Here is a 115,343-nt window from a genome sequence, read left to right on the forward strand (position 1 = left end):
TTGATCCATCTTCGAAGGTTGCTGGAGTATCATCATCCATTGGTACTTCTGGGTTGCCTGGAGTGAACTCAGGTTTGCCAGTTTGTTCTTTACCTTGGATATCTGTTGTTTCAGCTGGTGTTCCTTCTGGAGTCACTGGAGTTACTGTTGGGGTGTATTTAGCCGTTACTGGTGTACCATTCTTATCTACACGTTTAACAGTTACGCCTGTTCCTACTCCTGTGAATCCTTTTTCTGGGGTGAACGTTACTGTACCGTCTGGATTTACTTTGTAAGTTCCTTCACCTGGGACTACTTTTTCTGTAGTTCCGTCTTCGAAGGTTGCTGGAGTATCATCATCCATTGGTACATCTGGGTTGCCTGGAGTGAATGTTGGTTTACCAGTTTGTTCTTTACCTTGGATGTCTGTTGTTTCAGCTGGTGTTGCAGTTGGAATTACTGGTGTCACAGTTGGGGTGTATTTAGCTGTTACTGGTGTTCCGTTCTTATCTACACGTTTAACCGTTACTCCTGTTCCTACTCCTGTGAATCCTTTTTCTGGGGTGAACGTTACTGTACCGTCTGGATTTACTTTGTAAGTTCCTTCACCTGGGACTACTTTTTCTGTAGTTCCGTCTTCGAAGGTTGCTGGTACTTTATCATCAATTGGGATTGCAGGGTTACCAGGTGTGAAGGTTGGTGTACCTGTTTGTGTTTTACCTTGGATATCTGTCGATGTTGCAGGTTCAGCAGTTGGTACGACCGGTGTAATCTTAGGTGTGTAGGTTGTTTCTACAGCAGTACCGTTAGCATCTTTAGCTTGAACCTTAACTGGAACGACTTCCCCTGAGTAAGATTTATCAGTTGGTGTGAAGGTTACAACACCTGTTTCTTTATCAACTGTGAAAGTACCGATTTCTTTACCTTCTGGTGATTTAGCAACTACAGATTCTGCTGGTTGCCCATTTTCATCAAGAAGAGTGATGGTATCCTTGTCAATTGGTGCAACTGGGTCACCTTCTGTGAAGGTTACAGTTCCAGTTTGAACCACACCTTGAGGCGCTTCTGATTCTGCTGGAGTTGCAGTTGGTGTTACTGGAACGATTTCTGGTGTGTAAGTTGTATCCACCTTGATACCGTTTGAACTTTCAGCTTGAACCTTAACAGGCGTTACTTTACCTGTGTAAGACTTATCAGTTGGTGTGAAGGTTACTTGACCTGTTGCTGGATCAATAGAGAAAGTACCAATTTCAGTTGTACCATCTTCAGCAAAGGCTGGTGTGCTTGAAACTTCGTTACCATCTTTATCTAGCAATGTGTAGCTATTGTCTTTAATGGTAATAGCTTTATCTTCATCGTTTACTTGGACAGTAGTTCCTGCAAAGGTTGGTGTCCCGGTTTGAGTTGCCCCTTGAACATCTTTAGAAGTTGCAGGGTTTGCAGTTGGAACTGCTGGCACAACAGTTGGTGTGTAGGTCGCATCTGAAGTAATGGTCGCAGTCTTACCATTAGCATTTGTAATGGTAGCAGTTGCCTGAACAGTTACTCCTTTTACAGTACCAACAAAGTCTTTTTCTGGCGTAAATGTTACTGCCCCAGTCGTTGGGTCGATAGTATAGCTACCTTCACCTGCTACTGTCACTGTTGTTTCATCAGTTGGTTGACCAGTTGCGGGATCCACCAATTTCTTGCTAGTGATTTCAGCAGTCTTATCATTACTCAAATCAAAGGTTGGTGTTTGGGTTTGAGGAACATTTTGAACATCCGCAGAAACCTTGTCTGTAGGAGTCACTGTGATTGGTGTGACAGTTGGAGTGTACTTAGCTGTTGCTGTCTTGATGTAGTCCTGTTGAATCTGACCGTCTTTATTTCGTCCAACTGGCGCTGACAATGAAACATCCACACCTTTGGCTGTACCAGTAAAGCTTGGGTCTGGAGTGAAGGTTACTTCACCCGTTGAAGGATTGATAGTGTATGTCCCTTCTCCAGCTACTGTTACAGATGTCTCATCAATAGTACGACCTGTTGCTGGGTCTACCAACTTAGCAGGATAGCCCACACTTGGAGCAATAGAAATCTTATCACCAGCTAAGTTAGGAGCTGTTGTATTAAAGGCAGGTGTTTCTTTTTGAGTTGCACCTTGAATATCTTTAGAAGTTTTGTCAACCCCTTCAATGTCAATCGGTGTTACAGTAGGAACATATTGACCATCCATAGTATTTAATTGGCCATTCACATTAGGTTCTCTGTCTGGGAATTTTGTTGGCCAACCAGTATCATAGCCATTATTATCTGAACGACGGATAGAGATACCATCAGCTGTTCCTAGGAAGTTGTCCTCAGGAATAAACTCAACATCTACATCTTTACCCTTAGCAGTAATCTTGTACTTACCTTGTCCTTGAACGACGTAGTAACCGTCTGCGTCAAGGGTTGCGCGGTTGCCATCTTTGTCAACAATGTATGGTTCTACGGTTTCATCAATAACAGCAGTAGAATCACGTTCAAACTTGTGTTCTCCACGTGCTGTAAAGGCAACAGTTGCAGTTTGCTTCGCCCCTTGAAGACCACTTGTTTCTTTGAATTCCCCTTTTGGTGGGTGGGTAATTTGAGTTCTGAAGTCTTCCACTTCCCCTGAGAAGGCCATACCAGTTGGGCTTTCGATCTCGTTCGCTTTCTTAGCGATACGAACACGAGCACCTAACTCTTTAACGCTTGGGTCAACGTAAGTCTTGCTGTTTGCAAAGGTCAACTCAACGGTGCCGTCATTTGTGATTCTTGCAAGATCAGAGCGTTCATCTTCATCAAAGGTACCGTTTTGGTTAAAGTCTATCCAACCGTAGATATAAGCTTCTGAAGCTCCATCTGTATGAGCTTGAACTGACAGCTTGTAGTTACCTGGGCGTGTACGGTCCATTTTGATCATCTCATTGGTTGTCCCTTTGAGTTGATCTGGAAGCAATTGGTCAATTCCTTCATCGGCCGTAGTTGCCTTATCATCACCAAACCAGTCAAGAGTCGTATTCTCATCCATATCCGGACTCACGTTACCAAGATACGGTTGATTTACTTTAGCTCCAGTAACACCGTCAACAGTTGCAATGGTATGAATTGCCTTACCATATGACTCAGGAGCATCCCCTTCATCAAGTGGGAAGAATCCTAGCATAGCAGACTGTTTACCACCAGAAGCGATATAAAGTCCCACTTCAGACGCCCCACGTGTCATCACGATTGGAACCGTTTTATTTCCTTCAGAAATGTTTGGTCCAAAGACACCAGTTCCAAGACCACCTGTAACTTGGTCAGGATTTCCGAAATATTTCCAAGCTACTGGTTTCTTATCAGGTCCAACTTGATTAGAATCACGAAGTTGTCTTAGGTTAATGTTATTATATTTAGGTTTAGAACCAAAAAGATTCTCAGTATCTTGTGGAACGTAAGTTTCAGAGGTGGATGGTCTGGTAAACTTTTTCCATTCCCCAAGGTGCTGCCAACCTTGTCCGTTAGTAGTGAACATAACAAATTCACCAGGGTTAGCAGACTCACCATCAGCCATAACAATAGCTGGCTTAACTTTCTTTCCGCGGAAGGTTGCAGAGATTTCAAACTGAACTCCAATATTTCCACCATTAATAGATGAACCCATGGTAGTCTTCTTGGCTTTCGTATCAACGTTTTCCTGTCTAATTTCAGTCCAACCGTTTTGAGGATCAGCGATGACTTTGGCCTCTTCACCATTGTTAAAAGCTTGTTTAACAGCATTTGAAGTATATCCACTACTTACATAACCGTTTTTCGCATCTGGATCATAGGTTGCTTTTTCTGCTTCTGTAGCCCATTGATTTTCCATCCGTTTCTTATAGATTTCAGTCGCTTGGAATGGTTTCAAGGATTTGACTTTTACAGTAACTACATAACCAGGCATGATTTCCTTGGTATAGGTAGCCCCAACTTGAAGAGCCAACTTTTCTTCTAAATCTTTATCAGGATTTCGCTCATCTTTAGGAACTAATGTTGTAGTAGCTCCAGTCCAGTTGGCGACATCTCCAAAGTCCAACCAAGTAATCTGGCTAGTCAAAGATTTTGCGTCAAGATCTGTTGTAAAGCCTGGTTTTTCAACTTTTGGAGTTGAAGTTGCGTCTACAACGTCTGCACCAATTCCAGTAGTCGTTGCTGTATCTGCGCGGAAGGCAGTATTCTTGTCAATCTCTTTACCATTACGAGGGTCATTTCCCCCTGTATTTGCGATTGCGTTAGTACCTTCAGCTGGCTTTGTGTTATCTGCAGGTTTACCTGTAGTCGCTTCTGTCTTTTCAGTAGCTGCTACTTTTTCTTCGGCTACAGCTTTTTCTTTGTTTTTAAGCTTAGAATTGACAATAGTTACAAGTGATTGGTAAGCTACGTCAAGTTCAGCTTGGCTTGTAGCAGAAGTAAGTGCATTTTTAGCATTAGCAAGACCTACCTTAAGAATTTCAACGCTCTCGTCTGTCTTGTTGCTGTATTTCCCATTTGCCACGTTTGCTTCAATTTCAGCAACGTAAGTTGCCAATTTTTCGCTATTTAGCTCAGGTTTTACTTCAGTAGAAACTGCAGGTGCTGCTTCTACTTTATAAGTTACTTCTTTAGTAGGTGCTGCTTCTGTAGTTTCAGGAGTTTCTGCCTTGTCTACTTCTGTTGTAGCTACAACTCCTTCAGTTTGTTTTTCTTCAGTTACTTCGTCAGCTCCGACACCTGTAGCAGTTCCGAGCATTACCAACGTTCCGAGTAAGACCGAGCAAACTCCTACATGAAGCTTACGGATCGAGAATCGACTAATTCGGTCGTTAAACAGATCATTTTTCATGATTTACCTCCAATATCCTGTCCAAGATTGAATATATTGTTATATTTTATGCGCTGTTTTTTATGAATACACAAACAACCACTTTAGATTTTAGCATTCATGTAAGTAAAACTCAACGATTATGCTTAATATTTTAAAAAAGAATATTTATACTCCTAAGTCTCAAAATATTGTTTTTTTGCACGTTTTATGTAGTTTTATTCAATATTTTTACACGAAAAAAGAGGGAATCCCCCCTCTTTTTCATTTCAAGTAAATATTCTATTCGTTTATTTCAACTGGAGCCTCTACAACAAGATTTGTTTCTTCATTTCCTTCTTCCTCTACTGGAGGATTAAGGTATTCTTCTTCGTTGATAGCTTGTGGTTCAAGGTTACGGTAACGTAACATACCTGTACCAGCTGGGATGATCTTACCGATGATAACATTTTCCTTAAGACCAAGGAGATGGTCTTTCTTACCACGGATAGCTGCGTCTGTAAGGACACGAGTTGTTTCCTGGAAGGAAGCCGCTGACAAGAAACTATTTGTTTCAAGTGAGGCCTTGGTAATTCCCATAAGGACTGGACGACCTGTCGCTGGTACTCCACCTGCAATAAGAACATCCTTGTTGGCATCTGTAAAGTCATTGATGTCCATAAGAGTTCCCATGAGAAGCTCTGTGTCTCCTGGATCCATGACACGAACTTTACGAATCATTTGACGAACCATTACCTCGATGTGTTTGTCACCGATTTCTACCCCTTGGCTACGGTAAACTTTTTGTACTTCACCGAGGAGGTAAGTTTCAACTGACAAGACATCACGTACAGCAAGGAGACGTTTTGGTTGGATAGAACCTTCTGTCAATGCTGCACCACGAGAGACTTGGTCCCCAACTTCAACACGCATACGTGCTGTAAATGGTACCACGTATTCGCCTTCTCCAGTTTCACCTTTAACGAAGACTTTCTTAGTACGAGTTGAAGCATCTTCTTCGATAGCAGTAACTTGTCCTTTGACTTCTGTGATAACTGCTTCCCCTTTAGGATTGCGGGCTTCAAAGATTTCTTGGACACGAGGAAGACCCTGAGTGATATCGGTATTTGAGGCAACCCCACCCGTGTGGAAGGTACGCATTGTAAGCTGTGTACCAGGTTCCCCGATAGATTGAGCAGCGATTGTACCGACTGCTTCACCAACTTCAACCGCATCACCAGTCGCCAAGTTGATACCATAACAGTGACGGCAGACACCATGACGAGTGTTACATGTAAATACAGAGCGGATAGTCACTTCTTCCACACCAGCATTGACAATTTCACGCGCCTTGTCTTCTGTAATCAACTCATTTGGACCGATGATAACTGCGCCAGTTTCTGGGTGTTTAACAGTTTTCTTAGTGTAACGACCATTGAGACGCTCTTCGAGAGACTCGATCATCTCTTTTCCTTCTGCGATAGAACGGATCAAGAGACCACGGTCTGTTCCACAGTCGTCCTCACGGATGATAACGTCTTGGGCAACGTCAACCAAACGACGAGTCAAATAACCTGAGTCGGCTGTCTTAAGGGCCGTATCGGTCATACCCTTACGAGCACCGTGAGTTGAGAAGAACATTTCGAGTACTGACAAACCTTCGCGGAAGTTTGAAAGGATTGGCAATTCCATGATACGTCCGTTCGGAGCAGCCATCAGACCACGCATACCGGCAAGCTGTGAGAAGTTTGAGATGTTACCACGGGCTCCAGAGTCCATCATCATAACGATTGGGTTCTTCGGATCTTGGTTAGCAATCAAACGTTTCTCCAATTTTTCACGGGCAGCACGCCATTCAGCTGTAACGGCATTGTAACGCTCGTCGTCTGTGATCATACCACGACGGAACTGTTTAGTAATTTGTTCTACACGTTTGTGTGATTCTTCAATGATTTCAGCCTTGTCTTCAACGACTGGAATATCGGCAATACCCACTGTCAATCCTGCAAGAGTTGAGTGGTGGTAACCGAGGTTCTTCATACGGTCAAGTAGGGCAGAAGTTTCTGTCGTACGGAAACGTTTAAAGATTTCAGCGATGATATTTCCAAGGTTTTTCTTCTTAAATGGAGGGTTAAGCTCAAGTTTGCTGATTGCTTCCTTGATATCTCCACCAAGTGGCAAGAAGTATTTAGCTGGAACACCTTCTGTCAAGTTGGTGTTGTTTGGTTCTTGCAAGTATGGTAGACCCTCTGGCATGATATCGTTGAAGAGGATCTTACCAACAGTTGTAAGCAAGATTTTGTGTTTTTGCTCTTCTGTCCATGGTTTGTTAAGACTATCTGTTGCGATACCAACACGTGAGTGGAGGTGAACATAGCCATTGCGGTAAGCCATAACAGCTTCGTCACGGTCTTTGAAGACCATTCCTTCACCTTCACGACCAGCTTCTTCCATAGTCAAGTAGTAGTTACCCAAAACCATGTCCTGAGATGGAGTAACAACTGGTTTACCATCTTTCGGGTTCAAGATGTGCTCAGCAGCCAACATCAAGATACGAGCTTCTGCTTGGGCTTCTTCTGAAAGCGGTACGTGGATGGCCATTTGGTCCCCGTCAAAGTCGGCATTGTAGGCTTCACAGACAAGTGGGTGCAAGCGAAGGGCTTTACCGTCAATCAAGACAGGTTCAAAGGCTTGGATACCCAAACGGTGAAGAGTCGGTGCGCGGTTCAAAAGCACTGGGTGTTCTTTGATCACTTCTTCGAGGATATCCCAGATACGCTCATCTCCACGTTCCACCAAGCGTTTAGCGGCTTTAACGTTTTGCACGATATCACGCGCTACGATTTCACGCATGACGAATGGTTTAAAGAGCTCGATCGCCATTTCACGTGGCACACCACATTGGTACATCTTAAGAGTTGGACCAACAGCGATAACGGAACGTCCTGAGAAGTCAACACGTTTACCGAGCAAGTTTTGACGGAAGCGTCCTTGTTTACCTTTGAGCATGTGGCTCAATGATTTAAGTGGACGGCTACCTGGTCCTGTAATCGGACGACCACGACGACCATTGTCAATCAAAGCGTCAACCGCTTCTTGAAGCATACGCTTCTCATTTTGAACGATGATACCTGGTGCGTTCAACTCAAGCAAACGAGCCAAACGGTTGTTACGGTTGATAACACGACGGTAAAGGTCGTTCAAGTCAGATGAGGCAAAACGGCCACCATCCAACTGCAACATTGGACGAAGATCTGGTGGAATAACCGGAAGGATGTTCAGAATCATCCATTCAGGTTTGTTTCCAGACTTGTAAAAGGCATCCAAAACATCCAAACGACGGATAGCTTTGATACGTTTTTGTCCAGTTGCTGTTTTCAATTCTTCTTTAAGTTCAGCAATTTCTTTTTCAAGATCTACTTGTTTCAAGAGGTCTTGGATAGCTTCGGCACCCATTTTAGCAACGAATGATCCATAACCATACTCACGCAAGCGCTCACGGTATTCGCGCTCTGTCATGATAGACTTGTGCTCAAGTGGTGTATCCTTCGGATCAATCACCACATAAGCTGCAAAGTAGATCACTTCCTCAAGTGCACGAGGACTCATATCAAGGGTCAAGCCCATACGGCTTGGAATCCCCTTGAAATACCAGATATGAGATACAGGAGCTTTTAACTCGATGTGTCCCATACGTTCACGACGAACTTTTGTACGCGTTACTTCAACACCACAACGGTCACAAACAATCCCTCTGTAACGAATGCGTTTGTACTTACCACAAGCACATTCCCAATCTTTTGTAGGACCAAAGATGACTTCGTCAAATAGCCCTTCACGTTCTGGTTTCAAGGTACGGTAATTGATTGTTTCAGGTTTTTTGACTTCTCCATAAGACCATGAACGGACTTTGCTTGGAGAAGCTAGGGTGATTTGCATACTTTTAAAACGATTTACGTCAACCACTATTTCTTCCCTTTCTATTCTAAGTGAGCTACTTATTCTTACTCAGTAGCTTCTTCTGTTGCTTCTGCTTTTGTTGCTTTTTCAGCTTCTTCAGCTTCAAAAGCAGCTTTTGCTTCTTCAGCAGCTTTTTTACGTGCTTTTTCAAGGTCATCTACGTGGATGACATCTTCGTCCATTCCTTCATCCATGTCGCGGAGTTCCACTTCTTGGTCATCTTCGTCAAGGACACGCATGTCAAGACCAAGTGATTGCAATTCTTTAACAAGAACTCGGAAGGATTCTGGAACACCTGGTTTTGGAATTGGTTTTCCTTTTGTAATAGCTTCATAGGCTTTCAAACGTCCGTTGATATCGTCAGACTTGTAAGTCAAGATTTCTTGAAGGACATTTGATGCACCGTAGGCTTCAAGAGCCCAAACCTCCATCTCACCGAAACGTTGTCCACCAAACTGAGCTTTACCTCCAAGTGGTTGTTGCGTAACGGTTGAGTAAGGTCCGACTGAACGCGCGTGCAATTTATCATCAACCATGTGGTGGAGTTTGATCATGTACATGACACCAACTGATACACGGTTGTCAAATGCTTCACCTGTACGTCCATCGTAAAGGATCGTTTTGGCATCGCTATCCATACCTGCTTCTTTGACAGTGTCCCAAAGGTCTTCAGAACTTGCTCCGTCAAAGACTGGTGTTGCGATGTGGATACCAAGAGTACGAGCTGCCATACCAAGGTGAAGCTCCATAACCTGACCGATATTCATACGTGATGGCACCCCAAGTGGGTTCAACATGATATCGACTGGAGTTCCGTCTGGAAGGTAAGGCATGTCTTCTACAGGAACAATACGAGAGACAACCCCTTTGTTTCCGTGACGTCCGGCCATCTTGTCTCCGACCTTGATCTTACGTTTTTGAGCGATGTAGACGCGAACCAGCATATTAACACCTGATTGCAATTCATCTCCATTTGCACGTGTAAAGATCTTAACATCACGAACGACACCATCGGCACCGTGGGGTACACGAAGAGAAGTATCACGTACTTCACGTGACTTGTCTCCGAAGATAGCATGCAAGAGACGTTCTTCAGCTGAAAGGTCTTTCTCACCCTTAGGTGTTACTTTACCTACAAGGATATCGCCTTCTTTAACCTCAGCACCGATACGGATAATACCCATTTCGTCAAGGTCTTTAAGGGCATCTTCCCCAACGTTTGGAATTTCACGAGTAATTTCTTCAGGCCCAAGCTTTGTATCGCGTGTTTCTGATTCGTATTCTTCAAGGTGGACAGATGTGTAGACATCATCCTTCACCAAGCGTTCGCTCATGATAACAGCATCCTCGAAGTTGTAACCTTCCCAAGTCATGTAGGCAACGATTGGGTTTTGTCCAAGCGCCATTTCTCCATTTTCCATAGAAGGTCCGTCAGCGATGAAATCACCTTTTTCAACGACATCACCAACTTTTACAAGCGTACGTTGGTTGTAAGCAGTACCTGAGTTTGAACGACGGAATTTTTGGATGTGGTAAACATCCAATGAACCATCTTCACGACGAACTTCTACCTTGTCAGCATCGGCATAAGTAACCTTACCACCATGTTGTGCAATCACTGCAGCTCCTGAATCATGGGCTGCCTGGTATTCCATACCAGTACCAACGTAAGGTGCTTTAGGATTAATCAATGGTACAGCCTGACGTTGCATGTTGGCTCCCATGAGGGCACGGTTGGAGTCATCGTTTTCCAAGAAAGGAATACATGCTGTCGCAACGGCAACTACCTGTTTTGGTGATACGTCCATATAGTCAACAACGTTAGCTGGATACTCTTGGTTGACCCCTTGGTGACGTCCCATGACAACTTTCTCAGCAAATGTTCCATCTTCATTCAGACGAGAATTAGCCTGTGCTACAGTAAATTCATCTTCTTCATCGGCTGTCAACCAAACGATTTCGTTCGTGACAACACCTGTTTCACGGTTAACCTTACGGTATGGTGTTTGAACAAAACCATATTTATTCAAGTGTCCGTAAGATGACAAGTTATTGATCAAACCGATGTTCGGTCCTTCAGGTGTCTCGATTGGACACATACGACCATAGTGAGTGTAGTGCACGTCACGCACTTCATATCCAGCTCGGTCACGTGTCAAACCACCAGGTCCTAAGGCAGACAAACGGCGTTTGTGAGACAACTCAGAAAGCGGGTTGTCTTGGTCCATGAACTGTGACAACTGTGATGAACCAAAGAATTCTTTAACCGCAGCTGTTACAGGACGAATGTTGATAATTTGTTGTGGTGTCAAGACTTCGTTGTCCTGAACAGACATACGTTCACGGACATTACGTTCCATACGAGAAAGTCCAAGACGTACTTGGTTGGCAAGCAATTCACCAACCGCACGGATACGACGGTTTCCAAGGTGGTCGATATCATCCACACGACCAAGTCCTTCAGCCAAGTTGAGGAAGTAGCTCATCTCTGCAAGGATATCTGCAGGAGTGACGATACGAACCTTGTCATCTGGATTGGCATTACCGATAATAGTTACAACACGGTCTGGATCAGTTGGTGCAACAACCTTGAATTTTTGAAGAACAACTGGTTCTGTTACTACGGCAGCATCATTTGGAATGTAGACAATCTTGTTCAAGTCACCATCCAAATGACTTTCGATACTTTCAATAACGCTGCGAGTCATAACTGTTCCAGCTTCTACCAAGATTTCACCTGTTTCAGGGTCTACCAATGGCTCCGCAATGGTTTGGTTGAGCAAACGTGTTTTAACATTGAGTTTTTTATTGATCTTGTAACGACCAACTGCTGCCAAGTCATAACGACGTGGGTCAAAGAAACGAGCCACAAGCAAGCTACGTGAGCTTTCAGCAGTCTTAGGCTCACCCGGACGAAGGCGCTCGTAGATTTCCTTCAAAGCTTCGTCTGTACGAGAGTCCATTGGGTTCTTGTGAATATCTTTTTCAACAGTGTTACGAACAAGATCGCTGTCACCAAAGATATCAAAGATTTCATCATCACCTGAGAAACCAAGCGCACGAACCAAGGTCGTAAATGGAATCTTACGAGTACGGTCGATACGAGTATAGGCGATATCTTTTGAGTCGCTTTCAAGTTCCAACCAAGCTCCACGGTTAGGGATGACAGTTGAACCGTAGCCCACTTTACCATTTTTGTCTACCTTGTCATTAAAGTAAACACCTGGTGAACGCACCAACTGTGATACGATGATACGTTCACCACCGTTGATGATGAAAGTACCCATCTCAGTCATGATTGGGAAATCACCAAAGAAAACTTCTTGAGTCTTGATTTCGCCAGTTTCTTTGTTAATCAAGCGGAAGGTTACAAAGATAGGTGCTGAATAGCTGGCATCGTGGATACGAGCTTCTTCAAGCGTATATTTTGGTTCTTTGATTTCGTAGCCTACAAACTCCAACTCCATTGTGTCTGTGAAGTTTGAAATTGGCAATACATCTTCAAACACTTCCTTGAGACCATAGTCTAGGAAATCTTTGAATGAATCAGTTTGAATTTCAATCAAATTTGGTAAGTCAAGAACTTCTTTGATTCTTGAAAAACTACGACGGGTACGATGTTTCCCGTATTGAACGTCATGTCCTGCCAAGATGATTCTCCTTTAAAATAAAGTTTCAAGCCTAGGCATCTAGGCCTTTGATTATCGTCAAAAGGTTGTAAACCTTCTATCACTTTATCCCCTTTAACTAATTTTCAGAATCTTTAAGTCTTTGTTACAAACACTAGAAAACCTTAAAAAAAGCACAAAAAGAGCAGCTAAATCCTACTTTTTCAGGAGATTTAACTGCTGTGAGCCTTGCCTGGACAATATTTCAGACAAAACTTACGACAAATGATTACTCATATTATACCCTATTTGGCTAGACTTTTCAAGAGAATTGACGAATTTTTTACAAAATCTTTTCCTATAAAAAAACTAACTAAATCGTAGCAAAATTTGTTGCGATTTTTCTTTTATTTCAATTTCAGGAAAACGCTTGCATATTGTTTTACTACATGCTATACTGATAAAGAAATTCATTTATAGGAGAATGATTGATTATGAAAAAAACACCATCTCACACTGAGCAAAAAATGGTTTACAGCATCCGTTCCCTCAAAAATGGAACTGGTTCTGTCCTTATTGGAGCAAGTCTTGTCCTGCTTGCCATGGCTACACCAACTGTCTCAGCCAACGAAAATACTACAAGCGATAAGGGAACTAGTAATGAAACCACTACTGCCCTTGCCCAACCTCTTACTGATCCAGCAGTTCACTCTACCAAGAACGAAAATGATATTTCTTCTCTTGAAAATGCAAACGTTTCCCTAGAGAAAAAAGAAGAAGAAAAACCCGCAACAGAGGCAACCACTCCTGTTTCACCTTCCGCCGATTCAGCACCACAAACCGGACAAGATCGTTCAAGTGAACCAACTACTGCTATTAGTCCAGCAGCGACTGAAACTAAGGCAGAAGAGCCAATCGAAGACAACTACTTCCGTATCCATGTCAAAAAACTTCCTGAAGAAAACAAGGAAACTCAAGGGCTATGGACTTGGGACGATGTTGAAAAACCTTCTGAAAATTGGCCAAACGGAGCCTTGTCCTTCAAGGATGCCAAAAAAGATGACTATGGCTACTACCTAGATGTCAAATTAAAGGGAGAACAAGCTAAGAAAATTAGCTTCCTCATCAATAATACAGCTGGGAAAAATCTAACCGGCGATAAATCGGTAGAAAAACTGGCACCAAAGATGAACGAGGCTTGGTTGGACCAAGATCACAAGGTTTTCTCTTACGAGCCACAACCTGCAGGAACTATTCGTGTCAACTACTACCGCACAGATGGCAACTATGACAAGAAATCTCTCTGGTACTGGGGAGATGTGAAAGAGCCAAGTAGTGGTGAATGGCCTAACGGAACAGACTTTACGGCTACAGGCAAATACGGTCGCTATATTGATATTCCACTCAAAGATGCAGCTAAAGATCTTGGATTTTTATTACTAGACAGAAGCAAGCAAGGAGATGACGTGAAAATCCGTAAAGAAGATTATAAGTTCACCGATTTGAAAAATCATAGCCAAATTTTCTTAAAAGACGACGACGAAACGATTTACACAAATCCATACTATGTCCATGATATCCGTATGACAGGAGCCCAACACGTAGGCACTTCTAGCATTGAAAGCAGTTTTTCAACACTTGTCGGTGCTAAAAAAGAGGATATCCTCAAACACTCCAACATCACGAATCATCTAGGAAATAAAGTAGCTATCACCGATGTTGCAATCGATGAAGCTGGCAAGAAAGTGACCTACAGCGGAGATTTCTCTGACACAAAACATCCTTATACTGTTAGCTACAATTCCGACCAATTTACTACCAAAACAAGCTGGCGTCTGAAAGATGAGACTTACAGTTATGATGGCAAACTTGGAGCTGACCTCAAAGAAGAAGGAAAACAGGTTGATTTGACCCTTTGGTCACCAAGTGCTGATAAGGTTTCTGTCGTTGTCTACGACAAAAATGACCCTGAAAAAGTGGTTGGAACTGTCGCCCTTGAAAAAGGAGAAAAAGGAACCTGGAAACAAACTCTAGATAGCACAAACAAACTCGGAATCACCGATTTCACTGGATACTATTATCAATACCAAATTGAGCGTCAGGGTAAAACTGTTCTTGCACTTGATCCTTACGCTAAATCCCTCGCTGCTTGGAATAGCGACGATGCTAAGATTGACGATGCCCATAAAGTGGCTAAAGCCGCCTTTGTAAATCCAGCTAAACTCGGACCTCAAGACTTGACTTATGGTAAGATTCACAACTTCAAGACTCGTGAAGATGCCGTTATCTACGAAGCTCATGTACGTGACTTCACTTCAGATCCTGCCATCGCAAAAGACTTGACCAAGCCATTTGGTACCTTTGAAGCCTTTATCGAAAAGCTAGACTATCTCAAAGACTTGGGTGTAACCCACATCCAGCTCCTTCCAGTCTTGTCTTACTACTTTGTCAATGAGTTGAAGAACCATGAACGCTTGTCTGACTATGCTTCAAGCAACAGCAACTACAACTGGGGATATGACCCTCAAAACTACTTCTCCTTGACTGGTATGTATTCAAGCGATCCCAAGAATCCAGAAAAACGAATCGCAGAATTTAAAAACCTCATCAACGAAATCCACAAACGTGGCATGGGAGCTATCCTAGATGTCGTTTATAACCATACAGCCAAGGTCGATATCTTTGAAGATTTAGAACCAAACTACTACCATTTTATGGATGCTGATGGTACACCTCGCACTAGCTTTGGTGGTGGACGCTTGGGGACAACCCACCATATGACCAAACGGCTCCTAGTTGACTCTATCAAATATCTGGTTGATACCTACAAAGTGGATGGATTCCGCTTCGATATGATGGGAGACCATGATGCCACTTCTATTGAAGAAGCCTACAAGGCCGCACGCGCCCTCAATCCAAACCTCATCATGCTGGGTGAAGGTTGGAGAACCTATGCCGGTGATGAAAATATGCCTACAAAAGCTGCTGACCAAGATTGGATGAAACATACCGATACTGTCGCTGTCTTTTCAGACGACATCCGTAACAACCTCAAGTCTGGTTATCCAAACGAAGGTCAACCTGCCTTTATCACAGGTGGCAAACGTGATATCAATACCATCTTTAAAAATCTCATTGCTCAACCAACCAACTTTGAAGCTGACAGCCCTGGAGATGCCATCCAATACATCGCAGCCCATGATAACTTGACCCTTTTTGATATTATCGCTCAGTCTATCAAAAAAGACCCAAGCAAGGCTGAAAACTATGCTGAAATCCACCGTCGTTTGCGACTTGGAAACCTCATGGTCTTGACAGCTCAAGGAACTCCATTTATCCACTCTGGTCAGGAATATGGACGCACCAAACAATTCCGTGACCCAGACTACAAGACTCCAGTAGCAGAGAACAAGGTTCCAAACAAATCTCACTTGTTGCGTGATAAGGACGGCAATCCATTTGACTATCCTTACTTCATCCATGACTCTTACGATTCGAGTGATGCTATTAACAAGTTTGACTGGAGAAAGGCTACAGATGGAAAAGCCTATCCTGAAAATGTCAAGAGTCGTGACTATATGAAAGGGTTGATTGCCCTTCGTCAATCTACAGATGCCTTCCGACTTAAGAGCCTCCAAGATATCAAAGACCGTGTCCACCTCATCACTGTCCCAGGTCAAAATGGTGTAGAAAAAGAGGATGTAGTGATTGGCTACCAAATCACAGCTCCAAACGGGGATATCTACGCAGTCTTTGTCAATGCGGACGAAAAAGCTCGCGAATTTAATTTGGGAACAGCCTTTGCCCACCTCAGAAATGCTGAAGTTTTAGCGGATGAAAACCAAGCAGGACCAGTCGGAATTGCCAACCCGAAAGGTCTTGAATGGACTGAAAAAGGCTTGAAATTAAACGCCCTTACAGCTACTGTTCTTCGAGTCGCTCAAGGCGGTGCCATCGTTGCCCCAGCTGTGGAAGAAAAACCAGAATTTGACCTTTCTAACTTAAAACAAGAACACGGTCAAAATAACAGCCAAGACAATATTCCAAACCGAGTCGTCAAACCGGAACAGCAAACTCCAGCTCCAGAAGCTAAACCTGACTCTACTAAACCAGATGAAAAAGTAGCTGATGCAGAAAATAAACCTAGCCAAGCTACAACTGATTCATCAACCACACAAACTTCACAACCAGCACAAGAAGCACAAGCATCATCTGTAAAAGAGGCGGTTCAAAACGAATCGGTAGAAAACTCTAGCAAGGAAAATACACCTGCACCCCTAGCTAAACAAGCTGAACTTCCAAATACAGGAACCAAAAACGATCACAAACTCCTGTTTGCAGGAATCAGCATCCTTGCCCTTCTCGGTCTCGGTTTCTTACTTAAAAACAAAAAAGAGAACTAAACCAGCCCTCCTATAGAAAAATCCTCCGAGCATTAAGGCTCGGGGGATTGATTTTTGTACAATATTTGTCGTCCTTATAAGCTTGATTAGGATTTTTTATTAATACTCTTCGAAAATCAAATTCAAACCACTTCAGCTTCACCTTGCCGTACTCAAGTACAGCCTGCAGCTAGCTTCCTAGTTTGCTCTTTGATTTTCATTGAGTATAAGCCTCTTTCATGGCAAAGTAATCCCGTACTTTGGGTGCTACTTGCATTCCGAAGAGTTCAATAGCTCTCAGAACCTGGTCATGAGGCATGGAGCCAAGCGGTAGATGGAGCATGAAGCGGTCCAATCCTAAATCTTCAATCATGCGAATCAATTTTTCTGCCACCTGATCTGGATTGCCCACAAACATAGCACCATTTGGCCCTACCTGTTCCAAATATTGCTCATAACGTAATTCCTGCCAGTGCGGACGGTCTTTGGAAATAGCATCCACTACTTGCTTGGTCGGATGGAAATAATCTTTCACAGCCTGCTCGCCATCCTCAGCAATCCAACCCCAAGAATGAGCTCCAACCTTTAGTTCCTGACTTGCATAGCCTGCTTCACTCCCAATCTCACGATAAGCCTGAATCAACTTTTTAAAATAACGCGGATTGCCACCAATAATGGCATAAACAATCGGCAGGCCTGCCTGAGCAATCTTCACTGTTGATTCGACATGACCACCTGTCGCTATCCACAAGGGTAATTTGTCCTGAACTGGACGAGGATAGACTTCTTTGCCAGAGATTGTTTGGGTCAATCGACCTTGCCAGTCTAGCTTGGTCTTTTCATTGACTAACTGGAGTAAGTCTAATTTTTCATCAAAAAGGGCTTCGTAGTCTTTCAAGTCATAGCCAAACAAGGGAAAAGATTCCGTGAAAGAACCCCTTCCAGCCATAATCTCCGCACGTCCATTTGACAAAGCATCAATAGTGGCATATTGTTGGAACAAACGAATCGGATCCATGCTTGAGAGAATGCTGACTGCGCTGGTCAAACGGATTTTCTTGGTATTGATTGCCCCAGCTGCCAGGACAATCTCTGGAGCTGATACTGCAAAATCTGCTCGATGGTGCTCGCCAATCCCATACACATCCAAACCAACCTTATCAGCCAGCTCAATTTCTGCCACCAACTGGCGAATACGTTCGGCATGGCTGTAAGTTTGCCCAGTCTCTTCAAGCACCGTTGTTTCAGCAAATGTTGAAATTCCCAATTCTACCATTGTGATTCTCCCCGTCTATTTCTTTCCTGCAATTTGAAGAATTATTCTAACACTAATCATAAGTACAAGCAACCAATTTGCTCACAAGAAAAAGCCTAGATAACTAGACTTTTTAGCTTATTCTACCGTTACTGACTTAGCAAGGTTACGTGGTTTGTCCACATCAAGCCCACGGTGGAGTGTTGCAAAGTAAGCGACCAATTGCGTTGGTACAACCATTGAAATCGGTGAGAGGTAAGGGTGTACAGTCGTAAGAACGATGTCGTCTGTATCTTTAGCAACATTTTCTTCTGCGATAGTGAGGACCTTGGCTCCACGAGCTGCCACCTCTTGGATATTTCCACGAGTGTGGTTGGCAAGAACTGGATCTGACAAGAGGGCCAAGACAGGCGTTCCTTCTTCAATCAAGGCAATAGTTCCGTGCTTGAGTTCTCCTGCCGCAAAACCTTCACACTGGATGTAAGAAATCTCTTTGAGTTTGAGACTGGCTTCCATGGCTACGTAGTAATCTTGACCACGTCCGATATAGAAGGCGTTGCGAGTTGTTTCAAGTAGCTCTCTTACTTTAGATTCAATGGTTTCTTTCTCTGAAAGAGTTGATTCGATAGACTGAGCTACGATTGACAACTCATGAACCAAATCAAAGTCCTGCGCTTTAGCATTGCCGTTCGCTTCTCCGACTGCTTTTGCCAGGAAAGCAAGGGCTGCGATTTGTGCTGTATAGGCTTTAGTTGATGCCACGGCAATTTCAGGACCTGCATGAAGAAGCATGGTATGGTTGGCTTCACGTGAAAGGGTTGAACCTGGTACGTTTGTCACGGTCAAGCTTGGGATTCCCATTTCATTAGCCTTGACCAAAACCTGACGGCTATCCGCTGTTTCACCAGACTGGCTGATAAAGATGAAAAGTGGTTTCTTGCTGAGAAGTGGCATACCATAGCCCCACTCAGATGAAATTCCAAGTTCAACTGGTGTATCCGTCAATTCTTCCAACATCTTCTTAGAAGCAAATCCTGCGTGGTAAGATGTCCCGGCTGCAAGGATGTAGATACGGTCTGCGTCTTGAACAGCCTTGATGATGGCTGGATCTACGACAACTTGACCAGCCTCATCTGTGTAGGCTTGGATGAGTTTACGCATAACAGTGGGTTGCTCATCGATTTCCTTGAGCATGTAGTAAGGATAAGTTCCCTTACCGATATCTGACAAGTCAAGTTCTGCAGTATAGCTAGCACGCTCACGACTGTTACCATCATAATCTTGAACTTCTACGCTATCAGCCTTGACGATGACCAACTCTTGGTCATGAATTTCCATATATTGGTTGGTTTCACGAATCATAGCCATAGCATCTGAGCAGACCATGTTGTAGCCTTGTCCAAGACCAATCAAAAGTGGTGATTTATTTTTAGCCACGTAGATGACTTCAGGATCTTGTGAGTCAACCAAGGCAAAAGCATAAGAACCACGGATAATATGAAGAGCTTTTTTGAAGGCTTCAAGAACTGAGAGACCTTCTTCTTCCGCAAATTTCCCGATCAAGTGAACAGCGATTTCTGTATCTGTTTGCCCCTTGAAGTGGTGACCTGCAAGGTATTCTTCCTTGATTTCAAGGTAGTTCTCAATCACCCCATTGTGAACCAAAACAAAACGTTCTGTCTCAGAGCGGTGTGGGTGAGCATTGTCTTCAGTTGGTTTCCCATGAGTAGCCCAACGAGTATGTCCGATACCAGTTGTTCCCTCAACACCAGCTGTCTTAGCAGACAATTCTGCAATACGACCTACAGCCTTGACTAGATGGTTTTCAGCACCACCTAGGACAAAGATTCCCGCAGAATCATAGCCACGGTATTCGAGCTTTTCAAGCCCTTGAATCAAAATATCAGTTGCATTTGTGTTTCCAACAACACCAACAATTCCACACATAGTATATACGACACAGACCAGCTGTGCTTTCTCCTTAAAATTGGTATAGTCTAATTCCTCTTTTATAGAATCAGCAAAAACAGTATATACTTGTTTCTTTCACTTGTCAAGAGTAAAAATTGGTATAGTTCAAATTAAGCTCCTGTAAGCAAAAAACTCTGACCAATTATAATAATCAGTCAGAGTTCTTTTTTAAAATCCATTATTGTCGCTTAATTCCTTGAACCAGTGCCCTGATTTTTTCAGACGACGTTCTTGCGTTTCCAAGTCTAATTCAACCAAACCGTAGCGATTTTTATAGCTATTGAGCCATGACCAACAATCAATAAAGGTCCAAATTAAGTAGCCCTTACAATTGGCGCCATCTTCAATAGCACGGTGAAGTTCGCGAAGATGACCTTTTACAAAGTCAATACGGTAATCATCTTGAATCATTCCATCTTGACGGAATTTTTCTTCCCCCTCAACACCCATACCATTCTCTGTCAGCATCCACTCAATATTTCCATAATTTTCCTTGATATTTTGGGCAATATCATAAATCCCCTGCTCATAAATCTCCCAGCCACGGTGAGGATTGATTTTACGTCCAGGCATCACATAAGGCTCGTAAAAATGTTCTGGTAAGAGTGGACTCTCTGGATGCTTAGCAAATCGAGGCGCCATAACACGCAAAGGTTGATAGTAGTTGACACCGAGGAAGTCCACCGTATTATCACGAATGAGTTCCAACTCCTCCTCTGTAACATCAGGTAAGAGACCGTGTTCATGCAAGATTTCTACCAATTCCTGTGGATAAGTCCCCAAAACAGATGGGTCTAAGAAAGATTGGGCCTGGAAAAGATCCGCAATACGAGCAGCCTTGATATCAGCAGGATTTTGGCTACGTGGATAAGCCGGTGTCAAGTTGAGGACAATTCCAATCTTGGAATCAGGCAAAATTTCATGACAGACCTTGACCGCGCGACTGCTAGCCAATTGTGTATGATAGGCTACTTTAACTGCTGCCTCTGCATCCACCTTATGCGGAAAATGAGCATCGTAAAAATAGCCAAATTCTACTGGAACGATGGGCTCGTTAAAAGTAATCCATTGATCCACTAAATCTCCATAAGTCTCAAAACAAAAACGAGCATAGTCTTCATAAGCTGAGACAGTCGCCTTATTTTCCCAACCATCTCCATCCTCTTGAAGAGCAAAAGGCAAATCAAAGTGGTAAAGATTGACTAAAAGACGAATCCCCTTAGCCTTAATAGCCTCAAAAACCTTACGATAGAAATCTACACCTTGAGCATTGACTTTTCCACAACCCTGTGGAAAAATCCGTGACCACTGGATAGAAGTCCGAAAGGCAGTGTGGCCAGTTTCTACCAGTAGCTCAATATCCTTTTCCCAGTTTTCATAAAAGGTTGATGTTTTGTCTGGACCAATCCCATTATAGTAACGATTTGGCTCCACTTGGTACCAATAATCCCAGAGATTATCCCCCTTACCGTCACCAGCTACACGTCCTTCTGTCTGTGGTCCAGAAGTAGAGGATCCCCAGACAAAATCCTTTGGAAATCTTAGCATACTTTTACCTCTTTATCTACTCATTTTTCCCATTATACAGAAAAAACAAGGTAAAAACTAGTTACATTTTTTCCTTGTTTTTCTTCTGATTATAGTTTTTATTTCTTGCTGAGAATTTCAAGCGTTTCAAGCACGTTATCTGCATGAACTTCGATGGTGTCACCAGTCGCTTTAATCTTAACTTCTACGATGCCATCGGCCGCTTTCTTCCCAACAGTGATACGGATTGGTAACCCAATCAAGTCACTATCGCTGAATTTGACTCCGACACGTTCATTACGGTCATCTGTCAAGACTTCGTAACCAGCTCCCATCAAGCTTGCTTCAAGTTTTTCTGTCAAAGCTTGCGCTTCTTCGTCCTTGACATTGACAGTAATCAAATGCACATCAAATGGTGCCAATTCTTTAGGGAAATTGATTCCCCAAGCGTAACGGTATTCACCTTTTGGCGTTTTGTTAACAAAGAGGCGAGCATGTTGTTCCATCACTGCTGAAAGGAGACGGCTGACACCGATACCATAACATCCCATAATAATTGGCACAGCACGGCCATTTTCATCCAAAACATCTGCTCCCATGCTTGCTGAATAGCGAGTGCCGAGTTTGAAGATGTGACCAATTTCGATACCACGCGCAAAGTTAAGGACACCTTGTCCGTCTGGGGAAATTTCACCCTCACGAACTTCACGGATATCCACATATTCTGCAGTAAAATCACGACCTGGGTTCACACCAGTCAAGTGGTAACCGTCTTCGTTAGCACCGACAACAGCATTGCGGCTATCTTGCACCTTGCGATCAGCGATGATTTTCACATTTTCAGGTAGACCAACTGGTCCAAGAGAGCCGAATTCAGCTCCCAATAATTCTTTCACTTCTGCCTCAGTTGCAGGTTCAAAGAAATCTGCTCCAAGGTAGTTTTTCAATTTGACTTCGTTGAGCTGGTCGTTGCCAACCAATAGGGCCACAACTGGCTCCCCGTCAGCGATATAAACCAAGGTCTTGATTGTTTGCTCTTCAGAGATATGCAAGAAAGCTGCAACTTCATCGATTGATTTAACATCTGGTGTTGCAACACGAGTCACTTCTTCTTCAGCGACAACACGGTTGCTTGGTTTGTACTCGTTTGTCGCCATTTCTAAGTTAGCAGCATAGCTAGACTCACTTGAATAAGCAATGGTATCTTCACCAGAGACCATCCATTTCAGCAATTCTGCCTTGATTTCTTCTTGCACTTCTGCAGGAATTTCGTCAAATGAGGCAACTGACTTGTCCAAGACAACCCAGCGGTCAAGGTCAGTACGGGCAGGTGTAATGGCCATAAATTCTTGGCTATCCTTACCGCCCATGGCTCCACCGTCACCAATGATTGCCTTGAAATCTAAACCACTACGAGTGAAAACACGCTCATAAGCAGCCTTGTACTCATCATAAACACTGTCCAAGCTATCATAGTTAGCGTGGAAGCTATAAGCATCCTTCATGATAAACTCACGTGTACGAAGAAGTCCATTACGTGGGCGCTTTTCATCACGATACTTAGGCTGGATTTGATAGAGGTTGAGTGGCAACTGCTTGTAAGATTTAACAGAATCACGGACAATAGCTGTAAAAGTTTCTTCGTGAGTTGGTCCCAAGATGAAGTCTGACTTCTCACGGTTTTTTAGTTTGTAAAGGTCTTCACCATAAGTTTCGTAACGACCTGATTCGCGCCACAATTCTGCACTGAGAAGGGCAGGAGCCAACATCTCAACGGCACCAATCTTGTCAAATTCTTGGCGCATGATGTTTTTGGCTTTTTCAATCACACGGTTGGCAAGTGGTAGGTAAGAATAAACACCTGCAGAAACTTGACGAACATAACCAGCTCGTAACATAAGAGCATGGCTGATAACTTGAGCATCGCTTGGCATTTCGCGAAGCGTTGGGATAGGCATTTTACTTTGTTTCATAATATTCCTCGATTATCTAAAAAAGAGTCGCATAATGTCATTCCAGGTCACAGCAATCATCAAGACAACCATGATGACCACTCCGGCCAAGGTGACATAGGTTTCAATTTCTTGTTTCAATGGTTTGCGGCGGATAGCTTCTAGGATATTGAGCACAATCTTACCACCATCCAGAGCTGGAATCGGAATAAGATTAAAAATCCCGATATTGATGGAAATAATTGCCAAAAAGTACAAGACATTCTCAATTCCATTTTTAGCAGCATCACTACTTGCCTTAAAAATGGCAACAGGTCCACCCAGCTTGTTCAAATCCGGTTGGAAAATCAAATTTTTCAGTTCTGAGAGAATTCGGAGGGCTGAGTCAGCAGCAGTTGTAAAACCACCTACAAACATGGATACAAAATCTGACTTAATCCCCGGTTGAACACCTAGAAGGTAACGGCCTTGACTTTCTTCCGGAGTAACAGTGACGTGTTTGTCACTACCATTTTCAGAAATAGTCACATCCAAGGTCGGGGCCGTCTGATCTTTGGTTTCTGCTTCCACAGCCTGAGTCAAACTTTCCCAGTTGCTAATCTCATGTGAGCCAATCTTGGTAATCTGAGCCGTTTCTGGCACTCCTATCTTGGCCAAAGCACCTTGAGGTATAACATGGAACTGGTTGGTGTCAACATCTCTAACACCACCCTGCATAAAGATTAAAATCCAGAAAACAACAACACCTAAGATAAAGTTATTCATAGGACCTGCAAAGTTAGTAATCAGTTTCCCCCAGATAGTTGCATTTTGATATTGTACATCCAAGGGAGCAATCCGAACCTCAGTTCCATCTGCTTCCACAACCGTTGCATCATGATCCACTGCAAATGTTTTTTCTTCTTCCAGAACCAAACCCCTGATGAAAAGCTTGTCTTCAAAATCAAACTGGGTCACCTGCATCGGGAGAGCCGTTTGATCCAATTTTTTGCCTGAGAGATTGATCCGTTTTACCTTACCATCATCAGTAAGGGTCAAACTGACAGGAGTTCCAGTCTTGATTTCAGTTGTATCATCACCCCAACCGGCCATGCGAACGTAGCCACCCAGAGGCAAGATCCGAATGGTATAGGCCGTCCCATCCTTGCCAATATGAGCAAAGATTTTTGGTCCCATACCAATGGCAAATTCACGCACTAGAATTCCTGATTTCTTAGCAAAGTAGAAGTGACCAAACTCGTGCACCACTACAACAATCCCAAAAACCAGAATAAAGGTTAAAATTCCGAGCATTCTATCTTCCTTTCTCTAAAAGAGTCCAAATAAGTGCATAATTGGAAATACAAGCAACATACTATCAAAACGATCCAAAACACCACCATGTCCAGGGATAAATTTCCCAGAATCCTTGACACCAAAGTGACGCTTAATCGAACTTTCTAGTAAGTCACCAAATTGTCCAGCAATGCTAAAGAAAATAGCAAAAACAGACATCTTGTAAATTCCATACGGAAGAGCAACTGTACTGTCAAACAACACAAAGATGATAGTTACTAAAATAGCACCTAAAATACCACCTAAGGCACCCTCAATGGTTTTATTTGGAGAAACTGTCGGAGCTAATTTTCGTTTCCCATAGTTCATTCCAACAAGATAGGCACCACTATCGGTTGCCCAAACGATACACAAGGCCAAGAGAGCCTTATCTAAACCTGCAACGCGAGCATCTAGTAAAGCATTAAATCCAAAACCTACATAGAAACTCATAGCAAGAGGGAAAACAGCGTCCTCAATCGTATAAGACTTGCTAAAAACAGTCGTTCCTAACATGATTGAAATCAAAACACTATAAGCAACCACATTCCCATCAACTGGTAAAAAAGTCAGATAATTCTCCAAGGGAATGGTCAAGGCAAAGGTTGCAAAGAGGGTCAAGAGGCCCTCCATCGTCATGGTCTCTAGACCTCTCATCTTCAAAAGTTCATGCATGGCGAGCATGGCTATGATTCCAATTACTATCTGAAGCAAGAGTCTCCCAATCATTAAAATTGGTAGGAAAATAGCCAGGGCAATCCCTGCAAATAAGGTTCTTTTCTGTAAATCCTGTGTCATATTTCCTCCTAAACTCCTCCAAATCGGCGATGACGACGATTGTAGGCAAGAATGGCTTCCTGCAAGGCCGCCTCGTCAAAATCAGGCCACAAGGTATCCGTAAAATAGAGCTCACTATAGGCGCCCTGCCATGGAAGGAAATTGCTCAAACGCAATTCTCCACTAGTACGGATAATCAAGTCCGGGTCTCGTAACTCCTTAGGCAAATGCTGGGTAAAGAGATAGTTATCAATCAATTCCTCTGTGATGTCACCTGGGTTGATTTTGGCATCTAACACATCCTGGGAAATCAACTTAAGAGCCTGTGTAATCTCAGCACGTCCACCATAATTGAGGGCAAAATTAAGAATCAAACCTGTGTTGTTCTTAGTCAATTCCTCAGCTTTGGTTAAAGCTTCAAAAGTCTGCTTAGGCAGGCGGTCTGTCTCCCCTATCATTTGAATTTTAATATTATTCGCATGCAGTTCCGGGACATAATTATCATAAAACTCTACTGGCAAGTTCATGATAAACTTGACTTCCTGATCTGGACGGGTCCAATTTTCTGTAGAAAAAGCATAGACCGTAATCACCTTGACGCCCAGTTTGTTGGCTGCCTTGGTTACAGTTTGCAATGCTTCCATCCCCGCCTTGTGCCCAAAGACTCGCGGTTGCATACGTTTTTTAGCCCAACGGCCATTTCCATCCATGATGATGCCGATATGAGCAGGAACCTGTGTCGGAACCTCTACTTCCACAGCCGTATCTTTCTTAAAAAATCCAAACATGATCTTATTCCTATTCAAAAATCTATCATTTCATTATACCATATTTCCCTATTTTCTTCTATCACTAAGCTATTTATACTCTTCGAAAATCTCTTCAAACCACGTCAGCTCTATCTGCAACCTCAAAACAGTGTTTTGAGCAATCTGCGGCTAGCTTCCTAGTTTGCACTTTGATTTTCATTGAGTATTATTCTCAGGCACAAAGCCCATTTTTCAAAAAAATAAGTCGCCTGATTGGGCGACTCTATTTTTTATAGGGAGATTATTATGAAAAAGTTTTAGGAGTTAAAGTTAAGATCTTCTTAACTTATGAGATAAGTATACAACTCCTAACTTAAAGTTTCCTTAAGTATTTTTAAAAATCAAATTTTTCCATTTCTCCTGCCAATTTTTCTTAGATAAACGCTTTTGATAGAGCTTCATTCGGTCTTCATTTTCTAAGAAATGAGGAGTTGGACGAACTTGAAAATTCGAAATATCCTCCAAACCATAAGGTGCATAGAGTTCAAAATCTAATTCTTCATTCAAGCGTAGTCCAACAGCCGTACATCGTTCAGGATATTTACTCATGGCATCACGAGAACTGGTATAGGGAGAAGTGTGAGGACTATGCTGGTGCATATAGACCTGATTTTTCAATTCCCACTGGTACTGAGGAAAGTCCTCTCTCAACTTTTTCTCTAGAGACAAGGTTTCCGCATAAGAAATATCTGGATCAAAGAAAATCACATCTACATCTGTTTCAAGATCAAATGCTGGTCTGTCTGACAAGAGATTCCAGATGAAATTTCTGACAGAGCCTGCTGCCAACCAGGAATCTGTCAACTCCAGGTTTCGGATGATGGTCAGAATAGCCATCATATCCGAATTTTCTCTGAAAGCCTCTAGAATTTCTTGCTCATTTTTCACTGTATTCATAACCTAAATGCTCATATGCCTTAGCAGTCGCCACCCGTCCAGAACGTGTCCGCATAATAAAACCTTTTTGAATCAAGTAAGGCTCATACATGTCCTCAACTGTCTCACGTTCTTCTGCGATATTCACAGAAAGAGTTCCTAAACCAACAGGACCACCACCGTACATCTCAATCATGGTCCGAAGGATTTTCTGGTCCACATAGTCCAGACCTTCATGGTCGACATCCAGCATAGTCAAGGCCTTGTCCGTAATCACATCATCAATCAGGCCATCGCCCATAATCTGGGCAAAATCGCGCACGCGTTTGAGAAGACGATTGGCAATACGAGGAGTCCCACGGCTACGTAGGGCCAACTCAGATGCTGCCTCATGGGTGATTTCCATCTCAAAAATATCTGCCGTCCGCTCGACAATTTCTGTCAAGTCAGCATGGGCGTAATATTCCATATGACCTGTAATCCCAAAACGTGCCCGTAGCGGATTTGAAAGCATACCAGCCCGAGTCGTCGCACCAATCAAAGTGAAAGGTGGCAACTCCAAATGAACACTGCGACTGCCTTCACCAACCCCAATCATGATATCAATGTAGAAGTCCTCCATAGCACTGTAAAGCACCTCTTCTACCGACATGGGCAAGCGATGAATCTCGTCAATAAAAAGCACATCTCCAGGCTCCAAGTCATTTAAAATCGCTACCAGATCGCCCGCTTTTTCGATGACAGGACCAGACGTTTGTTTGAGATTGACTCCCAGTTCATTGGCTATGACAAAAGCCATGGTTGTTTTACCGAGACCTGGAGGACCAAACAAAAGAACATGGTCCAGCGCTTCATCCCGCATTTTGGCAGCCTCGATAAAGATTTGGAGCTGGTCTTTGACCTTATCCTGCCCAATATATTCACGTAAGTACTGAGGACGAAGCGTGCGTTCTACTAGCTCCTCATCCCCCATTATCTCATTATCTAAAATTCTACTCATGGCTCTATTATATCAAAAAACCAAGCCACAAACAAAAAAGCCATCTGTTTGGGTGACTCTCGAGTTGAACATTTATGTGGTTATAATATTCTACGGTATAATCAATCGAAGAGACAATCTTACATGTCACTCCTCATTTAGTACGCCACTACTGGACAAATAAAATCATGATTACAGTAGTCCAGTCCTTCAATTAACAGTCACTTACATTCAAAGTGAGTTTGAGGTAGCTGAAGTATCAACAAACCTATTTCTTAGTCATATTCGCTAAAAAGTCCCCGCCAATTTCCCGACCAAAATCCAAAAACCACCAAAAAGTATCGGAAAACCATGTTTATGAAAATCCCCAAAAGTCTGAAATAGAGCCAAAAAACTCCACCTGATTGGGTGGAGTTAAGGGAGATTATTATGAAAAAGAAAAGTTTAGGATTTTATTAAATAAAGTTAGGAGGTCTTTATTTAATAACTATATAATACAAGACGAAGCTTAAAAATAGCTTAACTTTTCTCAAATTTTACTATTTTGCAAAAAATTTCTATCACCAGCACCTCACCACGCAAAAAAGCCACCTGATTGGGTGGCTTCATTAGGAGATTATGATGAAAAAAGTTTTAGGATTTCATTAAATAAAGTTAGGAGGTCTTTATTTAATGACTATATAATACTAGACCAGCCTTAAACTTTGCTTAAGAATAAACAAGTTTTGTTATTTTTCTCTGTTTACCCAAATCATTCCTGTACAATCATAGGTGGATAAAGTTTCAAACCCCATAGAACGATAAAATCCAACGTTTTTTTCTGTCTGTTCTGTCGCCAGCTGGACTTGATAAGCCTCTTTAAAATCCTCTAAAGCCTCTTTCATCAAGGAGCTACCAATTCCTTGGCGCTGATAGCTAGGTAAAACAATCAAATCCTGTACAAAAACTGACGAAAAACCATCTCCAACCAAACGAATCAAGCCCACCACGGTATCACCATCAAGTGCCAGATAAATTGCTAATGAGTGAGACAAGGCCTGCTCCAGCATCTGAGGTTGATTTGTATAATTTGTCCAACCGACAGCCTGATAGAGATAAAAAACATCCTCGAGCTTGATAATTTCTTGTTTTCTAATGATTATCATGTCACCACCTCTTAGAGTTCTCTCAAACTCTTGTGCTGTCGTCCATTTTGGTCAAAATTTTCAGGAGACAACCACGTTTCCAAACGCGTTTTGACTTGGAGCCAGTCCTTATCAATCATAGACAACCAATCCGTATCCCTCGTACGCCCCTTATAAATGACTGCCTGATGGAAGGTTCCTTCATAGACAAATCCCAAACGCTCCGCAGCTCGTCTTGATGGCAGGTTAAGAGCATCGCATTTCCACTCATAGCGACGATAGTTCAGCTCTTCAAAGACATAGCGAGCCAAGATATACTGGGCTTCGGTTCCAATCCGTGTCTCCTTGAGCTCTGGAGAAAAAGTGACAGCTCCCACTTCTATTACTCGGTTATTCTGGTCAATGCGCATGAGAGAAAAAGTTCCCAAAGCCTTACCAGTTGCCTTGTCTATGATTGCATAGTAAAAACGGTCCTTACGAGACAACATCTGATTTAAAAGAGTAACCAGTTCCTCTCTATCTGCCACTGGTTCCTGAAAGAGGTAGGTCCACATTTCCCGAGGCGTATCAGGGCCATAAACAGCTAATAAATCCTCCGCATGCTTTTCTACCGAGAGAGCCTCTATTCGAGCATAACTCCCTTCTAAGAAATCAATAGAAGGCAGTGCACCGGGTGTATAACCTTCCATTGACTCACCAATCATCTGACCATATTCGTTTACTGGCATCTTTCTTCTCCTTGTTTTGCTTTCCAAACTTTATAGTTGCACATAGTATATCATACTTTCATAACAAGATTCAAAAAATCCTCCAGATTCTACCTCTGAAGGATTCATTTCTTATTTCACAACGATATTAACGAGTTTATTCGGTACCGCAATCACTTTCACGATTTCCTTACCGTCGATCTCTGCTTTGACTTTTTCGTCAGCGAGAGCAATTTCTTGCAATTCTTCGCGTGATAGGTCTTTAGCGACCATGAGTTTGGCACGGACTTTTCCTTTGATTTGGACGACAATTTCGATTTCGTCTTCAACCAATTTGCTTTCGTCCCATGTTGGCCAAGCCACGTAAGAGATTGACTCACCTGTTGCTGCGACTGTTTGCCAGAGTTCTTCTGCCAAGTGAGGAGCAAATGGTGCGATCAATTGGATAAAGCCTTTTGCGTAGTCTACATAAAGCTTGTCTTCCTTGTTAGCCGCATTGACAAAGACCATAAGTTGGGCAATAGCTGTGTTGAATTTCAATGATTCGATTTGTTCTGTGACAGCTTTGACTGTTTCGTTGTAAACCTTGTCAAGAGCGCCATTGTTTTCCGCAGCGATTTCTTTACTTGTAATCAAACGGTAAACACGGTCAAGGAACTTACGACTTCCTTCCAGACCTTCTTCTGACCAAGCAATCGAAGCATCAAGTGGTCCCATAAACATTTCATAAACACGAAGGGTATCGGCACCGTATTGTTCTACCACATCGTCTGGGTTAACAACGTTCTTGAGGGACTTAGACATCTTGGCTGGCGCTTGTTCCAATTCTTCTCCTGTTTCCACATGGAAGAAAGAACCGTCACGTTTTTCAACCTTGTCAGTTGCTACAAGAGCCCCACGGTGGTCACGGTAGCTGGTTCCCAAGATCATTCCTTGGTTAAAGAGTTTTTGGAATGGTTCCTTAGTTGGAACGACACCAAGGTCATAGAGGAATTTGTGCCAGAAACGAGCGTAAAGCAAGTGGAGCACAGCATGCTCTGCACCACCCACGTAGATATCTACTGGCAACCATTGTTTGAGAAGGTCCTCATCGGCCAATTTCTCAGTATTGTGTGGATCAATATAGCGGAGGTAGTACCAGCTTGAACCTGCCCATTGTGGCATGGTGTTGGTTTCACGACGACCTTTGACGCCATCTTCACGAGTCACTTCAAGCCAGTCTGTCAAGTTAGCTAGTGGGCTTTCACCAGTACCTGAAGGGCGGATGTCCTTGGTGACTGGCAAGACAAGTGGCAATTCACTTTCTGGAACGGCTGTCGAAGTTCCATCTTCCCAATGAATGATTGGGATTGGTTCACCCCAGTAACGTTGACGACTAAAGAGCCAGTCGCGGAGACGGTAAGTTACCTTCTCTTGACCACAACCTTTTTCTTCCAACCAAGCCACGATTTTAGCAATCGCTTCTTCTTTGTTAAGACCGTTCAAGAAGTCTGAATTAACGTGAAGGCCATCCTCTGTGTAGGCAGCTTCTGCTACATTTCCACCTTCAAGCACTTCTACAATTGGAAGGTCAAATTGTTTAGCAAATTCCCAGTCACGTTGGTCATGGGCTGGTACAGCCATAACGGCACCTGTTCCGTAACTGGCAAGAACATAGTCCGCAATCCAGATTGGGATTTCTTTACCGTTGACAGGGTTGATAGCATAAGCGCCAGTCCAAACCCCTGTTTTTTCCTTGGCAAGGTCGGTACGAGCCAAGTCAGACTTGAGGCTAGCTTGGTGTTTGTAGGCAGCCACAGCCTCAGCTTGTTCAGGACTTGTGATGACATCTACTAGTTCATGCTCAGGAGCCAAAACAGTGAAAGTCGCACCGAAAAGGGTATCCGGACGAGTGGTAAAGACTGTGAATTCCTTGTCTGTTCCTTTTACTTTGAAGGTTACATTGGCACCAGTTGACTTCCCAATCCAGTTGCGTTGCATATCCTTGATAGACTCTGGCCAATCCAGATCATCCAAGTCATTAAGCAAGCGCTCTGCGTAGGCCGTGATTTTGAGCATCCATTGGCGCATTGGTTTGCGGACAACTGGATAGCCTCCACGCTCAGAAGTTCCGTCAGGAAGCACTTCTTCGTTGGCAATAGCCGTTCCCAATTCCTCAACCCAGTTTACTGGTACTTCTGCTTCATAGGCCAAGCCTTTTTCGTAAAGCTTAGTGAAGATCCACTGAGTCCACTTGTAGTAGTTTGGATCTGTTGTATTGACTTCACGATCCCAGTCATAAGAAAATCCAAGTGCATTGATTTGACGTTTGAAGTTTGCAATATTTTCCGCTGTAAATTCTGCTGGGTCATTACCAGTATCCATAGCGTATTGCTCTGCAGGCAAACCAAACGCATCCCAACCCATTGGGTGAAGGACATTGTAGCCTTGCGCACGTTTGTAACGGCTAAGGATATCCGTTGCTGTGTAACCTTCTGGGTGTCCTACGTGCAGACCTGCTCCAGATGGATAAGGGAACATATCGAGAGCATAAAACTTAGGTTTTGACGCATCTGTTCCTGTCTTAAATGTATGATGTTCTGCCCAATAGCCCTGCCACTTAGGCTCAATTTCTTTATGATTGTAAAAACTCATGGTCTCTCTCCAATTTTGTGATGTTACTATTATACCATTTTTGGGGGAATTTGGTCTCGTTCTATTCTATACTTTTCTATTTTACCTTGCTCTAGAATTTTTAAACTGCTATACTTATAACAGAAAACCCTTCTAAGGAGGTAGCATATGTCTCATTCCTTTAAAAAATCTCTCCAAAAAGAAATTCTCCATAGAAGCTCTATCGCAGCCTTTATGACCTCTCTTTTATTACTCATTTTACTTTTTGGTTTTTCCTATTTTTTACAAAAGCAACAACTCTCCAAAGACACGAGACAGATTGTCAAACAAGTTCAAGAGATGAAAGAAGCAAATAATGAGCTCCTGTCCACTATGAACTATAAAATGATTCCTGGATTTTTGGACGGCAAACACACAGAGAGAGAAGTCTTTAGCTTATTTTACGAGACAAAAGCTAAATTAAAACTTAGTTCTGACCTCATTATCCTAAGCGATACAGGTGAATTACTATTTAGTACCAATCGAAATCATCAAGAAAGTATTTTATCACCCTACTATCTAAAACTGCTCATTCAAAATCCTTCTCAAGATAAAGTTACAGAAAAAATTGCACTCTCTTTAGACAAGCAACACTATACACTCTTTATCAAACCACTACTTCAAAACCAACGAGTTAAGGCCTATACTATTGCTTTCGTAAATGAGAATGATTTCATCTCAAGTTTCCCAATGATCAATTCCAAATACATTATTACCGATAGCTTTGGAAATATATTTTCCAACAACACAAATCAATTTACTCGTTCCACTCTTGAAAAATTTGATGAGAAACTCCTACACTCTCGCACCCACTGGTATGCGAATGAACCGCTTATTGTTCAAAAAGAACAAGTCGATGCTATTTTTTCAATCTATACTTTTCAATCCTTCTTTCCCATTCCTAGCTTACTCGGCTTAGCCTCCGTCCTCACCTTATGTATATTCGTCCTCTACTTCTGGCAAGCAAGACGAATTGCTCATAAAATTGCCACACACAACGCTGTTCCTATTGAAAGTTTAGTTTACCAACTTCAAGAAATTCCCAAACAAGCAGAAAAAAGGCTTTATCTACAAACAGGTGATGAGTTTGAATTTATGGCCGAAAAAATTAATAATATGTTGTATGAATTAGATCAACTTCATCAGAAAATGTTGACCATCGAAAAAGAAAAGTGGATTTTTGAAAGAAAAATGCTGGAAGCTCAGTTCAATCCTCATTTTCTCTACAATACACTTGAAACGATTAAAATCACTTCTTTAATGGATGCAGCTCTCACACAAGACCTGATTCAAAATCTCACGCGCATTCTTCGCTACAGTATCACGGATTTAGAAAAAGAAACAACCATTTGTCAGGATTTGAAGATTTTAGAGGATTATCTTATGATTCATAAGATTCGTTTCGAGCACTTTTCCTATGATATTGTCTGTCCAGAAACTGTTGATAATCAGCCTATTCCTAAACTTTTCTTGCTTCCTCTAGTAGAAAATGCTATAAAATATGGGATGCAATACCGTATTGATCTTCATATTAATATCCAAATTACCTTGGAAGCAGATTCTCTAACTTTTTTAGTCAAGGATAATGCTGGAGGACTCACAAAACAAGAGCGACTCGCTATTTTAGACTCTTTAGAAAGTCCTCATACCCAGCATGGCATCGTTAACAGCTACAAACGATTGAGCAATTTCTTTTATGATGTCCAGCTAGATTTAGGAGTCAATCGCCAAGGAGAAACTTGGGTCAAATTTATAACGAAAGGACTAACTCATGTTTAAGCTCATTATCGTAGAAGACGAACACCTCATTCGAAAATGGCTAGAGATTGCCGTAGACTACTCTGCCTTAGGTATCCAAGTCGTAGGAACTGCCAGTCACGGTCAAGAGGGAATGAAACTCATCCAAGAAAAAGAACCTCATATTGTCTTAACAGACATCACAATGCCAATTATGGATGCTTTTATGATGTTCGAAGCCACTCGTACCCTTTCTTATGAAAAAGTTATCTTATCAGGTTATAACGATTTTCAAAATGCCAAAAAAGCTATGCAATATGGAGCAGTTGATTTCTTATCCAAACCAATTGATACCAAGGAATTGACGGAATGTCTTCAAAAAATTGTTTTGCGATTACGAGTTAGCACTTATCAAGAAACTCCTTTTTTAGAAGAGTATCAAACTTTACTCACCTCTATCCAACAAATTGATACACAAAACCAAATCATTCAACAAATTCTTGAATTTGTGCATCAACACTACTACATGCACTTTACCATTTCTACCATTGCAGAGAATCTAGGGTACAGTGAAAGCTATCTATATAAGGTTATCAGAGAAGACTTCCCAATGACGCTAAATGAATATATCTTACGCTACCGCCTCAAGCAAGCTATAAATAAAATGGCTGAATCCCCAAATTCTCCCCTAAGCGATATATCTGAACAAGTTGGATTTTCAGACTATAAATATTTTGCAAAAGTTTTTAAAAAGTATCTCCATATTTCTCCAAAAGAATTAAAACTTATGGATAAAAACCATTGATGTAAAAGGATTGCTCAACTCAGGCAATCTTTTTATTTTGTACTTTTACCCAATGAAAATCAAAGTGCTACTACTCAAATCATGTCTTTGAGATTGCAGATAAAGGGAGGTGTTTTGAAGAGTATTACCATCAAAATCTCAGCTACAATTCACCCATCCTTGCTCTAGGAACTCATTTCCTATTTTTCGTTTTAGGTTTCTTTAAGGTTTTTATTATATTCTGTAGAACTCTAAAATTTAAAAACATTAACAATCTGGGTAGAGAAAACGTTCGTAAAAAAGGAGATACTTATGAAAAAAATACTATTCTTTCTCTCTTTTAGCTGGATATTCCTTTCTTTATCAGGATGTTCCTCTACTATAGAAGCGGAAACTAGCTCTGAAAAAGATTCAGATAACACTTTAGTTATCTACTCACCTAACCCTGAAGACCTTATCGAAGAAACAATCCCAGCCTTCGAAGAAAAATATGGTATTAAGGTTGATTTAGTACAAGCCAGCACTGGTGAATTGTTCAAAAAAGCTGAGGCTGAAAAAGAATCCCCTGTAGCTGATGTCATTTTCGGAGGCTCCTACGCCCTCTTCTCTTCTAACGAAAAACTTTTTGAACCTTATATTTCCCAAGAAAACGACCAGATAATCCCTGAATATCAAAATAAAACAGGATTCTACACACCTTACACACTAGATGTCAGTGTTATCATTGCCAATTCAGCTCTTACAAAAGATATTAAAATTGAAGACTACAATGATCTACTCAATCCTAAATTAAAAGGAAAAATCGCTACTGCTGATCCAAGTAACGCATCTAGTGCCTTTGCACAATTAACAAACATGCTTGTCGATCAAGGCGGATACGAAAATGAACAAGCATGGACCTATGTGAAAAATCTATTTACTCTAGTAGATGGAAAGATTGCATCTAGTTCTTCAAATGTTTACAAAGCTGTCGCCGATGGAGAAATGGCTGTAGGACTCACCTATGAAGATCCTGCCTTAAAACTCTTAAATGATGGGATTGATGTAAAAGTCATTTATCCAAAAGAAGGAACCGTCTTTTTACCTGGTAACGCAGCTATCATCAAAAATGCCAAACTCATGGAAAATGCTAAGAAGTTTATCGATTTCCTCCTTTCTCAAGAAATCCAAGATAAGCTAGGAACTGAAACAACAATCAGACCTATTCGTAGAAATGCTAAAACCAATAAAAATATGAAAGCTATGACAGAAATCAATATTGCCACTGAAGATTCCGATTATGTCATTAAAAATAAATCTGCTATTCTTAAAAAGTACAATGACATTTTTACAGATATCCAATCTAAAAAATAAAATTTGACTTTCCAATGATTAACTGTCAAACCCTACTATAAAATCAAAAAGATTACTTCCGTTTTGTAGAGAATTTTACTCTAATAGAATAGAATTATCAGTTTTAAAAACGCTTACATTGTTTTAAAATAAACTTAAATAACACAACGGAGGTATCCATCATGAAAAAGAAATGGATGTATTATGCTGCTTGCGGACTAGCTCTTTTTGGTCTTGCTGCTTGTTCTTCTAATGATTCTGCCGATGGCGGTTCATCTGATAAAGGAGACGGCGGTTCGCTAGTCGTTTATTCACCAAACTCAGAAGGCTTAATCGGAGCAACTATTCCTGCCTTTGAAGAAAAATATGGTATCAAAGTAGAACTGATTCAAGCTGGTACTGGAGAACTTTTCAAAAAACTAGAGTCAGAAAAAGAAGCTCCTGTAGCCGATATCATCTTTGGTGGTTCTTATACACAATATGCTACCCACGGAGAACTCTTTGAAAACTATACTTCAAAAGAAAATGATAATGTTATCAAAGAATATCAAAACACAACTGGCTACTCTACACCTTATACACTAGATGGTAGTGTTTTAATCGTCAATCCTGATTTAACGAAAGGCATGAACATCGAAGGATATAGCGACCTTCTCAAACCTGAACTAAAAGGAAAAATCGCAACTGCTGACCCAGCAAACTCTTCTAGCGCCTTTGCTCAATTAACAAATATGCTACAAGCTCAAGGTGGTTACAAAGACGATAAAGCTTGGTCTTATGTAAAAGATCTCTTCACACTTATTGATGGTAAAATCGGTTCAAGCTCATCTGGTGTCTATAAAGCAGTCGCTGACGGAGAAATGGCTGTTGGTCTCTCTTACGAAGATCCAGCAGTTAAACTCTTAAATGACGGAGCTAATATCAAGGTAGTCTATCCAAAAGAAGGAACCGTCTTCCTACCTGCTAGTGCTGCTATCGTTAAAAAAGCGAAAAATATGGAAAATGCCAAGAAATTTATCGATTTTATTATCTCTCAAGAAGTACAAGATACACTTGGTACAACCACTACTAACCGTCCTGTTCGTAAAAATGCCAAAACAAGTGAAAACATGAAACCAATTGACAAAATCAAAACACTCACTGAAGATTATGATTATGTCATCAATAATAAATCAGATATCGTTAAGAAATACAACGAAGTCTTTACAGATATCCAATCTAAACAGTAAAAGAGGTTCACTATGAGTGAGATCAAAATTATTAACGCAAAAAAAATCTATCACGATGTCCCTGTTATTGAGAATTTGAACATTACAATTCCAAAAGGAAGTCTCTTTACCCTTCTTGGGCCTTCAGGGTGTGGGAAAACGACTCTTCTTCGTATGATTGCAGGTTTCAACAGTATCGAAGGCGGAGAATTTTACTTCGATGATACAAAAATCAATAATATGGAACCCAGCAAACGCAATATTGGCATGGTTTTTCAAAACTACGCTATTTTCCCACATTTGACTGTCCGAGATAATGTTGCTTTTGGTCTCAAGCAAAAGAAAGTTCCAAAAGAAGAATTGATTCAACAAACCAATAAATATCTTGAACTCATGCAAATTGCTCAATATGCGGATCGAAAGCCCGATAAACTCAGTGGTGGACAACAACAACGTGTCGCCTTGGCACGTGCCTTAGCTGTCAATCCAAGTGTTCTCCTCATGGACGAGCCACTTAGTAACCTAGATGCCAAACTTCGCTTGGATATGCGACAAGCTATTCGAGAAATCCAACACGAAGTGGGAATTACAACTGTTTATGTGACCCACGACCAAGAAGAAGCTATGGCTATTTCAGACCAAATTGCTGTTATGAAAGACGGGGTGATCCAACAAATCGGCCGGCCAAAAGAACTCTATCATAAACCAGCTAATGAGTTTGTCGCCACCTTTATTGGACGCACAAATATTATCCCTGCCACTCTTGAAAAACGGAGTGACGGCGCTTATATCGTCTTTTCAGATGGCTATGCTCTTCGAATGCCAGCTCTTGATCAAGCTGAGGAACAAGCTATTCATGTAAGCATTCGTCCTGAAGAGTTTATCAAAGATGAATCTGGAGATATCGAAGGAATTATTAGCGATAGCGTCTATCTTGGACTGAATACTGAATACTTCATCGAGACAGGCTTTGCCTCAAAAATTCAAGTTAGCGAAGAATCAACTTTTGAAGAAGACCTACAAAAAGGCGATCGTATTCGTCTACGAATTAATACTCAAAAATTAAACGTCTTTTCTGCAGATGGTTCTCAAAACCTGATAAAAGGAGTCAACCATGGAACGTAAAAAACTAAATATTTGGACAGCCTCCTCTTTCTTCATCTTTCTTACCTATCTTGTCTTTCTCGTTTATCCTATCGTTACCGTGCTCAAGCAAGCACTCATACATGAAGGACAATTCTCACTAGCTAATTTTGTCACTTTCTTTAGTAAAGCCTACTACTCTGAGACACTCATCAATAGTTTCAAGGTTTCCATTACCGCTACTGTCACTTCCTTAGTTGTAGGAACCCTATTAGCTTATCTCTTCTCCATGTATGACTTCAAGGGGAAAAAATTTCTACAAATATTGATTATCATTGCTTCCATGTCAGCTCCTTTCGTAGGAGCCTACTCCTGGATTCTCTTGCTGGGACGAAATGGGGTCATTACTAAATTTCTGACAAATGCCCTTCATCTTCCAGCTATCGATATTTATGGATTCAAAGGAATTGTACTTGTCTTTACACTGCAACTATTCCCACTGGTATTTCTATACGTTGCTGGGACAATGAAAAGTATTGACAATTCTCTACTTGAAGCAGCTGAAAGCATGGGGTCCTTCGGATTTAAGCGTATCGTAACGGTTGTTTTACCTCTCCTAGTTCCAACCTTACTAGCTGCTGCCCTACTTGTATTTATGAGAGCATTCTCAGACTTTGGAACACCTATGTTAATTGGTGAAGGATATCGGACTTTCCCCGTCTTGATTTATACTCAATTTATTAGCGAGGTTGGAGGAAATTCTGCTTTTGCATCTGCTTTAGCAATTATGGCGATTATCATTGCCTTAGCAATCTTCCTTATCCAAAAATACATTTCAAACCGCTACAGTTTCAGCATGAATTCGCTCCATCCAATCGAGCCTAAAAAAACTACAAAAGGAAAAATGGTTGCCATTTATGCAACAGTCTACGGAATTATCTTGTTCTCTGTTCTACCTCAAGTCTACTTGATTTATACTTCTTTTCTAAAAACATCAGGTATGGTATTTGTCAAAGGTTATTCTCTAAACAGTTACAAGGTAGCTTTCAATCGTATGGGATCTGCTATTTTCAATACTATTCGTATCCCTTTGATTGCTTTAGTCCTAGTTGTTCTTTTCGCAACATTTATCTCCTACCTAGCTGTTAGAAAACGGAATTTGTTTACAAACCTAATTGACAGCCTCAGTATGGTCCCTTATATTGTACCAGGAACCGTTCTAGGGATTGCCTTCATTTCTTCCTTCAATACTGGTCTATTTGGAAGTGGATTTCTTATGATTACAGGGACAGCTTTCATCTTGATTATGTCTCTATCCGTCAGAAGATTACCTTATACTATTCGCTCATCTGTTGCTAGCTTGCAACAAATAGCACCAAGTATTGAAGAAGCCGCCGAGAGCTTAGGAAGTAGTCGTCTCAATACCTTTGCCAAGATTACAACTCCAATGATGCTATCTGGTATTATTTCTGGAGCCATCCTATCTTGGGTCACAATGATTTCAGAACTTTCTACTTCTATCCTCCTCTACAATGTCAAAACAAGAACAATGACTGTAGCCATTTATACAGAGGTTCTCAGAGGGAATTACGGTGTAGCCGCAGCCTTGTCAACTATCCTGACTGTTCTAACAGTAGGTTCCTTGCTCTTGTTCATGAAAATTTCTAAAAGCAATAGCATTACACTTTAGTTTTTCCCATCAAAAACAGCCGAAAGGATTACCTTCGGCTGTTTTTTCTTATCTTGATATTCTTATCAAATCCTCAGTTCATGGCACGCAAGTCTAGACTGATTATACTCAATGAAAATCAAAGAGCAAACTAGGAAACTAGCCGCAGGTTGCTCAAAGCACTGCTTTGAGGTTGTAGATAAGACTGACGAAGTCAGTTACATATATCTACGGTAAGACGACGTTGACGCGGTTTGAATTTGATTTTCGAAGAGTATTAAATAGAGGCTTCCTCCATCTTCTCCCGTCCAAGTTCTCGGTAACTGCAGTCACCGACAACTTCTACGCTAAACTGGCCGTCCTCATATTCAAGGATCGTCACGCTACCATTATCCAGACCATGCGGATGCATGCCATTAATCAGATACACAATGGTTCCAATGGTCATTCCATGGCTGACAACGAGAGCGTTGCCACCGCCTTGTTCTTCCATTTCTTTGGCAATCGCTTCAAAACCTTCTTTGATGCGGCCACTGAGTTTTTTCCAACCTTCAGCCCAACCAGCTGTATCAACCTCTACCAAGCCCTCAGCCAGTTCGGCATAAGATAATTGATGAACATGGTCCACATTAAAGATACGAGGAATAATGCCCATGAAAAGATCGCCATCATAAGCTCCATCAAAGCTACCGAAACACCATTCTCTGATACGCTTGTCCATGCGATAAGGGATTTTCCCCTGCAAACCAAGTTCATCAAGGATGATTCCCATTGTCTGAATGGTGCGCCCAGAATCACTGGAATAAGCGCGCTCAAACTGTAGACCAGATTCTCGCAAACCGATTCCTAATTCTTGAATCCCTCGTTCACCTTCAGCTGTTAAGGGAGTATCGCTCCAACCTTGCGCACGACCAATCGTGTTAAACATGGTCTTGCCATGACGTACCAAATACAATCTTACTTTTACCATTTTCCGTCCTCCGTTTACTTCTATTATATCATGGATGATAAAACAAAAGCCACCCAGACAGGCGACTTTTGCAGGAGATTATTATGAAAAAGTTTAGGAGTTCTATTAAATAAAGATATTAGATGAAAATCAAATTCAAACTAAATCAGTATTATCTGTTTCAAATAATATTAGGAGGTCTTTATTTAATGATTATAGTATACACATCCAACCTTAAAAAGAACTTAAAATTTCTCCTATTTTCTTAATTTTTAAAACTATGAATTGGTGCTGGGATTTGTCCTCCACGAGAGATGAAATCAAGAGATGAAGCCCCATTGACCTTCATAACTGGAGCTGTACCAAGAAGACCACCAAACTCAATCATGTCACCTTCTTTTCCTTTTGGAATGATACGGACAGCCGTTGTTTTCATGTTAATGACACCAATTGCAGCTTCATCTGCAATCATGGCCGCAATGGTTTCAGCAGGTGTATCCTCCGGAATGGCAATCATATCCAAACCAACAGAACAGATAGCCGTCATAGCTTCTAGTTTTTCCAAATTAAGAGAGCCATTTTGAACAGCAGCAATCATTCCTTCATCCTCTGAAACAGGGATAAAGGCACCAGACAAACCACCAACTTGGTTGCAGGCCATCACTCCGCCCTTCTTAACTTGGTCGTTCAAGAGTGCCAAGGCAGCCGTCGTCCCGTGTGTTCCAACTGTTTCTAGCCCCATTTCCTCAAGGACACGTGCAACAGAATCTCCAACCGCAGGAGTTGGCGCCAAACTCAAGTCCACAATACCAAACTCCACACCCAGTCTCTCACTGGCCATTTGACCAACCAATTGACCGATACGAGTGATTTTAAAGGCAGTCTTCTTAACTGTTTCGGCTACTACATCAAAGCTCTGCCCACGAACTTTTTCCAAGGCACGTTTCACCACACCAGGACCAGAAACTCCGACATTGATGATAACATCTGCCTCCCCAACACCATGGAAGGCACCCGCCATAAATGGATTGTCCTCAACAGCATTAGCAAATACAACCAACTTAGCTGCCCCCATATCAGATAGAGTTGCCGTTTCCTTGATAACTCGTCCTATATCTGCCACAGCCGTCATATTAATACCCGACTTGGTTGAGCCAATATTAACTGACGAGCAGACCTTGTCCGTTTCAGCCAAAGCGCGAGGAATAGAATTGATGAGAATCTCATCTCCCTTTTGATAACCTTTTTGTACCAAGGCAGAGAAACCACCAATAAAATCCACACCGATTTCTTTCGCAGCCCTATCAAGCGCTTTTGCCAGAATCACGTAGTCCGTCGCATCTGTCGCTGCCCCAATTAGAGAAATGGGAGTCACCGATACACGCTTATTAACAATTGGAATTCCCAACTCAGCTGCAATCTCATCGCCAACAGCTACTAAATTAGCTGCCTTGGTGGTAATCTTTTGATAAATTTTCTCCGCAGCCCGATTGATATCTGGATCAATACAGTCTAATAGGGAAATCCCCATGGTAATAGTTCTGATATCAAAGTTCTGCTCCTCAATCATAGCGATGGTTTCAGTAACTTGTCTAATATCCATGTGCACCTCCTAGATATTATACATAGCTTCGAAAATCGCCGCACTCTGAAGATTGATTTTCACATTCAAAGTTTCCCCAAAAGCTTCAAATTCATTACGAAGATAGGTAAAGTCTTGCTTTTCATCGCTAGAGACGACAGCCATCATCGTGAAATATTCATCCAAAACAGTTTGAGAGATATCATCGATATTCAAACCCAATTCTGCAATTTTACCAGAAACACCTGCAACAATTCCAGACTTATCTTTACCAACAACAGTTATAATCGCTTTCATAAGCAAACTCCAATTCTTCTTTTAATAGGAAACCTGAACATTAAACAGAATTCTTTTAAAATAGTATAGCATAATTCTAATCAAAATACTCAAAAACGCCTGCTTACGAAGTTGTTCTTAAGAAAAAAACAATTTCGTAAACAAGCGTCTACTATCCCAACTTATGATGAGTGTTCCCGCTAGGACCGAAATCCTAGCGGTAGACCAGAGCTAGACTAAGAGCACAAGACTCCATCATCATAACACTCAACAAAATTGATGATTTTATACTAATTCGATGATCGCCATTGGCGCTGCATCACCACGACGTGGTTCAGTTTTAAGGATACGAGTGTATCCACCGTTACGTTCAGCATAACGAGGTGCGATTTCTGAGAACAATTTTTGAAGCGCTGTAGTAGAAGTGTACTTATCAGTTGCTTCATCATAGTTTTCAGATGCGATTTCATTACGTACGAAAGCAGCTGCTTGACGACGTGCATGCAAATCACCACGTTTACCTAGAGTAATCATTTTTTCAACAGTTTTACGGATTTCTTTAGCACGAGCTTCAGTTGTCACGATTGATTCGTTGATCAAAAGGTCAGTTGTCAAATCGCGAAGCATTGCTTTACGCTGAGAGCTAGTGCGTCCTAGTTTACGGTAAGCCATTTATTCCTCCTTTATTTATCTTTTAATCCAAGACCCAAATCAATGAGTTTGAGTTTCACTTCTTCCAAACTCTTGCGTCCAAGATTTCGTACTTTCATCATCTCTGCTTCAGATTTTTCTGTCAAATCATGCACAGTATTGATACCGGCACGTTTCAAACAGTTGTATGAACGCACAGACAAGTCCAGTTCCTCAATCGTACGATCCAAAATACGGTCGTCAGATTCAGTATCAGCTTCTTTCATCACTTCAGTTGACTTAGCAATCTCAGTCAGATTTGTAAACAAATCAAGATGTTCTGTCAAAATACGTGCTGAAAGCCCTAAAGCATCTTCTGGAATAATTGTTCCATTTGTCAAGATTTCAAGGGTTAATTTGTCAAATCCATCATTGCTACCTACACGAGCAGGTTCCACTTGATAGTTGACTTTTGTAACTGGTGTATAAATAGAATCTACAGCAAGTGTTCCAACTGGTGCATTATCCTTTTTATTTTCATCAGCAGGTACATATCCACGACCACTATTAACAGTCATAGTCGCTTTTAGAGAAGAACCTTCACCGATTGTAAAGAGATAATGATCTGGATTTACAATTTCAATATCGCTATCTGTCAAAATGTCACCGGCTGTTACTTCAGCAGGACCTTCAACATCTAGTTCGATGATTTTTTCGTCTTCAACGTACGATTTCACTGCAATTCCTTTAATGTTCAGAATGATTTGCATCACGTCTTCACGAACACCTGGAACTGTGTCAAACTCATGTAACACACCATCAATATTGATAGATGTCACAGCTGCTCCTGGTAGAGAAGCTAGAAGTACACGACGAAGAGAGTTACCAAGAGTTGTACCGTAGCCACGTTCAAGTGGTTCGATTACAAACTTGCCATAATCTTTATTTTCATCAATTTTTGTTATATTTGGTTTTTCAAACTCGATCATTTAGTTACTCCCTCTTAAACGAAAAGCAGTGTAATGCGATGATTATACACGGCGACGTTTTGGAGGACGAGCACCATTGTGTGGCACTGGAGTCACATCACGAATTGCTGTTACTTCAAGACCAGCGGCAGCAAGCGCACGAATAGCTGACTCACGACCAGAACCTGGACCTTTTACAGTAACTTCAACTGATTTAAGACCGTGTTCTTGTGCAGATTTAGCAGCAGCTTCAGAAGCCATTTGAGCAGCGAATGGTGTAGATTTACGAGAACCTTTGAAACCAAGAGCACCAGCTGATGACCAAGCAATTGCATTACCATGCACATCAGTAATCATAACAATAGTGTTATTAAATGTAGCGTGAATATGAGCAATACCAGATTCGATATTCTTTTTCACACGACGTTTACGTGTTGGTTTAGCCAAGACTTTTACCTCCTATATTATTTTTTCTTACCAGCAATCGCAACAGCTTTACCTTTACGAGTGCGAGCGTTGTTTTTAGTGTTTTGTCCACGGACAGGAAGTCCACGACGGTGACGGATACCACGGTATGAACCGATTTCCATCAAACGTTTGATGTTCAAGTTTACTTCACGACGAAGGTCACCTTCAACTTTGATTGCATCCACTTCACGACGGATAGCATCTTCTTGATCTGATGTAAGATCACGTACACGAACATCTTCTGAGATTCCAGCAGCAGCCAAAATTTTCTTAGATGTTGCAAGTCCGATACCATAAACATAAGTCAATGAGATTACTACACGTTTGTCATTTGGAATGTCAACTCCAGCAATACGAGCCATGTTTTCTCCTTTCTATCTTATCCTTGACGTTGTTTGTGTTTTGGATTTGCTGGGCAAATTACCATAACACGACCATTACGACGAATAACTTTACAGTATTCGCAAATTGGTTTGACCGATGGTCTTACTTTCATTTCTTATCCCTCCAAGTTTTTCGATTATTTAAAGCGGTAAGTGATACGTCCACGTGTCAAGTCATATGGACTCATTTCGACAGTAACACGATCTCCCGCTAAAATACGAATATAGTTTTTACGAATTTTACCAGAAACTGTTGCTAAAATCTGATGTCCATTTTCAAGTTCAACCGTAAACATTGCATTCGGCATTGTATCAACTACTTTGCCTTCAACTTCAATCACATCGTCTTTTGCCACGCAAAAGCACCTCCATAAATTTCGATTCGATGCCTCTAGACACAGAGACAACAATTATAAGTCAGACTATCTCAGTATAACATTTGTAGCGGATTTTTGCAAGTGTGAAAAACGCTTTATTTCAAATTTGTCAATACTTTTTCGATATCTGAGAAGACATCATTGATATCTTGATTACCTTCGATGTCATGAACCAAACCTTTAGCACGGTAGTGAGCAATGATTGGTTCTCCTTGAGCAATATTGACATCCAAACGACGTTTTACTGTTTCAGGCTTATCATCTTCACGTTGGTAGTAATCTTCTTCTTTATAGTCAACTGGTGGGTTAAAGACCTTGTGGAAAGTTTCTCCAGTTACGCGGTGGATGATACGGCCACTCAAACGTTCCAAGAGGCTGTCTGGATTCACTTCAATGTTGATAACACCTTCTAGCTCAATACCAAGTTCAGCCAATGTTTTGTCTAAGGCATGAGCTTGTTCAATTGTACGTGGGTACCCATCCAATAAGAATCCTGTTTCTTTAATATCATCTTGTGAAAGACGTTCTTTTACGATTCCATTTGTAACTTCGTCAGGAACCAATTCACCCTTGTCAATATATGACTTAGCAAGAACACCCATTTCAGTTTGATTTGCCATAGCAGCGCGGAACATATCACCTGTTGAGATATGTGCAACATGGAATTGTTCTACGATTTTTGCTGCTTGAGTTCCCTTACCTGCACCAGGTAAGCCCATAATCAAAAGATTCATGATTTGATCTCCTTATTTTATTTTTAAATAGAAGCAAAAAATCTTTTCACTCCTATTTAAAAACAAAATAGAAGAGGGGAGACTGAACTCTCACCAATGTTAGAGTTAAACCTCCACTCCCTCAGCATTTACTGATTCAGTAAATACTTTTATTCTGTTCTGTCCATAAAACCAACATACTTACGTTTCAATAGGTAACCTTCCAATTGTTTGATTCCCTCAATACCTGTAGAGATGATGATCAAAAGACTAGTTCCTCCAAAAGCAACTGCTTCTGAAAGTCCGAAAACATCTTTTGCTACGATTGGTAAAATAGAAATCACACCAAGGAAGAGAGAACCAACAGTTGCAAGACGACGAAGAAGTTTAGACATATATTCTTCTGTGCCTTTACCAGGACGAACTCCGTGGATATAGGCACCGCTCTTTTGTAGGTTTTCTGCCGCTTTTTCAGGATTAATCTGTACAAACGTATAGAAGAATGTAAAGAGAATAATCAACAAAGCATACATGGCAATACCAGTTGGTGAAGTTGTTGCCAGCATTTCTTGTGCTGTTCTTACCCAAGCCCAATCATGACCTGTAGCGCTCAAAAACTGAAGAATAGCCGCAGGCGCTGCCGTAATCGAACTGGCAAAGATAACAGGGATAACTCCAGCAGGGTTTACCTTCAAAGGAAGGTAAGAGCTAGATGGAGCACCTTGTGCAACCTTAGTATATTGGATTGGAATTTTGTATTCTGCTTGTTGAACATAAGTTGTAAAATAAATGATCAACAAGACAGTAATCATCAAAATAATTACGAAAATAATAGATGAGTTGATACGGCTACTTGGGACGTTCACAAAGTAGTCAACATAGATGCCTTGAATCATCTCTGGAATTGAGGCAACAATCCCGGCAAAGATAATCATAGAAACACCATTTCCGTATCCCTTATCTGTAATTTGCTCACCCAACCAAGTCACAATCATACTACCAGCTGTTAAGATGATACCAATCATGATAAAGACTTGTGGAGTAAGAGCTGTTTTCAACAATTGAGCTCCAGCCAAAGTATTAAAACCAGCTGTAATCCCGATAGATTGCACAAAAGCGAGAACTAGAGCAATATAACGAGTAGCTTGATTTAATTTTCTTCGGCCTACTTCCCCTTGTTTACCCCACTCTACAAACTTGGGTAAAATATCCATTTGCAAGAGTTGGACTACGATAGAGGCCGTAATGTAGGGACTAACACCAAGAGCAAAAACTGAGAAGTTTTTCATGGCATTCCCTGACACCAAGCTCAACATGTTTAAGAAGGATAATCCACTTAAAGCATTCAAGCTATTGGCATTCACACCAGGAACTGTAATGCTAGTTCCGATACGAAAGACCAAAATGATAAAAATTGTGAATAAAATTTTTGATCGAACCTGCTTAACTTTAAGAGCTTCTCTTAATAATTTAAAAAACATAGGTCACCTCTCTTAGATGACTTCTACTGAACCACCTTTAGCAGTGATAGCTTCTTCAGCTGATTTAGAGAATTTAGCTGCTTTCACAGTCAATTTCTTAGTCAACTCACCGTTACCAAGAATTTTAATACCTGATTTTTCAGCTTTAACAATTCCTGCTTCGATAAGAACAACTGGAGTAACTTCAGCACCATCTTCAAAGACGTTCAATTGGTCAAGGTTCACAATTGCGTATTCTTTAGCGTTGATGTTAGTGAATCCACGTTTTGGAAGACGACGGAACAATGGAGTTTGTCCACCTTCAAAACCAAGGCGAACTCCGCCACCGCTACGAGCTTTTTGACCTTTTTGTCCACGACCAGATGTTTTACCGTTACCTGATGAAGTACCACGACCAACGCGATTACGTACTTTACGAGAACCTTCTGCAGGTTTCAATTCATGAAGTTTCATTTTAATTTTCTCCTCTTTTGTAAAATGCTAGCGCCGATAAGGGAGAAAAGGTTGTCTCCCCCATCAACTCGCCTATACGACGTCATCATAGATGACTATATCTAGTTTTAGGGGATGGTATAGTGCACATCCCCTAAAAATTTATTAGTTTACTTCTTCAACTGTTACCAAGTGAGATACTGCAGTGATCATACCACGGATAGCAGCGTTATCTTCTTTAATAACAGAGCTGTTCAATTTGCCAAGTCCAAGTGCTACAACAGTTTTGCGTTGTGATGGAATGCGTCCGATTGGAGACTTAGTCAAAGTAATTTTAATTTGAGCCATTTTATCCCCTTTCTTATGCCAAATTAGAAACTGAAATACCACGAAGGGCAGCAACTTCTTCAGCGCGTTTCAATTGTTTCAAACCTTCAACAGTTGCACGAACAATGTTGATTGGAGTGTTAGAACCAAGTGATTTAGATGTAATATCTGCTACACCTGCCAATTCCACAACGGCACGAACTGCACCACCAGCGGCAACTCCAGAACCTTCTACAGCAGGTTTCAACAATACTTTAGCTCCACCGAATTCTGAAAGAACTTCGTGTGGGATAGTTGTTCCAACCATAGGAACTTCGATCAAGTTTTTCTTAGCATCATCTACTGCTTTACGGATTGCTTCTGGAACTTCTTGAGCTTTACCAGTACCAAATCCTACGCGACCGTTGTGGTCACCAACAACAACAAGAGCTGCGAAACGAAGACGACGTCCACCTTTAACAACTTTTGTAACACGGTTGACAGCAACTACGCGTTCTTCAAATTCAACTGCATTGTCTTTAAATGCCATTTTCTAGTGTCCTCCTATTAGAATTTCAATCCGTTCTCACGAGCTGCATCAGCCAAAGCTTTCACACGTCCGTGATATAGATATCCACCGCGGTCGAACACCACTTCTGAAATACCTTTAGCGTTTGCACGTTCTGCAACGAGTTTACCGACAGCAACGGCTTGTTCAGTTTTAGTTCCTTTTGAAACTTCTTTATCAAGAGTTGAAGCACTTGCGAGCGTTACACCCGCTACGTCATCAATCACTTGAGCGTAGATGCCTATATTAGAACGGAATATGTTCAAACGTGGGCGATCAGCAGTTCCAGAGAGTTTTCCGCGAACGCGACGGTGGCGTTTTTGGCGGAGTTTGTTTTTATCTGGTTTTGAAATCACAGTTTTCACCTCTTTAGTTTTAAATCGTGTGCTATGCACAAAGTTGGAAAATAGGTTGGTGGTTGAGAATCAACCACTCAACATTATTTACCTGTTTTACCTTCTTTACGGCGAACGAATTCACCAACGTAACGGATACCTTTACCTTTATATGGTTCTGGTGAACGAAGGCTACGTACGTAAGCAGCTGTTTGACCAACTACTTCTTTTGAAATTCCACTAACAACGATTGTTGTTGGGTTTGGAAGTTCAAAAGTAATTCCTTCTGGAGCTTCAACTTCGTCTGGATGTGATTTACCAACAGCCAAAACAAGTTTAGATCCTTGAAGTTGTGCACGGTAACCAACCCCGCGCATTTCAAGTTCTTTCTTGAATCCTTCTGATACACCAATAACCATGTTGTTCAAAAGGGCACGAGTAGTCCCATGGATAGTTTTCATTTCTTTTGAATCGTTTGGACGGTGAAGAGTTACTTCAGTACCTTCCACACGGATTTCAATATTTTTTGAGAACTCACGAGTAAGTTCTCCTTTAGGTCCTTTTACAGTTACAACGTTGTCATTGTTAGTGAGTTCAACACCAGCAGGCAACACGATAACTTTATTACCAATACGTGACATGTTTATTTTCTCCTGTTAAATTGTCAGGCCAGAACGGCCAGTTTTCACGGGGTTCAATCGATTTCTCGATTTAAAGGAACATTTAGGTTTCAATTTCAAAGTGAATCTAGGCATCGTCTCGCAGGCATAACTTTGGGTTAGGCAAGAGACGATAACGAAGAGTCACAAAGAAATTGGGAGCTAAATATTACCAAACGTAAGCGATAACCTCACCACCAACATTCTTTTGGCGAGCTTCTTTATCAGTAAGCAAACCTTCAGATGTTGAAAGGATAGCAATTCCAAGACCGTTAAGTACTTTTGGAAGATCTTCACGTTTTTTGTAAACACGAAGTCCTGGTTTAGAAACGCGTTTCAAGTTAGTGATAACTCGTTCACCGTTTGCTCCGTATTTAAGAAATACACGGATGATGCCTTGTTTATCATCTTCGATGATTTCTACGTTCTTAACAAAACCTTCGCGTTTAAGGATTTCAGCAATCCCTTTTTTGATGTTTGATGCAGGTACTTCAAGTACTTCGTGTTTAGCTTGGTTAGCATTACGAATACGAGTTAGGAAGTCTGCGATTGGGTCAGTCATAACCATTTTATTTTTCTCCTCTTACTAGTAGTTTGCAAGTTGCACTTGCTAGTTAATGATTGAGCTGGGCTCAGATAGTATTGACACATTCAAACAAGATAATCTCATTTGAACACGAGCTACAACCTGGGCAAAAAAGATAGATTTGTCTTGGAGCATCGCTCCTGCACCAAATCTCCTATTTTTGCTGGGGTTGTTACGCTCTTTGTATCATGATATTACCAAGATGCTTTTGTTACACCAGGGATTTTTCCTTTGTAAGCTAATTCACGGAAGCAAATACGGCAAAGTTTGAATTTGCGGTAAACTGAATGTGGACGACCACATCTTTCACAACGAGTATAAGCTTGAGTAGAGAACTTCGCTGGACGTTTGTTCTTAGCAATCATTGATTTTTTAGCCATTAAATTTACCTCCTATATTATTTTGCAAAAGGCATTCCAAGCCCTGTAAGCAATGCACGTGACTCTTCGTCAGTGTTAGCAGTTGTTACGATAACGATGTCAAGACCACGAGTTTTGTCAACGTCATCGAAGTTGATTTCTGGGAAAATCAATTGTTCTTTCACACCAAGTGTGTAGTTTCCGCGTCCATCAAATGATTTTGTTGGAACACCATGGAAGTCACGTACACGTGGAAGTGAAACTGAAACCAATTTATCCAAGAATTCGTACATACGTTCACCACGAAGGGTAACTTTTGCACCGATCGCAACACCTTCACGAAGACGGAAGCCGGCGATTGATTTTTTAGCTTTAGTGATAAGTGGTTTTTGACCTGAGATAAGTGCCAATTCTTCAGCAGCTTTTTCAAGGCTTTTAGCGTTTGATACAGCTTCACCAACACCCATGTTCAAAACGATCTTATCTACTTTAGGCACAGCCATCACTGATGAGTAGTTGAATTGTTCTGTCAAAGAAGGAACTACTTCATTAAGATATTTTTCTTTTAAACGATTTGCCATTATACTTCTCCTTTCCTTCGTGATTAATCAAGCACTTCGCCTGATTTTTTGTTGTAGCGAACTTTTTTACCGTCTACAAATTTGTAACCAACACGACCAGCTACTCCATTTTTGTCCAAAACTTGAACGTTTGATACGTGGATAGCTGCTTCTTTCTCGATGATACCACCTTGAGGAAGCTCGTTAGTTGGACGTTGGTGTTTCTTAACGATGTTAACACCTTCAACGATAACTTTGTTTACTTTTGGAAGGGCAGTAAGGACAACAGCTTCTGTTCCCTTATCTTTACCAGCGATTACGCGAACTTTGTCGCCTTTTTTTACAAACATTAGGTTTCTCCTTGATTTTTTCTTACGCCCATAAGGGCACCCTAGCTCAAAGCTAGGGGACTAGTTTGTTTGTTTTTTACTCTGCGAAAATCAAAGCAATTCTTCGTCAGTTTCAACTCACCTAACTTAAGTTATGCTTTTGTCTCACTTCCTAAACTTGTTTTAATTTTCATTGAGCAATCAATTAAAGTACTTCTGGAGCAAGTGACACAATCTTCATGAAGCCACCTTCACGCAATTCACGTGCAACTGGTCCAAAGATACGTGTTCCGCGAGGAGTTTTGTCGTCACGGATGATAACTGCTGCGTTTTCGTCAAATTTGATGTATGAACCATCAGCACGACGAGCACCTGATTTAGTACGAACGATAACTGCTTTAACAACGTCACCTTTTTTAACTGCACCACCAGGAGTAGCTTGTTTTACAGATGCCACGATAACATCACCGATGTTTGCAAATTTACGTCCTGAACCACCAAGAACTTTGATAGTCAAGATTTCGCGAGCACCGCTGTTGTCTGCGACTTTCAAACGAGTTTCTGTTTGAATCATTTCAGTTTTCTCCTTTCAGGTTTGATTAGATGATGACCGCTTCTTCAACAACTTCTACAAGACGGAAACGTTTTGTAGCTGAAAGCGGGCGAGTTTCCATGATACGTACGATATCGCCTTCTTTGGCAACATTATTTTCATCATGAGCTTTATATTTTTTAGAGTAGTTAATACGTTTACCATAGACTGGGTGGTTACGTTTTGTTTCAACTACAACTGTGATTGTCTTGTCCATTTTGTCAGATACAACACGTCCAACAAGAACTTTACGATTATTGCGTTCCATTGAAATTTCTCCTTCCCTAGTCTATTATTTCGCTTCAGATTGAACTGTTTTGATACGAGCGATTTGTTTTTTAACTTCTTTCAAGCGAGCTGTTTGTTCCAATTGACCAGTAGCAGCTTGGAAACGAAGTTCAAACAATTCTTTTTTCAATTCGTTTTCGCGCTTCGCGAGTTCTTCTTGAGAAAGACCACGAAGTTCTTTAACAAATTCTTTTACTTCATTAAGTTTCATGCCTTCTCCTTATTCTGCTTCACGTTTTACGAATTTACATTTAACTGGCAATTTGTGGCTAGCAAGACGAAGCGCTTCGCGTGCAACCTCTTCAGATACACCAGCGATTTCGAACATCACTTTACCACGTTTAACTGGTGCTACCCAACCTTCAGGTGCCCCTTTACCAGATCCCATACGCACACCGATAGCTTTAGCAGTGTATGATTTGTGTGGGAAGATCTTAATCCAAACTTTACCACCACGTTTCATGTAACGAGTCATGGCAATACGAGCAGCCTCGATTTGGCGGTTAGTGATCCAGTGGCTTGTTGTAGCTTGAAGACCGTATTCACCGAATGCTACTTCTTTACCACCTTTTGCTTCACCGCGCATTTTCCCACGGAATTCACGACGGTGTTTAACACGTTTAGGTACTAACATTGGTTATTTACCTCCTTTAGTGTTTTTACGAGCTGGAAGAACTTCACCACGGTAAATCCATACTTTAACACCAAGTTTACCGTATGTAGTGTCTGCTTCTTCCCAAGCATAATCGATATCTGCACGAAGTGTGTGAAGTGGAACAGTTCCTTCAGAGTATCCTTCAGCACGGGCGATATCTGCACCGTTCAAACGACCTGATACTTGAGTTTTGATTCCTTTAGCTCCAGCACGCATTGCACGTTGGATTGCTTGTTTTTGTGCACGACGGAAAGCAACACGTTGCTCCAATTGACGAGCAATTCCTTCACCAACTAGGTGAGCATCCAAATCAGGTTGTTTGATTTCGATGATGTTGATGTGTACTTGTTTTCCAGTCAATTTGTTAAGTTTAGCACGAAGTGCATCAACGTTAGCACCACCTTTACCGATAACCATACCTGGTTTAGCAGTGTGAAGTGAAACGTTAACTTTATTTACTGCGCGTTCGATTTCAATATTTGAAACTGCTGCGTCAGCAAGTTCTTTTTGAACGAATTTACGGATTGCAAGATCTTCATGAAGGTAATCCGCGTATTCTTTTTCAGCATACCATTTGGCATCCCAATCACGGATGATGCCGACACGCATACCAATTGGATGTACTTTTTGACCCACGATTTTACCTCCTTATTTTTCTGCAACAGCTACAGTGATGTGAGCTGTACGTTTGTTGATTGGCGAAGCTGAACCTTTCGCACGTGGACGAAAACGTTTCATAGTTGGTCCTTCGTTTGCGAATGCTTCAGATACTACCAAGTTAGCTTTATCCAAACCAAAGTTGTTTTCAGCGTTAGCTACAGCTGAGTTCAAAACTTTCAAGATGATTTCAGCAGCTTTGTTTGGAGTGAATGTCAAGATTGCGATTGCATCGGCTACGCTTTTACCACGGATGTTATCAAGAACAAGACGTGATTTACGAGGTGAAACACGTACTGTACGAGCCATTGCTTTAGCTGAAGTAATTTCTGCCATTTATGTTCTCCTTATTTTCTACGTGTTTTCTTGTCGTCTGCAGCGTGACCTTTGTAAGTACGAGTTGGTGCAAATTCACCAAGTTTGTGACCTACCATATCTTCTTGGATGTAAACAGGTACGTGTTTACGTCCGTCATAAACTGCGATAGTGTAACCAATGAAACTTGGGAAAATCGTTGAACGACGTGACCAAGTTTTAATAACTTTTTTCTTTTCGTCATTAGCTTGAGCTTCAACTTTTTTCATCAAATGCTCATCGACGAAAGGTCCTTTTTTAAGACTGCGTCCCATTTTTATGTTTTCTCCTTTAAATATTGTACCACAACGGCTTGCGCTCCTATGGAGCGCTACCGAGCTGGCGGATTTACTAGTTGCTTAAGCAACTAATTTAATATTATTTCTCGTTGCGACGACGAACGATAAGTTTGTCAGATTTCGCTTTCTTGTTACGAGTTTTAAGACCAAGAGCAGGTTTGCCCCATGGAGTAGATGGTGCTTTACGACCAACTGGTGCTTTACCTTCACCACCACCGTGTGGGTGATCGTTAGGGTTCATTACAGAACCACGAACTGTTGGGCGGATACCTTTCCAACGGTTACGTCCTGCTTTACCAAGGTTTACAAGCCCATGTTGTTCGTTTCCGACAACACCAACTGTAGCACGACAAGTTCCAAGAATCATACGAACTTCACCTGATTGAAGACGAACAAGAACGTATTTACCTTCAGAACCCAATACTTGAGCAGATGCTCCAGCAGCACGTACCAATTCACCACCACGACCTGGTTTCAACTCGATGTTGTGAATCAAAGTACCAACTGGAATGTTAGCAAGTGGAAGAGCGTTTCCGACTTTGATATCTGCCTCTGGCCCTGAAACGATACGTTGACCTACTTCAAGACCTTTTGGAGCGATGATGTATGCTTTCACACCGTCAGTGTAGTGTACAAGAGCGATGTTTGCAGAACGGTTTGGATCGTACTCGATTGTTTTAACAACTGCTTCAACGTTGTCTTTGTTACGTTTGAAGTCAACCAAACGGTAGAAACGTTTGTGTCCACCACCTTGGTGACGAACAGTGATACGACCGTTGTTGTTACGACCAGCCTTGCTCTTCAATGCAACAAGCAATGATTTTTCAGGAGTGCTTGTTGTGATTTCAGCGAAATCCAAAGAAGTCATATTACGGCGACCGTTTGTTGTTGGTTTATAAACACGAATTCCCACGATATTTCCTCCTTAGATTATTCAGCTTCAGCAGCGAACAACTCGATTGCTTTTGAATCAGCTGTAAGTGTGATGATAGCTTTTTTAGTTTTGTTTGTAAAACCAGTGTAACGTCCAACACGTTTAGCTTTAGGTTTTACGTTGATTGTGTTAACATTTGCAACTTTAACACCTTCGAAAGCAGCTTCAACAGCTTGCTTGATCAAAAGTTTGTGTGCACGAGTGTCAACTTCAAATACATATTTTCCTGCTTCAAGTTGAGCCATTGAGCTTTCAGTGATGACAGGTTTTTTGATAACATCATACAAATTCATTATGCAAGAACCTCCTCGATTTTAGAGATAGCTGCTTGAGTAACAAGAAGTTTGTCACTATTTGCGATGTCAAGAACACTTGCAGTTGTAGCAGTCGCAACTTTCACGTTCGGAAGGTTACGAGCTGAAAGAGCTGCGAATTCGTTTCCTTCTTCAAGAATAACAAGGACTTTAGAATCGATGCTCAAAGCTGCAAGAACTTTTGCAAATTCAGCAGTTTTTGGAGCTGTAAATTCAAGAGAATCAACGGCTACAAATTTGTTTTCAGCAACTTTTTCAGAGTAGACTGATTTAAGAGCTAGGCGACGAACTTTTTGTGGAAGTTTGTAGCCGTATGAACGTGGAGTTGGTCCGAAGACAACACCACCACCACGCCATTGTGGTGAGCGGATAGAACCTTGACGAGCACGTCCAGTTCCTTTTTGACGCCATGGTTTGCGTCCGCCACCTGAAACGGCTGAACGGTTTTTAACAGCGTGAGTTCCTTGACGAAGGCTAGCACGTTGGCTGATGATGACATCAAACACAACAGATTGGTTTGGTTCAATACCAAAGATTGCATCGTTAAGAACAACTTCGCCCGCTTGTTTACCAGTTTGGTCGAATAATGTTACATTTGCCATTTTGACTGTATTCCCCTTTCCTTATTATTTACCAGCTTTAACTGCTGATTTGATAGTGATAAGAGATTTCTTAGCACCTGGTACGTTACCTTTGATAAGGATAACGTTCTTTTCTGGAACAACTTGTACAACTTCAAGGTTTTGAATTGTTACGCGGTCGCCACCCATACGTCCTGCAAGGTTTTTACCTTTGAATACGCGGTTAGGTGCAACAGGTCCCATAGAACCTGGACGACGGTGGTAACGAGAACCGTGAGCCATAGGTCCACGTGATTGTCCGTGGCGTTTGATAACACCTTGGAAACCTTTACCTTTAGAAGTACCAGTTACGTCAACAACATCTCCAGCTGCGAAAGTTTCAACTGTGATTTCAGCACCAACTTCCAAGCCTTCAACGTTTTTGAATTCACGAGTGAAGCGCTTAGGAGCCGTGTTAGCTTTTGCTACATGTCCTTTAGCAGGTTTGTTGCTCAATACTTCGCGTTTGTCATCGAAACCAACTTGGATAGCGTTGTATCCGTCTGTTTCAACAGTTTTAACTTGAAGGACAACGTTTGGAGTTGCTTCAATAACTGTTACAGGGATCAATTCGCCAGCTTTAGTGAAGATTTGAGTCATTCCCACTTTTTTCCCTAAGATTCCTTTTGTCATGAGAAAATAGTTCCTTTTCTATAGTTTTTATTCAAAAAGTTTTTAACGAGCGTTTTTCATGCTCAAGTCTAAGATACAAAGGGCGTCAAACTCAAAGTGAAAAGAGGAAACAGACACAAGGAAGTTTATCTTTTTTCACACCGAGTTTGGCCGGTGTTCAATTAAATTGAAACACCAGCCTCTGCTCTTTTATATTTTAGATTAAAGTTTGATTTCTACGTTTACACCACTTGGAAGATCCAATTTCATCAAAGCATCAACTGTTTTTTGAGTTGGGTTAACGATATCAATCAAACGTTTGTGTGTACGCATTTCAAATTGTTCGCGAGAGTCTTTGTATTTGTGAGTCGCACGAATGATTGTGTAGAGGCTACGTTCAGTTGGAAGTGGGATTGGACCCGCAACTTGTGCACCTGTACGAGTAGCTGATTCTACGATTTTTGCAGCCGCTGTGTCAAGCGTACGGTGTTCGTAAGCTTTCAAACGGAAACGGATTTTTTTGTTTGCCATCTTTTTTCTCCTTTTCGTCTATTTAAGATAATAGGCTAGCTCCACAAGAAAACCGACGCGGTGTTGCGTGGCAATGCAACCGAGCGTGTCGCAACCTCTTGCCTCAAAGCTAAGGCTGTAATTTACAGCACCATAATAGAATAACACAAAGCCACTGCGATTGCAAGGGATTTGACAGGTTTTTTTTATTTTTTTAGATGAAACTGTTTTCTTTTTTGTCAGGGTATTTATTTAACTATTTTTATAGAAGAAAGTTGTTCTCTCTTCACCTGTTCATAACTTTCTTTCCCGTCATTGAGCTTGTCCCAAATCACTACTTGCGCACTTTGGAGTGATTTTTGCACATCGATGATGCGTTGATTTGACGAACCTCGAAACTGGAGCATGAGATTGCGCTTAGTTCGATCATACCGTCCATCGACAAGAATGTCAATAAGTGACAAGAGTTCCAGTTTATCTGGAGTTTCCAGCATCATTTCTTCCCAAGTATAGCCCGTCCAGGACCAGATGTCTTTGTCTGGCAATTCCTTCCGGATACGTTTCACGAGTGGCAAGAGAATGCCCGTATTGAGAAAGGGTTCCCCTCCCAGTAAGGTTAACCCCTGAACATAAGGCTGGGCAAGATCTGCCATGATCTGTTCTTCTAATTCTGCTGTATAGGGAATGCCAGCATTAAAAGACCAAGTCGCAACATTATAACATCCCTCGCAATGAAACATGCAACCTGATACATAGAGAGAGTTACGCACGCCTTCTCCATCTACAAAGTTAAAAGCCTTATAGTCAATGATACGGCCTTGACTGAGCTCCTCGCTTTTCCATTCTTGTGGTTTTGGATTATTCATTTGCTACCTCTATCCAATAACGCTCGACTCCATTACGAACATCCTCAAGGAGCCCACCATTTGCTAAAAGGACTCCTTTGCTAGCAGGATTATTCACGCTACAGGTCACAAGAGCTCGCTTGATGTTCTTTTTCTTAGCAACTTGCAAACCCTGACGAAGTGTTTCTTTCATCATCTCTAAAACAGATTCTTAATCTGCCAAACTTGGTCTACGTAATTTCATTTTCACCTCACCCTATAAGAAAAGCGAGAGAACCCCCTCACTTTTTCTTATTCTTATTTAAAAATTGTTCTTTGAGGTTGAGCAAACGTTCTTTCTTACCTGCTCCCCCCTTAGAGTGCTTCTCGTGATAACGGGCCACTTGAGCGCGCCCCTTATCGTCTAATTGATATTTTCCCATTTTACTTCTTTCTAATTTCTTACTTCATGTCCTACCGTTTTAATAGTAGAACCGTTCATGTGTTTGACACGCGCAGCGATTTCCTTGTGACGACCATTTACCATCGGTCTCGCTTGAGGATTGCCTAGATAGCCACAAGTCCGTTTCACAACATCTACTGTTTTAGGGTCGCTATTGCCACAATTTGGACATGCAAATCCTCTCTCAGTTGGTTCAAAATCCCCTTCAAAGTCACACTTGTAGCAACGGTCTATTGGAGTATTGGTCCCCAAATAGCCCACACGGTCATAAGCATAATCCCAAACAGCTTCCAAGGCCTTTGGATTTTGCTGAAGGACTGGATACTCACAATAATGGATGAAACCACCTGACGCACCTGCTTCTGGATAGACTTTCTCAAAGTCTAATTTTTCAAACGGTGTTGGATTTTTACGAACATCATAGTGGAAAGAGTTGGTGTAGTATTCCTTGTCTGTAATATCAGGAATAGAACCAAATTTCTCTGTATCTAGTCGGCAGAAACGGTCTGTCAAACTTTCAGACGGTGTTGAGTAGATAGAGAAATGGTAGCCATATTGGTCAGACCACTCTTCTACCCGGCGTTTCATATCTCGAATGATGTCTAGCGTGAATTCCTTAGCATCTGGATTGCTTTCCCAGCTGTTCCCAAAGAAAACTGTGGCTACTTCATACAAGCCGATATAGCCCAGCGAAACTGTCGCACGGCGATTCTTAAAGAGCTGGTCTACACTTTCTTCTTTTCCGAGACGGCGACCGAAGGCTCCATACTGATAAAGGATAGGGGCATTTGCTGGTGTTGCTTCCTTGGTTCGTTCGACACGGTAAACCAGAGCATCTTCTGCGATATTCATCCGCTCGTTGAAGATTTCCCAGAACTTATTCATATCACCTTCAGACTCAAGAGCAATACGAGGCAGGTTAACCGTCACAACACCCAGATTCATGCGACCTGAATTGACCTCGACACCATTTTCATCCTTCCATCCTTGAAGGAACGAACGACAACCCATAGGCACCTTGAATGATCCTGTCAAGTCAACAATCTTATCATAAGATAAAACATCTGGATACATTCGCTTGGTTGCACACTCAAGAGCCAACTGTTTGATGTCGTAGTTGGGAGTCCCTTCTTCCAAGTTAAGACCTCTTTTTAGTGTAAAGATGAGCTTAGGGAAGATAGCTGTACGGTGTTCTGAACCAAGCCCATTGATACGAATATTTAGAATAGCTTTTTGAATTTCCCGCTCAAAACGATTGGTTCCTAGACCAAAACCTAGCGAAGTAAAAGGTGTTTGTCCATTTGAAGTGAAGAGAGTATTGATTTCATACTCGAGAGATTGCATGGCATCATAGATGTCTTTTTGCGTTTTCTTCCAAGCGTAATCTTCTCGTTTGTCAGGTAAGACCCATTCTTCTGCATCCTTAAGGTGTTTTTGGTAATTCTTCTCTGCATAAGGCGCCAGGACTTCATCGATACGGTCCGCTGAACAGCCCCCGTACTGGCTAGAAGCAACGTTAGCGATGATCTGAGAGATCTGAGCTGTCGCAGTCTGGATAGACTTGGGACTCTCTACCTCTGCATTTCCAATCTTAAAACCATTTTCCAACATCCCCTTGAAATCAATCAAACAGCAATTGGTCATAGGGGTATAGGGGCTGTAGTCCAAATCATGATAGTGGATATCCCCTTTTTGGTGGGCATTAGCTACGTGCTTAGGAAGCATTTGCAGTCCGATTGATTTCCCAACAATCCCTGCTGTCAAATCACGCTGGGTATTAAAGACATCGCTGTCTTTATTAGCATTTTCATTGACAACTGCCTGATCTTTGTTGAGAAGTTTATGGATACTAAAGTTAATATCTGTCGCTTTTGAGCGCTCAAAATTCCTCTGTGTCCGATAAGTGATATACTCCTCAGCTAGCGCATATTCTTTAGCTTCAAGGAGTTCATGTTCTACGATATTTTGAATTTCGTAAATCTTAACTCCCTGCGGAAAGCGACTATGAATTTCTGTGACAATACGTTCAATCAAACTACTTAGGCGTTTTTCAACCAAGGGTGTCACATCCATAACCTTTTCAGCGGCCTTGTGGAGAGCCTTGTCAATCTTGTCCACATCAAATACAACACGTCTCCCATCTCGTTTTTCAACGATGAGGGTTGGTAGGGTTGTAATTTTTTCTTCTAGTGCAATCATATGCATGCTCGTTTCTAAAATGTAATATCTAAAAAATATTATACCACTCTAAAAAGAAAAATCAATATCTTGTGGTAAAAATCCTAAATTTTTTAAAAATACACAAGATATTGATTTTGTTATTTAATTTTATAGACTTTAAACTCTGAGTAATCAGTCTTTACTTGTTGGTAATGTTCTTTCAAGAGTGTCTCTGCCTCAGACCAGAGAGCCACCTTGTCATTTACCACAATCACCTTAGGTTGGTTTTCTTTCAAGTCATGAATCAAACTAGTTTTATTTTCTTCTGTATTCGTGTAAAGAAGAGGTGATGGGAAGATGGATCCAGCCAAACGCTGGCTTTCTTTATACATCTGAACTCGAGAATCCCAAATATAGATTTGATCACCATCACTCGTCTCTTGTTTGACTCTATCCACCACTTGATATTGTTCTCTATGAGAAGCTGGATGCAAGACAAAACGAGCTACAAAAGGAATTGCAATCAGATAAGCTACCACTAGGATAGGTAGGTAGAGATTCCCCTTCATAAATTTTTTCCATAAAGTTGGAACTTCCTCTCTTCTTCGACGACGAGTTCCTCTAGCTGAATGTTTCCCACGAATACTGGTCATCAAAAGAAGGAGTAAAAATGGAAGGATTAGAATCAAACGCGAACCGTGAAGAGGTTCTTGAGAAAAAAGTAACAAGGCTAATACAAATATGAAAGCAAAACTAGCTGGCACTGAAATAACATATAATTTTGATACCTTTGATTGGAACAAGCCTAGAAAAACAAGGAAGAGAGCTCCTAACCCAAAGGTCAACAAACCATAGAATACAACATTATCCACTAGTTGAGGATTCGCAAAGACCTGAAGGGAATCAATCGGATACAAAAGACTCCCTAGAGCTTCTCCAAATCCACCTGAAGCAAGGACATAGTAGCCTACTGGGTAAAAGATGAGAGAAAAGCCAAGTGCCGCTGCAAAAAACTGATAAACAGCATGGGCAAAACGGCCATGCCCAATATTAAAGACAAATAAACCGATCGTTACCACTACAGTAAAGAGAAGACTTGTAAGAGGCTCTATGAAAAATGACAGACCCAAAAAGATCCCCAAACGTAGAAATCCCTTGTCATGGTTAGGATTTGAAAGATAAGTTGCTATGAATGAAAATCCTGCAAACAGGAATGGCAGAGCTAAGATCGTAGCATATCCTCCTCCAAAACCGAGACCAGATACCAAAATATAAAATATCGTTAGGAGTTGCTTAGCTTGCTCTCTTTGTCCCGTCAAATACTCTGTTGAAGAAAAGAGGAAGTAACCTCCTCCTAAGAGGGCTAGCCATTCTACCAAGGCAAAAAGGATGCCTCCCTGGGTAATATAAAGTAGCAAGTAATAAAGAAGACCCTGACTAGCATAATAGCTACTGTAAAGCTGTCCTCCCTGATGCAAAGCCCACCCTATATACAAATCCTGAGCCTGAGAAGGACTTACCATATCTAAAAGTAAAGGTAGCACCACAGAAAAAACCGTTGCAATCGTACTTCCAATGATGAGTCTGAAAAACGGGAAAGCTACCTGTTCTTCTTTTTCCACATGAGATTCAAGATTTCTATCCAATCTATTTTCTATTCTATCACTCTGTATCGTTTCGGATACTTCTTCGATTCTGCCATATACAGCCATGTTATTTCTCCTATTCAATTTATCTGTCTTAGTATATCAAAAAGACCTAAAATTGTCAGCTTGCGATGGGTGTTTGAGTAATTTTTTGCATAGTTTCACAAAGGTTTCAATCTCCCGAAATCGGTGTAAATGCGTCTGTTTAAATGTCGTGATATAATCTAATTCTTTCTGAGTCAGCATCGTTCCCCCTCTATCTTCTTATTCGTAAAAGACAAGAAAAATAGGACTGGTTTGTGTCCTGAGTCCTAGTTTTCTTATAAGATTGGGGCAAATAACTGGGCAATTTCCTTAATCAATTTTTGATACCAGCTATTTTTTATCGTATTTTGGAAAATTTCTTGCGATACTGAAAAAATCTCCTGAAAATCTTTTTGAATCTTTGTGATTGATTCCGTTTTATATAGCAAAACTGCATTTTCATAGTGGTGAAGTAAACTTCTATAATCAAAATTAATCGTTCCAACTGCAGCAAAATCTTTATCCACTAAGATTTGTTTACTGTGGATGAATCCTGGACTATACTCAAAAATCCTTACTCCTGCTGATAACAAATCCGGATAGGCCCCTCTTGTGATCAGTTGGATTAATTTTTTATCCGGAATGAAAGGTGTTACGATGCGGACATCAACACCCCTCATGGCCGCGTTTTTAATACTCTCAGTTAAATCATAGTCAATAATCAAATAGGGTGTTGTGATATAGACTGAATCAGTAGCCTGGTTAATCAAACTTTGATAAACTTTTTTCCCTACCTGAGTATGAAAGATAGGCTTGGGTCCACTACCGTAAGGAATGCAGAGCCCTTGGCTAGAACAAAATTGGTTTTCCAAGTGATACTGGTCAAAATCACTGATTTCCCCACGATTGATATACCAAGTCATCAAAAAGAGACGGGTTAGAGCCTTAACTCCAGGGCCGTCTAAGCGAATCCCACTATCCTTCCAATAGCCAAAACGTTCTACATGATTTATGTACTCATCGGCTAAGTTAATGCCTCCTGTATAAGCTACCTGACCATCTATAACAAGGATTTTACGATGGTCCCGATTATTATAAGCTACCGTCAAACGGGGAATCACCTTGTTAAACTTATGAGCTTCAATTCCTCGACTACGAAGCTGAATAGTATAGTCGCCAGGTAAAGTCGCCATACAGCCGATATCATCATAGAGCATCTTGACTTCTACACCCTGAGCTGCCTTTTGCTCTAGTATATCTAGTATGCTATTCCACATCAGACCTTCTTCGACAATATAGTACTCCAAAAAAATAAATTTTTCAGCTTTCTTGAGGTCTTCCAGCATATGTGCCCACATGCTTTCACCTGAGGGAAAGAATTGTGAGTCGGTTCGATCATATACATCGGCATTGCCATCCATACTCAATAAAGATTTGATAACTCCGTAAGCCGCCTTATTCTCTTCCTTCAATTTCTGGCGGAGAGCTTTACTGTTATCCTCCCGAAAATGCATAGAACCAAGTTTGTCCAACTGCTTGATTTCTTTTTTGGACAATCGCCTTTCACCAAACATCAGATAGAGCAAGGGGCCAATGACAGGAACAAAAGTTACCACTAACCACATCACTTTACTATCAGGTGTCATTGAACGATTGACAATTGCGACAATAGTCGCCATACTCATAAAGATTAAGACAATCACCCATAGAATAGGGGCCATACGCCCTAAATAGAGAAAGAGACCAAAAACAAGAGAAAGTTCAAGTAGCATAATCGAAAGACTAAAACCATACTTGGACATCAGTAATTGAAATTTTCTATATTTCATATCCCCTCCTTGATATTTTTATACTCAATGAAAAGCAAAGGACAAACTAGAAAGCTAGCCGCATGTTGCTCAAAACACTGTTTTGAGGTTGCAGATGGAAGCTGACGTGGTTTGAAGAGATTTTCAAAGAGTATGAACACTAAAAACAGGTAATTAATACTAGTATAACGCAGGTATTCGGTAGAAGGCAAGTATTTATGATTATTTTTTCTGAGTAATCATAAAAGAGACCGAAAAATCCGGTCTCTTCCTAGTCTATTTTGATAAAACGATTTGATCCGATGGGTCTCTATCTATATCATCTACAACGATTTGATTACCGTTTACAGTGTAAATTTTGGCATCATCGCCAATAGTCATGCGTTGATTTGTTGCATCAAATGTAACCTGTTTGACTTTCTGATCCCCGTCAGATTCGAGCTCAGTCCATGTACCAGTAGTTCCAGTTACCACTAAAGTGATACGGTCTCCATCATCCTGACCGGTATAAGTCCCATCAATATCGGTCGGTTGAGCTACAGGTTGGTTTTGTACTGGAGCTGCTTGATTTTGGTTACTTCCTGCATTTGCAGTATTAGTATTCTGTTGAGCAGGTTGTTGAGCCTGCTGAGCCACAGGCTGTTGAACAGGTTGTGTTCTTTGGGAACAAGCAACTAGCAAAGATACACTCGCTAAAGATACAATAGAAAGTGCTGCTGTTTTGAATGTCATAATAAATGTCCTTTCTCTTGCTATGCTAGAGAAATAGAACCTCTCTTAGCCAGCATTTCATCTAGTATAACAAAGACAAAAGAAGAGGTCAATTTATCTGCTCATGGTCTAGCAAGTAGCCCCGCACTTCTGAGATAAAATAGAGAGAGCCTGTAATGAATAACAAATTCTGAGCGTCTACCCTTGCTTCAAAATTGCTAATAAATTCTCTGTAAGAGGGAACTTTATCGTAACCTATTATATCTGTCTCATCCAAAGAACCCTGATAATCAAAGTCAGTCACCTTGAGTTCCACCTGAGGCAAATTTTCAGTCAGATAAGCCAACATCCCTTGATAATCCTTCCGTTTCAAGGCTCCAAATAGTATTTGAGGACGATATCCTTCTTGCTCTTTTTCTTTGATAAACTCAACCAAGCGAGTCAAGGCAGGGAGGTTATGAGCACCGTCCAAGTAAATCTGAGGACGAATACGCTCTAAACGACCAGCCCAATGGGTCTGCTCCAAAGCCTGTCTTACAACCTGTTCATCAACAGCTTCCTTTCCTTCTCTCATAAAAAGAAGAAAGGTTTGTAGCGCCAAGGCCGCATTCTCCTGCTGATAAGCTCCTTCTAAGCCTATTTTCAGCTGCGAAATAGTTAATAAAGAACTTGAAAAATCACCATTCAGCATTGAAAAATCCTGACCTGCCTGATAAAGGGCAACAGCTAAAGATTCTGCTTTTTTCTGACAAACAAGCCTAGCTGCTGGAGGCAATTTCGCAATCACTGCTTTTTTACCAGTCTTAAAAATACCAGCTTTCTGCTCTGCAATTGCTTCTAGACCGTCACCCAAGGTCTCCTGATGGTCAAGTCCGATGGAGGTGATGACAGCAATCTCTCCAGTTACCACATTGGTCGTATCAAGTAAGCCACCAATTCCCACTTCTAGTAGAACCAAATCGACCTCTTGCTCCCTAAAATAAAGAAAAGCAATCAAAGTTAGCAATTCAAAAAAAGACAACTGATCATGGGTTTGCAGAAGCGTTTTCTCCATCTCCTTGACCTGATCAGCCAAACGGATGAAGTCTGCATCAGCTATTAATTGCCCATTAATACAGATTCGATCATTGATAGAGACGATATGAGGGGAAGTAAAGGTCGCAACTTTTTTGCCATGTCCCATAAATAACTCCCTCATAAAAGCAACGGTAGAACCTTTTCCATTAGTTCCTGTTACGTGGATAATAGGATAAGCCTTCTCAGGATTCCCCAACAAATCCACCGCTTGTTGCATTCGGCCCAAACCTGATCGAAAATTCAAACCAATCCGACTATGGAGCCATTCTTCTACTTCAAACATATACTTCTCCTTGACAAAAGTCCAATCAATTACCGCATCAAAGCATGATGACTAACAAAAAACGAGGTCAGGATTTTCGTCCCAACCTCTTACCTGGTTAGCTAATAACTAGCTACTATAAATGCTAACGTGGAGTAAAAATATCCACTGGATGTGCCTGCGTTTCTAATTTATAGCGCAGGGCTAAAAACGTCCCCCGGACGTTCCAACTCTTCCAATTTTTACTCCTCCATAAAACTGTTGAAAACTTCTTCAATCATGTTCCATTCGTCTTCTGAGTCTTCTGGGATTGGTTGCAATTCACCTTCTGTTCCATCTTCGTTTTCGATGAATGAGTAAGCTTGGATTTCAACTTGTCCGTCTTCGTCCTCTTCTGCGTTAACTGGTACTAGGAGAACATAGTTTTTACCAAATTCTTCTTTTCCGTCAATCGTCAAAAGGATTTCAAACAAGGTTTCATTTCCTTGCTCATCTACTAGTGTGATTAGTTCACGTTCTTCGTGGTCGTGGTTATGATCGTGTGACATAGCCTCTCCTTTGTATTAAAATTTTCTATCTAAATAATTTTGTAAAATCAGCTGAGCTGCTAACTTATCAATGACTTTCTTGCGCTTGTTACGGCTGATATCTGCTTGTTCAATCAACATGCGTTCCGCAGCGACCGTCGTCAAACGCTCATCCTGATAGTCTACTGGCAAACCAAAAAGTTCTTCTAGCTTTGCACCATAGGCTTGACTGGCTTCCACGCGCGGACCGCTGGTATTGTTCATGTTTTTGGGCAGACCCACTACAAAGCGCTCCACCTTATAGCTGTCAACCAATTCCTTGATACGGTCAAAACCAAACTGGCCCTGATCCTCATTAATCTGGATGATTTCAAGTCCTTGAGCGGTGAAGCCTAGTGGGTCACTAATGGCCACCCCTACCGTTTTTGAACCGACGTCCAATCCCATAATTCTCATAGATTATAGATCGACTCCTTGTCCTTTAAGGTAGTAGCGTACCAATTCCTCAACGATTTCATCACGCTCATACTTACGGATTTGATTTCGTGCATTATTATAACGAGGAACGTAGGCAGGGTCTCCACTCAATACGTAACCAACGATTTGGTTAATTGGGTTGTAGCCCTTATCATTCAACGAAGCATAGACATCAGCCAACGTTTCGCTAATTTCTTTTTTATTGGAATCGTCCAATTTAAAACGTACTGTTTCTTCAGTAAATCCCATTCTAACACCCTCTTTCTTTAGAATAGTACTATTATAGCATAATTCCTTACGTTCTACAATTCAGGCAGCCTATATATTTGGATTTTCTATTGTTCTGTCGCACCATTTGCTAATCTGTCTGAAATATACTTGCTTGGTTCATTCTTCAAGAGATTTTCTAAACCAATATTCTTCAGATATTCAGTTTGAGAAGCCTTCTTGACATCCAGAACTTGAAAATCAAAACTAGTCGTTGTTTGAAGTTCTGTCGCACTTAACAGTTTGGTTTCAAGCTTAAATCCTGATAATTCACGAGCTTCTATGATGGACTCATCCTTCTCCTCCGCCTCGAGAAGAGCTTTTTGGGTTTCTTCCACTCCATGTTGGTCAATATAGGTCTTTAACTCATCAGATACTGGACGTTTTTGTTGAATCGTTAAGTTCAAAAAAGTCTTGTCCTTGTAGGTAATGGTTTGGATTTGCTGGCTACCATCATCTGACTTTGGCAAAACCAAAGTCTTGGTCACAACTGTATTCTTCTCAGCATTCTCAATAACTGGCAATGCCGACTGAAGCGTATCCTTTTCTGTTTTTGTAGCTGTTCCAGTTTCTTTTTTCTGTCCACAACCAACCAGGACAAAAAGGAAAGCTAGACTAACAAGGACTATTTTTTTCATTTCCTTCTTCTTTCTTTTTGAGATTAAAATAAGACTGGGAATTGCTCCCAGCCTTGATGTTTATAGAGCTGCACGCAAACGTGCTTCTGCATTTTCTACATTACGGACAGAGCGTGGTAGGAAGGCACGAATATCGTCTTCCTTATAGCCAACTTGCAGACGTTTTTCATCTACAAGGATTGGGCTCTTTAAAATTCTCGGTGTTTCCATAATCAAATTGAGGACTTCGTTGACACTCAAATCTTCAATATCCACTCCAAGGGCTTTGGCATAGCGATTTTTAGATGAAACAATGCTGGCTATTCCGTTATCTGTTTTGGTTAGAATATCCAGTAATTCTTCTCTCGTAATTCCTTCTTTACCAAGGTTTTGTTCTTTATAACTTAACTGGTGGGCATTGAGCCAGGTTTTTGCTTTTTTACAGCTAGTACAACTTGAGACTGTATAAATTTTAATCATGTACCTACCCCTTTCGCTACATGTTACTATCAGTTTATTCTATTATACCATAAAAAACATCCGACTTGCGACCTATTTTTAAATTTTTTTGATTTTTTTCGTCATTTTCGTACTTTCTTCTTGACAAATAACTAAATGACTATCAACTCTTTTGGAGCAAGGGTTAATAATTCACAACCTGTCTCTGTAATCAAAATATCATCCTCGATACGAACTCCGTATTTTCCTTCAATATAAATACCCGGTTCATCTGTCAAGACCATACCCGATTTAATAACCTCTGTCGAAGTTTGACTGAAGTAAGGTTCTTCGTGGATATCAAGCCCGATACCATGTCCAATACCGTGTGTAAAGTATTGTCCATAACCTGCTTCCGCAATAATGTCACGAGGAATCTTATCAAAGTCACGGAAAGCTAAGCCAGCCTTAGCTTGGTCAATCAAGGCTTGGTTGGCTTTTAGAACGGTATTGTAAATCTCTGCCTGCTCGTCACTGACATGACCGAGGTAGATGGTCCGAGTCATATCGCTGACATAGTGGTCATAAAGACAACCAAAGTCCATGGTAATAGCTTCTCCCTGCTCCACTGGTTTGTGCATAGGGTGGGCATGAGGTTTAGAGGAGTTGATACCACTAGCTAGGATAGTGTCAAAAGACAAGCCAGATGCTCCCAACTCACGCATGCGGAAGTCAAGGAAGTTTGCAATTTCAATTTCAGTTTTTCCTGGTTTGATAAAGTCAAGCGCATCGCGAAAAGCTTGGTCTGAGATAGAACAAGCCTTGCGAATCGCTGCAATCTCCGCCTCATCCTTAATCATTCGAAGTCCCTCAACAAACTGTGTTTGTGGAAGCAAGTCCAAACCTGCAAAAGCTGCCTGCATACGGTGATAATAAGACACTGAAATCTCATCTTCAAAACCGATTCGTGAAAGGCCCATGTCTTTCGCAATCTTTGCAATAACAGCCAATTCATCGCGGTCAGCCACAATCTCAAAACCACTGGTTTCTTGCTTGGCTGCAATGATATAGCGAGAGTCTGTCACCAAGATCTGACGGTCACGACTGATAAAGACCGTTCCATTTGAACCCCAAAAACCAGTCAAATAATAGACGTTTTTAAGATTGTTGATGATAATTCCATCTAGTTCTTTTTCTTGCATTTTATCTAAAAATGCTTGTACACGTTTATTCATGATGTAACTTTCCTTTCAAATACTGTCCTGTATAGCTAGCTTCATTAGCCGCTACTTCTTCTGGTGTTCCTGTTGCGATGATGGTTCCACCGCCAACACCACCTTCTGGTCCTAAGTCGATAATATGGTCTGCCGTCTTGATAACATCCAGATTATGCTCGATGACAAGAACTGTATTGCCATCATCTACAAAGCGAGCCAAGACTTTAAGCAAACGAGCAATATCCTCTGTATGAAGCCCTGTCGTTGGCTCATCCAAAATATAGAATGATTTTCCTGTCGAGCGTTTGTGGAGTTCGCTAGCCAGCTTCATACGCTGGGCTTCTCCCCCAGAAAGGGTGGTAGCTGGTTGCCCCAGCGTTACATATCCCAGTCCCACATCCTTGATGGTCTGGAGTTTACGCTGAATCTTTGGAATGTGTTGGAAAAATTCCACCGCATCGTTGACGGTCATATCCAAGACCTGCGAGATATTTTTTTCCTTGTAGTGAACTTCAAGGGTTTCACTGTTGTAGCGGGTTCCATGGCAGACTTCGCAAGCCACGTAAACATCTGGCAAGAAGTGCATCTCAATCTTGATGATCCCATCACCTGAGCAGGCTTCACAGCGACCACCCTTGACATTGAAACTGAAACGACCTTTTTTATAACCACGAATCTTGGCCTCATTTGTCTGAGCAAAGAGGTCACGTATATCGTCAAAGACTCCCGTATAGGTAGCAGGGTTGGACCTCGGCGTCCGTCCGATCGGGCTCTGGTCAATATCAATCAAGCGGTCTACATGCTCAATCCCTGTGATAGTCTTAAACTTACCAGGTTTGTCTGAATTGCGGTTGAGCTTCTGAGCAATGGCTTTTTTGAGGATGCTGTTGACCAAGGTTGATTTCCCTGAACCTGACACCCCTGTAACCGCGATGAATTTTCCTAGTGGGAAGCGAGCAGTGACATTTTGCAAGTTATGCTCACGCGCACCCGTCACTTCGATAAAACGGCCATTACCGACACGACGCTCTTCTGGCACTGGAATGGCACGTTTGCCTGACAAGTACTGGCCTGTGATAGACTTTCTGTTACGAGCTACCTGTTTAGGGGTTCCTGCCGCAACAATCTCCCCACCAAAAACACCGGCACCGGGACCAACGTCAATCAGATAATCCGCCTCGCGCATGGTATCTTCATCATGTTCCACTACTATGAGAGTATTACCCAAATCACGCATCTTTTTGAGACTGGCAATCAGGCGATCATTATCCCTCTGGTGGAGACCGATTGATGGTTCATCCAGGATATAGAGGACACCTGATAGGTTGGATCCAATCTGGGTTGCCAAGCGAATACGCTGACTTTCCCCGCCTGAAAGGGTTCCTGCCGAACGTGACAGGGTTAGATAGTTAAGACCGACGTTATTAAGGAAGGTCAAACGATCCTTGATTTCCTTGAGAATAGGACGAGCAATGATGGCTTCATTTTCAGACAAGGTCAGCTGACTCACCCACTCCAAATGGTCTGCGATAGACAGGTCTGAAATTTCTCCGATATGAGGCCCTTGCTCGCCACCCACACGGACAGACAAGGCCTGGTCATTGAGACGATAACCATGACAGGTTCCGCAGGTCAGCTCATTCATGTAGAGACGCATCTGGGTGCGAGTGTAGTCACTATTAGTTTCATGGTAGCGACGTTTGATATTATTGACAACTCCCTCAAAAGGAATATCGATATCGCGCACACCACCAAATTCATTTTCATAGTGGAAATGGAATTCCTTGCCATCTGAGCCGTAGAGAATCAAGTTCTTGTCTTCTTCTGACAAGTCCTCAAAAGGCTTATCCATATCCACTCCAAAAGCTGTCATAGCCTGCTCTAGCATGTTTGGATAGTAGTTGGATGAGATAGGATTCCAAGGTGCCAGCGCTCCCTCACGCAAAGTTTTGCTGGCATCTGGCACTACCAAATCAGTATCCACCTCCAGCTTGATGCCTAAGCCATCACACTCACTACAAGAGCCAAAAGGAGCATTAAAAGAGAAGAGACGAGGCTCCAACTCTGGGACAGTAAAACCACAAACTGGGCAGGCATAGTGTTCAGAAAACAGCAGCTCCGAGCCGTCCATGGTGTCGATAATGACATAACCTTCAGCGATACGAAGGGCAGCCTCGACGGAATCAAAAAGACGACTACGAATGCCCTCCTTGATGACAATGCGGTCAACTACAACATCAATATTGTGTTGCTTGCTCTTAGACAGCTCAGGCACTTCGGTCACATCATAGACTTCCCCATCCACACGGACACGGACATAACCGTCTTTCTGAATCTTTTCAATAACGCTCTTGTGCTGTCCTTTTTTCTTACGGATAACCGGAGCTAAAATCTGCAAGCGTTGGCGTTCTGGTAACTCCAAAACCTTATCAACGATCTGCTCTACAGAAGAAGCCTTGATAGCTCCATGTCCGTTGATACAGTAAGGCGTCCCCACACGTGCGTAGAGGAGACGCAGATAATCATTGATTTCAGTCGTAGTTCCCACTGTCGAGCGAGGGTTTTTACTAGTCGTTTTTTGGTCGATGGAAATAGCTGGGCTCAGACCATCAATAGAATCTACATCAGGCTTCTCCATATTTCCCAAGAATTGACGAGCGTAGGCTGACAAACTCTCCACATAGCGACGTTGTCCCTCCGCATAAAGAGTATCAAAAGCCAGGCTGGATTTCCCCGAACCTGACAAACCGGTCACGACAACCAACTTGTCTCGCGGAATCTCCACATCTATATTTTTTAAATTATGGGCACGCGCCCCATGAATGACAATTTTATCTTGCATCTTTGTTCTTTCTAGTCCATTATTACTTACCATTATACCAAAAAAAGTAAGATTCTATTACCCAAAAGGCCGATTTTGTAGTATAATAGTACAGTGTGAAAAAATCTGAAAATGAGAAAGGATAAGGGATATGAAACAAGTTTTTCTCTCTACAACAACTGAATTTAAAGAGATCGATACGCTTGAACCGGGTACTTGGATCAATCTCGTCAATCCGACTCAAAATGAATCACTGGAAATCGCTAATGCCTTCGATATTGATATTGCCGACCTTCGAGCACCGCTCGATGCGGAAGAAATGTCTCGTATTACGATTGAAGACGAGTACACCCTGATCATTGTAGACGTGCCGGTCACAGAGGAAAGAAATAACCGCACCTACTACGTAACCATCCCGCTTGGTATTATCATCACCGAGGAAACCATTATCACTACGTGTTTGGAACCTCTACCAGTCCTTGATGTCTTTATCAACCGTCAATTACGTAATTTTTATACCTTCATGCGTTCGCGTTTTATCTTCCAGATTCTCTATCGTAATGCAGAGCTTTATCTAACAGCCCTTCGTTCAATTGACCGCAAGAGTGAACAGATTGAAAGTCAACTGCATCAATCAACTCGAAATGCAGAATTGATTGAACTCATGGAATTAGAAAAAACCATCGTCTATTTCAAGGCCTCTCTCAAAACAAATGAGCGTGTAATTAAGAAATTGACCAGCTCAACCAGCAATATCAAGAAATACCTTGAGGACGAAGACCTGCTTGAAGATACCCTGATTGAAACCCAACAGGCCATCGAAATGGCGGACATTTATGGAAACGTCTTGCACTCTATGACAGAGACCTTCGCCTCTATCATTTCCAACAACCAGAACAACATCATGAAAACCTTGGCCCTTGTGACCATCGTCATGTCCATCCCAACCATGGTCTTTTCTGCCTACGGGATGAACTTTAAGGATAATGAAATCCCCCTAAATGGCGAGCCACATGCCTTCTGGTTAATCGTCTTTATCGCCTTTGCTATGAGTGTCTCGCTCACTCTCTATCTCATCCATAAAAAATGGTTCTAAGAGGAGTTCCTATGTCTCAGATTGATCTACAAAAATTAACTAAGAAAAACCAAGAATTTGTCCACATCGCTACCCAACAATTCATCAAAGATGGAAAAACAGACGCTGAAATCAAGACTATTTTTGAGGAGGTTATTCCCAAAATCCTTGAAGAGCAAGCCAAGGGTACGACTGCTCGTTCCCTCTATGGTGCACCAACTCATTGGGCTCATAGTTTCACTGTCAAAGAACAATATGAAAAAGAGCATCCAAAAGAAAATGATGATCCAAAACTCATGATTATGGACTCAGCTCTTTTCATCACTAGCCTCTTTGCCCTCATCAGCGCCCTCACAACTTTCTTTGCGGCAGATCAAGCTTTCGGCTACGGTTTGATTACTCTCCTATTAGTTGGACTGGTTGGTGGATTTGCCTTCTACTTGATGTACTACTTTGTTTACCAATACTATGGACCAGATATGGACCGCAGTCAACGTCCACCTTTCTGGAAATCTGTACTGGTTATCCTAGCTTCTATGTTCCTTTGGTTGCTTGTCTTCTTTGCAACAAGCTTCCTACCAGCTAGCCTTAACCCCGTACTTGCTCCAGTACCACTGGCTATTATCGGAGCAGGCCTCCTAGCCCTACGCTTCTATCTCAAGAAACGCTTGAACATCCGTAGCGCAAGTGCAGGACCAACACGCTATTAAGAATATAGAAAAAAGCAACTGCAATGCGGTTGCTTTTTCACTTACTTTTTTGATTTTAAAGTATTCTTCTGGCATCCCACATAGTTTTCTCTTATCTTTTGTGATAAAATAGGCTCAATCTATTTCTAGGAGGATGAGATATGATTTCTACTATTGGTATTGTTAGTTTATCTAGTGGCATTATCGGAGAGGATTTTGTCAAACACGAAGTGGACTCGGGTGTCCAACGTCTCAAGGACTTAGGACTCAATCCTATCTTTTTGCCACATTCGTTAAAAGGATTAGACTTTATCAAGAACCATCCTGAAGCTCGTGCAGAGGATTTGATTCATGCCTTTTCTGATGATAGCATCGACATGATCCTATGTGCCATCGGTGGAGACGATACCTATCGCTTGCTACCTTATCTTTTTGAAAATGACCAACTCCAAAAGGTTATCAAACAAAAGATTTTTTTGGGCTTCTCGGATACAACCATGAACCATCTCATGTTGCATAAACTAGGAATCAAGACTTTTTACGGTCAATCATTTCTAGCAGACATTTGTGAATTAGACAAGGAAATGTTAGCCTATAGCCTTCACTACTTTAAAGAATTGATTGAGACGGGAAGAATCTCAGAAATCCGCCCTAGCAATGTTTGGTATGAGGAACGAACTGATTTTAGTCCTAAAGCTCTGGGAACACCTCGTATCAGTCATGCAAATACCGGTTTTGAATTATTACAAGGAAATGCCCAGTTCGAGGGAAAAATACTCGGTGGTTGCCTCGAATCCCTCTACGATATCTTTGACAACTCTCGATACGCAGACAGCACGGAGCTCTGCCAAAAATACAAACTTTTCCCTGACTTGTCAGACTGGGAAGGAAAAATCCTCTTGCTAGAAACAAGCGAAGAAAAGCCTGAGCCGGAATACTTCAAAAAGATGTTGCATACTTTAAAGAACACTGGTATATTTGAGGCCATCAGTGGACTACTGGTCGGAAAACCTATGGATGAAACTTTTTATGACGACTATAAAGAGGCACTATTGGATATTATTGACAGCAACATCCCGATTGTTTATAATCTGAATGTCGGCCACGCAACTCCAAGAGCAATTGTTCCCTTTGGAGTCCACGCTTATGTAGATGCACAGGAGCAAATCATTCGCTTTGACTATGACAAATAAAGCTGGGAAGAATTTCTCAGCTTTTTTCTATATTCTCAGATATTTTAATTACCTATACTCACTAATTCCTGCTTTTCCACTCACAATCGTTCTCGTGGTCATCGACTAACCCTGCAGCCTGTAGAAAAGACAAGACAGCGACTGGGCCTGTGAACTTGAAGCCTCGTTTTTTGAGATCTTTGGCTAATTTCTCAGACAGAGGTGTTTTAGCAGGGGCTTGGCGGTAATCGGGAACATCGTTCACGATCGTTTTCCCTTCAACAAAAGACCAAAGATAGGCATCAAAAGAGCCATATTCTTCCTGTAGTCGTAAAAATGCTTGGGCGTTGGCACGTGTCGCAAAAATCTTGGCTCTATTTCGGATGATAGCTGGATTCTCCAGCAAGGCTTCCAGTTCGACATCGATCATCTCTGCGACTGCTTGAATGTGATAGCCATGAAAGGCTTCTCGGAAAGCTTGTCGTTTGTTTAGTACCGTTTCCCAAGACAGGCCTGCCTGATAGGTTTCCATACACAACAACTCAAACAATGCTTGGTCATCATGGAGGGGCTGCCCCCACTCCTCATCATGATAGGCGATGTAGAGCGGATTGGTCATCTTGACCCACGAACAACGTTTTGTCATGCTCTGCTCCTATTTGACCAACATTTTAAGGGCCGACTTGATATAGTTCTCAGCTGTATCTGTCGTTCCTTCGAAGAATTTTTTGATTTTCTTGAGCTCTGTTGCCTTGTAGCCCAGTGCCAGCATGGCTTCCATAGCTTCTTCCAATTCTTGGTTTTCAGCACTTGCTTGTACTGCCACCTTGGCAGGAAGGTCATCTCCTGCAACTACTACTTTGCCTTCCAAGTCCAACACCATCTGCTGGGCTGTTTTCTTGCCAATTTTAGGGAATTTGGTCAAGTAGCTGATGTTCTTGGTTTCAATGGCTTGAACCAAGCCAGCATTGTCATCAGCAGCAATAATAGCAAGAGCTGATACAGGACCAATCCCAGATACCGAAATCAGACTGAGAAAAAGCTTTTTCTCGTCTTCTGAGCGAAATCCATAAAGCAGATGAGCGTCCTCACGCACGACTTGATGCACATAAATTTGAGCTTCTTGGTTGACTTGTCCTGAGTAGGCATAGGGATTGGCCACATGCAGAATGTAGCCGATACCGTTAGCTTCAAGAACAATGTATTTAGCAGTGATTTTGGTAATGATTCCTTTTAAATATTCGTACATAGTTTTCCTTTTAGTTTAATATTTCCCCAACTCACGGAGACTGGTGTGATTTTCCTGAATGCGTCGGAACATCTTTTCCATATCTGACTTGGTAAAATGCACCAAAACCGGACGTCCGTGGGGACAGTTATAGGGATTGTCACATTGAGAAAGTTGATAGAGGAGTTGTCTAGCTGAATGGTCATCGATACGATGGTTAGCCTTGATAGACCGCTTGCAGGACATCATGATAGCCAGCTCTGCTCTGTATTTCTTGATCGAAACTTCCTTGGTCAAGAGTAGCATGTCGCACATTTCATAGATACCTGACTCGATTTCCTCCTCTGCCATCCAAATAGGATGTTCACGCAGGATAAATTGATTTTCTCCATACTCTGCTAGAAAGACGCCCACTTCCTCCAAAAGTGCCATTCTTTCCTTGAGACGAAGGGCATCATCCGCTGGAAATTCAAAGATATAGGGCACTAGGAGTTGCTGCTGGCTCTGGTCAACATTACCAATGCTTTCACGGTACTCCTCGTACTTAACCCGTTCCTGAGCTGCATGTTGATCTATGATGTAGAGCCCATCTCGCCCTTGGGCAAAGAGATAAGTCCCGTGCATTTGTCCGAAAAATTCCAGCTCTGGGAAACTTGATGATTCTTCGCGCTCCAGTTTATCATAAGCCTTATCAAGACTAGCTAAATCTAACTCTGGGTGATCTAACTGATCGTAGTTAGCAAGCTTTCTCTCTGCAAAACGGAGTTTAGCTGGTTTGGTTATCTGCTCTAGGGTTTCCTTGGCAAATAGGGTCAAATCCTGTCCTTCATCAGTTAATTCTACCTGATTGTCTGCCACCTCAGCTTGTGTCGGTCTGGTCGGTTCATTTTTTTCATAATAGAGCGTATTTTCTCTCAGTGGCAAAGTCGTTTGCTCCACCTTTTCACGATTGCGAACCGCAGATTTGGCTAGATTTTCCAAGGCATCTGGAATCAAGGTTTGCTCCTTGAGACTATTAGAAATAGCTTCTGAGACCAGCGTCATCAGTTCTTTTTCCTTAGAAATCCGCACCTCTTGCTTGGTTGGATGTACATTGACATCCGCTAAATAAGGGTCGATATGAATGTGAATGACAGCCAGTGGAAAACGGCCTACCATGAGCTTACTGCCATAACCGTCTAGAATTGCACGATTGAGCAAGAAGTTCTTGATATAACGACCATTGATGAAAAGACTGATATAGTTGCGATTAGCCCGAGTTAACTCAGGCAAGGACACAAAACCTGAAATTTCGAAATCTAGGTCAGAATTCTCAATTTCAATCATCTTCTTGGCACTGGCTAAACCGTAAATCCCGGCGATAGCTTGGCGCAGTTGACTTGTTCCCGCTGTTCGTGTCATTTCCTTACCATCACTAATCAAGCTGAAAGAAATCTCAGGATGGGCCAAACCCAGACGATTGACAATATCAATGATATGAGACAGCTCCGCTTGCTGGCTCTTCATATACTTGAGGCGGGCAGGCGTGTTGAAAAAGAGGTCCTCTACACAAACCTTGGTTCCCACAGGACTAGTCGCTGGGACGACTTCTTCGACTTCTCCTCCACGAGCGACAAGCTTAGTCCCATGACTCGCACCATCCACCGCCGTCAACAAAGTCAAGACACTAACAGAAGCGATAGAAGGCAGGGCTTCACCACGAAAACCAAGCGTCCGAATCCGAAAAAGATCTGCTTGATTTTTTATCTTACTGGTCGCATGGCGACGCAGGGCCAATTCCACCTCATCGTGGGCAATTCCATGACCATTATCTGTGATTTGGATTTTCTTGAGACCAGCCTCCTCAATCTCAATGATAATCTGACTAGAACCCGCGTCAATAGCATTTTCTACCAGCTCCTTAACAACACTAGCTGGACGCTCAATGACCTCTCCAGCCGCGATTTGGTTTGCCAGCACCTCTGGCAATTCAATAATATGAGACATTTTTCAGCCCCTTTCCGTATCTATTTTCCTAGAAGTTGATTAGTGCTATTATACCATATTTCAGATAGGACAGAAAAGCAAGCGCCACATAGGAGCCAAATCCCTCCACATAGACAAAGTCCCTTGCACGGGGGCATAAAATAGTGTTTAATAAAGGTGTACAAGAAGTGATCACAATTTTGTATGAAAAACAAGGAGAGAAATTTATGAAAGTAGAACTACAGATTAGTGAAACTTACGAAGAGGAAAAGCTGATTGTCCAAGCACCTCAGCCGACAGATAAAGTCCAGAAAGTCATCGAGTTCGCAGAAAATCTGGATCTAACAGAAAAAATCAAAGGGAAAATCGATAATCAAGTCTATCTCGTTGAGATTAGTAAGATACAACGCTTCTATACCGAGAATCGGAAGGTTCTAGCAGAAACGGCTAGCCAGACCTACACTATTGATTTGCGCCTCTATCAGGTCCTTGAAATTCTGCCAACCAATTTTATCCAAATTTCCCAATCTGAAATCGTCAATATCGACGCCATCTCCCATCTCAAGCTTACGCCCAACGGTCTGGTAGAAATTTTCTTGAAAAACGAAAGCTTCACCTACTCTTCACGCCGTTATCTAAAAACCATCAAGGAGAAATTAGAACTATGAAAAAACAAGTATTTCACGACGCAGCCGCCGGTGTTTTTATCGGCCTCGTCCTCTCTATCATCTTTTCACTCATTTATGCACCAAGTACTTATGCCCCACTAAATCCCTACTCTCTCATCGGCCAAGTGATGGCTCAGCATCAGGTTCACGGCGCCCTGGTCTTGCTCTACTGTACTCTTATCTGGGCAGCCATCGGTATTCTCTTTAGTTTTGGCAATAGCTTGTTCAAACGTGACTGGAGCTTGCTCCGTGCGACTCTGACTCATTTCTTCCTTATGCTGGCTGGCTTTGTCCCACTAGCAACCCTAGCAGGTTGGTTTCCTTTTCACTGGATCTTCTATCTCCAGCTCATATTTGAGTTCGCAATTGTCTACCTCATCATTTGGACTATTTCCTATAAAAGAGCATCAAAAAAAGTGGACCATATCAATCAACTTTTGGAGCATAGAAAATAGGAACCTCATAATAAGCAAAGCCGGGAAAGAAACTTCTCGGTTTTGCTTTATCTTGCTGCACCTTGCTATCATAGCAGTTATTTGCAGATCTTCTTTGTAAATTTTCTGTAATTTTCTATCTTTTTTCAAAATATTCTTGCATTTTCTCAAAGTTTTTTGTAGAATATAGATTATATATCCAGATTATTCTGAAAATTCAAAAAGGAGTATCTATCATGTCGCAAGCTATTTCGTTAAATCAATCAACCTGGACAAGTAAACTAAAAGCAATGGGACCAGGAATCCTGATGGCTTCTGCCGCTGTTGGCGGTTCTCACATTGTATCCTCTACTCAAGCTGGCGGTTCTTACGGTTGGTCTCTACTTTCCTTGGTCATCTTAGCCAATGTCTTTAAATATCCATTTTTCCGTTTTGGTGCTGAATACACTGCTGATACTGGAAAGACTTTGGTTGAAGGTTATGCCGAAAAAGGAAAATTCTATCTCTGGATTTTCTTTATCCTCAATATCTTTTCGGCTATGGTCAACACCGCTGGTGTCGCCATTCTATGCTCAGCTATCATCGCCAGTGCCTTCCCAATGATCGGTCTCAGCATCACTCAGTGGTCCCTCATTCTCGTTGCAATCATTTGGGCTATGTTGCTCTTTGGAGGCTACAAACTCTTAGACGGCATGGCAAAATGGATCATGTCCGCTTTGACCATTGCAACTGTTCTTGCAGTTATCATCGCGGCGGTCAAGCATCCAGAATACAGTTCGAATTTTGTCGAGAAAACACCTTGGCAAATGGCAGCTCTACCCTTCATCGTTTCACTCTTAGGATGGATGCCCGCTCCTATTGAAATTTCAGCTATCAATTCACTTTGGTCTGCTGAAAAGAAAAAGACCGTCAACTTTAACACAGAGGACGCTCTATTTGACTTTAACGTTGGTTACATTGGAACAGCTATCCTAGCTGTGTTCTTTGTAGCACTGGGAGCACTGATTCAATATCCTACAGGGCAGGCAGTTGAAGCAGCTTCAGCCAAATACATCTCTCAATTCGTGGGCATGTATGCCTCTGTTCTTGGCGAATGGTCCCGCTACTTGATTACCTTTATTGCCTTCCTGTGTATCTTTGGAACAGTTATCACTGTTATCGACGGCTATTCTCGTGTCAATCAGGAATCTCTTCGACTACTAATCCGTCAAAAAGAAGACCATAGTAAATCTTTGAAGATCTGGATGACCATCACTGCTATTATCGGTATCGTCATTATCAGATTCTTCGCTGGTCAGGTTTCAACCATGCTCCGCTTTGCCATGATTGGGTCTTTCTTGACAACACCATTCTTTGCTCTTTTGAATTATGCCTTGGTAACGCGTGAAAACAAAAATCTGCCTTCTTGGCTCAAACACCTTGCCATTGCAGGATTGATTTTCCTCTTTGGCTTCGCCATCTTCTTTGTCTACGCACTCGCCATCGGAAAAGCAGGATAACTAACACGCACAAGATGAATATCAGGTTTCATTTCAAGAGAAAATTCAGCAAATATTTCTATGATAAAAAGCATAAGAATAAGGTTTTGAAGACCTGAACTTATGCTTTTTTACGTTCTCAAAGACTGTTTATACTCCAAAAAGTTGAACAACTTCAACCACCTCTTATAAGAACTTTATACTCTTCGAAAATTTCTTCAAACCACGTCAGCTCTATCTGCAACTTGCGACTAGCTTCCTAGTTTGCTCTTTGATTTTCATTGAGTATTAATTCTCCTTTTCCAACTCATACAAATCTGCAATAATTGCTGCGACACGTTTGATGTCTCCCAGCATGCCTCGCATTTCAAAGTCAGCCAAGACAGGGAAGCCAAAACGTTGACTGTATTGCTTGGCTGTCAGGCAGTATTGGTTATTAAAGTTACGATTGCCTGAACCAACCACACCAAAACACTTACTAGCATTATCACCATAGGCGATGAAATCTCCCACTGGTGTCGTCAAAATCTCGACATCGCCGTTATCCACACCATTCCCACCTTCTAAGTAGGTCGGTAAAAAAGCGACATAAGGATGGTCCATTTCATAGAAATCTTGGCCGTCCTTGACCAAATCCTTGATATGAATCTTTTGAACCTCAATTCCCTCGTACTGGGACAAGAGATAGTCTTTCAAGCGCGTCACAAAACTCTCAGTGTTGCCGCTCAGACTGATATAGACTAAAGAAATTGACTTCATATGTACCTCCATGATTTTATCTATAATCGAAAAAGAACTATCAAGATTGTAACTTGATAGTTCTTTTTTGTCAATACTTAGGCAAACTCTCCTGTTTCCTCTTCTTCCGCCAAGTCTTTTTGCTGACGCCACATCTTGTAAAAGACAAGGCCTAGGAAAAAAACATTGATGACGATATAGAAAATGCTAACAGCTTTTGAACCAATACTTATTCCTAAACGCATAGTCTCATCTTGAACCAACTGCACAGCATCTTGTAAAGTCACATAGCTATAAACTGAACCAATAATAGCTAACAAAACATAGCCAACGTAAGTATAGTTTGCATATTGCAAATTCTTACGAACAAGGAAGACAATCGCTACTACCACTAAAATAGCAGACAGCACAATCAAGGCAACATTAAAAATAGAATGAGATGCTTCTGCTACTCTATAGCTATAATTAATGCTATCTTCTACCTGCTGAGCACTGACCCCTTCAACTTGTTTTTGAGCAGCACGCAGGGCTTCTTTACTAGGTAAAGGACTCAAAATTCCAAATAGAGACGTAGCTGAAATAAGGGCAGACAAGATTAGCAAGACCCATAGATAAATTGGTTTCTTTTTCATAATAGAACCTCCTGATATTATTATCGATATTATAGCACTTTTTGTAAAGGGATACAAATATTATAGTGTGGTTTCTACCTGTTTTCGGTAGGCTTTTGGCGATTTTCCGCACAATTTTCGGAACACTTTATAGAAATATCCAACATTACTGTAACCAACAGCATAACAAATATCTTCGATGCTATCACTAGTTGAAAGTAAGAGTTGCTGGGCAGCCTTAATGCGTTGTTTGTTTAAAAGCTCTGCGAAGGTCGAATTAGTTTCTCGCTTAATCAACTGTCCCAGATAGACAGGATTGATAAAAAGATCCTTACTGATATCCTTGAGAGAAAGTTCTTTCTGATAATCACGCCCAATGACTTCTAGCACACTGACCACATTTTCATTCATTCGATATTGCCCAAAGAATCGGGTCAAAGTTTCCTTGATATAAGAAACCAATTCATCGAAGGTTTGAATAGCATGAATCGTTTTGACAATGTCCATCATATCATCAGCTTTGAGATGTTCAAACAAGTGGAATACATCCATGACAAACTGGATAAAAAGCTGTTTGGTTATCGGCACACGCGGTGTATTTTCAAGAACCACCTTCTCCAAGAGATTCAACTCTTCTACGATTTGATTGAGATTCCCCTGAATGATAACCCTATAAATCGGTTCGTAATAAGCAAAGAGACTCTCAGACTGTTTTAGATTTACAGAGCCGTAAAAGAGGGCTTTCTCAGCATTCAGCTTCCAGCGTTCAAAGTGTTCTTGATAGGGAGCTTCAAAAGGGGTAACGACTAGCCCATCTAGGGGTTGATCAGAAATAAAAATCTGCCAGTCTTGACCCAAGACATAGTAAGGAATGGTGAAGGAGCCTTGTTTTTCCTTGGATAGGCCTATCCACCAATTCTCCTTATCCCCTAAATAACTAACAAATCCAGCCTCATCTAAATCTTGACTGAGGGTCTGACTTTTCTTTCCTCTCTCGCCGAGCTGACCTGCAATCTTCTCCAGCAGATTTCCCAACTCTACCTTATCGACAGGCTTGACCAAATAGTCCACCACACTAAGGTTCATTGCTCTTTTTACGTAATCAAATTCCTGATAACCTGAGAGCAGGATATAGGCGGCATCTGGTAATATTTCTTTCATTTCTCGAATCATGTCAAGCCCTGTTTTGTCGGGCATGTTGACATCGGAAATGACCACATCGACAGGATTTTTCTGAACATATTCTAGGGCTTCATCGGCATGACTGGCTGTTGCGACGACCTCCATATCCCACTTATCAAAGGGAATCAAACGTTTCAGACCTTCTGTCACCATGTACTCATCATCTACTAATAATACTTTATACATTTTCTCCCTTTCTACTCATCTTGAATTGTAATGCGATACTGAACACCTGCTTGCTCTGCCGACTCTACAGTAATAGCATAGCGGTCCCCAAAATAGAGCACAAAACGCTCATGGACATTGACAATCCCGATAGACTGCCTTTGGGTACTATAGCTGGCATGGTGTTCAAACTGTCTCTGACTTAATTTTTCTCGAATACTTGCCAGCTTTTCAGCCGACATCCCACGACCGTTATCTATCACTAAAATTTCCACAAAGCCATCTTGTTTAAGAGCTTTAATGCTAATCACATTATCTGTCCGTCTGTGGTCAACACCATGCGCAAAATAATTTTCTACCAGCGGTTGCAAGGTAAACTTAGGAATCTTCATATTCTCTAACTCTGGGTCTATCTTGAAACCATAGGCAATGGACTTGGGATAGCGAACCATGCAGAGATAGCTGTATTTACGACAAAATTCTAATTCCTGTTTGAGAAGGGTCTCTCTTTCGTCGGAGATATTGTTACGCAAGAGACTACTGAACTCATAAATGATATCTGCCAACTCATCTTGACTCTGCATAACTGCATACATGCGCAAGAACTCCAGCGTATTATACATAAAATGAGGATTAATTTGAGCCTGTAGAGCTCGCATGTTGGCATCTTTTTGACTGAGTTCTAACTGATAAATATCATGGATATTTTTTTCTAATCGATCCAACATATCATTGGTGGTCTCTGCGATTAGGAGCAATTCCTGATCCTTTTCAAGTGTGTCAATGCGAAGACCTTCCTCTCCTTGAGCAATAGCTTGAATAGAATCCACCAAATCTACTACCTGCTTTTGGTAATTCGCAAAGGTCTGCCTCAAAGTCAGATAGAGAATAACAATAAAGAGAAGGCTCAAGCCCACAATCAAAGCAGAGCTAGCCACTGTTCCTTGTAAAACAAAATTTTTAGGAACTGCCACCTGAACCTGATAACCATGAGAAGTCACACCGACAAACCAGTTCTCATGTTCCCTATCGACCCTCTCACCAATATGAAAAATCTCCGTATCAAAAGGTGATATCACGGTAACAGCCATTGGAATATGACCTCGAGTATTGTCAATGGCATGGTACAATATTTCTGGATCCAAAGAGATGTATATTACTCCTATAGATTGATCTGTTGCTGGGTCCAGAACAGGAATTCCAAAACTATTGGCCTCCGGTTTAAAGGCCTCCGCAGGCAAGATATACCCACTTCTTTTATTCCTTGTTGAAACATAAACTTCTTTAAAGTCCTGCAGGACGATTGCAACACCCGTTATATAGTCATTTTGGACATAAAGATCATCAATATTTTCATACAGCGATATAGAAGTTGACGAAGCTGTTTGATGTTCCAACAGCCAATAAAAATAGTCAGAAGTCGACAGGCTAAAGTACTTATAAACCCCTTGTATCCGGTCTTGATTGGCTACTAAATTTTGCGCAAGTTGGGCTGACTCGCGATAATAATATTCCACCTCTTCAACTGTTCGAGTAGTTACACGCTGGGCTACTTTCTGAGCTTCCTTTTCCCGTGAATCCCAGTCAGCATAGGAGAGCAAGATTGCAAAACTCGCAATAATAATCATCATAACTGAACTGTAGGTTCTTAGAAGCGTATGTAGCCAAAACTGCTTCATTCTATTTTGTCGCCAATTTTTCATGGATACTTTCATAGACCGGTTCCAACATATCACTGATAAAGAAATGCCACATCCCAATTCCTACAAAGAAGAGAAGAGCAGGCATATAATAACCAATTGCCACAAGTAGCACTGTCCCAAGGAGAACCTTGGCCACAGCCGCTAAGCTCATAAAGATGCCAATCAAGGATAGTTTGAGACTATTTCGATAGGACAAGTCAAAATAAACTTGTAATTTCAAATACACTGTATAGGCCAAAAAAAGCAGTGCGACTACTAGGAGATTCAAAAGAGTGGCTATCAAATGAATAATGGTCTGATGAGGTAACTGCACCAAGAGATACAGGCCATAGATTAAGACTAGATCCACCCCTAAAAAGCTATAGAAAATCAGGTTGCTTGAGACAAAATTTTGCTTATAAAGAGACCAAGCCTCCTTCAAGCTGTATTCCCGAAAGCTATAACCATGTTCTGCATATAGGCTCATCAAGGTGGTACTAGCCGGCGCTAGACCAAGGATAATCCCTCCTGCTAATGTTAGTAGCCAAAAGAAGGCTGTCGTAATCATCCCTAAAAAGAAACGATTAAAAACAAAGTCTAAAAATCTCCCCATGATATCCCCCTAAAAATAACTATGACACTATTATATCATATTTCAAGCGTTTTCAAAAACATAGACTATCCATTTACAATCCCACCAAACCGTGGTACAATGAGAATTGTGAGAAAATTATCAGGAGACAATTCATGAAGAAATCTATCTTAACTACATTGCTCTTTGCAGTTCTTTACTTCCTCTGCATGGGGATTGGTGTCCTTTTGGGCAATCTCTTTGACCAAACTGGAAACATGTTTTATGCGCCTGCCTTTACTGCCCTTGTCGGCGGCAGCGTCTATATGATTCTGATCGCAAAAGTTCCGCGCTTTGGAGCCATTACCACTATCGGCCTTGTCATGGCCCTCTTTTTCTTGGGATCTAAACACGGTGCTGGTGCCTTCCTTCCTGGAATTATCTGTGGCCTGCTAGCAGATGGAGTAGCTAACCTCGGAAAATACAAGGACCAAACAAAAAACCTCCTTTCTTTCCTTATTTTTGCCTTTAGCACATCCGGACCAATCTTGCTTATGTGGATCACTCCCAAAGCCTATATGACAGCCCTTCTGGCAAGAGGAAAATCCCAAGAATATATCGACCGTATCATGGTTGCGCCAAATACTGAAACCATCCTTCTATTTATCGCAAGTATTGTCATCGGAGCCCTAGTGGGTGCTTTGATTGGACAAGCCTTAAGTAAAAAATTTGCGCAAAAAATCTGATTACTAAAAAAGAGCCACATGGCTCTTTTTATTTATGGCTCAAGACTTAGTCAAGAAATCTCCCAAGAATTGGATTGTAAAGATAATCAAAATGATAATGATGGTTGCCAAGATAGTCACATCGTGATTGTAACGGTTAAATCCATAAGCGATGGCCACGTTACCAATACCACCAGCTCCAACCGCACCAGCCATAGCTGTTTCCCCAACAAGGGAAATCAAGGTCACAGTCGTCACACGGATCAAATCTGGAAGACCTTCTAGTAAGCCTGAGCCTTCATAGCATGACATTTCTAATTGGCTAGTTGATTTTTTAGGACGATTGATTTTTACCTCTGTTGCATCCACAATCACCGTATCCTCAGCACTAAGATGAGTTTTTAAAATCGTAAAACCACTTTGAAGAAGAGTCACTTCAACCCATTGACTCCGACGGATTAAGTTGCTTTCGTGAATGCCAAAATCAGCCGCAATTTGTTCATAAGTTCGGTATTCTCGCATGTATTGAAGAGTAGCCATGAGGAGGTCTTCTAGGCTTAACTTAGGGGTTCGTCCACCTTTTGCGTGTTTAAGTTGATAAGCTGTTTTTAACACAGCTAACATCTCTTCAAAAGTAGTGCGTTGAACACCAACAAGGCGCTTAAATCGTGCATAACTTAATGGTTTACTTGATTCATAATTCATAGTTTTATGCCAATTTGGCATAAAAGATAATCTTACTCTGGAGAGAAATATCCTAAAAGTTCTGCTTTATGGATTGCCTCCTGCCTATTATTAACACCTAGCTTTGAAAATACATTTGCCAAATGATTCGAAACAGTCCGCTTACTTAAAAATAAGGTTTCACAAACCTCATCAATTGTTAAACCATTTCTAATCGATTCTAACACTTCTATCTCTCGTTCAGACAAGATATCCACGATTTCTTCTACCGAAAAATACTTTTTTCCACTATATATACCTTTTAATTGAGTAAGAAGCTTATCTGGATCGATACTTTTATCAATAAAAGCATAAACTCCCATCTTCTGAGCTCGATACTCATAAATTTTTTTGCTATACCCTGTTAAAATAACGATTTTAATACCTCGTTCTTTTTTTATCATTTCTTCTGCCAAGGCTAATCCATCTGTTTCATAAATACTAGTCAAATTAATATCTACCAAAATGATATCGTATTGACTATAATCAATATCATCTACTGATTGAAAATTTTCAACTAAATCAACATATTCAATTGTTTCTGATAACTCTAAAATCATTTTTATGCTCTGACTAAACAACTTGTGATCATCAATTAATAAAATTTTCATAGCATAGCTCCTTATCTATTGGTAATTGAATTTCTACTTGAAACATAGCATCCATTGTCTGAATTTCTATTGTTCCACCTAAAACACTAACCCGATTTTCTAAATTCTTTAACCCATAACCAAGATGGTTACTAGAAATATCATAATTATTTTTACAAGATAAATAAATAATATCGTCAGATACAGAGAGAGATAACCAAATAGTATGTCCTGATGAATATTTAACAGCATTAGTCACTAATTCTTCAATAAAGCGATAAAGAATCTTATCATACGGTTCCATTAGAAAAAAATCAGACTGAAAATCTGTTTCAACTTCTTTCATAGTCTCATATCTCCTCAATATTCTATCAATTAATGATGTATATTTTTTAGTTAACTCCTCATTGCCACTACTCATTGGTTGATAATAATCCATTCTCTCTCGGATACGTTGAACTAGTTCATCTGAGACATATCCAATCTGAGTTCTAAACTTCTCATCTTCTCCATATTTATTAAAATTTTTAATAGCCATCACACTTTGTAATACTTCGTTATGAAGAAATTCTGCGAATTGTTGCTCTATATCTTCATTAGCTAACAAATTCTTCACCATCTTATTTCTTTTCAAAAATAAAACTTCTAAATAATCTTTTGCACCCGTTAGCCGCTTACCTCTAAATAATCTAATAAATTCTTCCGTTAGAAATCCAACGATCAGCACAAGTAAATTAAAACAAATAAAACTTTGTTTTAAATCTAGTCTTGCAATAATAAATGTAGCAATTAAAAGGATACTTACCCCCAGTAGTACTTTTAAACTTGCCTCAATATATAATAGTTTCAACTCATCTATCTTTTTTTGAAAACTCATATAAATTGTTTTCAAGTGGAACGAAACAAGTACCAAAAAAATTTCTACATACCATAAAAAATTTAAAATACCAATATCAGCCGTGTTAATATATAAAATGACATAAGTAACGGGTAGAAAAAATGAAAGGAAGGTTAAATTTTTCCTCTGGTAATTTAAAAAAGATTTCAACTCTTTTTTATACATCATTAACAGAACAATAGGTAAGCAAGAAATGAAAAATGATGTAAATATAGATAAGAATAAAAAGAGAGGCTCACTAAAAAAATAAGATATCTCTGTAATAATCGTAACAATAAAAGTTACAAAAAATAGTTCCTCACCTATTTTTTTACCTAACAGAATAATAGATACTGAACTATAAACTAATAGAAAAGAATTAATGGGATGAAGCAGATCTAAAAAATGGAATAATGTGTGTTCAACATTCAAACTCAGAGCCAATTGCCAACTAATTAAAAATAGAGATAGTAATAGCCACAACTTTAATTCACTATATTTAAACTTTAAGAAATTACAAATATAAGTAGAAATAATCAACAAAATAATAAAAACAACTGCAAATTTTTGAGTAAAAGTTGATGAAAAGTCAAATGGAATTTTAAGGTATATATAAACCATTAATATAAAATGATTTATTAAAGTGCTCCACCATAACAATAATGAGTTATCAGAAATATTCTTTAACCACGTCTTCATATTTAAAATTTCCTACTATGATTTTTTGTTATCATTATATCACAAAACCAGAATAAGGATAGCTAATATCCCATTCTGGTTTTCACTCATTAGATCTGATTACTGGCCCTCACACAAATTTTATAGGTAAAATAGATATAAATTGTAAATAAACCAATCATAAACAATAAATATTTTACATCAATTACAACTGTTGTATTTGCAAAATTTTCAAAGTAGCCTAATAAGCTATTACTAAGTGAACAACTCAATGGAATAGCTATTAGCAACGGTATTAGAAAATAGGCGAGAATCTGTTGAAAAATAATTTTTTTATTTTGCATTCTTTGATTTCCTAATAAATAAAGTATATTGTAATCATTAACACTTTCTAATGCATTTGTGGAAGCCTGCAACGACAGAATACTCAATGTGATAACTGTAAAAATAACTCCAACAAAAATTAGAACTAATACAATGACTCCCATAACTCCTAGATATAGTTCTGCTGATCGAACTTTTGTTTGATATACAAAATCAGCTTGATTTCCTTCTTGATCCGTAAAATAATAATTTTCAATCCAGTTCTCTAAAAATGATTCAACATTTCGTTTATCAATCCCTTTTTTATATAAGGCTACATAATGTAAACTGTTAATAGTCAATTTTTTCGCTACTTTATCAGGGACTATCAATGTCCCTCGATCATTATTTTCTACTGTAGTAACAAAATAAACATTTTCCAAAGGACTTTTAGAACTTGACCTTAACTTTACATCGGAAACAGTCAATTCGTTAGTTTTAGAGAGAAATTCCCTAATCTGCTTCCTAGTGCCTTTATAGTTTGCATTTATTAAAAATTCATTGTCTGACAAACTGACTTCTTTTTTCCCTTGAAGTCTTAATAAAGAATTATAATCAGTAAGCGAAACAATATTAACGAACGAACCTCCTAATTCTTTATCTAAATCCCATAAATTGCTTGTATCAATAATATCTTTATAAGTCAATTCACTTATATAAGTTGGATACTCAAACTCTTTATCAATAATCGAAAAGTCAAAACCATCTTCTTTTAACTTATTCTTTACATCTATATTGTTATGATGGTATTTTTCTCCCTTAAACATCTGCACATCAATATCATAAGGAATAAATTTATTTAAATCATTACTCAATGAACTGTAGGCACTACCACTAAAAATCAATAAGCTAGTTGCTAATGCCAAGGAAAGCGATAATACCGATATGGTCACCGAATTACGATCTGCTTGCTTAGATAGTTGTCTGAGTTTAAATGAATTATATTTCTTGAAATACCAATTTGGCAATGAATAAGTTAAGCGGATCAAAGAATGGCTTAATGTACTGTAAAAAATAAATATAACTAGTACAAACAGTGTTATAAGTAACATTCCCCAATTTCTAAGAATTGAAATATGTGTATAGTCTGATAGATAGACACATCCAAAGCAAATAACTAGTGCCGACAAGATAAATAGTACCACTTGCCATTTTGTTTCTCCTTTCGAAAAAATAGAACTTTTAACACCATTTTCTTGAATAAGAGCAATAATAGCTTGCTTTCTAAAAGTAAATATGTCCATCACACCAATGATTACACTTGTTGCTAAATATGATATTCCTAATAAATTAACTGATTTCATGTCTAGAAAAAACATATTACCAAAATAATTCCCCATAAAAAAATTAGATGCAATATGTGCTAGGACAATCAATACTCCTAACCCTAAGATAAATCCTGCAAGCAAAGCAAACAGATTAACAACCATTGTCTCACAGAAAAGCGTTCCTACAATATGACGTTTTTTCATCCCCAATGTTGCGTATAGACCTAGCTCTTGTTTTCTTCGACCTAATACGAAACCAGTGGAGTAAACAACTAAAAAAGCAATTGTACTCAATACAACATAAGATAATAGTCCCATATATTGTGTCATAATGGTTGTCATCATCTCCTTAGCACCTGATAAACTTTGCATAACAGGATGACTTGGCAAAGCATTAAATGCATAGAGTAGACTATAAATTAACGTTAAACTAAGAAAGTAAACTGTGTATGTCTGTAAATTTCTTTGAACATTTCTGAGAATTAATTTTGGATACATCCTACTTCTCCTTATCGTGTATGTTTATAAATTTCTTGTAAATATTCTTCATTTGATAAAGAATGGCGGTACATATCTGCTGTAACTTGTCCATCCTTTAATAGAATAATCCGTGATGAATACTTAGCTGCTGCCGGATCATGTGTCACCATTAAAATGGTAATGCCAAAAACTTGATTAATCTCTTGCAGAAGAGCCATTAAACTTTCTGAGTTAGCCGAATCTAAAGCACCTGTTGGTTCATCTGCAATAAGCAGTTTAGATTCATCAATTAGAGCACGTGCGGTGGCAACACGCTGTCTTTGTCCTCCTGATAATTGATTGGGAAATTTATTTCGTAATTGACCGATTGATAATTTTTCTAGGATATTTTCTATTTTTAAATGACAATCAGAAACTTTTTTCCCTTGAATTTGTAATGGTAAGACAATATTCTCATAAACTGTTAAAGTTTCAACTAAATTATAAGATTGAAAGATATAGGAAATATTTTGTGAGCGATAGTTTGCCAATTGATTATCTGTTGCATTGATGATATCAAATCCCTCAAAGGAAATATCACCTGACGTCGGCTTATCAATTGTTGAAATACAGTTTAACAAAGTTGTTTTTCCACTGCCGCTTGCTCCCATAATAGCAAGAAATTCTCCTGTCTTTACAGAGAGATTAACATCCGATAAAGCATGAACTAGGCTATCTCCCTCCCCAAACTCTTTATTTAAATTTTTTACAACTAATTGTGACATAAATATTCCTCCATTTCTATTTTACAAGACTATTATAATCAACCTGAGCTTTAATATCATGAGTAATTCGTGCATAATCTCTCTAATGACAAGTAAAAAAGCCATAAACTAGTATGGCTTTTTAAATATACATCATTTTCGTTCTTTTCGTTTTTTCATAACGTAGACGATACCAATAATAGATGCTCCTAGAATCAATACGGGAGCATAAAACTCAAGTGTTCCAATAATTCCTTCCATCTTACTCTCCAATCTTGTTCATTCTATCTACAGCGGACATTCTGAATCCAGCTGCAGAATTACCTGATAGTTCTTGATTGTCAATTTCATGACGCAAGCTATCAACTTCTACATAATTTTCTTTCATTTTGTTCCTCCTATAATTTATCATTTAACTCTATATCAGTCAACTATAACAAGGAAAATTTACACATCTCAAGAAACATATATACTTCCTAAATTAACAATTAACATTATTACTTGTACATTCATAAGAACATGTGAAACATCGACCGCAACTATCTGCTAGACTTATTTGAACTGCCGTGAACCAACCTGAACCTGATTTGCCCGAAAGCTCTTGCTCGTTTACTTCAAAATCAAGACTATCAATTTCTTCACATTTATGAATATGTTTAGTCATAATCAACTCTCCTTTCTTTTTTTAGATAATCATCTTTACACTACTAAGTATACATCGCTAAATAGCTTTAGTAATGAGTAAATCGTGCAATAATATTGATCGATTTAAAACTAAAAATGGTAATACAGATTGATTAGCTAGATATTCTAATATAGCAATAGACTCCGTGTGAAATATCATTCAAATCAGAGTGAATGTTATCTAGGGCCGTAATCAATTTCATAGATGATAAGTCTGCTTCTCCACGCTCAAATTTGCTCAGCATGGAATAAGTAAACTCTCCTCCCGTCGCCTCCTATAGAGATAGATTCCGACTCTTTCTCAATTCTTTAAAACTTCTCCCAGATTTTGCATATTGACTCCCCACAATTCTTAACTCTCTAACTCATAAAAGTAACGGTTGATAGCAGCTAGTACAGAGAATTTTAAGTCTTTACTATACGACAACTCCTAAGAATGATGTACAAATTGCCTAGTTCTTTTTATTTATGGCTCAAGACTTAGTCAAGAAATCTCCCAAGAACTGGATTGTAAAGATAATCAAAATGATAATGACGGTTGCCAAGATGGTCACATCGTGATTGTAGCGGTTAATACTCAATGAAAATCAGGGTCACAGTCGTCACACGGATCAAATCTGACAGTTCTTCTAGTAATTCTGAGCTTCTAGGTTAAAATCTTTTACCTAAAAAACTTCTTTTTTCTAGTGATAAAATGAACCCTATCATACTCACTACCAAAAACACCCACCAACAAAGCCTGATATCTTGTAAAGCTAAGAAGGAAAATACAGACATCCCCAAGGGTAATGTTAGGGAAAAAATCATACTCAAGAGATTATTACTTCTAGCCAATATATCCGCGCTCAAATTAGACAATAACAGAGTATCTAATTTAGGCATTGATTTCGACATCAAATACATGACAAAGGCTAAGCAAGCAACACCTACTAGAGGAGAAAAATTTAACATATTAGCAGTAGCAAGTAAGACAAACAGACTTGCATTGAGCGATAGCAAACTTGAAAACGACCATTTCCCAAAATAATCATGAGGAGTTAGGCTACCGAGAATAGCTCCTCCCAAGCTAACACATTCGATTAAAAATAGGGATTGAGCATAGCTGAGATGATAGATAGTATGGTCTAATAAGTAAAAGTGATAAATACCTCCAACAGCTCCTCCCAAAGTATTCATCACTAAAATGACAAGGATCATTTTAAACAAAGGTCTACTTTCTCTCTGTCTAAATATATCATCCATGTCCGCATAGATTGCCTTAACTTGTTGAAATAAACTAATCGACTCATTCTCTACCGTTATAGACAAATGCGTCAATTCTCTTCTATTTTTGAACAAAACGAGAGAAGATAGTAAAAAGAAACCAGCATTCACAATTGCAACAAAAGAAAAATTTTGATGGCTGGTTGTGAGTAACCACACTCCTAAGGCTTGACCTCCTAGATTTGATAAATAGGAAACAAACTGAGTAAAGGAATAAGCTTCATAGAGCTTATCTTCCGAAATATTATGCTGGATAATCGGCATACGAAGGCCTGCTGTATAATCTGATAAAATATCCGAACAGATATTAACCATACAGATAAAAGCAAACGTTACGAAGTTCTGATCATGAATCACACTAGCAATCAAAAGGAATAGTAGACTTTGCACACAACCAACCCAGATAATTGTCCTTGCTTTATTCCGAGTATGATCAGCCTTAATCCCAACATAAAAAGTAAATAGGAAAGGTAAAATCGTAATCATATTCGCCATAAATACAGCTATATTTTTAAAGGGTAGACTCGCAGCATAAACGATAAATACCAGATTATAAATATAAGCTCCACTTGAGCTGAAAAACCTCGATAAGGTAAGTATTCTAAATAAATGATGTTTTAAAAATAGGTTCATAACAGACCTCTCTCATATTTCATACTCTTCGAAAATCTCTTCAAACCACGTCAGCTTCGCCTTGCCGTACTCCAGTACTGTCTGTGGCTAGCTTCCTAGTTTGATTTTTGATTTTCATTGAGTGTCAAATAGTATTCTATTGAAGCCAGTATAACAAAAAAAGCGGGACTCCCCACTTTTTTGTAATATATTTTTCTGAAAATAGAAACTCTAGCTCCTAGAAACTACTAATTATCAATCCATCTACAAGGCAATTTATTTTTCATCAGTCGATGTAATGAGAATATATTACAAATCTTTATTTGAAAGCTGGTTTGCAAAATAGTTTTCATAGTATCTTGCACCATCTACATACTCTAGATCTTGTAAGATTGTAATGCCTCTCTGGATTTTTTCAAGTCCCTTATTTTTTACATTAAAAATAGTATCATAATACCCTTTAGCAATCATATAAATGATTTTAAGATAAGCTTGAGATTCTGGCAATTCTCGTTTTTCAATCTGAAAGATAAAATAATCTGCTTTTAGTTTATCCTTTTCCTCTATCGCTTTAAAGAGCCCATTCATCAAAATGGTGTCAATACCAACTTTGTTACTAGGTAAAGAGCCTAATAAATCCGTCTTTTGTAACATCTCCCTAGAATATTTAAAATAGAGGGGCAGAGGAAACAAAGTAGAAATCGTTGAAAATAGTTCCAATTCATAATTTCCCCAGATATCAATAGTAAAAAAATATTCATAGAGAAAAGTCAGTTCTTCATCCGTTGCTCTTATTTCTGAATCAAAAAACACAAGAAGACTTTTGATACGAATCATTTGTAAAAGATAGCTTGTTTCACCACTTGATCTATACTTTTGAGTCGTCTCTTCAAACAAGGAGTGTAGAGAATCAATCCCTTCTCTGTCATATAAATCCCAAAGATTTTCTTGAAAAGCCAGGACCTTTTTCTGAGAAAAACCACGTACCAAGTACATAAATTCATTCAAATCAGAGTGGATGTTATCTAAGGCAGTAATCAATTTCATAGATGACAAGTCTGCTTCTCCACGCTCAAATTTGCTCAGCATGGAATAAGTAAACTCTCCTCCCGTCGCCTCCTGTAGAGATACATTCCGACTCTTTCTCAATTCTTTAAAAACTTCCCCCAGATTTTGCATATTGACTCCCCACAATTCTTAACTCTCTTACTCATAAAAGTAACGGTTGATAGCAACCAGTACAGAAAATTTCAAGTCTTGACTATAACGACAACTCCTATGAATGATGTACAGATTGCCTAGATCTTTTTATTTATGGCTCAATTTCTTGGTCAAGAAGTCTCCCAAGAATTGGATTGCAAAGATAATCAAAATGATAATGATGGTTGCCAAGATAGTCACATCGTGATTGTAGCGGTTAAATCCATAAGCGATGGCTACGTTACCAATACCGCCGGCTCCAACCGCACCGGCCATAGCTGTTTCCCCAACAAGGGAAATCAAGGTCACAGTCGTCACACGGATCAAATCTGGAAGACCTTCTGATAGGTAAACACCCACGATGTCCCAGAAAGTCGCTCCGCTCGCTTGAGTCGCCTCAATGACACCACCATCTAGCTCAGCCAATACCACCTGTACTTGACGGGCAAAGAAGGCAAAGACTGCAAAAGATAGCGGTACGATAGCCGCATTTGGTCCGATACTTGTCCCTACGATTAGGTGAGAGAAGGGTGACAAGACTGCCAAGAGAATGATAAATGGTACCGCACGGAAAATAGAGGTAATCTTATCCAAAATCCAAAAAACAACTTTATTTTCCAAAACACCACCCGGCGCTGTCAAGACAAGGAAAAGACCTGCAACCAGTCCTAAGAAACCTCCGATGATAAAGGAAAGAACCGTCATATAAAGAGTCAAGTAGATAGCTGTCCCCCAGCCAGCTTGACCAGACCAACCCATCTTATAGACGTTTGGTAAGTATGCTTTAATCAATTCTGCCATCTTACTGTCCTCCCTTCAATACTTTTAGTTGCACACCAGCCTGACGAATGGCTTCTTGGGCACCTGCTAGCGCTGCTTTTTCACCTGACAAGACCACAACCAATTCTCCAACAGGAGTGCCATCCAAAATTTCAATGTTTCCATAGAGAATATTAGCTGTTACTTGGTAGTGCTTGTACAATTCATTCAAAAGTGGTTCGTCTGTAGATGCCCCTGCATATTTGAGTTGTACCAGAACGCTATTGTCAGATAAGTGTTCCACGATTTCTTGCTTCTCGATTTTGACCATGGCTTCGTCAATACCTGTGGCTGTTGAGATGAAGTCTTGAGTCAAAGGTTGCTTAGGATCTGAGAAGATTTCAAGAACGCTACCTTCTTCAATCAAGCGACCGTCTTGCATAACGGCTACACGGTTGGCAATGTCTTTGACAATCTGCATTTCATGCGTAATCAAGACAACGGTCAAACCTAATTTTTGGTTCAAATCTTGCAACAAGGCCAAAATCTGCTTGGTTGTCTTAGGGTCAAGGGCAGAAGTTGATTCATCTGAAATTAAGATTTTTGGATCATTTGCCAAGGCACGCGCAATAGCCACACGCTGTTTTTGCCCTCCTGATAGTTGTGAAGGGTAGTTTTCAGCACGATCTGCCAAGCCAACCAAGTCCAACAACTTAGCTACTTTAGCCTTCTTTTCTTCCTTGCTGAGTCCAGAGTGTTTGAGGGCAAAGGCTACATTCTCCTCTGCGGTCTTTTGGCTCATCAGGTTGAAATGCTGGAAAATCATCCCGATATCCTGACGTTTACGACGCAACTGCTCGGCCGTCAAGGTCACCTTGCCATCAAAAATCACATCGTCATCAATGGTAATTTTCCCTGCAGATGGTTTTTGCAAGAGGTTAATAACACGAACTAGGGTTGATTTCCCTGCTCCAGAATATCCAACGATCCCGTAGATATCCCCTTCTTGAATGTGAATGGTCACATCCTTGACCGCTGTGATGGTTCTTTTCTTTTGGTGAAAAGTCACATCGATCTGATCTAACTTAATAATATCTCTACTCATAGCTCCTAATCAGCTCCTCTACTAATTCAATATGGGTGTAATAATCGGCGATTCGCACATTTTCATCTCCACCGTGATCTCGGCTGTTGGCATTTCCTAGACCGAAGGCCACCATTGGCACCTCTAGGGCATCAAAGACCGTATGCATCGGCCCTGTCCCAGCTGTAGTTGGCAAGACCGATACGCCCTGTGGATAGAATTTCTTGGCCAACTCGATCACATTGAGAATGGCTGGTGCACTCATATCGCTTCGATAGCTCATCTCTCCCAAGGTATAGTATAATTCTACCTTATCAAAGCCGTTTTTGTCTAGCTGTTTCCGAATTTTTTCCAGAACATCATGCGGTTCTAGGCCAGGAACCAAACGAACTTCTAACTTAGCACTGGCTTCTGCTGGCAAAATCGTCTTGACTCCCTGCCCTTGATAACCTGACTGGATCCCTTCGATATTGAGTGCTGGTTCAAAGAAGAAACGTTTTAGAAAGGCTGCGCGGTCCTCTTGTAAGAGAGGCAATTCCAAACCATAAATCTGGCTGATTTCCCCTGGATTACGTTGGGCGTAAGTGTCCACCAAGGCCAATTCTCGTTCATTTGGTTCTTGAACTTCTTCGTACAAACCTTCAGTCAAGATACGGCCATCTGTGGCACGAAGAGACTGTAAGGCTTGAAGGAGGTACCAGGGAGCTGACTCCACAACCCCACCATAGCTGGAGTGGATATCTACGTCAGCACTTTTGACCTTGGCATCAAAGGTCACAATCCCCTTATTTCCACCAGAAATTTCCAGCTGTTCCAAGGCATTTTTGGTCCCTTGTTCCCAGACCAACAAATCCGCTCCACGGAGTTTATCCGCATGTTTTTCCAAATACTTATCCAGGTCTGTCGAAGCCGATTCCTCCGCACCCTCCATGATAAAACTGATATTGACAGGTAGGTCATCATGGTGTTGCATATATTTTCTCAAAGCACTCAAACGAGCTGTGATATGCCCCTTATCATCGTCAACCCCACGCCCATACATGAAACCATCGCGGACCGAAAGCGTAAAGGGATCCTCTGTCCAGACCTGATCCCCGTCCGCTGGCACAGTGTCATAGTGGTTATAGAAAATCAAGGTCTTGGCGTCTGGACGTGAACTCTTGAAATGCGCCATGACAAAGGGCGCTGTATAAGTCTCATCAATCTCCACTTCAGCCCCCACACGTTTGAAAATCTCACCCAGATAGTTGGCAACTTCTTTCAGCCCAACCTGCTGGGCAAAGACTGATTTCTTAGAAATCAAGGTACGCAAGACTTCAAAATAATGTTGGGCAACATGATCCTTTTCAAATTTTTCAATCTGTTCTTGTTCGCTAGGAAAAACCATATTCTCTCTACCTTTCTATGAACCTATAGTCTTCTTTACAATCCATGCTCTATACAAAAGCAAGAGGTGGAAAAATCTCTCCCACCTCCCTGTGTTTATTACCAAACTGGTTGATCCAAACCGTCTGATGTTTCTTCGATAACTTTTTTCACGTCATCTGTGTGGTAAGCTGCGATCACTTTCTTGATAGCATCAGCTTTTGGTGATGTTTCCCAATCTTTTTTCGCAACGATGATGTTGTACCATTGTTTTGAATTTTCATCAGCCTGTTCTTTGAAAAGTGCTTTCTTGTAGTCCAATTTTGCTTCTGTAACGAAGGTATTGTTTACAACGGCAGCATCAACTGATGACAATGAACGAGCTGTTTGGCTAGCGTCCAATTCAGTGATTTTCAAGTTCTTTGGATTTTCTGTGATGTTTGCGATTGTCGCAAGCGCAGTTCCTGAAACGTCCAATTTAATCAAGCCAGCTGATTGAAGCAAGTAAAGCGCACGGCTTTCGTTGGTAGCATCGTTCGGTACAGCGATTTCTCCGTTAGCTGGGATGTCTTCTACTTTAGTGTACTTGTTGTCGCTGCCATTTAATCCTGAGTAAAGACGGATTGGTGAGATGTACGTATCTGCAATCGCTACAAGGTCTTTCCCGTTTTCTTTGTTCCAGTTGTTCAAGAAGTTATAGTGTTGGAAAGCGTTCAAGTCTACTTCGCCATCAGCAGTTGCCTTGTTTGGTTGTGAGTAGTCTGTGAACTCTGTAAATTCCAAAGTGATACCGTCTTTTTTAACCAATTCTTGGATTTTGTCCCAACGTTTTTCTTCAGAACCGCTACGGTTAACAGTTGCGATTTTGATAGTTGTTGCATTGTCTGCTTTCTTTTCTGAGTTTCCACAAGCTGCGAGAGCCAAACCTGCGACTGTAGCAAGGGCTGCTACACCAAGCCATTTTTTAATTTTCATGATTCTTTCTCCTTTAAAAATAATACCGTACTAGTATCTCACAATTTGTTTGATTCCACAAATTGTTATTAGATAGGCAGATGTATAGTTTAAAACTATATCCCTAAAAACTGAGAAATCACCCACCTTATTCAGGATGGATGATTTGAAGAAATTATTTAATATCTGCTTCTGCAGGTAGGTAAGTGTCCCCGAAGAATTGTTTAGACAATTTTTCAAGCGTTCCATCTTTGTAGAGTTCTTGAATACGTTTGTCTACAAATGTTTTCAACTCATCTTGACCTTTAGCAAGAAGTGGGTAAACGTAAGGTTGTTGGTCGCTTGGAAGCTCAATGACTTTCAAGTTGTCCAACCCTTGGTTTTTGATAACTGTTTCTACACCGATCTTGTCAAAAATCTTGTAGTCAAATTGTCCATCGCTCAAACGTACCATGATTTGTTGGAAACCCGCTTTAGTGTAGTTAAGGATAGTTGGGTTGTCCGGGTGTTCAGCGTTGTATGCTTCTAACTGCTTAGCTGATGTAGTAGCTTGAACGACTTCCGTCGATTTTCCACCGATATCATCGAGAGACTTGATGCTGTTGTCATCTTTCTTCACTACAAGGACATTAGGGTTTTGGGCAATTGGTGCGGCATAGAGGTATTTCTCCGCACGTTCTTTAGTGTAACCAAGATTGTTTACAGCCATATTGTAGCGGTCAGCATCAAGACCTGCAAAGACACCTGACCATTCTGTCTTTTCAAACTTGACATCATACTTGTCAGAGTCTTTAAAGATAGCACGAACCACTTCAATCTCGTAACCAGTCAATTCGCCATTTTCTTCATAGATAAATGGTTTTGGTGATCCGTTAGTTGCAACAATAATTTCTTTCTTGCTAGCTGCTTCTCCTTCTTTTTTCGCACCACCTGAGCAAGCTGCTAGCACACCTGCAGCAACAAGTCCTCAGGCAGCAAGTGATGAGTATTTAACGATTTTTTTCATGTCATTTCCTCCAAAATAAAATACCTTCTAATTTTAACAAAAAAAGACTATTTACGCCATTATATGATATCTATCTTTGTGATAAGTTTTCTTTATGGTTGATTTAAAAGGCCAAACGCAAGACGGCAATCAAGACTACTCCAAAGAGAACTGTTCCGACTAGATTGCGGTAGCGAAAGGCTACCCAAGCTGTTGGAAAGACGGCTAAGAAGTCCAGCCATTTGATTTGAGGAAGACTACCGACCTTACCTGTCACTACGCTTGATAGAATCAAGGCAAAGATAATAGAGACGGGCAAGAACTTCAAAAAACGCTCAACAATCGCAGGCAAACCCTTATACTTGACCAAGATGAAGGGAATCATACGGGGAATCCAGGTCACAAGACCAGAGAAAATAACTGCTAATAAAAGATACTTACTGACCATCTAAAACCACCCCCATGCTACAACCTAGCAAGGTCGCAAACAGAACAGCTAGTGACTGAGACACCACTGTCAAGAGTAAAAAGAAGGATACCGCAACAACTGCTAAGATGCTGAGCAGATTGCGGACAGGAATCCGTCTTTGCATAATCTGGAATTGCGAAGCAAAAATTCCGATAAACATCCCAACTAGGGCAAAATCCAAGCCAAAGATTTCTGGATTTGGTAGCAGGCCACCCAGAGCCGTTCCGACTACTGTTCCCACAAACCAAGCCACATAGCTGTTGAGATTATTTCCGTGCATCCACATAGGATTGACCTTGTCTGTATGGGCCAATTCTCCCATCAAAACACCATAAGTCTCATCCGTCAAGATACTAGACATACCGATATTGTGCCAGAGACTGGTATGACGGAAATARGTTGACGCATGCAAGCTCAGCAAAAAGAGACGTAAATTAATCAAAAAGACCGTCATAGCAATAGCTGCCACAGGTGCTTGAACCGCAATCAAGGCCAGCATAGCAAACTGGGCGCTCCCAGCATAAACAAAGAGGCTCATCAAGCCCATCTCAACAGGTGTCACATAAGGAGCGCCGATAATCCCACAGGCAAGGCCAATACTGATATAACCAAGGGCCGTTGGCATGGCTGCCTGCGCCCCCTCCCAAAATCCTTTTTCTTTCATCTTTTTCCTCATCTTGTCTTAATAATACTCAATGAAAATCAAAGAGCAAACTAGAAAGCTAGCCGCAGGTTGCTCAAAACATTGTTTTGAGGTTGCAGATAGAAGCTAACGCCGTTTGAAAAGATTTTCGAAGAGTATAAGTGGGCTGAAAAGGCTCCAGCCACAGCATGGACTATTATAACACATTCAGGAAAGAGAAAAAAGTCTGCTGATTTTGACCATCATAAAAAGACTGGCAATCCAGTCTCAAACATATATTATACAAATTCTTCGCTAAATACTTTCACGAATATTCAAGAGCATGAAAAAGGCAACTAGAAGAAATAGCAATAAAACAAAGCTAACTGCCAGATTTCCAAAGCTAGTAGCAATGGTTACCAAAGCTATTGTAAATAAGCTAGGTAAAACAACCGTAATAGCACCGATAGAGGATTGAACTGCTCCCATTGACTCCTCAGGTATTTGTTTAAAAATGAGTTCCTGTAATCGAGGAGAGAGAATACCTGCGAAAAAGGCATCCAAGGCACTAAAGATGAGAATCCAGTCAAAACGAACTGTGGCAAATCCTACTAGAAGAAGCAACTGGATAACAAGTGATGCATAGAGAGCTGTTTTTATAGAAATCATATTTTTCAGATAGCCACTCACAAGACTCCCGACAATAAGGGCTGCTAATTCAAGAGTGGATAGCAAGGCAAGAGATTGACCAGTTTGCAAATTCAAAAAGGGGTGATTCCTCAAAAATAGAGTAGAAACAGGAACTGTAATATTTATCACTGCTTGACTAATAGAGATAATAAACAAAACCAAGAGCACCTGATTCATATTCCATATCAATTTCGATGATTGGAGCAGATGCTGGCAAAAGGATTTTACAGAGAGTCCTTCTTGATAGCTAATCGTTTTTTCTACTTTCAAGAGATCATTTTTTATGAAGAGGATACCTAAAAATGCGATTAAAAAGGTAAGAGCGTTCAGCAAGGAAATAAACTGGATGGATAGAATACCTAATAAGACTCCTCCTAAAATATTACTGATTGTTTTCACCAAACTAACAGTTGACTGTTTAAATCCAATAGCTTCTGCCAGATGATCTTGCCCAATAATTCTAATGAAAATCGGAGTGAGCATGGCGCCTGAAAAATAACTCAATGTGTCAGACAAGAGGTTAATCAGACAAATAAAGGTTACTAGCAACAAGGAAAAAGACTGCCCTGAAAGCGATAGGGACACTATAGAGTAAAGCAAAAATTTTGTAAAACTAATGACTGTGTATTTCAAGACACGATGATGTTGAAAATCCGCCAAAACTCCCAGAAAGAGTTGTAGAACTTGGGGAAGGGTTTCTGAAATCGTGATAAGTAAAATCGCCAAAGGGGCAAAAGAGGCATCTGCCACATAATTCAGGAAGGCCAGATAAAAAATCGTATCCCCAAGCGTTGAAATCCACTGGTTGATAGTTAATTGCCTAAAATCTCTATTTTGAAGAAATACTTTCATTACAACTCCTTTTTAAATTCAAATGGGAATCTTTCCCCAAGGATAGACCGCGATACTACTAACAACCAAAATTACAGTAACATCAAAAGCTGACCAATGCCATTGTAGACTATATGCAGCCCAATAGGCCAATAAATGGACTTTGTCATTCTAAATAAGACTGCAAATATAAGACCTCCACCCATATAGAAGACAAAGTCTGTCAAGACCCAACCGTGATTACTAATGTGCGAGACCCCAAATAAAACAGCGGAACCCAGTACATCTAGCCCCCATTTCTTTCCTTTTTCCAGAGCAGTCATCACTAATCCACGATAAATCATGTCTTCAAAAATGGGACCTGCAATCACAGGATAAAAAAAATACATCAAAAATGCCGTAGCTCCTGTAAAAGTAGGAGCAGCATGTTGATAAGAAATTTCATTTCGAGTAGGTGGGAAAAGAAAAAAGGTGACGAAATTCCAAACAATAAAAGCAAGCAGAGCTAGGAAGGAATAGAAAAGATAGTATCTTTTAAACTTTCTACTGTTGATTTGTTGCCATTTCCCCGACCAAATCATAACAATCAGAGCAAATAAAACCACAAGAAAATTCAACATCATATCCGACAGATAATAAGTAAAGTCAGATAGACCAAGAGCAAAGTCGCTATGTAAAAGCAAACGAATGAAGAACTGGTCAGCAATGACAAGCAGAACAACTACAATAAAATAGTATTTAGAAATTATCTTTTTCATATTTCATCTTTCTAATATCCAAACACCAATAAAGTAACAATGAGTAAGAAACTATTCCATGAAGCATGCAGAGCTATAGCCCAATAGATGGAGCGAGTGTAACGAAACATCATACAAAAGATCAAGCCCATTCCAAAATACTTTATGAAATCTGTCGTTATCCAACCATACTGCAAAACATGCATAGCGCCAAATATGGCAGCGGAAACAAGAACATCAAGATAGTATCTTTTAACTTTAGATAAACTTGTCATCAAAAAACCACGACAAACAACTTCTTCTGATACAGGTGCGATAATACTAGTATAAAGTATTCGCGTAACAAAATAGCTAGTTCCTGTTAAACTGGTGGCTACCTCCACGACTGCACTTCCATTCTGAGTACGAGGAAAGATATAGGTTGTTAGATTTGCCCACACGAACAATAAGAAAAAAGAAAGAAGGAAAACACCCAGGTAAGACCAACGAAACTGGAAACGACCACACTCCTTCCAATGTTCACTTTTGACAAAAGCAATTGTAGCTATAGTTCCCAGAATAAGTACCAATAAAACTTGGAACACATAATACATATTATCAGACAAAGCAACCATAAAATCTAAGTCTGATGTGACATTAAAAATGAGGTAATAAGTCAAAATCAACAATCCAGTTGCTAGGTGAAATTTCACTTCTTTCATTTTCTTCATCCTATTATCTCCTACAAGAGCCTATCTTCTACGGCGGCCAAACAATCCATCTGCTAAATCTATAGTCCAATCAAAAGCACCACGATTAGGACTCATCCCTTGATTTCCCCAACCAGGGTAAATTCCTGGAACTCCCCAACCAGATATACCACTTCTTCCGCCACCTCCCATGGAATTTACGAGGTCTCCTCCTCTAACATCTTGCAACTCATCTTCTGTCAATTCCATTGTTTCTGCAAATTGTAAATTTAACATCTTTTATACTCCTTCAATTGTTTTCTTCTTGTAAACCACTTCTGCGACCTAGGATTTGCTTCAAATGTTTTACAAGGTCAGTATAACACAGAAATTGCCTTATTTTAGAAAATCGCATATTTGATATTTTTTCTTATAGAAATTTCAGATTTGCGATTTTGGTGGATTTGATTATTTCCCTGGTATAATAAAGTTATTACTAATGAGGAGGGAAGTCATATGAAGAAACAAGTTTTAAGATTATTGGCAATCATTGCTGATATTATTATCTTTTTCCCATTTCTAACTAATTGATAAGCTCTTTGTATTGTTGCAAACGCAATTCAAAAAGGGCTGTCAATTGTGGATTTTCTAATACTTGCAGAGATTGGATAAAGTTTTCAATCTCTTTTTGATTGCTTCCTTTGGTTTGAAGAAAAATACTCATTTTCTTTAAAAATTGCCACAATACTTTTTCAAAAACATCGTACGGGCGGATCATACTCTCCAACTCGGCTTCAAAGATTGGGATGTAGGAGAAAAGTTTTCGCTCCATGAGCTCTGATAAGATATTTAAGAGTCCTTGCTTCATATACAATCGATTGTGTACTAACTCTTTAAATTCCTTGGATTTTTCGAGTAAGGAGGTTGATAAAAATATCAGATCTTGATTGCTCAAGAAGGGCATAGTATTGCAAAAAAGATAGAGTTCAAACCAGGTCCAAGACTCGATAGCGTAGAGATAGGTGGTCAGAAATTCGCTATCCTCCTCTGCTAGTGGGTAGCTTTTATCTAGTGAATGGATAGCATCTTTAATCACAATAGAGTTCAAACGACGATAGGTCTGCGCCATCTGTTCTTGCTCGACTTCCTCCAACAGTTGCTCTAAACCAACTATATCCTGATGAGCAAAGCGATCCACAACCCTCCTACCAATCTGCATATGTGGAGATTCTTGATAGTTGTTGAGCTTGTGCCCAAATTCATCAAAGGTCACATTTATACCTTGGATAGCTAGGATTAGCTTGTCCGCAGATAGCATAGACTGCCCTAGTTCAAACTTGGACAACTGAGAAGCTGTTAGTCCCTCACAGGCCACATCTGACTGCTTGAGTTTTCTCGCCAAGCGCAATTCCTTGTAAAATTCCCCCAATTCCATTCTCTCAATCATCTGACCACCTCCTAGCTTTTGCATATTATATCATTATTTTTATGGTTTTGTCAAAATATTCTGACATTTAAGAGAGCAAAAAAGCCAGCCTTAAGCTGACTCCTTATTCCATCGTATCAAAAGCGAGACTTGGTTTGGCATTGAGGTCCAAGCCTGCGAAGTTTTCTTTGTTCCACTCGCTGACGCTGGCATAGGCAATCATTCCTGCATTGTCTCCGCAGAGGCGCAGGGGTGGAATGATGACCTTGACATCTGTGATTTCGGCTGCTAGGCGTTCTCTGAGGCCTTTATTGGCTGCCACACCACCTGCCACGACAAGGGTTTTAACAGGATATTTCTCCAAAGCCTTCTTGGTTTTTACCATGAGAACATCCAAAACAGCTGCTTGGAAGGAAGCACACAAATCCTCTGTGGACAAGCTTTCTCCCTTTTGCTCGGCATTGTGGTGAAGATTGATAAAGGCCGATTTCAAACCTGAGAATGAAAACTCCAGATTATCTTCCTTAATCATGGCTCGAGGAAAATCATAAATATCCTGTCCCTGATGAGCCAGCTCATCAATCTCACGACCTGCAGGATAGGTTAAGCCCATGACACGGCCGACCTTATCATAAGCCTCACCAACCGCGTCATCTCGCGTTTCCCCAACAATCCTGTAATCTCCAGCCTCCGAAACATAAACTAACTCTGTGTGTCCACCGCTAACCAAGAGGGCTAGCAAGGGAAACTCCAAAGGCTCTACACTTTGGGCTGCCATGAGGTGGCCAGCCATGTGATTCACAGGAATCAGTGGAAGTCCGTGAGCCCAAGCAAAGGCCTTGGCAGCTGACAAACCAACTAGCAAGGCTCCGACCAAGCCTGGTCCGTAGGTAACTGCAACAGCTGTCACGTCCTCTTCGGTAATTCCTGCTTCTGCTAGCGCCTCCTCGATACAGGCTGTAATGACCTCGACATGGTGACGACTAGCTACTTCTGGCACCACGCCACCAAAACGTTTGTGACTCTCAATTTGACTAGCAATGACATTGGACAAGAGCTCATCGTCGTTTTTCAAGACGGCGACACTGGTCTCATCACAGGATGTCTCAAATGCTAAAATATATCTATCCTTCATCTATTTCTCTCTTCATGATAATGGCGTCCTCGACTGGGTCATGGTAGTAGGCCTTTCGCTCAGCGATAACTGCCATCTTTTCTTTCTTGTAAAATGCTTGCGCTCGTTGATTTGACTTTCTGACTTCGAGGAAAATCTCCTTATCTACCGGCAATTGAGCAAACAAGGCTGACGCAATTCCCTGACCCTGATAAGCTCCTTTGACAGCGATTTGCAGGACTTCTGCTTCAAAAAGATTCTCCTGCACAGCTAGAAATCCAATCACTTCTGCCCCATCATAAGCCAATGCATACCAAGTCTGGTCTTGGGACAGATCTGCTTGGATTTGCTCCAGCGTCCAAGGACTGACTAGATAAACAGCTGCCATAACAGCGTAGATGGCTTGAGCTAGGTCAGGCTGTTGTTGAATTTGCTTAATTTCTATCATAGGCGTTTAATGTAAGACTCGCCAGACTCGGTGTGGTTCTTGAGCCAGTTTTCCTCAGCCTCAACACGTTTGAGGTAGTTCGGCACAAAATCATGCAAGGAATCTGCTTCCTTGTCCCAAGCTAAAAGAGCGAGATTAGCTGCATTTGGCAAGGTTTCTTTATAATTAGTCCTTGGCAAGTGTTCTTGAATCTGGTCCACAAAGGGGCCGACTTCTCCGACAAAGGTTACCTGACTAGCACCCTTGACTTTTTCTAGCACCTCTTCAAAAGATAGGTGCGCTTCTGGCATGACAGGTTTAGCATTTTCATAAAATCCTGCATAAACATTGTTGCGACGCGCATCCATCAAAGGAACGAACAAGCCTTCTTGTTGGCGTGGAACCAGAGCTAAGAGGCTAGACATGCCAACTAACTCAATGTTCAGGGTATGAGCCAAAGTCTTGGCAGTTGCCACCGCAATTCGCAAGCCTGTATAGCTACCTGGCCCTTCCGCCACCACGATTCGGTCCAAGTCCTTGGGTGTCCAATCCAAACTTGCCATCAAAAAATCGATGGCAGGCATGAGGGTAATACTGTGATTTTTCTTGATATTAATCGTCGTCTCAGCAAGAACCTGCTTGTCCTCTAAAATAGCGAGAGAAAGAGCCTTGCTGGACGTATCAAAAGCTAATACTTTCATAACACATTCCTATCTTTTGGTCTGCTTACTATTATACTACAAAAGCTGGCACATGGGAATTTTCTTTATCCTTAAACAAAAATGTCTATACTTAAACAAAAAATAATTCGCAAATAAAATTCAAAAAAATGCTCACTTTTCCTTTTCTTTTCCGAATATAAAAGTGAACAAGAAAATTGAAAGGATCTTCGTAAAAAGTTTGGATAAGTCATGCTAAATAAAAGACATATTTTTAGAAGGATGAATTTTATTTTTTTCATCTCTTACAGTTTGCTCAGTATTCTCAATGATTTAAACATTACTACTATCCCTTTACCAATTGATTTATCTGTTTGTATTGTTTTATTTTTATGCTTCAACTCTATTTTTGAACAGAAGAATGATTACCATAAAACTAATAAGCTCTGAAAATACCATTATCATGTCATTTCTAAAAAATACAAAAACCGCCTCATCTGGATAGATGGGGTGGACTTTTCGTGTCGTAAATCTATTGTCTGCTTATCTCCAAACAAAAATGCCCAGCATGAGCAGGGCATCTAAGCATTTAATCCAAAGTAAAATACAAACCAAACGACATAGGTCACGAGGAGGAGAAAAAGCGAGTAGAGAGTCACAAAGGTCATTTTCCACAAGAACTTGGTTTGTCGTCGTTCCAGTTTGGCAAATAGAAGATTCCCTCCATAAACGCAAGCAACAAAAACAATAAAAGCTACCAAGCGAGCTCCAATAGCAAAAGCAAATAAGTTATACATAGGGCAACCTCCTTAGTTTAAAATTATCTTAATAAGTAAAGTGAAATATTGCATAAGTATCCATTTTTAATATCGCAAATATATTTTTTAAAGACATAAACACATCTACAAGCGCCTATAAACAGAAACCTTAAAAGATAAGTTAAAACTTATAAAATAAGATTCTGTTCATAGACACCAATACTCATATCAACACTTTTACGTAACAACTCATATTTTACAAAAACTTGGTCTTATACGAATCTAGAAAATAGAGCCACAGCTGCTCTTGCATATGCTCCTTTAGTTGTATTCCAAGCATTATTTGCTACAATAGGAGATAATCTTGCTAGGAATGCGACATTGCAACTTCTATTATCTGCTAAAAATCCCTTAAAACACTTATCATGATAGAAACAAGCCATATCTAAATCATCAATAGCTGGAATAGAATATCCATTATTTCCATAACCACAATAATTACCATAAGAGCCTATAGGAAAAAGAGAGCGATCCATTCTAGCCAAAGCAGTTGACTCTCCGTTAGTCTCTATATCCGTTACGATTTCGTTTAAAACACGCCCTACCTCCAAAGCTTCATTATCTAAACCAAGCTCCTCTGCTTTATCTAATCTAACTACAGGGAAACCATGTTCATTCAATTCGGTAACTTTATCCAATTCAGATAACCAAGAATATTCTACTCTGTGATTAGACTCTAGTGCTGAAGCAGAACTATAAATAGCAAATAAAGTTGTGGTGAAAAAAGCCAAAACAATCAAAATAAAACTAAACTTATGTTTCATCGCAGAATCCTTTCTCTATTGAGCTCATACTATCAAATACATCAATAGTATCTATAAAGTTAAACATAATAGCAGTAGCACTAGCACTAAACAATATAGTTTCCGAATTATTTCCTTTCCAGCTTAGACTATTTCTTTCTATTATTATTATAGCACATACTTTTGGGGATTGCAAGCGCTTACCAAAGTAATCGTCCCTTGACTTTCTCGTTTCCGTCTTTTACTAATCTTTCATTTTGTGGTATAATTGAAATAATTGTAACGAATCAAGGTCAATCTAGACACAAAATGGAATGAAATCAAGCAAATCTCTGCTAAAAGTTTGGAATAAGCTGACCTGTAAATAGAAAGGAACTATATGATTTACAAAGTTTTTTATCAAGAAACAAAAGAACGTAGCCCACGTCGTGAAACAACACGCGCACTTTACTTAGAAATCGATGCCAACTCAGAACTTGAGGGTCGTATCGCTGCTCGCCAACTTGTCGAAGAAAATCGCCCAGAGTACAATATCGAGTATATCGAACTCTTGTCTGACAAATTGCTAGATTACGAAAAAGAAACTGGCGCCTTCGAAATTACGGAGTTCTAATATGACCTATACTCTTAAACCTGAAGAAGTTGGCGTTTTTGCCATCGGTGGTCTGGGAGAAATCGGGAAAAACACTTACGGAATTGAATACCAAGATGAGATTATCATCGTCGATGCTGGGATTAAATTCCCAGAAGATGACTTGCTTGGTATCGACTATGTCATTCCTGATTACTCTTACATCGTGGACAATATCGACCGCGTCAAGGCTGTCTTAATCACACACGGACACGAGGACCACATCGGTGGGATTCCGTTCCTGCTCAAGCAAGCAAATGTCCCGATCTACGCTGGACCGCTTGCCCTGGCTTTGATTCGTGGAAAACTCGAAGAACACGGCCTCTTGCGCAACGCCAAACTTTACGAAATCAACCACAACACTGAGTTGACCTTTAAAAATCTCAAGGCAACTTTCTTTAGAACGACTCACTCTATTCCAGAGCCTTTGGGGATTGTCATCCATACTCCTCAAGGAAAAATCGTTTGTACGGGTGACTTCAAGTTCGACTTCACTCCAGTTGGTGAACCAGCAGACTTGCACCGTATGGCAGCCCTAGGCGAAGAAGGCGTGCTCTGTCTCCTGTCTGACTCAACAAATGCAGAAGTGCCAACCTTTACCAACTCTGAAAAGGTTGTTGGCCAGTCTATCATGAAGATTATTCAAGGTATCGAGGGACGCATCATCTTTGCATCCTTTGCCTCAAATATCTTCCGTCTCCAACAAGCAACAGAAGCTGCTGTTAAGACTGGGCGCAAAATTGCGGTCTTTGGACGCTCTATGGAAAAGGCCATTGTCAACGGAATCGATCTTGGCTACATCAAAGCGCCTAAGGGAACCTTTATCGAGCCAAATGAAATCAAAGACTACCCTGCGGGTGAGATTCTCATCCTCTGTACAGGTAGTCAGGGCGAGCCCATGGCTGCCCTCTCTCGTATCGCCAACGGAACCCACCGTCAGGTGCAACTCCAACCAGGCGATACCGTTATCTTCTCTTCAAGTCCAATCCCTGGAAATACGACTAGCGTCAACAAGCTGATCAACATCATTTCTGAAGCCGGTGTCGAAGTTATCCACGGTAAGGTTAACAATATCCATACATCTGGACACGGTGGCCAGCAAGAGCAAAAACTCATGCTCCGCTTGATTAAGCCAAAATACTTCATGCCTGTCCACGGTGAATACCGTATGCAAAAAGTCCACGCTGGACTAGCTGTGGATACTGGTGTGGAGAAGGACAATATCTTTATCATGAGCAATGGTGATGTGCTTGCCCTCACTGCAGATTCTGCTCGTATCGCAGGTCATTTCAACGCCCAAGACATCTATGTCGATGGAAATCGTATCGGTGAAATCGGTGCTGCTGTACTTAAAGACCGTAGAGATCTATCCGAAGACGGCGTCGTTCTGGCAGTCGCAACTGTTGACTTCAAGTCTCAGATGATTCTGTCTGGCCCAGATATCCTCAGCCGAGGTTTTGTCTACATGAGAGAGTCTGGAGATTTGATTCGTCAAAGCCAGCGCATCCTCTTCAATGCCATTCGTATCGCACTGAAAAATAAGGACGCTAGTGTGCATTCTGTCAATGGTGCCATCGTCAATGCTATTCGCCCCTTCCTCTATGAAAATACAGAACGTGAACCGATTATCATCCCTATGATCCTCACACCAGATGAAGAATAATACTCTTCGAAAATCTCTTCAAACCACGTCAGCTTCGCCTTGCCGTATATATGTTACTGACTTCGTCAGTTCTATCTACAACCTCAAAGCAGTGCTTTGAGCAACCTACGGCTAACTTCCTAGTTTGCTCTTTGATTTTCATTGAGTACAAGTCAACAAAACAGCCCCGTTTTCGGAGCTGTTTTTCTCTATGCTTTCTTTTGAGATTAAAACTCAATAAAAATCGAAATCAGACTAGAAGGCTAGGCGAAAGCATAACTTGAGTTAGCTCCCATAGTTCGGGGAACTATGGGAGGCTGGAGATGAATCAAAGCCAAGCTTTGAACTCATTCGTAAGAAGCCGACGACGTATCATTTTGATTTTTGAAGAGTTTTAGAAATACTACGATTTTTACCTTCCAAATACACCATCAAAATAGAAATATCTGCTGGGTTTACTCCCGAAATACGGCTGGCTTGGCCGATGGTTTCTGGATTGATAAGTTTGAACTTCTGACGGGCTTCGGTCGCGATAGAATCAATGTCATCCCAGTCGATATTGGCTGGAATGCGTTTTTCTTCCATGCGTTTCATCTTGGCAACCTGATCCATGGCTTTGGAAATATAGCCTTCGTACTTGATTTCTGTTTCAATCAATTCGATAATCTTGTCATCCAATTCCTCTGCTGCTGGTCCGATGAAGGCCACCACATCTTGGTAAGAAACTTCTGGACGGCGAAGGAATTCCTTGGCTGTCACTGCATCGGTCAAGGGCTTGAAGCCCATCTCCTCAACCTTGGCATTGGTTTCCTTGACTGGCTTGAGTTTGATGCTGTCTAGGCGTTTCATCTCATTTTCAAATTGATTTTTCTTGATTTCAAAACGAGCCCAACGTTCATCATCCACAAGCCCAATCTCACGTCCCATCTCCGTCAAACGCATATCAGCATTGTCATGACGAAGAATGAGACGGTATTCGGCACGACTAGTCAAAAGGCGATAAGGCTCAATGGTTCCTTTGGTCACCAAGTCATCAATCATGACCCCGATATAACCGTCACTGCGCTTCAAAATCAATTCAGGCTTGCCTTGGATTTTCAGAGCCGCATTGATACCCGCGATAATCCCTTGCCCAGCAGCCTCTTCGTAACCTGACGTTCCATTTGTTTGACCAGCAGTGAAAAGACCTGAGATTTTCTTGGTTTCCAAAGTCGCACGCAACTGATGAGGC

Annotated in this window: 112 protein-coding genes and 3 pseudogenes (1 of these 115 running past the window's edge); 16 read left to right on the forward strand and 99 right to left on the reverse strand. The window is 40.8% G+C overall.

All coding sequences use genetic code 11. The features are described from left to right. The 3 genes from D2908_RS01620 to rpoB form a co-directional block, all read right to left on the reverse strand. The coding region (locus tag D2908_RS01620; protein WP_117304732.1) for a CshA/CshB family fibrillar adhesin-related protein at window positions 1-4,825 on the reverse strand (4,825 nt) is incomplete at its 3' end. Window positions 4,826-5,086: 261 nt separating this feature from the next. After that, entirely contained in the window at window positions 5,087-8,749 is a 3,663-nt protein-coding gene (rpoC, locus tag D2908_RS01625; protein WP_165847413.1) for a DNA-directed RNA polymerase subunit beta', read from the reverse strand. 38 nt (window positions 8,750-8,787) lie between these two features. After that, entirely contained in the window at window positions 8,788-12,393 is a 3,606-nt protein-coding gene (gene rpoB / locus D2908_RS01630) for a DNA-directed RNA polymerase subunit beta (RefSeq protein ID WP_117304358.1), read from the reverse strand. Between the two features lie 452 nt (window positions 12,394-12,845). Between rpoB and D2908_RS01635 the strand changes: the two genes are divergently transcribed. Next, window positions 12,846-16,754 carry a pullulanase gene (locus D2908_RS01635; RefSeq protein WP_117304360.1) on the forward strand — a complete coding sequence of 1,303 codons (3,909 nt, stop codon included), beginning with the start codon at window positions 12,846-12,848 and terminating at the stop codon, window positions 16,752-16,754. 196 nt (window positions 16,755-16,950) lie between these two features. Here the strand turns inward: D2908_RS01635 and D2908_RS01640 are convergent, their stop codons facing one another. From D2908_RS01640 to leuS, 12 genes are all read right to left on the reverse strand, one after another. Continuing rightward, window positions 16,951-18,009: an LLM class flavin-dependent oxidoreductase gene (locus D2908_RS01640; protein WP_117304362.1), complete on the reverse strand. Its 1,059-nt coding sequence runs from the start codon at window positions 18,007-18,009 to the stop codon at window positions 16,951-16,953. 117 nt (window positions 18,010-18,126) lie between these two features. Further along, entirely contained in the window at window positions 18,127-19,935 is a 1,809-nt protein-coding gene (gene glmS, locus D2908_RS01645) for a glutamine--fructose-6-phosphate transaminase (isomerizing) (protein WP_117304364.1), read from the reverse strand. Window positions 19,936-20,127: 192 nt separating this feature from the next. Then, entirely contained in the window at window positions 20,128-21,507 is a 1,380-nt protein-coding gene (gene bglA, locus D2908_RS01650; RefSeq protein WP_117304366.1) for a 6-phospho-beta-glucosidase, read from the reverse strand. 98 nt (window positions 21,508-21,605) lie between these two features. After that, window positions 21,606-23,459 (reverse strand): proline--tRNA ligase, encoded by a 1,854-nt coding sequence (locus D2908_RS01655; protein WP_117304368.1) that lies wholly within the window; start codon window positions 23,457-23,459, stop codon window positions 21,606-21,608. A 12-nt stretch (window positions 23,460-23,471) separates the two neighbouring features. After that, on the reverse strand, window positions 23,472-24,731 hold the full coding sequence (rseP, locus tag D2908_RS01660) for an RIP metalloprotease RseP (RefSeq protein WP_117304370.1): 1,260 nt from the start codon (window positions 24,729-24,731) through the stop codon (window positions 23,472-23,474). Window positions 24,732-24,746: 15 nt separating this feature from the next. Continuing rightward, entirely contained in the window at window positions 24,747-25,550 is an 804-nt protein-coding gene (locus D2908_RS01665) for a phosphatidate cytidylyltransferase (RefSeq protein ID WP_117304372.1), read from the reverse strand. 8 nt (window positions 25,551-25,558) lie between these two features. After that, the gene (locus D2908_RS01670; RefSeq protein ID WP_117304374.1) at window positions 25,559-26,317 is read right to left on the reverse strand and encodes an isoprenyl transferase; all 759 of its coding nucleotides are present in this window, start codon (window positions 26,315-26,317) and stop codon (window positions 25,559-25,561) included. Between the two features lie 345 nt (window positions 26,318-26,662). Further along, entirely contained in the window at window positions 26,663-27,235 is a 573-nt protein-coding gene (locus D2908_RS01680; RefSeq protein ID WP_117304376.1) for a nucleotidyltransferase family protein, read from the reverse strand. Beyond that, complete coding sequence (gene ruvB / locus D2908_RS01685; protein WP_117304378.1) at window positions 27,216-28,214, reverse strand: Holliday junction branch migration DNA helicase RuvB; 999 nt, start codon at window positions 28,212-28,214, stop codon at window positions 27,216-27,218. The genes D2908_RS01680 and ruvB overlap by 20 nt, the downstream gene beginning before the upstream one ends. Before the next feature lie 707 nt (window positions 28,215-28,921). Further along, window positions 28,922-29,338 carry a GNAT family N-acetyltransferase gene (locus D2908_RS01690; protein ID WP_117304380.1) on the reverse strand — a complete coding sequence of 139 codons (417 nt, stop codon included), beginning with the start codon at window positions 29,336-29,338 and terminating at the stop codon, window positions 28,922-28,924. A gap of 11 nt (window positions 29,339-29,349) precedes the next feature. Further along, window positions 29,350-30,045, reverse strand: coding sequence for a GNAT family protein (locus D2908_RS01695; protein WP_117304382.1), 696 nt, complete (start codon window positions 30,043-30,045; stop codon window positions 29,350-29,352). A 111-nt stretch (window positions 30,046-30,156) separates the two neighbouring features. Further along, window positions 30,157-32,658 carry a leucine--tRNA ligase gene (leuS, locus tag D2908_RS01700; protein WP_117304384.1) on the reverse strand — a complete coding sequence of 834 codons (2,502 nt, stop codon included), beginning with the start codon at window positions 32,656-32,658 and terminating at the stop codon, window positions 30,157-30,159. Between the two features lie 147 nt (window positions 32,659-32,805). On the opposite strand from leuS, the gene D2908_RS01705 reads away from it, so the two are divergent. From D2908_RS01705 to D2908_RS01730, 6 genes are all read left to right on the forward strand, one after another. Beyond that, window positions 32,806-34,455 carry a histidine kinase gene (locus tag D2908_RS01705; protein WP_117304386.1) on the forward strand — a complete coding sequence of 550 codons (1,650 nt, stop codon included), beginning with the start codon at window positions 32,806-32,808 and terminating at the stop codon, window positions 34,453-34,455. After that, a complete protein-coding gene (locus D2908_RS01710; RefSeq protein WP_117304388.1) occupies window positions 34,448-35,218 on the forward strand; it encodes a response regulator in 771 nt (256 codons plus the stop codon). Before D2908_RS01705 ends, D2908_RS01710 begins: the two co-directional genes overlap by 8 nt. Before the next feature lie 291 nt (window positions 35,219-35,509). Continuing rightward, on the forward strand, window positions 35,510-36,550 hold the full coding sequence (locus D2908_RS01715; protein WP_117304390.1) for an ABC transporter substrate-binding protein: 1,041 nt from the start codon (window positions 35,510-35,512) through the stop codon (window positions 36,548-36,550). Between the two features lie 161 nt (window positions 36,551-36,711). Continuing rightward, complete coding sequence (locus D2908_RS01720; protein ID WP_117304392.1) at window positions 36,712-37,758, forward strand: ABC transporter substrate-binding protein; 1,047 nt, start codon at window positions 36,712-36,714, stop codon at window positions 37,756-37,758. 12 nt (window positions 37,759-37,770) lie between these two features. Then, window positions 37,771-38,862 (forward strand): ABC transporter ATP-binding protein, encoded by a 1,092-nt coding sequence (locus tag D2908_RS01725; RefSeq protein WP_050142599.1) that lies wholly within the window; start codon window positions 37,771-37,773, stop codon window positions 38,860-38,862. Continuing rightward, window positions 38,852-40,510, forward strand: coding sequence for an iron ABC transporter permease (locus D2908_RS01730; RefSeq protein WP_117304394.1), 1,659 nt, complete (start codon window positions 38,852-38,854; stop codon window positions 40,508-40,510). Before D2908_RS01725 ends, D2908_RS01730 begins: the two co-directional genes overlap by 11 nt. 256 nt (window positions 40,511-40,766) lie before the next feature. Here D2908_RS01730 and D2908_RS01735 read toward each other — a convergent pair whose 3' ends face one another. From D2908_RS01735 to uvrA, 47 genes and pseudogenes are all read right to left on the reverse strand, one after another. After that, on the reverse strand, window positions 40,767-41,459 hold the full coding sequence (locus tag D2908_RS01735) for a histidine phosphatase family protein (protein WP_117304396.1): 693 nt from the start codon (window positions 41,457-41,459) through the stop codon (window positions 40,767-40,769). Window positions 41,460-41,703: 244 nt separating this feature from the next. Next, window positions 41,704-43,041 carry a PFL family protein gene (locus tag D2908_RS01740; protein WP_117304398.1) on the reverse strand — a complete coding sequence of 446 codons (1,338 nt, stop codon included), beginning with the start codon at window positions 43,039-43,041 and terminating at the stop codon, window positions 41,704-41,706. 9 nt (window positions 43,042-43,050) lie between these two features. Beyond that, on the reverse strand, window positions 43,051-43,317 hold the full coding sequence (locus D2908_RS01745) for an ACT domain-containing protein (protein ID WP_117304400.1): 267 nt from the start codon (window positions 43,315-43,317) through the stop codon (window positions 43,051-43,053). A 264-nt stretch (window positions 43,318-43,581) separates the two neighbouring features. Beyond that, window positions 43,582-43,968, reverse strand: coding sequence for a 50S ribosomal protein L17 (gene rplQ / locus D2908_RS01750; RefSeq protein ID WP_000331493.1), 387 nt, complete (start codon window positions 43,966-43,968; stop codon window positions 43,582-43,584). Window positions 43,969-43,979: 11 nt separating this feature from the next. Then, complete coding sequence (locus D2908_RS01755) at window positions 43,980-44,915, reverse strand: DNA-directed RNA polymerase subunit alpha (RefSeq protein WP_000568988.1); 936 nt, start codon at window positions 44,913-44,915, stop codon at window positions 43,980-43,982. Window positions 44,916-44,957: 42 nt separating this feature from the next. After that, window positions 44,958-45,341 (reverse strand): 30S ribosomal protein S11, encoded by a 384-nt coding sequence (gene rpsK, locus D2908_RS01760; RefSeq protein ID WP_001118385.1) that lies wholly within the window; start codon window positions 45,339-45,341, stop codon window positions 44,958-44,960. 17 nt (window positions 45,342-45,358) lie between these two features. Then, window positions 45,359-45,724 (reverse strand): 30S ribosomal protein S13, encoded by a 366-nt coding sequence (gene rpsM / locus D2908_RS01765; RefSeq protein WP_000090781.1) that lies wholly within the window; start codon window positions 45,722-45,724, stop codon window positions 45,359-45,361. A gap of 17 nt (window positions 45,725-45,741) precedes the next feature. Continuing rightward, window positions 45,742-45,858: a 50S ribosomal protein L36 gene (rpmJ, locus tag D2908_RS01770; RefSeq protein WP_001808836.1), complete on the reverse strand. Its 117-nt coding sequence runs from the start codon at window positions 45,856-45,858 to the stop codon at window positions 45,742-45,744. Window positions 45,859-45,882: 24 nt separating this feature from the next. Beyond that, entirely contained in the window at window positions 45,883-46,101 is a 219-nt protein-coding gene (gene infA, locus D2908_RS01775) for a translation initiation factor IF-1 (protein ID WP_001029883.1), read from the reverse strand. Between the two features lie 116 nt (window positions 46,102-46,217). After that, entirely contained in the window at window positions 46,218-46,856 is a 639-nt protein-coding gene (locus D2908_RS01780) for an adenylate kinase (protein WP_001050436.1), read from the reverse strand. 149 nt (window positions 46,857-47,005) lie between these two features. Continuing rightward, the gene (gene secY / locus D2908_RS01785) at window positions 47,006-48,316 is read right to left on the reverse strand and encodes a preprotein translocase subunit SecY (protein ID WP_117304402.1); all 1,311 of its coding nucleotides are present in this window, start codon (window positions 48,314-48,316) and stop codon (window positions 47,006-47,008) included. Window positions 48,317-48,328: 12 nt separating this feature from the next. Then, window positions 48,329-48,769, reverse strand: a complete 441-nt coding sequence (gene rplO, locus D2908_RS01790; RefSeq protein ID WP_000766087.1) for a 50S ribosomal protein L15 — start codon at window positions 48,767-48,769, stop codon at window positions 48,329-48,331. A 144-nt stretch (window positions 48,770-48,913) separates the two neighbouring features. Continuing rightward, window positions 48,914-49,096, reverse strand: coding sequence for a 50S ribosomal protein L30 (gene rpmD / locus D2908_RS01795; RefSeq protein WP_000057241.1), 183 nt, complete (start codon window positions 49,094-49,096; stop codon window positions 48,914-48,916). A gap of 13 nt (window positions 49,097-49,109) precedes the next feature. After that, window positions 49,110-49,604, reverse strand: a complete 495-nt coding sequence (rpsE, locus tag D2908_RS01800) for a 30S ribosomal protein S5 (RefSeq protein WP_117304404.1) — start codon at window positions 49,602-49,604, stop codon at window positions 49,110-49,112. Between the two features lie 17 nt (window positions 49,605-49,621). Beyond that, the gene (gene rplR / locus D2908_RS01805) at window positions 49,622-49,978 is read right to left on the reverse strand and encodes a 50S ribosomal protein L18 (protein ID WP_117304406.1); all 357 of its coding nucleotides are present in this window, start codon (window positions 49,976-49,978) and stop codon (window positions 49,622-49,624) included. A gap of 83 nt (window positions 49,979-50,061) precedes the next feature. Further along, window positions 50,062-50,598, reverse strand: a complete 537-nt coding sequence (gene rplF / locus D2908_RS01810; RefSeq protein WP_117304408.1) for a 50S ribosomal protein L6 — start codon at window positions 50,596-50,598, stop codon at window positions 50,062-50,064. 187 nt (window positions 50,599-50,785) lie between these two features. Next, the gene (gene rpsH / locus D2908_RS01815) at window positions 50,786-51,184 is read right to left on the reverse strand and encodes a 30S ribosomal protein S8 (protein WP_004251095.1); all 399 of its coding nucleotides are present in this window, start codon (window positions 51,182-51,184) and stop codon (window positions 50,786-50,788) included. A 212-nt stretch (window positions 51,185-51,396) separates the two neighbouring features. Continuing rightward, the gene (locus D2908_RS01820) at window positions 51,397-51,582 is read right to left on the reverse strand and encodes a type Z 30S ribosomal protein S14 (protein WP_049495528.1); all 186 of its coding nucleotides are present in this window, start codon (window positions 51,580-51,582) and stop codon (window positions 51,397-51,399) included. Window positions 51,583-51,599: 17 nt separating this feature from the next. Further along, on the reverse strand, window positions 51,600-52,142 hold the full coding sequence (gene rplE, locus D2908_RS01825) for a 50S ribosomal protein L5 (RefSeq protein ID WP_117304410.1): 543 nt from the start codon (window positions 52,140-52,142) through the stop codon (window positions 51,600-51,602). A gap of 23 nt (window positions 52,143-52,165) precedes the next feature. Beyond that, window positions 52,166-52,471: a 50S ribosomal protein L24 gene (rplX, locus tag D2908_RS01830; protein WP_000497691.1), complete on the reverse strand. Its 306-nt coding sequence runs from the start codon at window positions 52,469-52,471 to the stop codon at window positions 52,166-52,168. A gap of 184 nt (window positions 52,472-52,655) precedes the next feature. Beyond that, window positions 52,656-53,024: a 50S ribosomal protein L14 gene (gene rplN, locus D2908_RS01835; RefSeq protein WP_002928796.1), complete on the reverse strand. Its 369-nt coding sequence runs from the start codon at window positions 53,022-53,024 to the stop codon at window positions 52,656-52,658. A gap of 25 nt (window positions 53,025-53,049) precedes the next feature. After that, window positions 53,050-53,310 (reverse strand): 30S ribosomal protein S17, encoded by a 261-nt coding sequence (gene rpsQ / locus D2908_RS01840; RefSeq protein ID WP_000440801.1) that lies wholly within the window; start codon window positions 53,308-53,310, stop codon window positions 53,050-53,052. A 24-nt stretch (window positions 53,311-53,334) separates the two neighbouring features. Beyond that, entirely contained in the window at window positions 53,335-53,541 is a 207-nt protein-coding gene (rpmC, locus tag D2908_RS01845) for a 50S ribosomal protein L29 (RefSeq protein WP_000772918.1), read from the reverse strand. 9 nt (window positions 53,542-53,550) lie between these two features. Continuing rightward, window positions 53,551-53,964 carry a 50S ribosomal protein L16 gene (rplP, locus tag D2908_RS01850; protein WP_018376775.1) on the reverse strand — a complete coding sequence of 138 codons (414 nt, stop codon included), beginning with the start codon at window positions 53,962-53,964 and terminating at the stop codon, window positions 53,551-53,553. A 3-nt stretch (window positions 53,965-53,967) separates the two neighbouring features. Then, window positions 53,968-54,621: a 30S ribosomal protein S3 gene (rpsC, locus tag D2908_RS01855; RefSeq protein ID WP_049495522.1), complete on the reverse strand. Its 654-nt coding sequence runs from the start codon at window positions 54,619-54,621 to the stop codon at window positions 53,968-53,970. Between the two features lie 12 nt (window positions 54,622-54,633). Next, entirely contained in the window at window positions 54,634-54,978 is a 345-nt protein-coding gene (gene rplV / locus D2908_RS01860; protein WP_000818137.1) for a 50S ribosomal protein L22, read from the reverse strand. Window positions 54,979-54,989: 11 nt separating this feature from the next. Further along, a complete protein-coding gene (gene rpsS / locus D2908_RS01865; RefSeq protein WP_000533766.1) occupies window positions 54,990-55,271 on the reverse strand; it encodes a 30S ribosomal protein S19 in 282 nt (93 codons plus the stop codon). A 103-nt stretch (window positions 55,272-55,374) separates the two neighbouring features. Continuing rightward, window positions 55,375-56,208 carry a 50S ribosomal protein L2 gene (rplB, locus tag D2908_RS01870; RefSeq protein WP_049495520.1) on the reverse strand — a complete coding sequence of 278 codons (834 nt, stop codon included), beginning with the start codon at window positions 56,206-56,208 and terminating at the stop codon, window positions 55,375-55,377. Window positions 56,209-56,225: 17 nt separating this feature from the next. Further along, complete coding sequence (locus tag D2908_RS01875; protein WP_001055347.1) at window positions 56,226-56,522, reverse strand: 50S ribosomal protein L23; 297 nt, start codon at window positions 56,520-56,522, stop codon at window positions 56,226-56,228. Next, window positions 56,522-57,145, reverse strand: coding sequence for a 50S ribosomal protein L4 (rplD, locus tag D2908_RS01880; protein ID WP_049495518.1), 624 nt, complete (start codon window positions 57,143-57,145; stop codon window positions 56,522-56,524). The genes D2908_RS01875 and rplD overlap by 1 nt, the downstream gene beginning before the upstream one ends. Window positions 57,146-57,169: 24 nt before the next feature. Next, window positions 57,170-57,796: a 50S ribosomal protein L3 gene (gene rplC, locus D2908_RS01885; RefSeq protein WP_117304412.1), complete on the reverse strand. Its 627-nt coding sequence runs from the start codon at window positions 57,794-57,796 to the stop codon at window positions 57,170-57,172. Between the two features lie 201 nt (window positions 57,797-57,997). Continuing rightward, window positions 57,998-58,306, reverse strand: a complete 309-nt coding sequence (gene rpsJ, locus D2908_RS01890) for a 30S ribosomal protein S10 (RefSeq protein WP_117304414.1) — start codon at window positions 58,304-58,306, stop codon at window positions 57,998-58,000. A 227-nt stretch (window positions 58,307-58,533) separates the two neighbouring features. Next, window positions 58,534-59,151 carry an anaerobic ribonucleoside-triphosphate reductase activating protein gene (gene nrdG / locus D2908_RS01895; RefSeq protein ID WP_117304416.1) on the reverse strand — a complete coding sequence of 206 codons (618 nt, stop codon included), beginning with the start codon at window positions 59,149-59,151 and terminating at the stop codon, window positions 58,534-58,536. Continuing rightward, window positions 59,144-59,320: pseudogene (locus D2908_RS01900) on the reverse strand (GNAT family acetyltransferase); the annotation flags it as partial. The pseudogene D2908_RS01900 and the gene nrdG, both read right to left, overlap by 8 nt. Before the next feature lie 91 nt (window positions 59,321-59,411). After that, window positions 59,412-59,552, reverse strand: coding sequence for a hypothetical protein (locus tag D2908_RS01905; protein ID WP_117304418.1), 141 nt, complete (start codon window positions 59,550-59,552; stop codon window positions 59,412-59,414). 11 nt (window positions 59,553-59,563) lie between these two features. Then, complete coding sequence (gene nrdD / locus D2908_RS01910) at window positions 59,564-61,771, reverse strand: anaerobic ribonucleoside-triphosphate reductase (protein ID WP_165847414.1); 2,208 nt, start codon at window positions 61,769-61,771, stop codon at window positions 59,564-59,566. A 119-nt stretch (window positions 61,772-61,890) separates the two neighbouring features. Beyond that, window positions 61,891-63,444 carry a damage-inducible protein CinA gene (locus D2908_RS01915; RefSeq protein WP_117304422.1) on the reverse strand — a complete coding sequence of 518 codons (1,554 nt, stop codon included), beginning with the start codon at window positions 63,442-63,444 and terminating at the stop codon, window positions 61,891-61,893. Window positions 63,445-63,698: 254 nt separating this feature from the next. After that, window positions 63,699-65,231 (reverse strand): cardiolipin synthase, encoded by a 1,533-nt coding sequence (gene cls / locus D2908_RS01925; protein ID WP_117304426.1) that lies wholly within the window; start codon window positions 65,229-65,231, stop codon window positions 63,699-63,701. A 255-nt stretch (window positions 65,232-65,486) separates the two neighbouring features. Then, complete coding sequence (locus tag D2908_RS01930; RefSeq protein ID WP_117304428.1) at window positions 65,487-65,942, reverse strand: SP_0198 family lipoprotein; 456 nt, start codon at window positions 65,940-65,942, stop codon at window positions 65,487-65,489. A gap of 88 nt (window positions 65,943-66,030) precedes the next feature. Beyond that, window positions 66,031-67,281 carry a folylpolyglutamate synthase/dihydrofolate synthase family protein gene (locus D2908_RS01935; protein WP_117304430.1) on the reverse strand — a complete coding sequence of 417 codons (1,251 nt, stop codon included), beginning with the start codon at window positions 67,279-67,281 and terminating at the stop codon, window positions 66,031-66,033. A 221-nt stretch (window positions 67,282-67,502) separates the two neighbouring features. Then, window positions 67,503-67,808 (reverse strand): DUF1292 domain-containing protein, encoded by a 306-nt coding sequence (locus D2908_RS01940; protein ID WP_000017620.1) that lies wholly within the window; start codon window positions 67,806-67,808, stop codon window positions 67,503-67,505. Window positions 67,809-67,823: 15 nt separating this feature from the next. Then, window positions 67,824-68,243 carry a Holliday junction resolvase RuvX gene (gene ruvX / locus D2908_RS01945; RefSeq protein WP_002876031.1) on the reverse strand — a complete coding sequence of 140 codons (420 nt, stop codon included), beginning with the start codon at window positions 68,241-68,243 and terminating at the stop codon, window positions 67,824-67,826. A 3-nt stretch (window positions 68,244-68,246) separates the two neighbouring features. Further along, complete coding sequence (locus tag D2908_RS01950) at window positions 68,247-68,513, reverse strand: IreB family regulatory phosphoprotein (protein WP_049495502.1); 267 nt, start codon at window positions 68,511-68,513, stop codon at window positions 68,247-68,249. A gap of 86 nt (window positions 68,514-68,599) precedes the next feature. Further along, window positions 68,600-69,169, reverse strand: a complete 570-nt coding sequence (locus D2908_RS01955) for an SP0191 family lipoprotein (protein ID WP_117304432.1) — start codon at window positions 69,167-69,169, stop codon at window positions 68,600-68,602. Between the two features lie 60 nt (window positions 69,170-69,229). Beyond that, the gene (gene spx / locus D2908_RS01960) at window positions 69,230-69,628 is read right to left on the reverse strand and encodes a transcriptional regulator Spx (RefSeq protein WP_000591165.1); all 399 of its coding nucleotides are present in this window, start codon (window positions 69,626-69,628) and stop codon (window positions 69,230-69,232) included. Window positions 69,629-69,759: 131 nt separating this feature from the next. Further along, the gene (locus tag D2908_RS01970) at window positions 69,760-70,821 is read right to left on the reverse strand and encodes a Xaa-Pro peptidase family protein (RefSeq protein ID WP_117304436.1); all 1,062 of its coding nucleotides are present in this window, start codon (window positions 70,819-70,821) and stop codon (window positions 69,760-69,762) included. Beyond that, window positions 70,814-73,645, reverse strand: a complete 2,832-nt coding sequence (gene uvrA, locus D2908_RS01975; protein ID WP_117304438.1) for an excinuclease ABC subunit UvrA — start codon at window positions 73,643-73,645, stop codon at window positions 70,814-70,816. The genes D2908_RS01970 and uvrA overlap by 8 nt, the downstream gene beginning before the upstream one ends. Before the next feature lie 130 nt (window positions 73,646-73,775). Here uvrA and D2908_RS01980 point away from each other — a divergent pair, with 130 nt between their 5' ends. The 3 genes from D2908_RS01980 (at window position 73,776) to D2908_RS01990 (ending at window position 76,581) form a co-directional block, all read left to right on the forward strand. Beyond that, on the forward strand, window positions 73,776-74,720 hold the full coding sequence (locus D2908_RS01980; protein ID WP_117304440.1) for a magnesium transporter CorA family protein: 945 nt from the start codon (window positions 73,776-73,778) through the stop codon (window positions 74,718-74,720). A gap of 11 nt (window positions 74,721-74,731) precedes the next feature. Then, window positions 74,732-75,409, forward strand: coding sequence for a DUF1129 domain-containing protein (locus tag D2908_RS01985; protein WP_117304442.1), 678 nt, complete (start codon window positions 74,732-74,734; stop codon window positions 75,407-75,409). Window positions 75,410-75,549: 140 nt separating this feature from the next. After that, window positions 75,550-76,581 (forward strand): S66 peptidase family protein, encoded by a 1,032-nt coding sequence (locus D2908_RS01990; RefSeq protein WP_117304444.1) that lies wholly within the window; start codon window positions 75,550-75,552, stop codon window positions 76,579-76,581. Between the two features lie 61 nt (window positions 76,582-76,642). On the opposite strand, the gene D2908_RS01995 is transcribed toward D2908_RS01990, so the two are convergent. The 3 genes from D2908_RS01995 to mutL are packed head-to-tail and all read right to left on the reverse strand — an operon-like array spanning window position 76,643 to window position 79,774. Further along, window positions 76,643-77,206, reverse strand: a complete 564-nt coding sequence (locus D2908_RS01995) for a DNA-3-methyladenine glycosylase I (protein ID WP_117304446.1) — start codon at window positions 77,204-77,206, stop codon at window positions 76,643-76,645. Between the two features lie 9 nt (window positions 77,207-77,215). Continuing rightward, window positions 77,216-77,809, reverse strand: coding sequence for a Holliday junction branch migration protein RuvA (gene ruvA, locus D2908_RS02000; RefSeq protein ID WP_117304448.1), 594 nt, complete (start codon window positions 77,807-77,809; stop codon window positions 77,216-77,218). 15 nt (window positions 77,810-77,824) lie between these two features. After that, complete coding sequence (mutL, locus tag D2908_RS02005) at window positions 77,825-79,774, reverse strand: DNA mismatch repair endonuclease MutL (protein WP_117304450.1); 1,950 nt, start codon at window positions 79,772-79,774, stop codon at window positions 77,825-77,827. Window positions 79,775-79,980: 206 nt separating this feature from the next. Here mutL and D2908_RS02015 point away from each other — a divergent pair, with 206 nt between their 5' ends. The 3 genes from D2908_RS02015 (at window position 79,981) to D2908_RS02025 (ending at window position 82,354) form a co-directional block, all read left to right on the forward strand. Then, window positions 79,981-80,421, forward strand: coding sequence for a LytTR family DNA-binding domain-containing protein (locus tag D2908_RS02015; RefSeq protein WP_117304452.1), 441 nt, complete (start codon window positions 79,981-79,983; stop codon window positions 80,419-80,421). Continuing rightward, window positions 80,418-80,876, forward strand: coding sequence for a DUF3021 domain-containing protein (locus D2908_RS02020; protein ID WP_117304454.1), 459 nt, complete (start codon window positions 80,418-80,420; stop codon window positions 80,874-80,876). The genes D2908_RS02015 and D2908_RS02020 overlap by 4 nt, the downstream gene beginning before the upstream one ends. Window positions 80,877-81,091: 215 nt before the next feature. Continuing rightward, a complete protein-coding gene (locus D2908_RS02025) occupies window positions 81,092-82,354 on the forward strand; it encodes an NRAMP family divalent metal transporter (RefSeq protein ID WP_117304456.1) in 1,263 nt (420 codons plus the stop codon). A 267-nt stretch (window positions 82,355-82,621) separates the two neighbouring features. Here the strand turns inward: D2908_RS02025 and nrdI are convergent, their stop codons facing one another. The 5 genes from nrdI to D2908_RS02050 all read right to left on the reverse strand — a co-directional run bounded on the left by nrdI (window position 82,622) and on the right by D2908_RS02050 (window position 87,324). Beyond that, the gene (gene nrdI / locus D2908_RS02030; RefSeq protein ID WP_117304458.1) at window positions 82,622-83,092 is read right to left on the reverse strand and encodes a class Ib ribonucleoside-diphosphate reductase assembly flavoprotein NrdI; all 471 of its coding nucleotides are present in this window, start codon (window positions 83,090-83,092) and stop codon (window positions 82,622-82,624) included. 77 nt (window positions 83,093-83,169) lie between these two features. Next, window positions 83,170-83,703: an ABC transporter permease gene (locus D2908_RS02035; protein ID WP_117304460.1), complete on the reverse strand. Its 534-nt coding sequence runs from the start codon at window positions 83,701-83,703 to the stop codon at window positions 83,170-83,172. A gap of 60 nt (window positions 83,704-83,763) precedes the next feature. Beyond that, on the reverse strand, window positions 83,764-85,050 hold the full coding sequence (locus D2908_RS02040; RefSeq protein WP_117304462.1) for a response regulator transcription factor: 1,287 nt from the start codon (window positions 85,048-85,050) through the stop codon (window positions 83,764-83,766). A gap of 11 nt (window positions 85,051-85,061) precedes the next feature. Continuing rightward, window positions 85,062-86,732, reverse strand: a complete 1,671-nt coding sequence (locus tag D2908_RS02045) for a sensor histidine kinase (RefSeq protein WP_346426288.1) — start codon at window positions 86,730-86,732, stop codon at window positions 85,062-85,064. Next, window positions 86,710-87,324, reverse strand: a complete 615-nt coding sequence (locus D2908_RS02050) for a YesL family protein (protein ID WP_117304466.1) — start codon at window positions 87,322-87,324, stop codon at window positions 86,710-86,712. Before D2908_RS02050 ends, D2908_RS02045 begins: the two co-directional genes overlap by 23 nt. A gap of 134 nt (window positions 87,325-87,458) precedes the next feature. Between D2908_RS02050 and D2908_RS02055 the strand changes: the two genes are divergently transcribed. Next, the gene (locus D2908_RS02055) at window positions 87,459-88,028 is read left to right on the forward strand and encodes an MptD family putative ECF transporter S component (protein WP_117304468.1); all 570 of its coding nucleotides are present in this window, start codon (window positions 87,459-87,461) and stop codon (window positions 88,026-88,028) included. Between the two features lie 39 nt (window positions 88,029-88,067). Here D2908_RS02055 and D2908_RS02060 read toward each other — a convergent pair whose 3' ends face one another. The 28 genes and pseudogenes from D2908_RS02060 to D2908_RS10080 all read right to left on the reverse strand — a co-directional run bounded on the left by D2908_RS02060 (window position 88,068) and on the right by D2908_RS10080 (window position 111,860). Beyond that, the gene (locus D2908_RS02060; protein ID WP_240628265.1) at window positions 88,068-88,319 is read right to left on the reverse strand and encodes a hypothetical protein; all 252 of its coding nucleotides are present in this window, start codon (window positions 88,317-88,319) and stop codon (window positions 88,068-88,070) included. 5 nt (window positions 88,320-88,324) lie between these two features. Then, a pseudogene (locus D2908_RS02065) lies at window positions 88,325-88,712 on the reverse strand (transposase family protein); the annotation flags it as partial. 32 nt (window positions 88,713-88,744) lie between these two features. After that, the gene (locus D2908_RS02070; protein ID WP_117304470.1) at window positions 88,745-89,341 is read right to left on the reverse strand and encodes a response regulator transcription factor; all 597 of its coding nucleotides are present in this window, start codon (window positions 89,339-89,341) and stop codon (window positions 88,745-88,747) included. Then, window positions 89,322-90,896, reverse strand: a complete 1,575-nt coding sequence (locus D2908_RS02075) for an ATP-binding protein (protein ID WP_023945192.1) — start codon at window positions 90,894-90,896, stop codon at window positions 89,322-89,324. Before D2908_RS02075 ends, D2908_RS02070 begins: the two co-directional genes overlap by 20 nt. 89 nt (window positions 90,897-90,985) lie before the next feature. Beyond that, window positions 90,986-93,004: an FtsX-like permease family protein gene (locus D2908_RS02080; RefSeq protein WP_117304472.1), complete on the reverse strand. Its 2,019-nt coding sequence runs from the start codon at window positions 93,002-93,004 to the stop codon at window positions 90,986-90,988. Window positions 93,005-93,015: 11 nt separating this feature from the next. Next, window positions 93,016-93,750 carry an ABC transporter ATP-binding protein gene (locus tag D2908_RS02085; protein ID WP_117304474.1) on the reverse strand — a complete coding sequence of 245 codons (735 nt, stop codon included), beginning with the start codon at window positions 93,748-93,750 and terminating at the stop codon, window positions 93,016-93,018. Between the two features lie 241 nt (window positions 93,751-93,991). Beyond that, on the reverse strand, window positions 93,992-94,117 hold the full coding sequence (locus D2908_RS10225) for a hypothetical protein (protein ID WP_269472448.1): 126 nt from the start codon (window positions 94,115-94,117) through the stop codon (window positions 93,992-93,994). Window positions 94,118-94,210: 93 nt separating this feature from the next. After that, complete coding sequence (slmA, locus tag D2908_RS02090; RefSeq protein ID WP_117304476.1) at window positions 94,211-94,393, reverse strand: salivaricin M family lantibiotic; 183 nt, start codon at window positions 94,391-94,393, stop codon at window positions 94,211-94,213. Between the two features lie 493 nt (window positions 94,394-94,886). Continuing rightward, window positions 94,887-95,049, reverse strand: a pseudogene (locus D2908_RS02100) (ABC transporter permease); the annotation flags it as partial. Window positions 95,050-95,064: 15 nt separating this feature from the next. Next, on the reverse strand, window positions 95,065-96,309 hold the full coding sequence (locus D2908_RS02105; RefSeq protein WP_117304478.1) for a transporter: 1,245 nt from the start codon (window positions 96,307-96,309) through the stop codon (window positions 95,065-95,067). Window positions 96,310-96,597: 288 nt separating this feature from the next. Then, on the reverse strand, window positions 96,598-97,467 hold the full coding sequence (locus D2908_RS02110) for an Rgg/GadR/MutR family transcriptional regulator (RefSeq protein ID WP_117304480.1): 870 nt from the start codon (window positions 97,465-97,467) through the stop codon (window positions 96,598-96,600). Between the two features lie 129 nt (window positions 97,468-97,596). Continuing rightward, window positions 97,597-98,289, reverse strand: coding sequence for a methionine ABC transporter permease (locus D2908_RS02115; protein WP_117304482.1), 693 nt, complete (start codon window positions 98,287-98,289; stop codon window positions 97,597-97,599). Window position 98,290: 1 nt separating this feature from the next. Next, window positions 98,291-99,352, reverse strand: coding sequence for a methionine ABC transporter ATP-binding protein (locus D2908_RS02120; protein ID WP_117304484.1), 1,062 nt, complete (start codon window positions 99,350-99,352; stop codon window positions 98,291-98,293). Further along, window positions 99,345-100,718 (reverse strand): M20/M25/M40 family metallo-hydrolase, encoded by a 1,374-nt coding sequence (locus tag D2908_RS02125; RefSeq protein WP_117304486.1) that lies wholly within the window; start codon window positions 100,716-100,718, stop codon window positions 99,345-99,347. Before D2908_RS02125 ends, D2908_RS02120 begins: the two co-directional genes overlap by 8 nt. A gap of 98 nt (window positions 100,719-100,816) precedes the next feature. Next, on the reverse strand, window positions 100,817-101,671 hold the full coding sequence (locus D2908_RS02130) for a MetQ/NlpA family ABC transporter substrate-binding protein (protein WP_049495461.1): 855 nt from the start codon (window positions 101,669-101,671) through the stop codon (window positions 100,817-100,819). 154 nt (window positions 101,672-101,825) lie between these two features. After that, window positions 101,826-102,599, reverse strand: a complete 774-nt coding sequence (locus D2908_RS02135) for an amino acid ABC transporter substrate-binding protein (protein ID WP_117304488.1) — start codon at window positions 102,597-102,599, stop codon at window positions 101,826-101,828. A 160-nt stretch (window positions 102,600-102,759) separates the two neighbouring features. Next, on the reverse strand, window positions 102,760-103,083 hold the full coding sequence (locus tag D2908_RS02140; RefSeq protein WP_049495458.1) for an AzlD domain-containing protein: 324 nt from the start codon (window positions 103,081-103,083) through the stop codon (window positions 102,760-102,762). Further along, window positions 103,073-103,768 carry an AzlC family ABC transporter permease gene (locus tag D2908_RS02145; protein ID WP_117304490.1) on the reverse strand — a complete coding sequence of 232 codons (696 nt, stop codon included), beginning with the start codon at window positions 103,766-103,768 and terminating at the stop codon, window positions 103,073-103,075. The genes D2908_RS02140 and D2908_RS02145 overlap by 11 nt, the downstream gene beginning before the upstream one ends. Window positions 103,769-104,041: 273 nt before the next feature. Next, the gene (locus D2908_RS02150) at window positions 104,042-105,268 is read right to left on the reverse strand and encodes an MFS transporter (protein WP_117304492.1); all 1,227 of its coding nucleotides are present in this window, start codon (window positions 105,266-105,268) and stop codon (window positions 104,042-104,044) included. 71 nt (window positions 105,269-105,339) lie between these two features. Continuing rightward, window positions 105,340-106,005 carry a CPBP family intramembrane glutamic endopeptidase gene (locus D2908_RS02155; protein ID WP_117304494.1) on the reverse strand — a complete coding sequence of 222 codons (666 nt, stop codon included), beginning with the start codon at window positions 106,003-106,005 and terminating at the stop codon, window positions 105,340-105,342. Window positions 106,006-106,016: 11 nt separating this feature from the next. Continuing rightward, a complete protein-coding gene (locus D2908_RS02160) occupies window positions 106,017-106,694 on the reverse strand; it encodes a type II CAAX endopeptidase family protein (protein ID WP_117304496.1) in 678 nt (225 codons plus the stop codon). A 21-nt stretch (window positions 106,695-106,715) separates the two neighbouring features. Then, window positions 106,716-106,949: a hypothetical protein gene (locus D2908_RS02165; RefSeq protein WP_117304498.1), complete on the reverse strand. Its 234-nt coding sequence runs from the start codon at window positions 106,947-106,949 to the stop codon at window positions 106,716-106,718. Window positions 106,950-107,235: 286 nt separating this feature from the next. Continuing rightward, window positions 107,236-108,099 (reverse strand): XRE/MutR family transcriptional regulator, encoded by an 864-nt coding sequence (locus D2908_RS02170; protein WP_117304500.1) that lies wholly within the window; start codon window positions 108,097-108,099, stop codon window positions 107,236-107,238. 103 nt (window positions 108,100-108,202) lie between these two features. Next, window positions 108,203-109,213 (reverse strand): tRNA (adenosine(37)-N6)-threonylcarbamoyltransferase complex transferase subunit TsaD, encoded by a 1,011-nt coding sequence (tsaD, locus tag D2908_RS02175; protein WP_117304503.1) that lies wholly within the window; start codon window positions 109,211-109,213, stop codon window positions 108,203-108,205. Further along, complete coding sequence (gene rimI, locus D2908_RS02180; RefSeq protein WP_117304505.1) at window positions 109,203-109,640, reverse strand: ribosomal protein S18-alanine N-acetyltransferase; 438 nt, start codon at window positions 109,638-109,640, stop codon at window positions 109,203-109,205. Before rimI ends, tsaD begins: the two co-directional genes overlap by 11 nt. Beyond that, on the reverse strand, window positions 109,637-110,320 hold the full coding sequence (gene tsaB / locus D2908_RS02185) for a tRNA (adenosine(37)-N6)-threonylcarbamoyltransferase complex dimerization subunit type 1 TsaB (protein ID WP_117304507.1): 684 nt from the start codon (window positions 110,318-110,320) through the stop codon (window positions 109,637-109,639). Before tsaB ends, rimI begins: the two co-directional genes overlap by 4 nt. A 539-nt stretch (window positions 110,321-110,859) precedes the next feature. Then, window positions 110,860-111,075 carry a hypothetical protein gene (locus tag D2908_RS02200; protein WP_049495446.1) on the reverse strand — a complete coding sequence of 72 codons (216 nt, stop codon included), beginning with the start codon at window positions 111,073-111,075 and terminating at the stop codon, window positions 110,860-110,862. Window positions 111,076-111,308: 233 nt separating this feature from the next. Further along, window positions 111,309-111,860 (reverse strand): phospholipase, encoded by a 552-nt coding sequence (locus tag D2908_RS10080; protein WP_240628266.1) that lies wholly within the window; start codon window positions 111,858-111,860, stop codon window positions 111,309-111,311. Between the two features lie 358 nt (window positions 111,861-112,218). Here D2908_RS10080 and D2908_RS02210 point away from each other — a divergent pair, with 358 nt between their 5' ends. Next, complete coding sequence (locus D2908_RS02210) at window positions 112,219-112,452, forward strand: DNA-dependent RNA polymerase subunit epsilon (RefSeq protein ID WP_117304511.1); 234 nt, start codon at window positions 112,219-112,221, stop codon at window positions 112,450-112,452. A gap of 1 nt (window position 112,453) precedes the next feature. Continuing rightward, a complete protein-coding gene (locus D2908_RS02215) occupies window positions 112,454-114,133 on the forward strand; it encodes a ribonuclease J (protein ID WP_117304513.1) in 1,680 nt (559 codons plus the stop codon). Window positions 114,134-114,484: 351 nt separating this feature from the next. On the opposite strand, the gene mnmG is transcribed toward D2908_RS02215, so the two are convergent. Then, on the reverse strand, window positions 114,485-115,343 hold the end of the coding sequence (gene mnmG, locus D2908_RS02220; protein ID WP_117304515.1) for a tRNA uridine-5-carboxymethylaminomethyl(34) synthesis enzyme MnmG. 1,055 nt of this gene lie beyond the right edge of the window; only the last 859 of its 1,914 coding nucleotides appear in the window; its start codon lies beyond the right edge, outside the window; its stop codon occupies window positions 114,485-114,487.

Origin of the sequence: Streptococcus sp. LQJ-218 (assembly GCF_003428885.1) — a bacterium.
GTDB lineage: Bacteria > Bacillota > Bacilli > Lactobacillales > Streptococcaceae > Streptococcus.

Coding starts and splice junctions, on each gene's coding strand:
- D2908_RS01635 (WP_117304360.1), top strand. CDS start 12,846: ATGAAAAAAACACCATCTCACACTGAGCAAAAAATGGTTTACAGCATC.
- D2908_RS01640 (WP_117304362.1), bottom strand. CDS start 18,009: ATGGTAGAATTGGGAATTTCAACATTTGCTGAAACAACGGTGCTTGAA.
- glmS (WP_117304364.1), bottom strand. CDS start 19,935: ATGTGTGGAATTGTTGGTGTTGTTGGAAACACAAATGCAACTGATATT.
- bglA (WP_117304366.1), bottom strand. CDS start 21,507: ATGCTAAGATTTCCAAAGGATTTTGTCTGGGGATCCTCTACTTCTGGA.
- D2908_RS01655 (WP_117304368.1), bottom strand. CDS start 23,459: ATGAAACAAAGTAAAATGCCTATCCCAACGCTTCGCGAAATGCCAAGC.
- rseP (WP_117304370.1), bottom strand. CDS start 24,731: ATGCTCGGAATTTTAACCTTTATTCTGGTTTTTGGGATTGTTGTAGTG.
- D2908_RS01665 (WP_117304372.1), bottom strand. CDS start 25,550: ATGACACAGGATTTACAGAAAAGAACCTTATTTGCAGGGATTGCCCTG.
- D2908_RS01670 (WP_117304374.1), bottom strand. CDS start 26,317: ATGTTTGGATTTTTTAAGAAAGATACGGCTGTGGAAGTAGAGGTTCCG.
- D2908_RS01680 (WP_117304376.1), bottom strand. CDS start 27,235: ATGAATACAGTGAAAAATGAGCAAGAAATTCTAGAGGCTTTCAGAGAA.
- ruvB (WP_117304378.1), bottom strand. CDS start 28,214: ATGAGTAGAATTTTAGATAATGAGATAATGGGGGATGAGGAGCTAGTA.
- D2908_RS01690 (WP_117304380.1), bottom strand. CDS start 29,338: ATGATAATCATTAGAAAACAAGAAATTATCAAGCTCGAGGATGTTTTT.
- D2908_RS01695 (WP_117304382.1), bottom strand. CDS start 30,045: ATGCCAGTAAACGAATATGGTCAGATGATTGGTGAGTCAATGGAAGGT.
- leuS (WP_117304384.1), bottom strand. CDS start 32,658: ATGAGTTTTTACAATCATAAAGAAATTGAGCCTAAGTGGCAGGGCTAT.
- D2908_RS01705 (WP_117304386.1), top strand. CDS start 32,806: ATGTCTCATTCCTTTAAAAAATCTCTCCAAAAAGAAATTCTCCATAGA.
- D2908_RS01710 (WP_117304388.1), top strand. CDS start 34,448: ATGTTTAAGCTCATTATCGTAGAAGACGAACACCTCATTCGAAAATGG.
- D2908_RS01715 (WP_117304390.1), top strand. CDS start 35,510: ATGAAAAAAATACTATTCTTTCTCTCTTTTAGCTGGATATTCCTTTCT.
- D2908_RS01720 (WP_117304392.1), top strand. CDS start 36,712: ATGAAAAAGAAATGGATGTATTATGCTGCTTGCGGACTAGCTCTTTTT.
- D2908_RS01725 (WP_050142599.1), top strand. CDS start 37,771: ATGAGTGAGATCAAAATTATTAACGCAAAAAAAATCTATCACGATGTC.
- D2908_RS01730 (WP_117304394.1), top strand. CDS start 38,852: ATGGAACGTAAAAAACTAAATATTTGGACAGCCTCCTCTTTCTTCATC.
- D2908_RS01735 (WP_117304396.1), bottom strand. CDS start 41,459: ATGGTAAAAGTAAGATTGTATTTGGTACGTCATGGCAAGACCATGTTT.
- D2908_RS01740 (WP_117304398.1), bottom strand. CDS start 43,041: ATGGATATTAGACAAGTTACTGAAACCATCGCTATGATTGAGGAGCAG.
- D2908_RS01745 (WP_117304400.1), bottom strand. CDS start 43,317: ATGAAAGCGATTATAACTGTTGTTGGTAAAGATAAGTCTGGAATTGTT.
- rplQ (WP_000331493.1), bottom strand. CDS start 43,968: ATGGCTTACCGTAAACTAGGACGCACTAGCTCTCAGCGTAAAGCAATG.
- D2908_RS01755 (WP_000568988.1), bottom strand. CDS start 44,915: ATGATCGAGTTTGAAAAACCAAATATAACAAAAATTGATGAAAATAAA.
- rpsM (WP_000090781.1), bottom strand. CDS start 45,724: ATGGCTCGTATTGCTGGAGTTGACATTCCAAATGACAAACGTGTAGTA.
- rpmJ (WP_001808836.1), bottom strand. CDS start 45,858: ATGAAAGTAAGACCATCGGTCAAACCAATTTGCGAATACTGTAAAGTT.
- D2908_RS01780 (WP_001050436.1), bottom strand. CDS start 46,856: ATGAATCTTTTGATTATGGGCTTACCTGGTGCAGGTAAGGGAACTCAA.
- secY (WP_117304402.1), bottom strand. CDS start 48,316: ATGTTTTTTAAATTATTAAGAGAAGCTCTTAAAGTTAAGCAGGTTCGA.
- rplO (WP_000766087.1), bottom strand. CDS start 48,769: ATGAAACTTCATGAATTGAAACCTGCAGAAGGTTCTCGTAAAGTACGT.
- rpmD (WP_000057241.1), bottom strand. CDS start 49,096: ATGGCTCAAATTAAAATTACTTTGACTAAGTCTCCAATCGGACGCATT.
- rpsE (WP_117304404.1), bottom strand. CDS start 49,604: ATGGCATTTAAAGACAATGCAGTTGAATTTGAAGAACGCGTAGTTGCT.
- rplF (WP_117304408.1), bottom strand. CDS start 50,598: ATGTCACGTATTGGTAATAAAGTTATCGTGTTGCCTGCTGGTGTTGAA.
- rpsH (WP_004251095.1), bottom strand. CDS start 51,184: ATGGTTATGACTGACCCAATCGCAGACTTCCTAACTCGTATTCGTAAT.
- D2908_RS01820 (WP_049495528.1), bottom strand. CDS start 51,582: ATGGCTAAAAAATCAATGATTGCTAAGAACAAACGTCCAGCGAAGTTC.
- rplE (WP_117304410.1), bottom strand. CDS start 52,142: ATGGCAAATCGTTTAAAAGAAAAATATCTTAATGAAGTAGTTCCTTCT.
- rplX (WP_000497691.1), bottom strand. CDS start 52,471: ATGTTTGTAAAAAAAGGCGACAAAGTTCGCGTAATCGCTGGTAAAGAT.
- rplN (WP_002928796.1), bottom strand. CDS start 53,024: ATGATTCAAACAGAAACTCGTTTGAAAGTCGCAGACAACAGCGGTGCT.
- rpsQ (WP_000440801.1), bottom strand. CDS start 53,310: ATGGAACGCAATAATCGTAAAGTTCTTGTTGGACGTGTTGTATCTGAC.
- rpmC (WP_000772918.1), bottom strand. CDS start 53,541: ATGAAACTTAATGAAGTAAAAGAATTTGTTAAAGAACTTCGTGGTCTT.
- rplP (WP_018376775.1), bottom strand. CDS start 53,964: ATGTTAGTACCTAAACGTGTTAAACACCGTCGTGAATTCCGTGGGAAA.
- rplV (WP_000818137.1), bottom strand. CDS start 54,978: ATGGCAGAAATTACTTCAGCTAAAGCAATGGCTCGTACAGTACGTGTT.
- rpsS (WP_000533766.1), bottom strand. CDS start 55,271: ATGGGACGCAGTCTTAAAAAAGGACCTTTCGTCGATGAGCATTTGATG.
- D2908_RS01875 (WP_001055347.1), bottom strand. CDS start 56,522: ATGAATTTGTATGATGTTATCAAAAAACCTGTCATCACTGAAAGCTCA.
- rplD (WP_049495518.1), bottom strand. CDS start 57,145: ATGGCAAATGTAACATTATTCGACCAAACTGGTAAACAAGCGGGCGAA.
- rplC (WP_117304412.1), bottom strand. CDS start 57,796: ATGACAAAAGGAATCTTAGGGAAAAAAGTGGGAATGACTCAAATCTTC.
- rpsJ (WP_117304414.1), bottom strand. CDS start 58,306: ATGGCAAACAAAAAAATCCGTTTCCGTTTGAAAGCTTACGAACACCGT.
- nrdG (WP_117304416.1), bottom strand. CDS start 59,151: ATGAATAATCCAAAACCACAAGAATGGAAAAGCGAGGAGCTCAGTCAA.
- D2908_RS01905 (WP_117304418.1), bottom strand. CDS start 59,552: ATGGGAAAATATCAATTAGACGATAAGGGGCGCGCTCAAGTGGCCCGT.
- nrdD (WP_165847414.1), bottom strand. CDS start 61,771: ATGATTGCACTAGAAGAAAAAATTACAACCCTACCAACCCTCATCGTT.
- D2908_RS01915 (WP_117304422.1), bottom strand. CDS start 63,444: ATGGCTGTATATGGCAGAATCGAAGAAGTATCCGAAACGATACAGAGT.
- cls (WP_117304426.1), bottom strand. CDS start 65,231: ATGAAATATAGAAAATTTCAATTACTGATGTCCAAGTATGGTTTTAGT.
- D2908_RS01930 (WP_117304428.1), bottom strand. CDS start 65,942: ATGACATTCAAAACAGCAGCACTTTCTATTGTATCTTTAGCGAGTGTA.
- D2908_RS01935 (WP_117304430.1), bottom strand. CDS start 67,281: ATGTTTGAAGTAGAAGAATGGCTCCATAGTCGGATTGGTTTGAATTTT.
- D2908_RS01940 (WP_000017620.1), bottom strand. CDS start 67,808: ATGTCACACGATCATAACCACGACCACGAAGAACGTGAACTAATCACA.
- ruvX (WP_002876031.1), bottom strand. CDS start 68,243: ATGAGAATTATGGGATTGGACGTCGGTTCAAAAACGGTAGGGGTGGCC.
- D2908_RS01950 (WP_049495502.1), bottom strand. CDS start 68,513: ATGGGATTTACTGAAGAAACAGTACGTTTTAAATTGGACGATTCCAAT.
- D2908_RS01955 (WP_117304432.1), bottom strand. CDS start 69,169: ATGAAAAAAATAGTCCTTGTTAGTCTAGCTTTCCTTTTTGTCCTGGTT.
- spx (WP_000591165.1), bottom strand. CDS start 69,628: ATGATTAAAATTTATACAGTCTCAAGTTGTACTAGCTGTAAAAAAGCA.
- D2908_RS01970 (WP_117304436.1), bottom strand. CDS start 70,821: ATGAATAAACGTGTACAAGCATTTTTAGATAAAATGCAAGAAAAAGAA.
- uvrA (WP_117304438.1), bottom strand. CDS start 73,645: ATGCAAGATAAAATTGTCATTCATGGGGCGCGTGCCCATAATTTAAAA.
- D2908_RS01980 (WP_117304440.1), top strand. CDS start 73,776: ATGAAACAAGTTTTTCTCTCTACAACAACTGAATTTAAAGAGATCGAT.
- D2908_RS01985 (WP_117304442.1), top strand. CDS start 74,732: ATGTCTCAGATTGATCTACAAAAATTAACTAAGAAAAACCAAGAATTT.
- D2908_RS01990 (WP_117304444.1), top strand. CDS start 75,550: ATGATTTCTACTATTGGTATTGTTAGTTTATCTAGTGGCATTATCGGA.
- D2908_RS01995 (WP_117304446.1), bottom strand. CDS start 77,206: ATGACAAAACGTTGTTCGTGGGTCAAGATGACCAATCCGCTCTACATC.
- ruvA (WP_117304448.1), bottom strand. CDS start 77,809: ATGTACGAATATTTAAAAGGAATCATTACCAAAATCACTGCTAAATAC.
- mutL (WP_117304450.1), bottom strand. CDS start 79,774: ATGTCTCATATTATTGAATTGCCAGAGGTGCTGGCAAACCAAATCGCG.
- D2908_RS02015 (WP_117304452.1), top strand. CDS start 79,981: ATGAAAGTAGAACTACAGATTAGTGAAACTTACGAAGAGGAAAAGCTG.
- D2908_RS02020 (WP_117304454.1), top strand. CDS start 80,418: ATGAAAAAACAAGTATTTCACGACGCAGCCGCCGGTGTTTTTATCGGC.
- D2908_RS02025 (WP_117304456.1), top strand. CDS start 81,092: ATGTCGCAAGCTATTTCGTTAAATCAATCAACCTGGACAAGTAAACTA.
- nrdI (WP_117304458.1), bottom strand. CDS start 83,092: ATGAAGTCAATTTCTTTAGTCTATATCAGTCTGAGCGGCAACACTGAG.
- D2908_RS02035 (WP_117304460.1), bottom strand. CDS start 83,703: ATGAAAAAGAAACCAATTTATCTATGGGTCTTGCTAATCTTGTCTGCC.
- D2908_RS02040 (WP_117304462.1), bottom strand. CDS start 85,050: ATGTATAAAGTATTATTAGTAGATGATGAGTACATGGTGACAGAAGGT.
- D2908_RS02045 (WP_346426288.1), bottom strand. CDS start 86,732: ATGAAAAATTGGCGACAAAATAGAATGAAGCAGTTTTGGCTACATACG.
- D2908_RS02050 (WP_117304466.1), bottom strand. CDS start 87,324: ATGGGGAGATTTTTAGACTTTGTTTTTAATCGTTTCTTTTTAGGGATG.
- D2908_RS02055 (WP_117304468.1), top strand. CDS start 87,459: ATGAAGAAATCTATCTTAACTACATTGCTCTTTGCAGTTCTTTACTTC.
- D2908_RS02060 (WP_240628265.1), bottom strand. CDS start 88,319: ATGTCATGCTATGAAGGCTCAGGCTTACTAGAAGGTCTTCCAGATTTG.
- D2908_RS02070 (WP_117304470.1), bottom strand. CDS start 89,341: ATGAAAATTTTATTAATTGATGATCACAAGTTGTTTAGTCAGAGCATA.
- D2908_RS02075 (WP_023945192.1), bottom strand. CDS start 90,896: ATGAAGACGTGGTTAAAGAATATTTCTGATAACTCATTATTGTTATGG.
- D2908_RS02080 (WP_117304472.1), bottom strand. CDS start 93,004: ATGTATCCAAAATTAATTCTCAGAAATGTTCAAAGAAATTTACAGACA.
- D2908_RS02085 (WP_117304474.1), bottom strand. CDS start 93,750: ATGTCACAATTAGTTGTAAAAAATTTAAATAAAGAGTTTGGGGAGGGA.
- D2908_RS10225 (WP_269472448.1), bottom strand. CDS start 94,117: ATGAAAGAAAATTATGTAGAAGTTGATAGCTTGCGTCATGAAATTGAC.
- slmA (WP_117304476.1), bottom strand. CDS start 94,393: ATGACTAAACATATTCATAAATGTGAAGAAATTGATAGTCTTGATTTT.
- D2908_RS02105 (WP_117304478.1), bottom strand. CDS start 96,309: ATGAACCTATTTTTAAAACATCATTTATTTAGAATACTTACCTTATCG.
- D2908_RS02110 (WP_117304480.1), bottom strand. CDS start 97,467: ATGCAAAATCTGGGGGAAGTTTTTAAAGAATTGAGAAAGAGTCGGAAT.
- D2908_RS02115 (WP_117304482.1), bottom strand. CDS start 98,289: ATGGCAGAATTGATTAAAGCATACTTACCAAACGTCTATAAGATGGGT.
- D2908_RS02120 (WP_117304484.1), bottom strand. CDS start 99,352: ATGAGTAGAGATATTATTAAGTTAGATCAGATCGATGTGACTTTTCAC.
- D2908_RS02125 (WP_117304486.1), bottom strand. CDS start 100,718: ATGGTTTTTCCTAGCGAACAAGAACAGATTGAAAAATTTGAAAAGGAT.
- D2908_RS02130 (WP_049495461.1), bottom strand. CDS start 101,671: ATGAAAATTAAAAAATGGCTTGGTGTAGCAGCCCTTGCTACAGTCGCA.
- D2908_RS02140 (WP_049495458.1), bottom strand. CDS start 103,083: ATGGTCAGTAAGTATCTTTTATTAGCAGTTATTTTCTCTGGTCTTGTG.
- D2908_RS02150 (WP_117304492.1), bottom strand. CDS start 105,268: ATGAAAGTATTTCTTCAAAATAGAGATTTTAGGCAATTAACTATCAAC.
- D2908_RS02155 (WP_117304494.1), bottom strand. CDS start 106,005: ATGAAAAAGATAATTTCTAAATACTATTTTATTGTAGTTGTTCTGCTT.
- D2908_RS02160 (WP_117304496.1), bottom strand. CDS start 106,694: ATGAAGAAAATGAAAGAAGTGAAATTTCACCTAGCAACTGGATTGTTG.
- D2908_RS02165 (WP_117304498.1), bottom strand. CDS start 106,949: ATGTTAAATTTACAATTTGCAGAAACAATGGAATTGACAGAAGATGAG.
- D2908_RS02170 (WP_117304500.1), bottom strand. CDS start 108,099: ATGATTGAGAGAATGGAATTGGGGGAATTTTACAAGGAATTGCGCTTG.
- tsaD (WP_117304503.1), bottom strand. CDS start 109,213: ATGAAGGATAGATATATTTTAGCATTTGAGACATCCTGTGATGAGACC.
- rimI (WP_117304505.1), bottom strand. CDS start 109,640: ATGATAGAAATTAAGCAAATTCAACAACAGCCTGACCTAGCTCAAGCC.
- tsaB (WP_117304507.1), bottom strand. CDS start 110,320: ATGAAAGTATTAGCTTTTGATACGTCCAGCAAGGCTCTTTCTCTCGCT.
- D2908_RS02200 (WP_049495446.1), bottom strand. CDS start 111,075: ATGTATAACTTATTTGCTTTTGCTATTGGAGCTCGCTTGGTAGCTTTT.
- D2908_RS10080 (WP_240628266.1), bottom strand. CDS start 111,860: ATGAAACATAAGTTTAGTTTTATTTTGATTGTTTTGGCTTTTTTCACC.
- D2908_RS02210 (WP_117304511.1), top strand. CDS start 112,219: ATGATTTACAAAGTTTTTTATCAAGAAACAAAAGAACGTAGCCCACGT.
- D2908_RS02215 (WP_117304513.1), top strand. CDS start 112,454: ATGACCTATACTCTTAAACCTGAAGAAGTTGGCGTTTTTGCCATCGGT.